The organism is Nonomuraea sp. NPDC052265 (assembly GCF_044547985.1).
GTDB lineage: Bacteria > Actinomycetota > Actinomycetes > Streptosporangiales > Streptosporangiaceae > Nonomuraea.
Window position 1 is genome coordinate 276572 of record NZ_JBIUBJ010000008.1, and the last position, 85794, is coordinate 362365.

General features: G+C 70.1%; 100 protein-coding genes, 2 tRNA genes and 1 riboswitch (1 of these 103 running past the window's edge). Of the genes, 43 read left to right on the top strand and 59 right to left on the bottom strand.

Going from position 1 to position 85794, the window contains the following annotated elements; genetic code table 11:
• On the bottom strand, nt 1-332 hold the start of the coding sequence (locus ACIHAD_RS25150; RefSeq protein ID WP_397357051.1) for an ABC transporter permease. 505 nt of this gene lie to the left of the window's left edge; 332 of the gene's 837 nt are visible here — the first part of the coding sequence; it begins with the start codon at nt 330-332; the stop codon falls past the left edge of the window.
• Nucleotides 329-1354 carry an ATP-binding cassette domain-containing protein gene (locus ACIHAD_RS25155; protein WP_397357052.1) on the bottom strand — a complete coding sequence of 342 codons (1026 nt, stop codon included), beginning with the start codon at nt 1352-1354 and terminating at the stop codon, nt 329-331. Before ACIHAD_RS25155 ends, ACIHAD_RS25150 begins: the two co-directional genes overlap by 4 nt.
• A gap of 74 nt (nt 1355-1428) precedes the next feature.
• Here ACIHAD_RS25155 and ACIHAD_RS25160 point away from each other — a divergent pair, with 74 nt between their 5' ends.
• Nucleotides 1429-2007, top strand: a complete 579-nt coding sequence (locus ACIHAD_RS25160) for a shikimate kinase (protein ID WP_397357053.1) — start codon at nt 1429-1431, stop codon at nt 2005-2007.
• 102 nt (nt 2008-2109) lie between these two features.
• Here the strand turns inward: ACIHAD_RS25160 and ACIHAD_RS25165 are convergent, their stop codons facing one another.
• Nucleotides 2110-2547, bottom strand: a complete 438-nt coding sequence (locus ACIHAD_RS25165) for a GNAT family N-acetyltransferase (RefSeq protein ID WP_397357054.1) — start codon at nt 2545-2547, stop codon at nt 2110-2112.
• Between the two features lie 243 nt (nt 2548-2790).
• On the opposite strand from ACIHAD_RS25165, the gene ACIHAD_RS25170 reads away from it, so the two are divergent.
• Nucleotides 2791-3594 (top strand): PAS domain S-box protein, encoded by an 804-nt coding sequence (locus tag ACIHAD_RS25170; RefSeq protein WP_397357055.1) that lies wholly within the window; start codon nt 2791-2793, stop codon nt 3592-3594.
• Nucleotides 3578-4036, top strand: coding sequence for a hypothetical protein (locus ACIHAD_RS25175; RefSeq protein ID WP_397357056.1), 459 nt, complete (start codon nt 3578-3580; stop codon nt 4034-4036). Before ACIHAD_RS25170 ends, ACIHAD_RS25175 begins: the two co-directional genes overlap by 17 nt.
• Here the strand turns inward: ACIHAD_RS25175 and ACIHAD_RS25180 are convergent.
• The 3 genes from ACIHAD_RS25180 to ACIHAD_RS25190 form a co-directional block, all read right to left on the bottom strand.
• Nucleotides 4033-5028: an LLM class flavin-dependent oxidoreductase gene (locus ACIHAD_RS25180; RefSeq protein ID WP_397357057.1), complete on the bottom strand. Its 996-nt coding sequence runs from the start codon at nt 5026-5028 to the stop codon at nt 4033-4035. The genes ACIHAD_RS25175 and ACIHAD_RS25180 overlap by 4 nt on opposite strands.
• Nucleotides 5029-5141: 113 nt before the next feature.
• The gene (locus tag ACIHAD_RS25185) at nt 5142-6500 is read right to left on the bottom strand and encodes a glycoside hydrolase family 6 protein (protein ID WP_397357059.1); all 1359 of its coding nucleotides are present in this window, start codon (nt 6498-6500) and stop codon (nt 5142-5144) included.
• Nucleotides 6501-6642: 142 nt separating this feature from the next.
• Nucleotides 6643-7203, bottom strand: coding sequence for a TetR family transcriptional regulator (locus ACIHAD_RS25190; protein ID WP_397357060.1), 561 nt, complete (start codon nt 7201-7203; stop codon nt 6643-6645).
• 98 nt (nt 7204-7301) lie between these two features.
• Between ACIHAD_RS25190 and ACIHAD_RS25195 the strand changes: the two genes are divergently transcribed.
• Genes ACIHAD_RS25195 through ACIHAD_RS25220 form a run of 6 tightly spaced genes read left to right on the top strand, consistent with a single transcriptional unit; the run spans nt 7302 to nt 11876 of the window.
• Entirely contained in the window at nt 7302-9101 is a 1800-nt protein-coding gene (locus tag ACIHAD_RS25195; RefSeq protein WP_397357061.1) for an MDR family MFS transporter, read from the top strand.
• Complete coding sequence (locus ACIHAD_RS25200) at nt 9098-9517, top strand: hypothetical protein (protein WP_397357062.1); 420 nt, start codon at nt 9098-9100, stop codon at nt 9515-9517. The genes ACIHAD_RS25195 and ACIHAD_RS25200 overlap by 4 nt, the downstream gene beginning before the upstream one ends.
• The gene (locus tag ACIHAD_RS25205) at nt 9514-9750 is read left to right on the top strand and encodes a hypothetical protein (RefSeq protein WP_397357063.1); all 237 of its coding nucleotides are present in this window, start codon (nt 9514-9516) and stop codon (nt 9748-9750) included. The genes ACIHAD_RS25200 and ACIHAD_RS25205 overlap by 4 nt, the downstream gene beginning before the upstream one ends.
• 13 nt (nt 9751-9763) lie before the next feature.
• Nucleotides 9764-10249, top strand: a complete 486-nt coding sequence (locus ACIHAD_RS25210; protein ID WP_397357064.1) for a universal stress protein — start codon at nt 9764-9766, stop codon at nt 10247-10249.
• 29 nt (nt 10250-10278) lie between these two features.
• Nucleotides 10279-11010, top strand: a complete 732-nt coding sequence (locus ACIHAD_RS25215) for a M15 family metallopeptidase (protein WP_397357065.1) — start codon at nt 10279-10281, stop codon at nt 11008-11010.
• A gap of 11 nt (nt 11011-11021) precedes the next feature.
• Nucleotides 11022-11876 carry an NUDIX hydrolase gene (locus tag ACIHAD_RS25220; protein ID WP_397357066.1) on the top strand — a complete coding sequence of 285 codons (855 nt, stop codon included), beginning with the start codon at nt 11022-11024 and terminating at the stop codon, nt 11874-11876.
• Here ACIHAD_RS25220 and ACIHAD_RS25225 read toward each other — a convergent pair.
• Nucleotides 11873-12193 carry an STAS domain-containing protein gene (locus tag ACIHAD_RS25225; protein WP_397357067.1) on the bottom strand — a complete coding sequence of 107 codons (321 nt, stop codon included), beginning with the start codon at nt 12191-12193 and terminating at the stop codon, nt 11873-11875. The genes ACIHAD_RS25220 and ACIHAD_RS25225 overlap by 4 nt on opposite strands.
• A 51-nt stretch (nt 12194-12244) precedes the next feature.
• On the opposite strand from ACIHAD_RS25225, the gene ACIHAD_RS25230 reads away from it, so the two are divergent.
• Nucleotides 12245-12331, top strand: a tRNA-Ser gene (locus ACIHAD_RS25230).
• Nucleotide 12332: 1 nt separating this feature from the next.
• On the opposite strand, the gene ACIHAD_RS25235 is transcribed toward ACIHAD_RS25230, so the two are convergent.
• A complete protein-coding gene (locus ACIHAD_RS25235; protein WP_397357068.1) occupies nt 12333-14336 on the bottom strand; it encodes an AAA family ATPase in 2004 nt (667 codons plus the stop codon).
• A gap of 114 nt (nt 14337-14450) precedes the next feature.
• Here ACIHAD_RS25235 and ACIHAD_RS25240 point away from each other — a divergent pair, with 114 nt between their 5' ends.
• Both ACIHAD_RS25240 and ACIHAD_RS25245 read left to right on the top strand, forming a co-directional pair.
• A complete protein-coding gene (locus ACIHAD_RS25240) occupies nt 14451-15407 on the top strand; it encodes an NAD(P)H-quinone oxidoreductase (RefSeq protein WP_397357069.1) in 957 nt (318 codons plus the stop codon).
• A gap of 5 nt (nt 15408-15412) precedes the next feature.
• Nucleotides 15413-15928, top strand: coding sequence for a bacterial proteasome activator family protein (locus tag ACIHAD_RS25245; RefSeq protein ID WP_357693078.1), 516 nt, complete (start codon nt 15413-15415; stop codon nt 15926-15928).
• Here the strand turns inward: ACIHAD_RS25245 and ACIHAD_RS25250 are convergent.
• The gene (locus tag ACIHAD_RS25250) at nt 15919-16698 is read right to left on the bottom strand and encodes an HAD family hydrolase (RefSeq protein WP_397357070.1); all 780 of its coding nucleotides are present in this window, start codon (nt 16696-16698) and stop codon (nt 15919-15921) included. The two genes, ACIHAD_RS25245 and ACIHAD_RS25250, sit on opposite strands and share 10 nt — an antisense overlap.
• 250 nt (nt 16699-16948) lie before the next feature.
• Between ACIHAD_RS25250 and ACIHAD_RS25255 the strand changes: the two genes are divergently transcribed.
• The gene (locus ACIHAD_RS25255; protein WP_080043977.1) at nt 16949-17152 is read left to right on the top strand and encodes a cold-shock protein; all 204 of its coding nucleotides are present in this window, start codon (nt 16949-16951) and stop codon (nt 17150-17152) included.
• Between the two features lie 365 nt (nt 17153-17517).
• Here the strand turns inward: ACIHAD_RS25255 and ACIHAD_RS25260 are convergent, their stop codons facing one another.
• Nucleotides 17518-17721 carry a hypothetical protein gene (locus ACIHAD_RS25260; RefSeq protein WP_397357071.1) on the bottom strand — a complete coding sequence of 68 codons (204 nt, stop codon included), beginning with the start codon at nt 17719-17721 and terminating at the stop codon, nt 17518-17520.
• On the opposite strand from ACIHAD_RS25260, the gene ACIHAD_RS25265 reads away from it, so the two are divergent.
• The gene (locus ACIHAD_RS25265) at nt 17711-18022 is read left to right on the top strand and encodes a hypothetical protein (RefSeq protein ID WP_397357073.1); all 312 of its coding nucleotides are present in this window, start codon (nt 17711-17713) and stop codon (nt 18020-18022) included. The genes ACIHAD_RS25260 and ACIHAD_RS25265 overlap by 11 nt on opposite strands.
• Nucleotides 17950-18390 (top strand): hypothetical protein, encoded by a 441-nt coding sequence (locus ACIHAD_RS25270; RefSeq protein ID WP_397357074.1) that lies wholly within the window; start codon nt 17950-17952, stop codon nt 18388-18390. The genes ACIHAD_RS25265 and ACIHAD_RS25270 overlap by 73 nt, the downstream gene beginning before the upstream one ends.
• Here the strand turns inward: ACIHAD_RS25270 and serS are convergent.
• The 4 genes from serS to ACIHAD_RS25290 form a co-directional block, all read right to left on the bottom strand.
• Complete coding sequence (serS, locus tag ACIHAD_RS25275) at nt 18354-19616, bottom strand: serine--tRNA ligase (protein WP_397357075.1); 1263 nt, start codon at nt 19614-19616, stop codon at nt 18354-18356. The genes ACIHAD_RS25270 and serS overlap by 37 nt on opposite strands.
• A gap of 98 nt (nt 19617-19714) precedes the next feature.
• Entirely contained in the window at nt 19715-20635 is a 921-nt protein-coding gene (gene pheA, locus ACIHAD_RS25280) for a prephenate dehydratase (RefSeq protein ID WP_397357076.1), read from the bottom strand.
• A 73-nt stretch (nt 20636-20708) separates the two neighbouring features.
• Nucleotides 20709-21131: a DUF4446 family protein gene (locus tag ACIHAD_RS25285; protein WP_397357077.1), complete on the bottom strand. Its 423-nt coding sequence runs from the start codon at nt 21129-21131 to the stop codon at nt 20709-20711.
• A 22-nt stretch (nt 21132-21153) separates the two neighbouring features.
• Nucleotides 21154-22344: a glycosyltransferase 87 family protein gene (locus tag ACIHAD_RS25290; protein WP_397357078.1), complete on the bottom strand. Its 1191-nt coding sequence runs from the start codon at nt 22342-22344 to the stop codon at nt 21154-21156.
• A 210-nt stretch (nt 22345-22554) separates the two neighbouring features.
• Here ACIHAD_RS25290 and ACIHAD_RS25295 point away from each other — a divergent pair, with 210 nt between their 5' ends.
• Complete coding sequence (locus ACIHAD_RS25295) at nt 22555-24900, top strand: hypothetical protein (RefSeq protein ID WP_397357079.1); 2346 nt, start codon at nt 22555-22557, stop codon at nt 24898-24900.
• On the opposite strand, the gene mptB is transcribed toward ACIHAD_RS25295, so the two are convergent.
• The 3 genes from mptB to ACIHAD_RS25310 form a co-directional block, all read right to left on the bottom strand.
• On the bottom strand, nt 24785-26203 hold the full coding sequence (gene mptB, locus ACIHAD_RS25300) for a polyprenol phosphomannose-dependent alpha 1,6 mannosyltransferase MptB (protein WP_397357161.1): 1419 nt from the start codon (nt 26201-26203) through the stop codon (nt 24785-24787). The two genes, ACIHAD_RS25295 and mptB, sit on opposite strands and share 116 nt — an antisense overlap.
• 213 nt (nt 26204-26416) lie before the next feature.
• Complete coding sequence (locus ACIHAD_RS25305) at nt 26417-27148, bottom strand: glycosyltransferase family 2 protein (protein WP_397357080.1); 732 nt, start codon at nt 27146-27148, stop codon at nt 26417-26419.
• Nucleotides 27145-27492: an STAS domain-containing protein gene (locus ACIHAD_RS25310; protein WP_357693099.1), complete on the bottom strand. Its 348-nt coding sequence runs from the start codon at nt 27490-27492 to the stop codon at nt 27145-27147. The genes ACIHAD_RS25305 and ACIHAD_RS25310 overlap by 4 nt, the downstream gene beginning before the upstream one ends.
• Nucleotides 27493-27679: 187 nt before the next feature.
• Between ACIHAD_RS25310 and ACIHAD_RS25315 the strand changes: the two genes are divergently transcribed.
• Nucleotides 27680-28078, top strand: a complete 399-nt coding sequence (locus tag ACIHAD_RS25315; protein WP_397357081.1) for a hypothetical protein — start codon at nt 27680-27682, stop codon at nt 28076-28078.
• Between the two features lie 82 nt (nt 28079-28160).
• Here ACIHAD_RS25315 and ACIHAD_RS25320 read toward each other — a convergent pair whose 3' ends face one another.
• On the bottom strand, nt 28161-29312 hold the full coding sequence (locus ACIHAD_RS25320) for a sensor histidine kinase (RefSeq protein WP_397357082.1): 1152 nt from the start codon (nt 29310-29312) through the stop codon (nt 28161-28163).
• Nucleotides 29309-30007 (bottom strand): response regulator transcription factor, encoded by a 699-nt coding sequence (locus ACIHAD_RS25325; RefSeq protein ID WP_397357083.1) that lies wholly within the window; start codon nt 30005-30007, stop codon nt 29309-29311. Before ACIHAD_RS25325 ends, ACIHAD_RS25320 begins: the two co-directional genes overlap by 4 nt.
• A 94-nt stretch (nt 30008-30101) precedes the next feature.
• On the opposite strand from ACIHAD_RS25325, the gene ACIHAD_RS25330 reads away from it, so the two are divergent.
• The 3 genes from ACIHAD_RS25330 to ACIHAD_RS25340 all read left to right on the top strand — a co-directional run bounded on the left by ACIHAD_RS25330 (nt 30102) and on the right by ACIHAD_RS25340 (nt 31186).
• Nucleotides 30102-30275, top strand: a complete 174-nt coding sequence (locus ACIHAD_RS25330) for a hypothetical protein (RefSeq protein WP_352363275.1) — start codon at nt 30102-30104, stop codon at nt 30273-30275.
• The gene (locus ACIHAD_RS25335; protein WP_397357084.1) at nt 30272-30472 is read left to right on the top strand and encodes a DUF6412 domain-containing protein; all 201 of its coding nucleotides are present in this window, start codon (nt 30272-30274) and stop codon (nt 30470-30472) included. Before ACIHAD_RS25330 ends, ACIHAD_RS25335 begins: the two co-directional genes overlap by 4 nt.
• A gap of 75 nt (nt 30473-30547) precedes the next feature.
• A complete protein-coding gene (locus tag ACIHAD_RS25340; protein WP_397357085.1) occupies nt 30548-31186 on the top strand; it encodes a YidC/Oxa1 family membrane protein insertase in 639 nt (212 codons plus the stop codon).
• On the opposite strand, the gene ACIHAD_RS25345 is transcribed toward ACIHAD_RS25340, so the two are convergent.
• Nucleotides 31183-31608, bottom strand: coding sequence for an ATP-binding protein (locus tag ACIHAD_RS25345; RefSeq protein ID WP_357693112.1), 426 nt, complete (start codon nt 31606-31608; stop codon nt 31183-31185). The genes ACIHAD_RS25340 and ACIHAD_RS25345 overlap by 4 nt on opposite strands.
• Before the next feature lie 151 nt (nt 31609-31759).
• Nucleotides 31760-33628 carry a PAS domain S-box protein gene (locus tag ACIHAD_RS25350; RefSeq protein ID WP_397357086.1) on the bottom strand — a complete coding sequence of 623 codons (1869 nt, stop codon included), beginning with the start codon at nt 33626-33628 and terminating at the stop codon, nt 31760-31762.
• Nucleotides 33629-33723: 95 nt separating this feature from the next.
• Between ACIHAD_RS25350 and ACIHAD_RS25355 the strand changes: the two genes are divergently transcribed.
• Nucleotides 33724-34296, top strand: coding sequence for a methylated-DNA--[protein]-cysteine S-methyltransferase (locus ACIHAD_RS25355; RefSeq protein ID WP_397357087.1), 573 nt, complete (start codon nt 33724-33726; stop codon nt 34294-34296).
• On the opposite strand, the gene ACIHAD_RS25360 is transcribed toward ACIHAD_RS25355, so the two are convergent.
• The 4 genes from ACIHAD_RS25360 to ACIHAD_RS25375 all read right to left on the bottom strand — a co-directional run bounded on the left by ACIHAD_RS25360 (nt 34282) and on the right by ACIHAD_RS25375 (nt 37652).
• A complete protein-coding gene (locus ACIHAD_RS25360) occupies nt 34282-35625 on the bottom strand; it encodes a purine-cytosine permease family protein (protein WP_397357088.1) in 1344 nt (447 codons plus the stop codon). The two genes, ACIHAD_RS25355 and ACIHAD_RS25360, sit on opposite strands and share 15 nt — an antisense overlap.
• A riboswitch (TPP riboswitch) is annotated at nt 35616-35729 on the bottom strand. It overlaps the preceding gene by 10 nt.
• Nucleotides 35730-35780: 51 nt before the next feature.
• Nucleotides 35781-36104, bottom strand: a complete 324-nt coding sequence (locus tag ACIHAD_RS25365) for a rhodanese-like domain-containing protein (protein WP_397357089.1) — start codon at nt 36102-36104, stop codon at nt 35781-35783.
• Nucleotides 36105-36130: 26 nt separating this feature from the next.
• Nucleotides 36131-37009, bottom strand: a complete 879-nt coding sequence (locus tag ACIHAD_RS25370; RefSeq protein ID WP_397357091.1) for an Fpg/Nei family DNA glycosylase — start codon at nt 37007-37009, stop codon at nt 36131-36133.
• A 37-nt stretch (nt 37010-37046) separates the two neighbouring features.
• Complete coding sequence (locus ACIHAD_RS25375) at nt 37047-37652, bottom strand: TenA family protein (RefSeq protein WP_397357092.1); 606 nt, start codon at nt 37650-37652, stop codon at nt 37047-37049.
• A gap of 22 nt (nt 37653-37674) precedes the next feature.
• Between ACIHAD_RS25375 and ACIHAD_RS25380 the strand changes: the two genes are divergently transcribed.
• On the top strand, nt 37675-38322 hold the full coding sequence (locus tag ACIHAD_RS25380; protein ID WP_397357093.1) for a GPP34 family phosphoprotein: 648 nt from the start codon (nt 37675-37677) through the stop codon (nt 38320-38322).
• A 91-nt stretch (nt 38323-38413) separates the two neighbouring features.
• Here the strand turns inward: ACIHAD_RS25380 and ACIHAD_RS25385 are convergent, their stop codons facing one another.
• Nucleotides 38414-39679, bottom strand: coding sequence for an LCP family protein (locus ACIHAD_RS25385; RefSeq protein WP_397357094.1), 1266 nt, complete (start codon nt 39677-39679; stop codon nt 38414-38416).
• 244 nt (nt 39680-39923) lie between these two features.
• Between ACIHAD_RS25385 and ACIHAD_RS25390 the strand changes: the two genes are divergently transcribed.
• Both ACIHAD_RS25390 and ACIHAD_RS25395 read left to right on the top strand, forming a co-directional pair.
• Complete coding sequence (locus tag ACIHAD_RS25390; protein ID WP_397357095.1) at nt 39924-41270, top strand: hemolysin family protein; 1347 nt, start codon at nt 39924-39926, stop codon at nt 41268-41270.
• Nucleotides 41267-42286, top strand: coding sequence for a hemolysin family protein (locus tag ACIHAD_RS25395; protein WP_397357096.1), 1020 nt, complete (start codon nt 41267-41269; stop codon nt 42284-42286). The genes ACIHAD_RS25390 and ACIHAD_RS25395 overlap by 4 nt, the downstream gene beginning before the upstream one ends.
• On the opposite strand, the gene pdhA is transcribed toward ACIHAD_RS25395, so the two are convergent.
• Both pdhA and ACIHAD_RS25405 read right to left on the bottom strand, forming a co-directional pair.
• Nucleotides 42283-43350, bottom strand: a complete 1068-nt coding sequence (gene pdhA / locus ACIHAD_RS25400) for a pyruvate dehydrogenase (acetyl-transferring) E1 component subunit alpha (protein WP_397357097.1) — start codon at nt 43348-43350, stop codon at nt 42283-42285. The genes ACIHAD_RS25395 and pdhA overlap by 4 nt on opposite strands.
• 385 nt (nt 43351-43735) lie before the next feature.
• Nucleotides 43736-43818: transfer RNA gene (locus tag ACIHAD_RS25405), tRNA-Leu, on the bottom strand.
• Nucleotides 43819-44016: 198 nt separating this feature from the next.
• On the opposite strand from ACIHAD_RS25405, the gene ACIHAD_RS25410 reads away from it, so the two are divergent.
• The 7 genes from ACIHAD_RS25410 to pknB all read left to right on the top strand — a co-directional run bounded on the left by ACIHAD_RS25410 (nt 44017) and on the right by pknB (nt 52739).
• A complete protein-coding gene (locus ACIHAD_RS25410) occupies nt 44017-44757 on the top strand; it encodes a DUF3662 and FHA domain-containing protein (protein ID WP_125640997.1) in 741 nt (246 codons plus the stop codon).
• Between the two features lie 17 nt (nt 44758-44774).
• A complete protein-coding gene (locus ACIHAD_RS25415) occupies nt 44775-45245 on the top strand; it encodes an FHA domain-containing protein (protein WP_397357098.1) in 471 nt (156 codons plus the stop codon).
• The gene (locus ACIHAD_RS25420; protein WP_397357099.1) at nt 45242-46537 is read left to right on the top strand and encodes a Stp1/IreP family PP2C-type Ser/Thr phosphatase; all 1296 of its coding nucleotides are present in this window, start codon (nt 45242-45244) and stop codon (nt 46535-46537) included. Before ACIHAD_RS25415 ends, ACIHAD_RS25420 begins: the two co-directional genes overlap by 4 nt.
• Entirely contained in the window at nt 46538-47959 is a 1422-nt protein-coding gene (locus ACIHAD_RS25425; RefSeq protein WP_397357100.1) for an FtsW/RodA/SpoVE family cell cycle protein, read from the top strand. It abuts the gene before it with no gap.
• Complete coding sequence (locus ACIHAD_RS25430) at nt 47956-49416, top strand: peptidoglycan D,D-transpeptidase FtsI family protein (protein ID WP_397357101.1); 1461 nt, start codon at nt 47956-47958, stop codon at nt 49414-49416. Before ACIHAD_RS25425 ends, ACIHAD_RS25430 begins: the two co-directional genes overlap by 4 nt.
• Before the next feature lie 21 nt (nt 49417-49437).
• Nucleotides 49438-50808, top strand: a complete 1371-nt coding sequence (locus ACIHAD_RS25435) for a protein kinase (protein ID WP_397357102.1) — start codon at nt 49438-49440, stop codon at nt 50806-50808.
• Between the two features lie 83 nt (nt 50809-50891).
• Nucleotides 50892-52739, top strand: a complete 1848-nt coding sequence (gene pknB, locus ACIHAD_RS25440; protein WP_397357103.1) for a Stk1 family PASTA domain-containing Ser/Thr kinase — start codon at nt 50892-50894, stop codon at nt 52737-52739.
• 238 nt (nt 52740-52977) lie between these two features.
• On the opposite strand, the gene ACIHAD_RS25445 is transcribed toward pknB, so the two are convergent.
• Genes ACIHAD_RS25445 through ACIHAD_RS25455 form a run of 3 tightly spaced genes read right to left on the bottom strand, consistent with a single transcriptional unit; the run spans nt 52978 to nt 54330 of the window.
• Nucleotides 52978-53550 carry an anthranilate synthase component II gene (locus ACIHAD_RS25445; RefSeq protein WP_397357104.1) on the bottom strand — a complete coding sequence of 191 codons (573 nt, stop codon included), beginning with the start codon at nt 53548-53550 and terminating at the stop codon, nt 52978-52980.
• A complete protein-coding gene (locus ACIHAD_RS25450) occupies nt 53547-53705 on the bottom strand; it encodes a hypothetical protein (protein WP_397357106.1) in 159 nt (52 codons plus the stop codon). Before ACIHAD_RS25450 ends, ACIHAD_RS25445 begins: the two co-directional genes overlap by 4 nt.
• A gap of 1 nt (nt 53706) precedes the next feature.
• Nucleotides 53707-54330, bottom strand: coding sequence for a class E sortase (locus ACIHAD_RS25455; protein WP_397357107.1), 624 nt, complete (start codon nt 54328-54330; stop codon nt 53707-53709).
• A gap of 144 nt (nt 54331-54474) precedes the next feature.
• On the opposite strand from ACIHAD_RS25455, the gene ACIHAD_RS25460 reads away from it, so the two are divergent.
• Nucleotides 54475-54720: a cell division protein CrgA gene (locus ACIHAD_RS25460; RefSeq protein WP_125640971.1), complete on the top strand. Its 246-nt coding sequence runs from the start codon at nt 54475-54477 to the stop codon at nt 54718-54720.
• Nucleotides 54721-54754: 34 nt separating this feature from the next.
• On the opposite strand, the gene ACIHAD_RS25465 is transcribed toward ACIHAD_RS25460, so the two are convergent.
• Together ACIHAD_RS25465 and ACIHAD_RS25470 are read right to left on the bottom strand one after the other, a co-directional pair.
• Complete coding sequence (locus tag ACIHAD_RS25465) at nt 54755-55618, bottom strand: rhomboid family intramembrane serine protease (protein WP_397357109.1); 864 nt, start codon at nt 55616-55618, stop codon at nt 54755-54757.
• A 109-nt stretch (nt 55619-55727) separates the two neighbouring features.
• On the bottom strand, nt 55728-56264 hold the full coding sequence (locus ACIHAD_RS25470) for a peptidylprolyl isomerase (protein WP_397357110.1): 537 nt from the start codon (nt 56262-56264) through the stop codon (nt 55728-55730).
• Nucleotides 56265-56483: 219 nt separating this feature from the next.
• Here ACIHAD_RS25470 and ACIHAD_RS25475 point away from each other — a divergent pair, with 219 nt between their 5' ends.
• A complete protein-coding gene (locus tag ACIHAD_RS25475; protein WP_397357111.1) occupies nt 56484-56921 on the top strand; it encodes a hypothetical protein in 438 nt (145 codons plus the stop codon).
• Between the two features lie 266 nt (nt 56922-57187).
• Here ACIHAD_RS25475 and ACIHAD_RS25480 read toward each other — a convergent pair whose 3' ends face one another.
• Nucleotides 57188-57352 (bottom strand): hypothetical protein, encoded by a 165-nt coding sequence (locus ACIHAD_RS25480; RefSeq protein ID WP_397357112.1) that lies wholly within the window; start codon nt 57350-57352, stop codon nt 57188-57190.
• Between the two features lie 504 nt (nt 57353-57856).
• A complete protein-coding gene (locus ACIHAD_RS25485; RefSeq protein WP_397357113.1) occupies nt 57857-58327 on the bottom strand; it encodes a hypothetical protein in 471 nt (156 codons plus the stop codon).
• Between the two features lie 124 nt (nt 58328-58451).
• Between ACIHAD_RS25485 and ACIHAD_RS25490 the strand changes: the two genes are divergently transcribed.
• Together ACIHAD_RS25490 and ACIHAD_RS25495 are read left to right on the top strand one after the other, a co-directional pair.
• Nucleotides 58452-59123: a response regulator transcription factor gene (locus tag ACIHAD_RS25490; RefSeq protein ID WP_397357114.1), complete on the top strand. Its 672-nt coding sequence runs from the start codon at nt 58452-58454 to the stop codon at nt 59121-59123.
• A complete protein-coding gene (locus ACIHAD_RS25495) occupies nt 59120-60469 on the top strand; it encodes an ATP-binding protein (RefSeq protein WP_397357116.1) in 1350 nt (449 codons plus the stop codon). Before ACIHAD_RS25490 ends, ACIHAD_RS25495 begins: the two co-directional genes overlap by 4 nt.
• Here the strand turns inward: ACIHAD_RS25495 and ACIHAD_RS25500 are convergent.
• From ACIHAD_RS25500 to ACIHAD_RS25565, 14 genes are all read right to left on the bottom strand, one after another.
• On the bottom strand, nt 60456-61421 hold the full coding sequence (locus tag ACIHAD_RS25500) for a GNAT family N-acetyltransferase (protein ID WP_397357117.1): 966 nt from the start codon (nt 61419-61421) through the stop codon (nt 60456-60458). The genes ACIHAD_RS25495 and ACIHAD_RS25500 overlap by 14 nt on opposite strands.
• A gap of 125 nt (nt 61422-61546) precedes the next feature.
• Nucleotides 61547-61924 carry an SgcJ/EcaC family oxidoreductase gene (locus tag ACIHAD_RS25505; RefSeq protein ID WP_397357119.1) on the bottom strand — a complete coding sequence of 126 codons (378 nt, stop codon included), beginning with the start codon at nt 61922-61924 and terminating at the stop codon, nt 61547-61549.
• A 114-nt stretch (nt 61925-62038) separates the two neighbouring features.
• A complete protein-coding gene (locus tag ACIHAD_RS25510; RefSeq protein ID WP_397357120.1) occupies nt 62039-62611 on the bottom strand; it encodes a PadR family transcriptional regulator in 573 nt (190 codons plus the stop codon).
• 35 nt (nt 62612-62646) lie between these two features.
• Nucleotides 62647-63441 carry an MBL fold metallo-hydrolase gene (locus tag ACIHAD_RS25515; protein WP_397357122.1) on the bottom strand — a complete coding sequence of 265 codons (795 nt, stop codon included), beginning with the start codon at nt 63439-63441 and terminating at the stop codon, nt 62647-62649.
• 34 nt (nt 63442-63475) lie between these two features.
• On the bottom strand, nt 63476-64117 hold the full coding sequence (locus ACIHAD_RS25520) for a response regulator (protein ID WP_397357123.1): 642 nt from the start codon (nt 64115-64117) through the stop codon (nt 63476-63478).
• Entirely contained in the window at nt 64105-65265 is a 1161-nt protein-coding gene (locus ACIHAD_RS25525) for a sensor histidine kinase (protein ID WP_397357125.1), read from the bottom strand. The genes ACIHAD_RS25520 and ACIHAD_RS25525 overlap by 13 nt, the downstream gene beginning before the upstream one ends.
• A gap of 61 nt (nt 65266-65326) precedes the next feature.
• A complete protein-coding gene (locus ACIHAD_RS25530) occupies nt 65327-65743 on the bottom strand; it encodes an acyl-CoA thioesterase (protein WP_397357126.1) in 417 nt (138 codons plus the stop codon).
• On the bottom strand, nt 65740-66357 hold the full coding sequence (locus ACIHAD_RS25535) for a TetR/AcrR family transcriptional regulator (RefSeq protein WP_397357128.1): 618 nt from the start codon (nt 66355-66357) through the stop codon (nt 65740-65742). The genes ACIHAD_RS25530 and ACIHAD_RS25535 overlap by 4 nt, the downstream gene beginning before the upstream one ends.
• Nucleotides 66358-66401: 44 nt before the next feature.
• Entirely contained in the window at nt 66402-66791 is a 390-nt protein-coding gene (locus tag ACIHAD_RS25540; RefSeq protein WP_397357129.1) for a hypothetical protein, read from the bottom strand.
• Nucleotides 66792-66802: 11 nt separating this feature from the next.
• Nucleotides 66803-67522, bottom strand: coding sequence for a DUF6082 family protein (locus ACIHAD_RS25545; protein ID WP_397357130.1), 720 nt, complete (start codon nt 67520-67522; stop codon nt 66803-66805).
• Nucleotides 67523-67526: 4 nt separating this feature from the next.
• Entirely contained in the window at nt 67527-68141 is a 615-nt protein-coding gene (locus ACIHAD_RS25550) for a DUF6879 family protein (RefSeq protein ID WP_397357131.1), read from the bottom strand.
• Nucleotides 68134-68403 (bottom strand): hypothetical protein, encoded by a 270-nt coding sequence (locus ACIHAD_RS25555; protein ID WP_397357132.1) that lies wholly within the window; start codon nt 68401-68403, stop codon nt 68134-68136. Before ACIHAD_RS25555 ends, ACIHAD_RS25550 begins: the two co-directional genes overlap by 8 nt.
• Nucleotides 68404-68530: 127 nt before the next feature.
• Nucleotides 68531-70330, bottom strand: coding sequence for a flavin-containing monooxygenase (locus tag ACIHAD_RS25560; RefSeq protein WP_397357134.1), 1800 nt, complete (start codon nt 70328-70330; stop codon nt 68531-68533).
• Between the two features lie 36 nt (nt 70331-70366).
• Nucleotides 70367-70792: a DUF6010 family protein gene (locus tag ACIHAD_RS25565; RefSeq protein WP_397357135.1), complete on the bottom strand. Its 426-nt coding sequence runs from the start codon at nt 70790-70792 to the stop codon at nt 70367-70369.
• Between ACIHAD_RS25565 and ACIHAD_RS25570 the strand changes: the two genes are divergently transcribed.
• Complete coding sequence (locus ACIHAD_RS25570; RefSeq protein WP_397357136.1) at nt 70779-71003, top strand: helix-turn-helix domain-containing protein; 225 nt, start codon at nt 70779-70781, stop codon at nt 71001-71003. The two genes, ACIHAD_RS25565 and ACIHAD_RS25570, sit on opposite strands and share 14 nt — an antisense overlap.
• Before the next feature lie 46 nt (nt 71004-71049).
• Here ACIHAD_RS25570 and ACIHAD_RS25575 read toward each other — a convergent pair whose 3' ends face one another.
• The gene (locus tag ACIHAD_RS25575; protein WP_397357137.1) at nt 71050-71580 is read right to left on the bottom strand and encodes a flavoprotein; all 531 of its coding nucleotides are present in this window, start codon (nt 71578-71580) and stop codon (nt 71050-71052) included.
• On the bottom strand, nt 71577-72065 hold the full coding sequence (locus ACIHAD_RS25580; RefSeq protein ID WP_397357138.1) for a MarR family winged helix-turn-helix transcriptional regulator: 489 nt from the start codon (nt 72063-72065) through the stop codon (nt 71577-71579). Before ACIHAD_RS25580 ends, ACIHAD_RS25575 begins: the two co-directional genes overlap by 4 nt.
• A gap of 61 nt (nt 72066-72126) precedes the next feature.
• On the opposite strand from ACIHAD_RS25580, the gene ACIHAD_RS25585 reads away from it, so the two are divergent.
• A complete protein-coding gene (locus tag ACIHAD_RS25585; protein ID WP_397357139.1) occupies nt 72127-72948 on the top strand; it encodes an alpha/beta fold hydrolase in 822 nt (273 codons plus the stop codon).
• 34 nt (nt 72949-72982) lie between these two features.
• Here the strand turns inward: ACIHAD_RS25585 and ACIHAD_RS25590 are convergent, their stop codons facing one another.
• Together ACIHAD_RS25590 and ACIHAD_RS25595 are read right to left on the bottom strand one after the other, a co-directional pair.
• Nucleotides 72983-73387, bottom strand: coding sequence for a hypothetical protein (locus ACIHAD_RS25590; protein ID WP_397357140.1), 405 nt, complete (start codon nt 73385-73387; stop codon nt 72983-72985).
• Between the two features lie 43 nt (nt 73388-73430).
• Nucleotides 73431-74084: an HNH endonuclease family protein gene (locus ACIHAD_RS25595; RefSeq protein ID WP_397357141.1), complete on the bottom strand. Its 654-nt coding sequence runs from the start codon at nt 74082-74084 to the stop codon at nt 73431-73433.
• 85 nt (nt 74085-74169) lie between these two features.
• On the opposite strand from ACIHAD_RS25595, the gene ACIHAD_RS25600 reads away from it, so the two are divergent.
• Entirely contained in the window at nt 74170-74766 is a 597-nt protein-coding gene (locus ACIHAD_RS25600; protein ID WP_397357142.1) for a hypothetical protein, read from the top strand.
• A gap of 18 nt (nt 74767-74784) precedes the next feature.
• On the opposite strand, the gene ACIHAD_RS25605 is transcribed toward ACIHAD_RS25600, so the two are convergent.
• From ACIHAD_RS25605 to ACIHAD_RS25615, 3 genes are all read right to left on the bottom strand, one after another.
• A complete protein-coding gene (locus ACIHAD_RS25605) occupies nt 74785-76116 on the bottom strand; it encodes an MATE family efflux transporter (RefSeq protein WP_397357143.1) in 1332 nt (443 codons plus the stop codon).
• Between the two features lie 366 nt (nt 76117-76482).
• The gene (locus ACIHAD_RS25610; protein ID WP_397357144.1) at nt 76483-77370 is read right to left on the bottom strand and encodes a permease-like cell division protein FtsX; all 888 of its coding nucleotides are present in this window, start codon (nt 77368-77370) and stop codon (nt 76483-76485) included.
• Nucleotides 77371-77430: 60 nt separating this feature from the next.
• Nucleotides 77431-77892 carry a hypothetical protein gene (locus ACIHAD_RS25615; RefSeq protein WP_397357145.1) on the bottom strand — a complete coding sequence of 154 codons (462 nt, stop codon included), beginning with the start codon at nt 77890-77892 and terminating at the stop codon, nt 77431-77433.
• Nucleotides 77893-78197: 305 nt separating this feature from the next.
• On the opposite strand from ACIHAD_RS25615, the gene trpS reads away from it, so the two are divergent.
• Nucleotides 78198-79178, top strand: coding sequence for a tryptophan--tRNA ligase (gene trpS, locus ACIHAD_RS25620; protein ID WP_397357146.1), 981 nt, complete (start codon nt 78198-78200; stop codon nt 79176-79178).
• Nucleotides 79179-79587: 409 nt separating this feature from the next.
• Here trpS and ACIHAD_RS25625 read toward each other — a convergent pair whose 3' ends face one another.
• Both ACIHAD_RS25625 and ACIHAD_RS25630 read right to left on the bottom strand, forming a co-directional pair.
• Nucleotides 79588-79905, bottom strand: a complete 318-nt coding sequence (locus ACIHAD_RS25625; RefSeq protein ID WP_397357147.1) for a hypothetical protein — start codon at nt 79903-79905, stop codon at nt 79588-79590.
• Nucleotides 79906-80957: 1052 nt separating this feature from the next.
• The gene (locus ACIHAD_RS25630) at nt 80958-81668 is read right to left on the bottom strand and encodes a hypothetical protein (RefSeq protein ID WP_397357148.1); all 711 of its coding nucleotides are present in this window, start codon (nt 81666-81668) and stop codon (nt 80958-80960) included.
• A gap of 70 nt (nt 81669-81738) precedes the next feature.
• On the opposite strand from ACIHAD_RS25630, the gene ACIHAD_RS25635 reads away from it, so the two are divergent.
• Nucleotides 81739-82533, top strand: coding sequence for a TetR/AcrR family transcriptional regulator (locus ACIHAD_RS25635; RefSeq protein ID WP_397357149.1), 795 nt, complete (start codon nt 81739-81741; stop codon nt 82531-82533).
• Nucleotides 82534-83007: 474 nt separating this feature from the next.
• Here the strand turns inward: ACIHAD_RS25635 and ACIHAD_RS25640 are convergent, their stop codons facing one another.
• Nucleotides 83008-83466: a MarR family winged helix-turn-helix transcriptional regulator gene (locus ACIHAD_RS25640; protein ID WP_397357150.1), complete on the bottom strand. Its 459-nt coding sequence runs from the start codon at nt 83464-83466 to the stop codon at nt 83008-83010.
• 63 nt (nt 83467-83529) lie between these two features.
• Here ACIHAD_RS25640 and ACIHAD_RS25645 point away from each other — a divergent pair, with 63 nt between their 5' ends.
• From ACIHAD_RS25645 to ACIHAD_RS25655, 3 genes are all read left to right on the top strand, one after another.
• Nucleotides 83530-83898: a VOC family protein gene (locus ACIHAD_RS25645; RefSeq protein WP_397357151.1), complete on the top strand. Its 369-nt coding sequence runs from the start codon at nt 83530-83532 to the stop codon at nt 83896-83898.
• A complete protein-coding gene (locus ACIHAD_RS25650) occupies nt 83891-84748 on the top strand; it encodes an NAD(P)H-binding protein (RefSeq protein ID WP_397357153.1) in 858 nt (285 codons plus the stop codon). The genes ACIHAD_RS25645 and ACIHAD_RS25650 overlap by 8 nt, the downstream gene beginning before the upstream one ends.
• A gap of 680 nt (nt 84749-85428) precedes the next feature.
• Nucleotides 85429-85635: a cold-shock protein gene (locus ACIHAD_RS25655; protein ID WP_020545593.1), complete on the top strand. Its 207-nt coding sequence runs from the start codon at nt 85429-85431 to the stop codon at nt 85633-85635.
• Nucleotides 85636-85794 lie beyond the last annotated feature (159 nt).

Sequence of the window (85794 nt, forward strand, 5' to 3'; positions counted from 1 at the left end):
TTCTCCATGTCCTCGCGGAGCTGCGTGCCCGTGGCCATGCATGTCGTCAGCACCGTCTGGGCGAGGATGCCGGGGATCATCAGCGGGAGGTAGCTCTGCACGTCGCCGGCGATGGCGCCGCCGAAGATGAAGGCGAACATCGCGGTGAACAGGATCGGCTGCAGTGCCACGTCGAAGAACTGCTCCGGGTTGCGGCGCATCTTCTTCAGCGCCCGCCAGGCCATCGACAGGGTCTGGCCGATGGTCTCCCCCATGGTCACGCGCCGCCGGGCGGCCTCCACGCGGTCGGCTGCCCGCACCGTCTGGCGAGTGGGGGTGATCATGGTGCTCATCGGTTCTCCTCCGCGGCCGTTCCGGCGTCGCCGTCCGTCTCGTGGCCGGTCAGTACGAGGAACACCTCGTCCAGGCTGGGCTTGGCCACGCTCACCGAGGAGATCGACACCCCGGCGGTACGCAGCGCGATCAGCACCTCGGCGGCCAGGTCCGCCTGGTCGAGTGCGACGTTGAGGCGGCCCTGCTCCGGGCTGAGCACCGGGTCGGAGCCGAGCACGCGCCGCACGACCTCGACGGCGGCGGGCACTTCGTCCGGGTCGGCGAGCAGCAGTTGGAGGGTCGAGTTGCCGACCGCGCTCTTCAGCTCGTCGGGCGTGCCCTCGGCGACCTTGCGTCCGTGGTCGATGACGGCGATGCGGTCGGCGAGCTGGTCGGCCTCGTCCAGGTACTGGGTGGTCAGCAGCACCGTGCAGCCGTCGGCGACCAGGTCGCGGATGGCGTCCCACATCTGGCCGCGGGTACGCGGGTCGAGGCCGGTGGTGGGCTCGTCCAGGAAGATCAGCGGTGGCCTGGTGATCAGGCTGACCGCCAGGTCGAGGCGCCTGCGCATGCCGCCGGAGAACTGCGCGATCGGCTTGTCGGCCGCGTCCTCCAGGCCGAACTGGCCCAGCAGCTCGGTGGCGATGCTCCGGGCGCGCGGCTTGGCGATGCCCTGGAGGCGGCTGAACAGCCAGAGGTTCTCGCGGGCGGTCAGGTTCTCGTCGACCGAGGCGTACTGTCCGGTGACGCCGACGAGCTGGCGGATCACGTGCGGGTTGGCGGCCACGTCCACCCCGAAGATCTCGGCGCGGCCGGCGTCGATCTTCAGGAGGGTGGCCAGCATGCGGAGGGTGGTGGTCTTCCCCGCGCCGTTGGGGCCGAGGACGCCGAAGATCTCGCCTGTGCGTACGTCCAGGTCGATGCCGTCCACGGCGCGGTGTGCGCCGAACGTCTTCACCAGCCCTTCGGCGCGTACGGCGAGCTCGGTGGTCCCGCTGCGGGGTGGGCCGACCCCGGTGTGCCCGAGTTCTGCGATGCTCATGGACCCACTGTCGGTGACGCCGGTTTCACGGTGCCCTCGACGCGGTTTCACCGGTTGCCCAGGAGAATGTACGAATGCGTGAAGCGCCGTGGATGGTCCTCATCGGTCCCGCCGCAGCGGGCAAAAGCACCCTCGGCGAGGCGATGGCCTCGGCGACGGGACGCGGCTTCGTCGACATCGACGCGATCGGCGGCGACTACTACGCCGAGGTGGGATGGGACATGGACCGGCTGCGCTCCCGCATCCGGCAGGTGGGCCGGGTCGCGGCCGAACGGGAATGGGAGCCGGCGCGCGCCCATGCCGTGGAACGCGTGGTGGTCGACCATCCGGACGCGATCGTCGCGCTGGGGGCCGGCCACAGCCACTACACGCGGCCGGAGCTGTTCCGGCGGGTCCGGAGCGCCCTCGCCTCCGTCGCGCACGTGGTGCTGGTGCTGCCCTGTCCTGACCAGGAACGATCCGTCCAGGTCCTGCGGCGGCGCAGCCTCGCCACGAAGCAGACCGACTGGATCAGCGCCGACGGCCACGACTTCCTCGCGGAGTGGGTGCGCGACCCGGGCAACCGCGCCTTGGCGACGATCGTCCTCCACACCGACGGCGAACTCCCCGCCCGAACCCGCACCCGCCTCCTGACCATGTGCGGCCCGGCCTGACAGCGCTCCTCGACGATCGACGGTCCGGTGAACAGTTCGGCCGCGCGGTCGGCGAGGCGGCGGTCGTGGTTGCCGCGCTTCCCCTTCGTCAGGGCGGACGGGCTACCGTTCGGAGCCGAAGCGGTAGACCGTCGAGGTTCTGGCCTGGAAGCCGAGGCGTTCGTACAGGCGGTTGGCGGCCTCGCGATCGGGCCGGGAGGTGAGGTCGACCGTACGGGCCCGGGCCTGTCCGGCCAGGTGCAGGGCGTGCCGGGTGAGCTCGGCGGCGACCCCGCGCCCCCGCGCCGAGGCGTCGACCACCACGTCCTCGATGCGGGCGCGCATGCCGGTCGCCACGGGGAACAGGACCAGCGTCAACGTGCCGACGATCCGCCCGTCCAGGCGGGCGGTCAGCACGGTGATCGCCTCACTGCGCACGACGCGTTCGAGCGCAGCCCGGTCCAGCGGCTCGGCGGACGCGGAGAGCTGCGGCAGCAGCACCCCGAAGGCGTCCACGAGCTCCTGGTCCACCTCACGCACGACGTCCACCTCGACACCCATGCGCCCGACCCTACCGATCACGGAGCTGATGCAGGCGTCGGCCCGCCGCCGACGGCCAGGGGCACGGCTCCCAAAAGGCCCGACGTCGTCCGCCGTGACGGCTGCGCGAATCCGGCTCCACCCATGCACACCTCTCCTCGGGCAGGTCCAGGAAGAAGAATGCGACCGTCGGCGTCGTTTCCCCGGCGTTTCCGCGCGCCATAGTCTCATCGGAAAATAACGAGCTGCATTAATCTGGCGACTGTGAGTGATGGACCCGCTGTCGGTACGCCCCCGCTTCGCCGTACCCTCACCCGTGTCCTCCGTCGCGTCGGGAGGCGGGGCGCCTCCCTGACGTTCGTCGGCCTGCTGAGCCTGGCCATCGCGGCTTCGCTGGCGTTCGTGCCGGGCAACCAGCGCGGCACCCCGGGCTACGCCACGCTGGCCGTCATCGCGCCGCTGCCCGCCTGGGCGGTGGTCTGGTGCGCGCTCGGCATGCTCTGCCTGACGCAGGCGTTCATGCGGTCCGACCGGGTGGCCTTCGCCGCGGCGACCGCGGTGCTCCTCACGTACGGGCTGATCTATCTGATCTCGACCTTCACCGGCGACAACCCGCGCGGCTGGGTCGGCGGGGCGGTCTGGCTGGCCTTCGGCGGCTGGATCGCGCTGATCGCCACCTGGCCCGAGGCGGTCGTGCTCGACCGCCTGCCAGGCCGCCGCGCGGGCTCGTCCACGGCCGTCATCGTGGCCGACGCCGCCGGGACGATCCAGTCGTGGAACCCCCAGGCCGAGGCCCTGTTCGGCTGGGACACCGACGAGGCGGTCGGCAGGTCGCTGACGATCCTGATGCCGCCGCGCTTCCGTGACCCGCACACCGACGGGCTCGCCCGGTTGCTCTCCGACGGCCGCTCAGAGCTGTCCGGCCGGCTCATCCCGCTGGTCGGCCTCCACCGCGACGGCAGCGAGTTCGCGATCGCGCTGACGGTCAACGCCTGGCACAGCGACGACGGCGTCACCTACACAGGGGTGATCCGTCCCTTGGGGGGCCGCCATGTCCGGTCTGAGTGACATCCTGGTCCAGCTCGGCGTCGGCATCGTCCCGCTCGGCGTGGCCTACCTCGCCTTCCGGTCCGCGACGGACGCCAGCAAGAAGTCCCAGCAGAGCGCGTTGCTCCAGGTCGAGCACCAGGCCGAGGCCGAGCGCTCGAAGGTCGACGCCGAGGCTTTCATCCGCGCCAAGACGATCTACGAGGACGCGCTGGCGCAGATGGAGAAGCAGATGACCAGGATGCAGGGCCAGGCCAGCCAGCTCGGCGCGGAGCTGGTCGACGAGCAGAGCAGCTCGGTCGCGATGCGCGACCAGATCCGCCGGTTGCAGGCCCAGATCCGGGCCCTGGAACGCACGGTCCTCGCGTTGCGCTCCCAGCTCGTGGACGCGGGCCTGTCGCCCGCGCCGCCGTCCGACCTGACCGGGCCCCACCTGCTGAGGCCGCAGCGCTCGGCCGACTAGGAGGCGTCGCGGGCGAGGCCGTGGGCGGCGGCCAGCAGCTCTATGGAGCGCAGCCACGCCTTCCTGTCGGGCGCCGAGGAGACGACGATCAGCTCGTCGGCCCGGGCGTGCGCGGCGAAGCGGGTCAGATAGTCCTCCACCTCGACCGGCGTGCCGACGGCGGAGTACTGCATCATCCGCAGGATCTGCTGCCCGGCCGGCGAATCGAGCACCGTGTCGGCCTCCTCCGGCGTGAACGCGCGCCCGCGCCCGAGGAACCGGCTCACCCGGTACCGCTTGGCCGTCAGCAGCTGCTCCTGCGCCTCCTCGCCGGTGTCGGCGGCGATCACGTTCACCCCGGCGATGACGTACGGCTCGGCGAGCTGCTCGGACGGCTTGAACTCGCGCCGGTAGAGCGCCACGGCCTCCTCCAGCGCGTCGGGCGCGAAGTGCGAGGCGAACGCGTACGGCAGCCCGAGCGCGGCGGCGAGCTGGGCGCCGAACAGCGACGAGCCGAGGATGTACAGCGGCACGTTCGTGCCCTTGCCGGGCGTGGCGTCCACACCGGGGATGCGCGACTCGCCGGTCAGGTATCCCTGCAGTTCGAGGACGTCCTGGGGGAAGGTGTCGGCGGCGCCGGGGGTGCGCCGCAGGGCGCGCATGGTCGGCTGGTCGCTGCCGGGGGCGCGGCCGAGGCCGAGGTCGATGCGGCCGGGGTGGAGGGTCTCCAGGGTGCCGAACTGCTCGGCGATGGTCAGCGGGGAGTGGTTGGGCAGCATGATGCCGCCCGCTCCGAGGCGGATCGTCCTGGTGTGGGCGGCCACGTGGGCGATGAGCACGCTGGTGGCCGAGGAGGCGATGCTCGGCATGTTGTGGTGCTCGGCGTACCAGATGCGGTGATATCCCAGTTCTTCGGCCCGCTGGGCCAGGCCCACGCTGGCGGCCAGGCTCTCGCTCGCCGTCTCCCCGTCGCCGATGTGCGCCAGATCAAGGATGGAGAGTGGAACAGTCATGGGGAACGAGCCCTTTCGCCTGGACGGTGGCCATCGGGCAGTGTAACCGTAACGGCTCTCCGCTTATTTCCCGGGCGCCCCTCGCACCGGTGCGCGAGGGGCGCCGGCGGGCGTCAGGACGCGGTGCAGGTGAGCGCGGGCGGGGTGCTGGTCGCTGCGTTGCCGTTGGCGAGGAAGCCGAACGTGGTCGTCGCGCCGCCGGTCAGGGCGCCGTTCCAGCTCAGGTTCGTCACGGTGGCGTTGCCGGACAGGTTGCCGTTCCAGAGCTGGCTGATCGTCTGACCGCCGGGGAACGTCCACTGGACCTTCCAGCCCGCGGTCGGCGACGAGCCGGTGTTCTTCACGGTGACCTCGCCCTGGAAGCCGCCCTGCCACTGGCTGGTCACCCTGTAGGCGGCCGAGCAGCCGGCCGGGCCGGTGGTGGGCGTGACGGTGGGGGTCACCGTCGGGGTGACGGTCGGGGTGACGGTGGGGGTGACGGTGGGGGTGACGGTGGGGGTGACGGTCGGCGAGGGCGCGGCCATGGCCAGGTCGTACGCCCGCTGCGGCACGAACTGCCCGGCCCCCGCGATGCACCCGTCCGCCTCGCCCGGCGGCTTGACCCACAGGTAGGCGTCGATCGCCGCGTCACCGGTGTTCGACGTGCTCCAGATGCCCGTGGCCCGGCCGGCCGGGTCGCACCACTCGCTGCCGGCCGGGCCGTTGCCGTTGCGGCTGGTGTCGATGACCGCCTTCAACCTGGAGACGCCGGTCGCCGCGATGACGCTCTTGGCGTACGACACCAGCCCCGGCGTCGAGCGGTAGTTGGAGGTGTTGAGCGCAATGCCGTCCGCGCTGCCCCCGACGTCGGCGCCGTTGAGCCTGGACGCGGCCTCCGAGGCCGGCAGCCAGGCGTCGTGACCGATGTCGAAGTACACCTTGACCTGCGACGACGTCGCCTTGAACTTCTTGCCCGCGTACGCCATGGACGCCTTCACCTCGGCCTGCTGCGAGGCGTTCATGCAGTTCGTCATGATGGCCAGCGCGTCGGGTTCGAGGACGACGGTCGCGGCCCGGCCGCCCAGACCGGCCGCGATCTGGTCGATCCAGGCCCGGTAGGACGCGTGGTCGGGCGCGCCGCCCGCGCTCGCGCCGCCGCAGTCGCGGTTGGGCATGTCGTACACGACGACGATCGGGATCCTGCCCGCCGCCGCGGCGGCCCCGACGTAGGAGTCGACCTCGCCCCGGACCGTCGAGGGATTGTAGCTGGCGAACCACCGGCCCTGAGGCACGGCGGCGATCCGGTCCCTGATCACCGCCGTACGGCTGTCGCCCGGGTTGGCGGCGACCCATTTGGCGGCGTTCGTCAGGGGATCCACGTAGAAAGCGGAGTCGGCGGCCTGGGCGGTGGACGAGGCGAGGACGACCGCTCCCGCCGCGGCCATGGCGGTGGCGGCGAGCAGCGCCGCGAGCGCGGGCTTTCTGCGAGACATGAGGTTACTCCGTCCGTAGTGTGGGAGTGGGAGCGCTCCCACGGCTGTCTGGATCGTAGGTAGCCGTACGTCCCGCAGAAAGACATCCGACCGCTGTGAACCGGCTTTCCCCAGGCCACAGCGGGTCAGAGCGATGAAAGTTTCACTCCGCCAGGCACGCCTCGAACACCGCGGTCAACCGCTCGACGTCGGCCGCCGTGGGCTGCTCCGGGCCCAGACGCCGGCGCATCGCGCCGATGCCCAGGAAGACGGCCGTCGCCATCCTGGCCCGCGCCTGCACGTCGGGGCCGTCGAGCTGCGCGGCCAGCGGATCGAGGATGGACGTGCGCAGGCGCTCGCGCACGACGTCCTGGATCTCCGGGTGGGCGGCCGAGCGTTCGAGGGTGCGCAGGACCGGGCTCTCGGGGTCGTGGTGCATGCGCTCGGCCGCGTATTCGGCCAGCCGCCGCGGCAGGCTCGCGTGGTCGCCGGCCAGCAGGGCGACGAACGTGGGCTCGCCTTCGAGCACCGCGCCGAAAAGCCCGGCCTTGGAGCCGAAATAGCGGCCGACCAGGGCGATGTTGGCGTCCGCGGCCGCGGCGATCATGCGCACGGTGACCTGCTCGTATCCGTGCTCGCCGAACAGCACGCGGGCCGCGTCGAGAATGCGCTGCCGGGTGGCCTCGCGTCCGCGGGGCCGGGCGTCCGTCGTCGGGGCGTCCATGTCCCGCACTCTACTCAGGAATAAGTCACTTGCCGCGCGGCTAGTAAACATGCGTATACTCAACTTTGAATAAGTGCGTACGAAGGGGATGTGGTGTCTTGGTAGCCCAGGCACAGGCCGCTCCCCCCGCCCGAAGGCAGTACACCCACCGCGAGATCCTCGAAGTCATGTCCGGGCTCATGCTCGCCATGCTGACGTCGATGATCTCCACTTCCGTGGTGGGTACCGCGTTGCCGACGATCGTGGGGGAACTCGGCGGTCAGGACCAGTACTCATGGGTGGCCAGCGCCACCATGCTGACGATGACGGTCTCGACACCGTTGTGGGGCAAGCTGTCCGACCTGTTCGGACGGAAACTGCTCTTCCAGACCGCTCTCGGTCTGTTCGTGGCGGCTTCACTGGTGGCCGGTCTGTCCCAGAACATGGGACAACTCATCGCGGCACGTGCCGTACAGGGCCTGGGTGTGGGTGGTTTGTCGGCCCTTGCGCAGGTGATTTTGGGAGACATCGTCTCGCCGCGTGAGCGCGGCCGGTACTCCGGTTACATGGGAGCCGTCTTCGGCATCTCCACGGTCGCGGGACCGCTGCTCGGCGGGTTCATCGTGGACACCGACTGGCTCGGCTGGCGCTGGTGCTTCTACGTCGTGGTGCCGTTCGCCATCGTCGCGTTCGCGGTGGTGCAGAAGGTCCTGCGGCTGCCCAAGGTCAAGCGGAACACCTCGATCGACATCTGGGGCGCGACGACCATCACGGCCAGCGCGGCCTCGCTGATGCTGCTGCTGACGCTGGGCGGCAACGAGTTCGAGTGGAACTCGTTCTGGACGTACTTCCTGGCCGCGTTCGCCGTGCTCATGCTGGCCCTGGCGGTGCTCGCCGAGCGTACGGCGCGCAACCCGATCCTGCCGCCGCGGCTGTTCAGGAACCGCACGTTCGTGCTCACCAGCGCGGCCTCGCTGTTCGTCGGCATGGCCATGTTCGGCGCGATGATCTACCTGCCGCAGTACCTGCAGATCGTCAAGGGCCTGAGCCCGACGAACTCGGGCCTGATGACGCTGCCCATGGTGGTGGCGCTGTTCCTCGCGGGCGTGATCTCCGGCAAGATCGTCACCAACACCGGCAAGTGGAAGATCTTCCCGGTCGCGGGCCTCGTGATCGTGGCCGTCGGCCTGTTCATGCTCTCCCGGCTGCACGTCGACTCCAGCGAATGGCTCATCGGGCTCGACGTGGGCGTGCTGGGCATCGGCCTCGGCCTGTCCATGCAGATGCTCATCCTGGCCGCCCAGAACGGCTCCGAGCTGCGTGACATGGCCTCGACCACGGCCGGCGTCTCGTTCTTCCGCTCGCTCGGCGGCGCGATGGGCGTCGCGGGCTTCGGCGCGATCCTGACCAACCGGCAGGCGAGCGAGTTCGCCGATCTCGTGGCCCAGGCCCGCCTCCACCTGCCCGGCACCGGGCAGAAGCTGGGCAGCCCCGCCGCGATCCAGCAGCTGCCCGAGCCGCTGAAGGGGATCATCCTGGAGTCCTTCACCCGGGCTCTGGAGACGGTGTTCATGGTCGGCGTGCCGATCGCGCTGCTCGGGTTCATCGCGGCGCTGTTCCTGAAGGAGCTTCCGCTGCGCGGCACGACGATGCCGGCCGGCCCCAAGCCCCTCGGCAAGGACGACCTGGTCCTGGCCGGGCTGCTCCTGGAGCTCATCGCCCAGCGTGTCGAGCGGTCGAACGGCCGGCCGTCCGCGCTGCTCTCCGCGGTCGCCAGGATGGCACCGCCCGACGGCCGCCCCGAGCGCGAACGCGCCTGGACGGTCGCACAGAACGTGCTTCGGCCCACCTCGCGCGCCCTCATCGCGCAGGCCACGCCGGCGCAGCAAGACCTCGTATCCGGAGGAGTCTCTCAATGATTCGCAAGTTCGTGGGCGCCGTAGCGGCGGCCCTGGCGGTCATGGCCGGCCTGTGGCTGATGATCGCCCCCTTCGCCCTCGGCACACAGCCCGAGAACGCCGACTGGACCGACCCCACCACGACCGAGTTCTTCTCGGGCCTCGGCGTGACCGTCTTCGGTCTGGTGGGCGTCATCGGCTTCGTCCTGGCCATCCACGAAGAGCTCGTGGTCCGCGGCCTGGTGACCATCAAGCAGCGCGTGGAGCCGGAGCCCGAGCCCGCGCCCGTCGCGCCGCAGGCGTCCTCCGCCGAGCTGGCCGGCCTGCTCGCCCCGCTCGTGGAGGCGCTGCGCGAGGACATGAACAACCCGAGCCGCGGCGGTGAGCACCGTCAGAACGGCAAGACCACCCTGGTGGGTCTGGAGGAGTCCCGATGAAGGCCAAACTGGGCATTTCCGCCCTCGTCCTGCTGTTCCTGACCGGGCTGTGGCTGGTCGCCGCGCCGTTCGCGGTCGGCTACCAGCCCCGGGGCGCCTCGTACGCGAACGCCACCGTCAACGACCTGTGGGTCGGTGGCGGGCTCGCCGCCGTGTCGTTCGTCGCCCTGGTGATCTACGCCGCCGACTCCCTGCGCGAGCTGGCCCGCCGTGGCAAGCACGCGGACGCCTGACGCGAGTCGTGCCGTGTTCGGCGGTAGCACAGACCCCGGCCGGGAGCCACTGGAGGGCCGGCTCCCCGCGGGGCAGTTCGAGATCGGCAAGGACGGCGCCGGGCTGCTGGTCGTCGGCTTCGACGGGTCCGACCCCAGCCGCAACGCGCTCGCGTACGCGGCGGGGCTGGCCCGGCGGGACGCAGCCGCGCTGCTCGTCGCCTTCGTGGAGCCGATCAACGCCACCACCATGTGGTTCTTCGCCGGCTCCCCGATCATCCCCGACTCCGCGACCGACCTCACCGACGACCTCCGGGACGAGTTGAGGGGCGTCGGCGTGCCCTGGCAGTTCGTCAGCGTCCGCGGGGACACCGCCCGTGAGCTGGAGTCGCTCGCCGGCTCCTACCGGGCCGACGCCATCGTGGTCGGCAGGTCGCGTTCCTCCTGGCACGCCCTGGGCGGCTCGGTGGCCGTCGGCCTGGCGAAACGGGCTCGCCGGACGGTGCTGATAGTCCCCTGACCTGGCATGACGTCGCATATGGTGGCCAGATGAAACGTACAGCCGCCATGGCGTTCGTGGTGCTCACGTCCGTTTCGTGCGCAGGGCAGGCGCCCGTCGCCTCGTCCGGCGCCACGCCCACGCCTTCCGCGCCGGCATCCGGGACGGTCCCGCCCACGACCCCGCCCACGAGCGAGCCGAGCCCGACGGCTCCGCCGCCGTTCACGTCGAAGGTCACGAAGGTGGCGCGCGAACGGCTGCCGTACTCGTGGCGGCCCGGGTGCCCGGTCTCGTACCAGGACCTCCGGCTCGTCACCATGTCGTACTGGGGCTTCGACGACAAACCACATACGGGCGAGCTGGTCGTCCGCAAAACGGTCACCGACGACATCGAGACCGTCTTCCGCAAGCTGTACGACTGGCGCTGGCCCATCAGGCAGATGAAGCTCGTGGACGTCTACAAAGGCGACGACTTCGCCTCCATCGAGGCGGACAACACCTCGGCATTCAACTGCCGTCGCGCGACCGGTTCCAGCAATTGGTCGAACCACGCGTACGGCCAAGCCATTGACATCAATCCCCGCGAGAACCCATATGTCACCGCAAGCGGTGGCACTGCACACCAAAATGCCAAGAGGTACACCGAGCGCCCACTGAAGGGTAAAGGTGTGGTAAACCCTGGAGACAAGGTCGTAAGGGCCTTCGCCGACGTGGGCTGGGAGTGGGGCGGCTACTGGACGGGCGCCAAGGACCTGCAACATTTCAGTAAGGGCGGAGGCTGAGACAATCCCTCATGGCGGTTAAGGACGGCGACGGCTGGGCCGAATGCGGGCTCGGACACAGACATTGGGGCATCCACGGCGCATCGGGCCTGCTCCTCGTCCACCATGACCCGCTCGGCGTGCCCCACGTGCTCATGCAGGAGCGCTCCTTGTGGAGTCACCACGGCGGCACCTGGGGCCTGCCCGGCGGCGCCCGCGACAGCCACGAGGACGCCGTCACCAGCGCCCTGCGCGAGGCCCGCGAGGAGGCCACCCTCGGCGGCGACGGGTTCCGCGTGCAGGGCGTCTTCCTGGACGACCACGGAGGCTGGTCCTTCGAGACGGTGATCGCCGAGTCCGCCGAGCTCGTGCCGGCCAGGCCCGCCAACAGCGAGAGCACCGACCTGCGCTGGCTGCCGCTGCCCGAGCTGACCGGCCGGAAGCTGCATCCCGGCTTCGCCGCGACGTGGGATCGCGTCCGGGCCGCCATCCGCCCCGAGACGATCGTGCTCGACGTCGCCAACATCATCGGCGCGCGTGCCGAGCACGGCTGGTGGAAGGACCGGCTGGGCGCCACCACCCGCCTGCTCACCGAGGTGGCGGAGCTCAGGCTCACCCACCCGGTGTTGTCGCAGTGGTTCCCGCGCGTGGTCGCGGTCGTGGAGGGCGCGGCCAGGAGCACCCCGGAGATCACGGGTCTGCAGGTGGTCGCGGCCACGGGCAGCGGCGACGACGCGATCGTGGACATCGTGGGCCAGGTGAAGCCGTGGGAGCGGGTGCTCGTCGTCACGGCCGACCGCCGGCTCAAGGAACGGGTCGCCGAGCTGGGGGCCGAGACCGAGGGCCCCCGCTGGCTGCTGTCACAGCTCGGCCGAGGCCGCGACTAGGCCGCGAGCACCTCGTCGAAGGCGGCCTTCAAGCCCGTCACGTCGAGCACGCGCCGCAGCACGCCGTGCACGCCCACCAGCCGTAACGAGCCGCCGGAAGCGGTGACCGCGCGCTGGTGCTCCACCAGCACCCACAGGCCGCCGGAATCGCAGAAGTCCAGCTCGTGGGCGTCGATCACGAGGTCGAGGCCCCGCTCGGCGGAGAGCCCGGCCAGCCGCTCCTTCAGCAGGGGCGCCGTGAGCTTGTCGAGATCTCCGTGGAGGCGCACGGTCGCGTCGCCATGACCGCGCTCCACCTCGACCTTCAGATCCGCCACCTCCTGAACGTACACCCCTGCCACCACAGCCGCTATCGTGGTTTCCGCACGGGAGGGTTCGCATAGTGGACGAGTGCAGCCGCCTTGAAAGCGGCCAGGTCAGCGATGGCCTCGTGGGTTCGAATCCCACACCCTCCGCTCACTCGCGGATCCCCGCGAACCCGTCGCCCACGCTGGCGGCGAGCTGCAGGTAGGCCTCCCTGGTCGGCTCCTGGAGCCGGTCGAGGTCGATCTCCGCGCCCTCCTCCAGGTGCGGGTCGTACGGCACCCTGATCACCGCGCGGCACCTGGCGGCGAAATGGGCCTCCAGCTTCCTGATGTCCACCGCCGACTTCGACCGCGGCCGGACGCTGCACAACACCACGGTCGCGTTCTTCACCAGGTCGGCGTAGTGGTGGGCCTCCAGCCAGTCGAGGGTGGCCGAGGCGGCCCTGGCGCCGTCCACGGAAGGGCTGCTGACCAGCACGATCTGGTCGGCGAGCCCGAGCACGCCGCCCATGGCGGAGTGGAGCAGGCCGGTGCCGCAGTCGGTGATGCAGATGGAGTAGAAGTTCTCCAGCACCTGGGAGACGGCCTGGTAGTCGGAGCCGCTGAACGCCTCCGACACCGACGGGTCGCGGTCGCTGGCCAGCACCTCCAGCCGCGAGGGCGCCTGCGAGGTGAACGCCCTGATGTCCACGTACCGCTTGACCTGGTCGCGCTCGTTGAGCAGGTCGCGCACGGTGGCGGAGGTCTCCAGCACCAGCTTGTCGGACAGCGTGCCCCTGTCGGGGTTGGCGTCCACGGCGATGACGCGGTCGCCGCGCATCTGCGCGAGCGTCGCGCCGAGGCCGACCGTGGTCGTGGTCTTGCCCACGCCGCCCTTCAGGCTCAGCACGGCCACCCGATGGTGGCCGGTGGTCACGGGGGTGCGCGCCCTGGTCACCAGCTCGCGGCGGCGGCGCACCTCCGGCGCCTCCCCCGGCTTGATCCAGCCGCCGGACGCCTTGTAGACCAGCCGCCGCCAGCCCTTCGAGGGTGCGTTGCGCCTGCCGCGCAGCAGCGACTCGGGGTCGAGGCTGTCGGCGGTCGGCCTGCCGGTGAGCGGCGGCCGCTGCGGCGCGGTGAACACGGGGATGGGCGCCGGACGTCGCCGCCGCTCGTGCGGCGGCGGGATCTCCCGCTCGGCCGGCCGCCACTCCTGGCGGTCGCTCCACTGCGGGCGCTCGTCCCGCGCGGCCTCCTGGGGAGCGGAGGCGGGCTCGCCGTGCGCGGGCTCGGGCCGCTGCGGGCGGCCCTCGCGGAAGGAGGTGTCGGACCACTGCGGCCGCTCGTCCCAGCGGGGCCGCTCGTCGGCCGGAGCCTCCTCGACCGGCTCCTGCCGTACGGGCTCCTCGAACGCCCTGGCCGGTTCCGTACGAGCGGCCTCCTCGAACGCCTTGGGCGGCTCGACGTCGGCAGGCTCGACGCGGATCTGCTCGTCGAACGCCTTCGGGGGCTCGGTGCGCGCGGGCACGTCGAACGCCTTCGGCGGCTCGGTGCGGGCGGGCACGTCGAACGCCTTGGGCAGCTCGGTGATCATCGGCTGCGTCTCGTTCGACTGCTCGGCGGGCCGCGACCAGTCGGCGGGGGACGGCCAGCCCGGCTCCTCGCTCTCGCGCGCCTGCTCCCCTCCCTGCTCGCCGCCCTTCTCCCCACCCCTCTCGCCGCTCTCCGCCTGCCCGGGCGGCGTGAACGACAACGAGTAGCTGTCGGTGTCGTCAGGCCGGGGCAGCGGCTTGAGCGGCGCCAGGAAGGGGTCCTCGGACCGGCCCAGGCTCACCGGCGGCGCGGCGGGCTCGCTCGCGGCACTCTCCTGCGCCGGGCCGCTCTCCTGCGTGCCGGCCCTGTCCAGCCACTCCCCGGCCTCGCTCTCCTCCTCCGGCAGCTCCTCGGCCGCCGCGTGGCCGTACACGGAGTCGACGGCGGCGCGGAACAGCGGCGGCGTCGGCGTGTCGTGGACCGGCACGAGAAGCCACGGGTCCTTGGGGTACGGCGAAGCCACCGGCTCGTCCACGGACGCGGACGGGGCTCCGACGGAGATCGGCGTCTCCTCGGTCTCCTTGATCGCGTCCAGCCAGGCCAGCTGTTCCTCGAGAGATTCTTCTCGATCGTGTCTTGCCACCGTGTTCCCCCTCGGGTGGGTCTAAAGGGGCAGCAAATACTTTGCAGGTTAACGCCACGCGTTCCCGCGCAGCCCGGCAACCCACAACTTCTTTGCCCGGCTACCGTGGATCGCATGCGAGCCATTGAGATCACCGAACCGGGTGGGCCCGAGGTCCTGGAGTGGCGCGAGGTGCCCGATCCGTCCGTCGGACCGGGGGACGTGCTGATCGACGTGGTCGCCTCGGCGGTCAACCGCGCCGACGTCCACCAGCGGATGGGCTTCTACGACCCGCCTCCCGGCGCGCCCTCGTATCCCGGGCTGGAGGTGTCGGGCGTGGTGGCCGCGGTGGGGGCGGACGTCGAGCAGTTCAAGGCCGGTGACGAGGTGTGCGCGCTGCTCGCCGGCGGCGGTTACGCCGAGCGCGTGGCGGTGCCCTGGCAGCAGGTCATGCCTGCGCCCCAGGGCGTGCCGCTGGAGGAGGCGGCGGGCCTGCCCGAGGTGGCGTGCACGGTGTGGTCGAACGTGTTCATGGTCGGCCGGCTGCGGCGCGGCGAGACCCTGCTGGTGCACGGCGGGGCCAGCGGCATCGGCACGTTCGCGGTGCAGCTCGCCAAGGCGCTCGGCTCGCGGGTGGCGGCCACGGTCGGGTCCGAGGCGAAGGCCGAGCAGGTCAGGAAGCTGGGCGCGGACGAGGTCGTCAACTACCGCGAGGAGGACTTCGCCGACCGGGTGGAGGCCGACGTCATCCTCGACATCATGGGCGCCAAATACCTGGCGGCCAACGTACGGGCGCTGCGCACCGGCGGCCGGCTGGTGATCATCGGCCTCCAGGGCGGTAGGAAGGCCGAGCTCGACCTCGGCGCCCTGCTGACCAAGCGGGCGGCCGTCCACGGCACCACGCTGCGCGCTCGTCCGGTGGACGAGAAGGGCGTCATCGTGCGCAGTGTCGTGGCCAACGTGTGGCCGCTGGTCGAGGCGGGTGCCGTACGTCCCGTCGTGTACGCGAGGGTGCCCATGGCGGAGGCAGCCGATGCACACCGAATGTTGGATTCGGGAGAGCACGTCGGCAAGATCCTGCTAGTACGGTGAGTGTTATGAATGCTGAGGACAACAACACCCCTCACATCGTGGTGGTGGGCCCCGACTTCCAAGGTCAGGGCGACAGCGGTGAAGAGGAACGCTCGGTCACCAATCTGGTCGAGCAGCCCGCCAAGGTGATGCGCATCGGCAGCATGATCAGGCAGCTGCTGGAGGAGGTGCGCGCGGCCCCGCTCGACGAGGCCAGCCGCAAGCGCTTGAAGGAGATCCACGAGTCCTCCATCAAGGAGCTTGAGGACGGTTTGGCGCCGGAGCTGGTCGACGAGCTGGAACGGTTGTCGCTCCCGTTCACCGACGACAATGGCACGCCGCCCAGCGAGGCCGAGCTGCGGATCGCGCATGCCCAGCTCGTGGGCTGGCTGGAAGGTTTGTTCCACGGTATCCAGACCACCCTTTTCGCCCAGCAGATGGCGGCGAGGGCCCAGTTGGAGCAGATGCGCCGGGCGCTGCCCGGTGTGCCGCAGGGTGACGAGGGCCACCGGCCGCCGAGCGGGTCGGGCCCCTACCTGTAGAGCCGCTCCAGCACCTGAGCGACGCCGTCCTCGTCGTTGGACGCGGTCACGTGATCGACCGCGGCCAGCACGTCGGGGTGGGCGTTCGCGACGGCGTACGACGTGCCTGCCCAGCTCAGCATGGGCAGGTCGTTCGGCATGTCGCCGAACGCGATCACCTGGGCCGGCTTGATCTCGTGCCGTCCGGCCAGCGTGGCCAGCGCCGTGGCCTTCGTCACGCCCTGGGCGCTCATCTCGACCAGGCCGCCGTGGCTGGAGTGGGTCGCGGTCACCAGATGTCCCACCAGCTCGTGCACGGTCGCGTGCAGCTCGTCGGCGTTCATGTCGGGATGGAGGGCGAGCAGCTTGGCGCAGGGCCGGGCAGTCAGTGCGTCCCGGTCAATCCGGACGATTCCGACACCCTTGCGATCCAGGCCGCCGAGCCTGAAATCGGACTCATGCGCAAAACCCACTTCATACTCGACCGAAAATGCGAGATCGGACACGTTCGCTCGTAGCTGAGCGACGACTTCCCCGACTACGTCGGCATCGATCAGGTGAGATTCAACTATCCGTTCGGTATGGAGGTCGTAGACCAGTGCGCCGTTGGCGCATATGGCCAGGCCACGATGCCGTACGGCGCCCGCGACCCCGCCCATCCACCTCGGCGGCCGGCCGGTCACGAAGACGAGCGCTGCCCCGGATTCCTCGACTTTCGCGAAGGCCGCAGCCGTCCGGGGAGACACGGTTCCGTCGGCGCGCAGAGCGGTGCCGTCGAGGTCGGTGGCCACTAGGCGCGGCGGTGCAAGGCTTCGCATAACAGGTTCCAGTTTGCCCGGTGATGCCGCGTGACAGAAATCTTCGTAGGGACGGGAACACCAACGCGCCAGAATGGTGTTAGATGTGATGGCGTTGTATTAGCTGATCCCGTAGTGAAAACCAGCATGACTTTGTCTGAGCCACCCCGGGTGCTTGCTGTACGACACACCGGGATCCACGAGGTGTGGGTCCCATAGATTCACATCCTGAGGGAGAGCTTTTATGGCTCAGGGAACCGTCAAGTGGTTCAACGCCGAGAAGGGCTTCGGCTTCATCGCCCCGGACGGCGGTGCGCCGGACGTGTTCGTGCACTTCTCCGAGATCGTCGGCAACGGCTACCGCAGCCTTGAAGACGGCCAGCGGGTCGAGTTCGAGATCACGCAGGGACAGAAGGGGCCGCAGGCCTCCCAGGTCCGTGCACTCTGACCTGTAGTTCGTAGTTCGACAAGTAAGACCGGGGTCCGCATTCCAGCGGACTCCGGTCTTTTTGCTTCTCACCCCACAGTGCCTTCGCGGACAACGGCCCCACACGCCGTCACCCGGGCGCCCTGCGGAGCCGTGACGGCTCTGACAGGCATCGTTCGCTCTCCTGCAATGTCCAGACATGCGCTCGCCCGTCAGGGCCCGTCTGGAGCCCCCACAGCGCCACGGCCATTTATCCACAAGTGCGCACAGCCCTGTGGATAACCCTCGCGCCGCGGAAGCCTCACAAATCAGTCACGGCCTCGGGGACGACCCAACTTCCCTCCATCCCCCGCCATCCACCCGTATATGAGGTACGCGTGGTTATGTCACCCCGTGACCATCACCGGGGTCATCGTGCTCTTGCTCAACGACCACCTCTTCAGCCGCTGTGGCCCGGCCTCCTCACCGGCAAGCTCAGTGACCTGGCCGGACTCGTGGTCGCCCCCGCCCTGACGGCACTGCTCCTCGGACGCCGCGCCGACCGCGCCCGTCCCGCCGCCGGCGGCCCTGTCCGTGGACGTGACCGGCACGGGCAAGATCGTCGTACGGACGACCGGCGCCCAACCCGGCTCCCGCCTCTCCGACGACGGCGGGACGACCTGGACCGACGGGGCGGCCCCCGACCCGGCCCCGGCCCGGACGTCGATCAGCGCCCAGTGCGTGCCCGGCCAGGCGATCCGCTGCTACCGCGTACGCCAGGACCGCCTGGGTGTGGACCAGTCGGACGACGGCGGCCGGACCTGGCAGCCCTCCTGGCCGTGTGCATGCTGCTCGGCGGCGTCGGCGCCGGGATGCGCAGGCATCAGGGCGGGTTCGCGGCGGCGGGGATGATCGGCTCGCTGGCCATGTTCGCCGCGCTGGACAGCGAGACCCACGGAGTGCTGCTCGTGAACGTCGCCGGCCTGTTCGGCTGGGCGGTGGCACTGGCGGCCGGGGTGGTGTGCGTCGTGCTGGCCTGGGACGGAAAGCCACGGCCGGTGAGCGCGGCGGTCGGCATGGTGGCCGCGCCGCTGGTCTATGCGGCCGTCTACCTGCCCTTCCACGGCTGGTCGCACGGCACGCCCGAGACCTACGGCACCGCCACCGCGCTCGCGGCCCTGCTGACCGGCCTGGTCGTGGTCGCGGGCGTCGCCGTCATCGCGATCGACGCCCGCCGCCACACCTACTTGGACGGCTCCAGCACGTCGAGCCCCACGTAGGGACGCAGCGCCTGCGGAACCACCACCGAGCCGTCGGCCTGCTGGTGGTTCTCCAGGATCGCCACGATCCACCGGGTGGTGGCCAGCGTCCCGTTGAGCGTGGCCAGATGCTGGGGCTTGCCGTCCTTGTCGCGATAACGGACGGCGAGCCTGCGCGACTGGAACTGGGTGCAGTTGGAGGTCGAGGTCAGCTCGCGGTAGCGGCCCTGGGTCGGGATCCACGCCTCGCAGTCGAACTTGCGCGCCGCCGACATGCCGAGATCGCCCGCCGCCGTGTCGATGATCCGGTAGGGCACCTCGATCTTGGCCAGCATCTCCTTCTCCCAGGCCAGCAGCCGCTGGTGCTCCTCGTGCGCGTCCTCGGGACGGACGTAGGAGAACATCTCCACCTTGTCGAACTGGTGGACCCTGATGATGCCCCGGGTGTCCTTGCCGTACGAGCCGGCCTCGCGGCGGAAGCACGACGACCAGCCGGCGTAGCGCAGCGGCAGCTCGTCGCCGCTGACGATCTCGTTGGCGTGGTAGCCGGCCAGCGCCACCTCGGAGGTGCCGACCAGGTAGAGGTCGTCCTCGGGCAGGCGGTAGATCTCCTTGTCGTGGGCGACGTGGAAGCCGGTGCCCTGCATGGTCTCCGGCTTGACCAGCACCGGCGTGATCATCGGCGTGAACCCGGCCTCGATCGCCTGCTGCATCGCCATGTTGAGCAGGCCGAGCTGGAGCCGGGCGCCGACGCCCTTGAGGAAGAAGAACCGCGAGCCGGACACCTTGGCGCCGCGCTCCATGTCGATCGCGCCGAGCGCCTCGCCCAGCTCCAGGTGGTCCTTCGGCTCGAAGTCGAACTCGCGCGGCGTCCCGGACGTCTCCAGGACGACGTAGTCGTCCTCGCCGCCCGGAGGGGCGCCCTCCTCGACGATGTTGGGCACCGTCTGCATGAGCTCGTCGAGCTCGGCCGCCAGTTTCTCCGCCTCGGCCTCGGCGGCCTTGACCTGGCTCGCGAGGTCTTTGGCCCGCTGGAGCAGCGCGGCCTTCTCCTCGCCCTGCGCCTTGGAGACCGACTTGCCCATGCTCTTTTGCTCAGCGCGCATCGACTCGAACGAGGTCAGCGCGGATCGGTGGCGCTCGTCGAGGTCGAGCAGCGTTGCGACGACGGAGTCGTCCTCACCGCGGGCACGCTGCGACGCCCGTAGCCGGTCGGGATCCTCACGAAGGGTACGCAGGTCAATCACAAGGAAAGGCTACCGGCGCGCGCCCCCGACCCGCCCCCGGATTCCCCGGCACGTCGCGCGGAAGCCGGACGGCCCGCAGGAACGCACGCCGAGGCGGGTCAGAGCTGCCCGGACCGGACGCGGGCCAGCCAGTCGGCGGCACCGGCGAACTCGGTGTCGGCCGTGCCCCTCTTGATCTGCGGCGCGACCCCGTCGGCGCGGGGGTAGCTGCCGAGGAAGCGCACCTCGCCGCAGATCCGGTGGAGCCCGGAGACGGCCTCGCCCACCCGCGCGTCGGCGATGTGCCCCTCGAAGTCGAAGTGGAAGAAGTAACGCCCGATGCCGTCGCCCGTCGGCCGCGACTCGATGCGGGTCAGGTTGACCCCGCGCACGGAGAACTCGGTCAGCATCTCCAGCAGCGCGCCCGGGTGGTCGTCGGCGAGGAAGACCACCAGCGTGGTGCGGTCGGACCCGGTCGCCTCCGGCAGCGGCCCCGGACGGCTCACCTTGACGAACCTGGTCACCGTGTCGGACCGGTCGCCGATGTCGGCGGCCAGCGGGACCAGCCCGTAGTGCTCGCCGGCGATGCGCGCGGCGATGGCGGCGTCGTACGGCGAGCCGGGCAGCGCGACCTCCTGGGCCGCGGCCGCCGTCGAAGGCGCGGCGACCACCACGGCGTCGGGCAGCTCGCGGGCGATGAAGGCGCGGCACTGCGTGATGGCCGCGGGATGCGTGTAGACCCGCTTGATGTGCACGATCTCGGTGTCGGGCCTGGCCAGCAGCGAGAACTGGACCGGGAGCAGCAGCTCGGCCGTGATCATCAACGGCTCGCCCCAGGCGAACTCGTCGAGCGTCGTGGTGATCGCGCCCTCGATCGAGTTCTCCAGCGGCACGACGGCGCCGTCGGCGTCACCGGAACGGGCGGCGTTGAGCGCCGCGCCGACCGTGGCGCAGGGCAGGCGCTCGGCGGCGGGGTCGAGGAGCCTCAGGGCCTCTTCGGTGAAGGTCCCTTCCGGTCCGAGATAGGCGAGTCTGGGCATGCATCCAGAGTATCCGCAGGTGGCCGCGGCACGCCGCCCTTTCGCCGACCGCGTACGGCAGCCGTACGGACACTCAGTGTGAGCTCTTGAGGACCCGCGGCGGGACCAGCGGCCCCAACCCGAGCCGGGCCGCCCGGACCGCCTGCTCCTCCTCCGGCGACAGCGGCTGCTGCCCCTTGCCGCCCACCACCGGCCGCACGTACGTGCGCGTCTCGCTGGTGCCGTTGATCGAGGTCAGGACGATGCCGTCGCCCAGCCCGTTGATCATGGCCACCGAGAACGAGAGCCTGCCGCTCATCTCGGCGAGCGCGTCGTAGCGGCACACGGCCACGTCCCTGATGGCCTTGAGGTCGCCGGCGCCCTCGCTCGTCTGCCTGGCCACCCTCCGCAGGCAGTCGTCGACGGCGGCCCTTGCCTGCCTGAGCCCCATGTAGCCGATGAACACGCCACTCGCCCCGGCCACGAGACCCACGACTACCCAAGCGGTGATGAGCACGCCACAGAGGGTAATACTTCGGTCAAGCCAGTTGTCGCCGTTCGGGCAACCAGGACGCCAGCAACCAGACCAGCACCAGCGCCCCCAGCCCGAACCCGTCCTGGACGATCTTCCCCAGGACCGGGCTCACCCCCGGGATCTTGGCGGCGATCAGCGACACCCCCCACCACGGGACGGGGACCACGTAGAACAGCCAGACCCCCGCGGCCACCCGCAGCCTGACCGGATCGCGCCCGTCGCCGACGATCGCCCCGAGCACCACGACCACCCATGCCAGATGGTGGATCCAGGCGACGGGCGAGAGCAGCACCGCCATCAGCGACGTGAGCGCGACCGCCGTCAGCTCGTCCTTCGCCTGGTACGCCGCCCGCGCCGCCCGGAACCCGTACCAGGCCACGGCCGCCACGACCACGGCCCAGATCACGAACGTCAGCGACTCCGGCATGTACAGCCGCAGCAGCATGCCCCTGATCGACTGGTTCGTGGTGGCCTTGTTCGCCCCCAGCCGCTCCGGATCGAGCAGCGCCGAGAACCAGAAGGTGGACGCGTCCTGCGGGATCACCACGAACGGCAGCAACGTCAGCACCGCCGCCACGAACGCCGCCATGAAGAACGGCCGCCACTGCTTGGTGACCAGGAAGTAGATCAGGAAGACGCCCGGCGTGAGCTTGACGGCCGTGGCCAGCCCGACCAGGAACCCCCGGGGCAGCCAGGGCCGCCGCGCCACGCAGTCCACCAGGCACAGGGCGACCAGCAGGATGTCCACCTGCCCGAACCGCACCTGGTCGCGGATCGGCATCAGGTACGTGCAGGCCACCATGAGCAGCCCGAACACCCACGGCACGTAGGCCCGCAGAGCCTGCCGGAAGGCGAACCAGACGGTGACGGCCAGCGCCACGAAGATCCCGGCCGTCCACACCCATTGGGCGGTGCCCCAGGACATCTCGGCCAGCGCCACGGCCAGCATCGCCGCGACGGGCGGATAGGTGAACGGCAGCAACTGGGGCGCGGGCGTGAAGAAGTCGTACACCGGACGGCCGTCGAGCAGCATCTGCCCGCCGGTACGGTAGACGTCGAGGTCGACGAGCCGCTGGTCGTCCGGGTTGGTCAGCCACGTGTGCACCAGGGGGGCCGCCGCCGCCGCGACGACGAGCGCCACGACAACCCACGCCCACCACTGCCGCCGGATCACCCGCACCTCGCCTCTTGTCACGATGTGGCACGTTACCGTGGCTGTTGATCGAGGGCGCAGACACTGGGGGTTCCGTACATGCCTTACGCCACGCTCGGGGCCGAGCACCGAGAGCATCGCGTACGCCCCGCGCGCCGCCCTCTCCCGCCTCTCCGTCCGACACCGGCCGCCCCCGCCCCTCGGCAGCGGTTCAGGCCGGCGGGACCTCGGGCGGGCCGCCCTCTGATCACTGTGATCCTCGGGCTCCTGCTCGCGGCCGTCCTGCTCCCCGGCACGGCTACCGCCGCCACTTCAAGCACCGCGACCCCTCGAACCGCCGCAGCCGTCCAGGCCGCCGCGACGGCCTCGGGCGGCGTGTACGGCCGATCCGGTCCGGCGGGCCGGCGGGTCGCGCTGGTCGGCGTCCCGGGCCTGCAGTGGAGCGACTTCAGCGAGTCAGGCACCCCCGCCCTGTGGAAGCTCGTCACCCAGGGCGGCTCGGCGTCACTGTCCACCCGCGCCGTCCCGCCCCCAGACCGCGGCATCACCTGTCCGGTCGCGGGCTGGCTGACCGTCTCCGCAGGCCAGCGCGCCGGCGCCCCCGGCCAAGGCTGCCCCTCCCCGGCGAACCCCGAGCCCTCCGGCGAAGGCGCCACCGTCCCCGGCTGGCGGGACCTGGTGGCCTTCCAGTCCGACACCGGTTACGCGGCCCAGTTGGGTACGCTCGGCCAGTTGGTGACGGACGGCGGGGGCAAGGTGGCGGCGATCGGCCCCGGAGCCGCCCTCGCCGCCGCCGACAAGACCGGAAAAATCACCAAATACGCCCCCACCCTCGACGGCCTGAACGACCTGACCCCCTACAACCTGATCGTCTTCGAGGCCGCCGACCTCGCCACCGCCTGGGCCAAGGGCCCTCTCGACGACGACGGCGTCCCGGCCTCCCTCCCTGCCGCCGAACGCCGAGCCGCCGCGACCCGGGCGGACCAGCGGATCGCCGCCCTGATCGGCAAGCTGCCGCCGGACACCACCCTCCTGCTCGCCGGCATCTCCGACGTCAACCCCAACGCCCACCTCCACGCGGCCGTCGCCACGGGACCGTCCCCGGCCGGGCAGCCGTACCCGCAGGGCTACCTCACGGCCACCTCCACCCGCCAGGACGGCCTGGTCACCATCACCGACCTCACCGCCACCGCCATCCAGCTCCTGGGCCTGACCGCCCCGCGCGACGTGGTCGGCCGCCCCTGGCAGCCCGACGGCAACGCCCCCGCCCCGGCCGCCGCCACGGTGACGCGGCTCGCCGACGGCGACCTGGCCAGTCAGGTGCTCCGTGACGTACGCGGGCCCTTCTTCACCGTCCTGGTCAGCGTCCAGCTGCTCTTCTACGCCCTCGCCGCCCTGGCGCTCCGCCGCCGCCGCTCCACCCGCGTCGGGGAGACACCGGCGTCCACCGACGACCGCAAGGCCCCGGCGAACGCCGCCACGGCGGTCGGCCGTCCCGTCTCGGGGGCGGGCGGCGAGCCGGCCGACGCCTCGAAGCTGCTGGCGGCGATCCAGGTGGTGGCGACCGTCAGCGGCGCCATCGCCGTCTCCACCTTCCTGGCCCAGCTCGTGCCCTGGTGGAGCCTGCCGACGCCGATGGCCTCGGTGATCGTGACGATCGTGGCCATCGCCGCCCTGATCACCGCCCTGGCCTTCGCCGGCCCATGGCGTACGCACGTGCTCGGCCCGCTCACCGTGGTCGCCGCCATCACCTCGCTCGCCCTCCTCATCGACGTGATGACCGGCTCGGCACTCCAGGTGAACGCCGTGACCGGCTACGAACCCGTCACCGGAGGACGTTTCTACGGCTTCAGCAACATCGCCTTCGCCGTCTACGCCACCGGCACGATCCTCGGCCTGGCCGGAGTGGCACATTGGCTGCTCGGCAGGGGTGTCTCCCGGACTGTGGTGGTGGCGCTGTGCGGCCTGTACGGCGCGTTCGCCGTCTTCGCGGACGGCTCGCCCTCGTGGGGCGCGGACTTCGGCGGTGTCCCGGCGTTCGTGATCGGGGTGGCGGTCTTCCTCATCCTGCTGTCCGGCAGGCGTGTGTCGGTGCTGAAGCTCCTCCTCGTCGGAGTGATCGCGGCCGCGCTGATCGCCGCCATCTCGTTCTTCGACTGGATGCGCCCCGCCGACAGGCGGACCCACCTCGGCGCCTTCGTCCAGCAGATCATCGACGGCCAGGCGTGGACCGTCGTCGCACGCAAGTTCGGGGCCATGATCGGCGTGACCGTGGGCAACTGGCCGCTGACGCTCCTGTCGCTGGTCGCGCTGGCGTTCCTGTTCCTGGTGCTGGCCCGCCCGTCGCGGTGGGGCGCCTCGGCGCTCGGTCAGGCGTACACGCTTGCCCCCCCGCTCAGGGCCGGCCTGTTCGGGGCGCTCACCTGCGCCTTCGTGGGCTTCCTCATGAACGACTCGGGCATCGCCATCCCGGCCATGGCGCTCACGGTGGCGGTGCCGCTGACGCTCGCGGCCTGCGTACGGGCCCTCCAGCTCGCCACGCCCACACCATCAGCAGAACGGTCAACGCCAGCAGCGCCCACGCGATCTGAGGCCTGAGGACGCCACTGAGCCATTCGGCACCCGGCGGCTGCCCGTCCACCCGGGCGGGCAGGTAGGCCAGGGACAGGACCAGCAGGTGGACGACCATGAACCCGTCAACAGCCGAGGCGCCCACCAGGGCGAGCATGCCGAACGCCAGCCCGTCGTACCAGGGCAGGATGTACGGCGTGGCGAACAGGTAGGCCACGACGAGCCCCGCCGCCACGACCGGCGCCTCCAGCCCCCCCGAATCCCGACCGGACGGGGATCGCCTGGACGCCAGGCGGAGCAGCAGCCAGGCGATGAGGGCGAGCACCACCAGAGCGCCGACCTGGATCTCCCCCCGGTACGCGCGGCCCGTGCCGACCAGGGCCCAGAGCCACCCCTGCACCAGCTTCCAGAACGACGCGTGCGAGATCGCCTTGCTGGTCGTCGTCACCGGCGTGATCGCCTCGGGCCCCACGATCGCGTAGCCGGCGACCACCACGGCCAGCGCGCCGACCGCCATGACGGCCAGCCGCCCCGGACGGCGGCGCAGCTCCCACGCGGGCCCCAGCGCCACCAGCCCCGCGTTGAGCTTCGTGGCCACCCCGAGCCCGAGCAGCACCCCCGACCGCACCGGATGTGCCCGGGCCAGCAACGCGGCCACCATGCAGACGATGGCGAGGGTGTCGGCGTGCATGCCCGCGACCAGGTGGTAGAGCAGGAGCGGATTGACCGCCCACAACAGGGCGGCACGCAGACGCCGGGCGGGGTCGTCCCGGGTGAACCGGTCGATCAGCAGCGCCGTGACGACGAAGGCGGCCGCGTTGAACACCGCCAGCACGAAGATGGTCAACCGGAGCGAGTCGCCGCCGACCCAGCTCGCCAGCGCCTGGAGCGCGGTGGCGACGGGCCCGTAGACGCTTGGCTCCTCGCGCCACGGCCGCTCGACCGCGTCGGCGACGGGATCACCCGGCAGGTCGTCGGCGCCGTGCGTGTAGGGGTTCAGCCCCAACGTGACCATCCGGCCGTACGCGGCGTAGTTGAGATGGTCGCCGGAACCCGAAGGAGGCAGGAACGCGAGCACCCCCGCCGCGAGACACCCGAGAAGCACCAGCAGCCGGGGGCTCAGCACAGGACGCGGATCGGCCAGCGCCGCGAGCAACCCGGCCCCGCCGATGACCACGGCCGCCGCGGCCAGCACGATCACCACATACGGATCAGGACCGGCATCCAGCCAGTACGGCGGCTGCCACCCCGGCCCGCCCAGCGCGGGAACCATGGGAGAGGGCCCGAGCGACCCGATCGTGATCGTCAGCAGCACCGAGACCGCGATCATCACCAGCCCGGGAACCGCGAGCCGCCCCCGAACCGCGTCGGCCAGCCGGCCCCCGTCGGCGGCAGACCAGGGAGGACGCGGCGACCCCACCCAGAAGGGTCGCGATTGTGCCTGTGTGCGGCGTCTCTCCGAAGTCACCCGCAAATTCCAGCACACTCACGACGAGCCCAGCCCCAGATCATCCACGCCTGTGGATAACCCGGAGCCCGAAAGTCAGCGCTTGGGGAGAAGTTTGCCGAGGTTTTCGACGACCACCGGCTCCCGGCTCGCCAGAGCCAGAGCCACGTCCCTCAGCTGCCGAGCCCGGTGCAACTGGGCCCGCCAGTCGTTGCCGGTGGCCCGGTGGGACATCTCCACCTCGACCTCGACGACCCTGAACCCCTTGCGCAGCAGGTCGATCGTCAGCGCCGTCTCCACGCCGAACCCGTGCGCCAGCGGCCGCGCGGCCTCGAAGGCGGCTCTGGTCAGGCAGCGCTGGCCGTTGAGCGGCTGGGCGGCCTCGAAGCCGGTGGCGCGACGGATGCCGTCCTTGGACACGCGCACGACTAAGCCGTGGCCGCCGAGCTTCACCCGCGTGCCGAACACCGCGATCGTCATGTCGGCCTTGCCCTCGCGCACGGGCTCCACCAGCGGCGCCGCGGCGCGCGCGGTGTCACCCAGGTCGGCGTCGAGGAAGAGCAGGTGGCGAGGGGTACGGCCCTCGTCGAGGAGGCGTACGGCTTCCGCACCCGTCTCCATGGCCGCGGCCTTGCCCCGGTTGCGGCTGTGGCGGACCACCCGCGCGCCCGCCGCCCGGGCCACCTTGCCGGTGCGGTCCGTCGAGCCGTCGTCGACGACCACGACGAGATCGACACCGGGCAGGCCGGCCGCCGCGGCGACGGTGGCCGCGATGCGATCGCCCTCGTTCACCGCGGGAATGACGACAGCCGTGTCAGCCTGCGTCATGATCCCTCGGTGATGAGGAACTCCTGCGGCAGCTCGTCATGCACGGTGAACACCGAGACGAGCCCCGTGACCTGCAGGATCTTACGGACGGCCGGACGCGGCGCGGCCACCTCCAGCACGCCTCCCCGCTCTTTCATGCGCTTGAGCGCCGAGAGCAGCACGTTCATCCCCGTGGAGTCGCAGAAATCCACGGCGGACATGTCGATGACCACCCGGCTGGGCCCGTCCTGCAGCAGCCGAGTGAACTCGGCCTGCAGGTGAGGCGCCGTATAGAGGTCGATTTCTCCGGTGATGGCAACGAGTGCGCACCCGGCATGTGATCGAGTCGAGACCTTGAGCTCCACATGGGCAGGCTAGCGGCGCGGAGGCTTCCGGTCACGTTGTCACGCCGAGAGGGGAACGACAGGTTTTTGTCCTCCGTTTGGGCTTCATCGAAACGGAGAGTACGCGAAGCTTGACAGCGTGACATCGGAACAGGCAACGCTTCATGGAGAAGGAGGGGCTGAGGCCCGCCCTATGGGCCTCGTATCGATGAATGCAGAGAAACCTGAAGATCCACAGCGTCAGGGGCTCCGCGAACGTCTGGAGACCATCCTCATCCGCACAGAAAAGGCCACGTCATGGCATGACGAAGCAGCGCGCCTGCGCGGTCTGCTGAACCACGAGGGCTACGTCCCGATCCGCACCAGGCTGGCGAGCGAAGACCTCGACTTCCTGGCCGGCTCACGCGCCGACCTGCTCAGGTTCGCCGAGCTCGGGCTGCGGCTGCTCGACCTGCACCAGCCGCGCGACGCGGGTGGCATCACGAGCGACACCGCCAACCCGATCCTGCGGTGCCGGAGCTGCATGTGGCGCTGGCCCTGCCCGACGTTCCGGGCGATGTCGGAGTCGTTCGGCCACCGCGACACAGCGCTCTCCGAACCCGCCTGACCCCGACAGCCAGCCCGGGGCAACCTGCGATCGAGGAGCGAAGCCACAAGCGGAAGATCGAGGCAGGACACGTGCGGGAACGTCAACCACCGGACACCAGGGGCAAGCGGATCTCGAACCGGCACCCCGGTCCTTCGTTGACCACCCCGATCATCCCATCATGCGCCTCGACGATCCCCTGGGCGATCGCCAGCCCGAGCCCGGCGCCGCCGTCGGCGGTGGGCGTACGCGCGGCCTCCCCCCGGAACGCCACCTCGAACACCCGAGGCAGATCCTCCTCGGGAATCCCCCCGCAACCGTCGGCCACCGAGAGACAGGCCATCCCCTGCTCGTCCACCCCGGCCCGCAGCACCACGACCCGGTCGGAGGGCGTGTGCCGGACGGCGTTGACGACCAGGTTCCGCAGCGCCCGGCCCAGCGCGGCCGCGTCGGCCTCCACGGGCACGGCCCCCGCCGCCTCCGCCGTGAGCACCACCCCCTTGGCCCTGGCCAGCGGCTCGACCCCGGCCAGCGTGTCGGCCACGAGGTCGGCGAGCCCGATCCTGGCCCGTGAGAGCCGCAACGCGCCCGCGTGGATCCGCGACAGCTCGAACAGGTCGTCCACCATGGCCGAGAGCCGTTCGACCTCCAGCTTGATCTGGTTGTGGTAGCGCGTGACCGTCGCGGGGTCGGCCACCACGCCGTCCTCCAGTGCCTCGGCCATGGCCCGCAGGCCGGCGAGCGGCGTGCGCAGGTCGTGGCTCACCCAGGCGACCAGTTCCCGGCGCGCGCCTTCCAGGGCGCGTTCCCGCTCGTACGCCTCCTCAAGGGTGCTCGCGATCTCCTGAAGCTCGGCCGGCAACCCCCGCGGCGCCCTGAACGGCACGTCCCGGACGGCCGCCACCAGCCGCCTGCTCTCGCCCACCACCCGCCTGGCCAGCACGAACGCCACCCCGAGCCCCACCAGGCCGCCCACCGCGACCACGCTGAGGACGAAGTCCTTGACCGCCCCCTCGATGATCATCTTCATGGTGATCGCGACCACGCCCGCCAGCGTCGCCGCCACCGCGACCACCACGACGACGGCCAGCATCACCCCGATGGACCTGGTCCGCAGCCGTCCCATCGCCCACACGCCGGCGGCCGCGATCAGCAGCCCCAGCACCGCCGAGACGGCCACGACCATGGGCAGCTCGCTCACCGACACCATGACCTCCGGGCACGTCTTCCCCAGGCACGGCTCGGCGGGCGTCACCCCGCGCTCTCCAGTGGCTCGTACCGGTATCCGACACCCCAGACCGTGACGATCCGCTGCGGCTCTGTCGGGTCCGCCTCGATCTTCTCCCGCAACCGCCGCACGTGCACGGTCACGGTCGAGGAGTCGCCGAACGACCAGCCCCACACCTGGTCGAGCAGCGCCGACCGGCTGAACGCCTGCCGCGGGTTGCGCATGAGGTAGGCCAGCAGGTCGAACTCCCTGGCCGTCAGCATCACCTGGCCGCCGCCCAGCCGCACCTCATGGGCACCGACGTCGACGACGAGGTCGCCGTCGCGCAGCACGCCGGTCCCGGCCGTGACGGACGCCCCCCGCGCCCGGCGCAGCACCGACTGGACGCGCAGCGCCAGCTCCCGCGGGCTGAACGGCTTCGTCACGTAGTCGTCCGCCCCGGTCTCCAGGCCCACCACCCGGTCGAGCTCCTCGCCGAGCGCGGTCAGCATGATCACCGGGACCGGCCACCGCTCCCTGAGCTTCCTGCACACCTGGAGCCCGTCGATCCTGGGCAGCATCAGGTCGAGCACCATGAGGTCGGGCGGATCGGCCAGCGCCCTGCGCAGCGCCTCGGCGCCGTCGCCCACGCACTCCACCTCGTGCCCGTCGCGCTCCAGATAACGCGCCACGACCTCGGACACGGTCGGATCGTCGTCGACCACCAGGATGCGGGTGTTCACCGTCTCACCGTACGGCTGAGCCCCACGTGGGCGACATGTACGTCACACATTCGTAAGCCTCGCGGATCATGCTCGGAGGACGTACGGTGGCCTCATGAGTAGAGTCGTGATGCTGGTTTTAGGGACCCTTCTCGGTCTCTTCGTGCTGTTCAACTTCCTTCTGCCCCTGCTGGCAGGTCTGTTCAAGCTCGTCCTGATCGTCGGTGTCGTGGCTCTGATCGTCTTCATCGCGGTCACCGTCGTCGGTAAGTCCCGTTCGTCGCAGTGACCTCGTTCCTGTTCGATCCGTGGCTGGTGGGGATCACCATGATGGCGATCCTCCTGCTGGCCACGTGGGCGGCCACGCTGCTGCCCGCCCTCGGCGGTGAGCGCTCCGGCTTCCCGCTGACCTACGCGCGCCGCACGGCCTTCCAGCGGCTGCGCGATCCCGACGCGGCCGGACGCCCGCGTCCAAGAGCGCCCTAGCCGAGCCCCGCTTCCGGTCAAGCGGGGCTCGCCATCATGTGTGAGCCCTGGTCCGTCGTCATGTCTGAAGGGCTCATGATCGATTCACTTGTCACGTTCGTCATCGACGTGTCCGGCGGCTACGCCGCGCTCGCCATCGTGCTGTTCACCCTCGCCGTACGCCTGGTCCTGCTGCCGCTCAACGTCCGCCAGGCGCGTACCAACCGGGTCAGGCAGCGGCTCGCGCCGGAGTTGCGGGAGTTGCGGGAGCGTCACGGGCGCGATCCCGAGCGGTTGTCCAAGGAGCTGACCGCGCTGTACGCCCGGGAAGGCACGTCCCCGTTCGCGGGGATCTTGCCGATGCTGGCGCAATTGCCGTTCATGTGGCTGATGTTCAGAGTGGCCACGCATCCGACCGCGCTGGCCGGTCACACTCTGCTCGGGGCTCCGCTGGGGCAGCAGTTCGCGGGCGTGGTGGCCAATTTCGGTCTGATCAGTTGGCCGGTTTCGGTCTTCGTCGTGATCGCGGGGCTCGTGCTGCTGGCATGGTTGTCGGCACGCTCGATCAAGGTCTCGGAGGAGCAGCCGGAGCTGCTGCGGAAGGTCATGCCGCTGCTGCCGTACGGCACGGCGCTGGCCGCGCTCGTGCTCCCCCTGGCGGCCGGCCTGTATCTCCTGGTCTCCACGGCATGGGCCGTCACCGAACGGGCCGTGCTCGCGGCCAGGACCGCCTAACCGGCCTCTTTCAGGGCCGCGACCTGCCCGTTCACCGACGCACCGTTGGGAGCGGGCAGGATGGCCCACACGGTCGTCGTGTCACCGTCGTGACGAACCCCCCAGCTCTCAGCCACGTATTCGACGATTCCCAGCCCCCGGCCCCCGAGCGAAGACAGGGTCGGGCGGCCCGCCCGCGGCTCTGTCGCCGCACCCCCGTCGCTCACCGCCACCTCGATGTGATCGTCGCTACGCATCCAGGCAACCCTCACCATGCCTGAAGGCAGCGGATGCGCGTGCCGCAGCGCGTTGCTCAGCAACTCGCTCACCACCAGCACCGCATCGTCGATCGCGGCAGTGTAGACCCCACAATCCTGCAGGTCAGTGCTCAGACGCTGGCGGGCGACGGCGACGCTGGACGGCGCGTACGGCAGCAGCACCACGCTTGACACACCCACCTCCCCGTTCCCTGTGCCCCCCGCGGGAACACTCCCCGGTACGACCGAAATGCCCCGTTAGCCAATCGCAGAAACCGCATCTCGATCACAGCTTGTACACATTGGACGATAGATCAGCTCAACTGTGACCACCTCGTTACCGCATCGGTGTGTCGGATCGGATAGGGGAAGAGCGCCTCAGAATCAACCGCATCCTCGTCCCCCCTCCGGACCTCGGTTGAGCACTCACTTCTCCCCCCTGTGCCCTGGCCAGGCTGCGCACGATGTAGAGCCCGAGCCCCACTCCACCAAAGCGCCTCCGGTCCCCGCTGTCCACCTGGACGAAGCGCTCAAAGATCCGTTCGCGGTCAGGCGGTGAGATTCCGACCCCCTCGTCATCCACCACTACGACCACGCTGTCGTCCTCAGGCCAGGCTTCAACACAGATCAATCCACCCATTGGAGAATATTTAAACGCGTTCTCCAGCAATTGCCCCAAAACGATGTCGGTTGCCAGGGCGTCGCCCAGCACCGGCGGCAATTCGTCCGGGATGCGGACCTCGACGCGGTGGCGGTCGGACAACACGGGAAGGCCGAGCGTGGCCGCGTGGATCCGGGCCGCGAGGTCGAACGCCTCGATCCGCACCGCCAGCTCGTCCGCGCCCGCCCTGGCCCCCAGCAGCAGGTGGTCCATGAGCTGCCCCAGCGAGCCGGCCCGCTCGGCGATCGTGTGCACGGCCGAGCGCCGTTCGGAGTCGCTCATCTTGTCCCAGCGCGCGTCGAGCGTGCCGGCGAACCCCCGCACGATCGTGATCGGCGTACGCAGCTCGTGGCTGGTCGTGGCCAGGAAGAGGTCTTTGGCCTCCTCCAGCTCCTTGGCCCTGGTGACGTCGCGGAAGTCGATGACGATCTCGCCGGTCTCCTCGATCTTCGCGCTCACCACGTCCAGCCACCGGCCGTTGTCCATCTGGAACGTCAGCTTCTCCCCGGGGCCGGGCAGCGGGAACGGCGGCGGCCCGCCGATCACGGCCTCGGCCGGGAAGGCGGTCAGCTCGGCCGCGGCGGGGTTCCAGCGCACGACCCGGCCGGCGTCGTCCAGCACGGCGATGCCGTCGGCGCTGGCGTCGAACACGGCCCGCTCGTGCGCTCGCTGCCGGACCGCCTCCTGGTAGGCCACCGCGTTGCCGACCGCGATGCCGGCGTGCCCGGCCAGCAGTTCGAGCAGCTCCAGCTCCAGGTGGCCCGGGGCAGGTCCGGCGAACAGCGCGTAGAGGGCGCCGTAGGGGCGGCCGCCGACCGCGGCCAGGCCGAGCGCTATCGTGTGCAGCCCGTTGAGCCTGGCCCACACCAGGTCGTCGAGCCCGTGGGACTCCAGCATCACGGTCTTGCCCGTGCGTAAGAGCTTGTCCACCAGGCTCGTCCGCAGGCCGGTGGTGGTGCCCCTGAGCGTCTCCGGCAGCCGGTACGTGCTCACCAGCCGCAGCCGCTCCCCCTCGATCAGCACGAACCCGCCCGCGTCCGCGCCCGTCAGCTCGGTGAGGCTGGCCGAGATCCGGTCGAGCACGGCCGGCAGCTCCAGCTCGGAGTTGATGTCGGCGACCACGTCGGTGAGCCGGCGCACCAGCCTGGCCCGGCGTTCCATGCGCAGCCCGGCCGCCTCGTCGGCGCGGGCGAGGTGGTGGACGCAGACGTAGCCGACCACGGAGTTGCCCATGCGCAGGGCGTTGATGTCCACCCGCAGGTCGAGCGCGCTGCCGTCCTTGTGGACGCGCTTGGTGCGGACCGACACCTGCCCTCCGGTCCGTACGCGCTCCAGCACCGCGTTGTGCTCGGCGGTCAGCTCGTCGGGGACGATCGGGGCCCGGCGCCCCAGCATCTCGGCGGCGGTCCAGCCGAACAGCTGCTCGGCCGCCGCGTTCCAGACCAGCACGCTCTGGTCGCGGTCGAGCGCCACCACGGCGTTGGGGGAACCGGCGAGCACGGCACGAGCGATCTCCTCGTCACTACCGACCCATGCGTACCCCACACCTCCATAGTGCACGTGGCGTGGTGGGTCTGACGGGCGATCCGTCCGATACGCTGCGCTCACGAAGATTCCGGTGGCTGAAACGGGTGAGAGGCATGTCGAGCAGCGACCTCGATGCCCTGCTGAGAGTGACCTCCAGCACCTACAGGGGCGAGGGGCCGCCTGACATCGCGTTCGGCACCTACGACGGCGCCGTGGGCAGGCTGGTCCTGGCGGTGACCGGCAAAGGCATCGCGGCCTGCAGTTTCGAGGCCGAGAACACCGTGTACGAGCGGGTGGCCAAGGAGGTCGGCACGTTCATCGGGCCCGACGCCCGCCGCCTCGACCCGGTGCGCCGGGAGCTCGACGCGTACTTCTCCGGGCGCCTGCGCACGTTCGCCACGCCGGTCGACCTCGCGCTGGCCACATCGTTCGCCCGTACCGTGCTGCAGAAGACCATGGCCGTCCCTTACGGCACGACCACGACGTACGAGGAGATCGGCGCGAGCATCGGACGGCCGCGCGCGCTGCGCGCGGTCGGCAACGCGGTCGGCGCCAACCCGGTGTGCGTGATCGTGCCCTGTCATCGGGTGGTCCGCGAGGGCGGCGAGCTCGGCGACTACGCCGGAGGCGTGGCCGCCAAGCAGCACCTGCTCAACGTCGAGCGCCGCGTCTCAGCGGGCCTCTGACCGGCGCAGGCCCCGGGTGAGCCCGCCGATGAGCAGCGTCACCAGGGCGGCGACCAGCGCGCCGCCGAGCGCGCCGTTCATCCACGTCTCCCGCGTGAAGCCGACCGCGTCACGGGCGCCCGCCCAGAAATCGTCCCAACCGGCGACCGTGGGCGTCGAGGTGGTGAACCAGTAGGCGGCGAAGCCGAGCGCCCACGGCAGCAGCATCAGCCAGCGCGAGGGCGCGTCCTCGGCGGTGTTCCACCGGGCGGCGCCGCCGAGCACGAAGTAGTCGACGGCCAGCACCGCGAACATCGGCACGAACACCGCGCCGATCACCCCGAGGAAGGCGCCGTAGGAGGTGACGTCCACGACCAGGGCGATCGCGGTGGTGAGCACGCCGATCGCGGTCGAGACGACCCGCCGGTCCACGTTCGGCATCAGGTTCTGGAGCGAGACGGTGGTGGAGTAGACGTTGGCGAAGGACTGGTCGGTCTCGCGCAGCACCAGGATGCCGAAGAACAGCGCGCCCAGCGGCGCCGCGACGAACGGCTGGAACACGACCATGCCGTCGGCCGCGACCGCCTGCGCGCCCGCGACGGCCACCGCGTACACGCCGAGGGCCAGGCAGGCCACCTGGGCGACGGTGTAGCCGCCGACGACGCCGGTGAAGGCGGCCCGGCTGGAGCGCGAGTGCCTGGCGAAGTCGGCGGCCATCGGCACCCACGACACCGACAGGGCGATCACGTAGTCGACGGCCGGGGCGAAGGCCGTCCACGACCCGCCCGTGTACGTCGGCGCCTCGCCCAGGAACGACACGGTGAACCAGATCAGCGACACGATCACGCCCGCGGTCACGTACCGGCGCAGCAGCCTGATCGACCCGAGCGGCCAGACGGCGAGCGCGGTGGTCAGCACCCCCGCCACCACCACCCACACCTGGTACGGGACGCTCCCGAAGATCGCGCTCGCGGCCTTGGCGATCACCCAGAGCTCGAAGGCCCCCCAGCCGAGCATCTGCACGATGTTCAGCACGGACGGGACGTACGACATCTTCGCCCCGAACAGCCCGCGCAGCAGCACCATCGCCGGCCGTCCGGTCTGCGTGCCGGGAATGGCCGACAGGCCGACCATGGCCGTGCCGATGAGGCTGCCGACCACGGCGGCCGTGAGCGCGGCCACGAGACTGAGCGGCGCGCCGCCCAGCGGGTCGATCAGGATGAGCGCCCCGGAGAAGCCGAGGAGACTGACGCCGAGGTTGGCCCAGAGCGCGCCCTGGTCGAGGACGCCGAGGGTCTTGGGGGGCGCGCCGTCAAGGGTCAGCGGAACTTCGTCGACGACATGCGTCATCGCACACTCCCTACGCCGGCATTACCCGGACAGGTTCAGGCGGTCGGCAGCGGCTGTGTTGCTGCCCTCTCAGCCCGGCACCCCGAGCTCCCGCGACTATGCAGTTGGCGCCCTCATCATGCCTCAATGGCGGCAGAACCGCCACAGCGGGGCATTCAGGCCACGAACGGCTGCTGCCCGGTCTCGCTGACCATCGGACGGCGCGCGAACTCCCACGACTGCATGCCGCCGCCCACGTTGACGGCGTCGCGCCCGAGCTGGTTGAGCCACGCCGCGACCTGCAACGACCGGCCGCCCACCCGGCACACCACGTAGACCGTGCGGTCGGCGGGCACCTCCTCGACCCTGCCCTGGATCTGCGACATGGGGATGTGCACGGCCTCGGGGGCATGGCCGGCGAGCCATTCGTCCTGCTCGCGGACGTCGAGCAGGAAGGCGTCGTCGGGGACGGCGGTGGCCTCGATCTCTGGAACGGTCATGCGTCCATCATCCCGCGCCCCGGACCCTACTTGAGCAGGCGCGACATCCGCCGGTCGGCCAGCGGCCTACCGCCCGTCTGGCAGGTCGGGCAGTACTGGAGCGAGGAGTCGGCGAACGACACCTCGCGGATCGTGTCGCCGCACACGTCGCACGGCTGGCCCGCCCGGTTGTGCACGCGCAGCCCGGACTTCTTCTCGGCCTTGAGGTCCTTGGCCGCCAGCCCGTGCGCCCGCTCGACGGCGTCGCGCAACGTCGTCACGATGGCCTCGTGCAGGTCGGCGATCTGCGCGTCGGTCAGTGTCGCCGCGATCTTGAACGGTGACATCCTGGCGGCGTGCAGCACCTCGTCGGAGTAGGCGTTGCCGATGCCGGCGATCACCTTCTGGTCGCGCAGCAGGCCCTTGATCTGGGTACGGTTGCCGCCCACGATGCGCTTGAGCGCCTCGACGGTGAAGGAGTCGTCGAGCGGGTCGGGGCCCAGGACGGCGACGCCCGGGACGTCCTCCGGCTTGTCGGTGACGTAGACGGCCAGCCGTTTCTGCGTGCCGGCCTCGGTGAGCTCGAACCCGGGGGCCAGGCCGTCGTCGTCGGGCGCCAGCCGTACGCGTACGGCCAGCGGCCCCTTGCCCGGACGCACCGGCCGCGCGCCGGACAGGTCGTCACGCCAGCGCAGCCAGCCGGCGCGGGCCAGGTGGATGATCAGGTGCAGTCCGTCGCAGTCGAGGTCGAGGAACTTGCCGTGCCTCGACACGCCCGTGACGGTGAGCCCGCCGAGCGCGGTGACCGGCGGGTCGAACGTCTTGAGCGCCTGGAAGGCGACGACGTCCACGCCCGCGATCGAACGGCCGACCGCCCGCTCGCGCAGGAAGTGGGTGAGCGACTCCACTTCGGGAAGTTCCGGCATGCCACCAGGGTATGGCGCGCGCCGGACCGGCACGCGACTACGGCACGTCCCAGAAGGCGAGTTCGTGGGCCATGCCCTCGGCGAACAGCGCCTCCGCCCGTACGGGGTCGGCGTCGGCCTCGTCGATCATCTGCGCGATCCGTACGGTCAGCGCCGCGAACCCGGGATCGGCGTACGTGTCCACCCAGGCCCGGTACCGCGGCTCGGCGGGCGGGTTCTCCGCAAGAATCTTCCCAAGGCTCGAATATCCCCACATGCACGGATAAAGCGCGGCCAGCCCCTCCCCGTAGGACCCCGCCGACTCCAACAGGAACGCGGTGTATGCCATACACGCCGGCCCCTTCACCGCGTTGTCCAGGTCTGCCCCGAACTCCGCCGACAACGACCGATGCAGGCGCAACTCGTCGTGGTACGTCGCGTGCGCCAGGTCGACCAGATCCCCCACATGCCCGTCCGGCGCCTGCCAGGCCAGCTTGGAGAACACCCGCACGTAGTCGAGCAGGTACAGGTAGTCCTGCTCCAGCCAGGACCGGAAGACCGGCTCCGGCAGGTCGCCACGCCCGATCCCGGCCACCGTGGGATGGTCGAGCTGCGCCTGGAGCAACGGACGGCCGATCGCGTGAAGTCTTTCCGAAATGCTCATGCTGGGAGGTTAGTGTCGAGGCATGACCGTGACGATCGCCGAAGAACTCCTCCTCCTGGCCTACAGCGAGGAAGAAGGCAAGCAGCTCATCGGGGGCATCCAGCTCGACCCCGCGCTCGGCGGCGCGATCCTCGCCGAGCTGGCCGCCGCGGGCCGCGTGGAACTGGCCGACGACAAGGTGACCGTCAAGGACCCGGCCCCGCTGGGCGACGAGGAGCTCGACGCGGCCCTCGCCCGCATGGCCGAGGACGGCAAGGCCAGGAAGCCCGCGTGGTGGGTGCAGCGGTTGCAGTCGGGCAAGCTGCGTAGGCGGCTGCTCACCAGGCTCGCCGGGTCGGGCGTGCTGGCCGAGGAGCGCGGGAAGGTCCTGGGCGTCTTCCCGACCACCCGCTGGCCGGAGTCCGACCCGCAGGTGGAGGCCGACGTACGCGAACGCGTGACGGCCGCCCTCGCGGGCGCCGAGCCCGACGAGCGCACGGCCACGCTGATCGCGATCATGTACGCGGCGAAGCTCGACCGCAAGGCGTTCCCCGGCGCCGACCGCGAGCGCGTCAAGGAGATCGCCGAGGGCGAGTGGGCCGGCCAGGCGGTCGCCAAGACGATCACCGCCATCACCGCGGCCATCGCCGTCACCGCCTCCACCGCCGCGACCGTCGCCGCCACGAGCTGACCCGTCGCCCCTGCCCCTGCCGTCGCGTCAGGAGCGGACCCGCCGACCACAAGGGTGAGGCGCGCCGGTGGGCGCGCCTCACGCGATCGGGTCAACCGGCGTCCACGATCTCCTTCGGCACCGGCTTGTCGGCCTTCAGGGCGTCGAAGAGGGCCAGCGCCTTGAGCCGGTCCCACTTGATCGCCGCGCCGCCCCCGGCGACGATCTCGTTCCCGCCGAACGGCACCACGGTCGTGACCGGGCTGTCGCCCATGGCCAGCCCCAGCGACAACATGTCGAACGCGCCCGTGCTCGAGTCCACCTCGACGGCGTCCGTGGCGCTCATGGCCAGCGGGATCGACGTGAACGGGTTGATCAGCACACCGGGGCTGGCGGCCTTCTTCACCACCGCGCCGAGGAACTGCCGCTGCCGCTTGGTGCGCTCGAAGTCCGGCAGCGCGCCGCCCTTGCGGGTGCGTACATAGCCGAGAGCCTGGGCGCCGTTGAGCACCTGCTTGCCCTTCTTCAGCTTGAGCCCGGCCTTGGGGTCGTCGACGTCGGCCCGGACGTTGATCTCGACGCCGCCGATGGCGTCCACGATGTCCACGAAGCCGGCGAAGCCGATCTCCATGTAGTTGTCGACGTGCACGCCGGTGACGGTCTCGACCGTACGGACCAGCAGCTTCGGCCCGCCGGACGCGTACGCCGCGTTGAGCTTGTCGCGCCCCCGCCCCGGGATGGTCACCGCCGAGTCGCGCGGCAGGCTGACCAGGGTGGGCTTGTCGCCGTTGTCGGAGATGTGCAGCAGCATCATCGAGTCGGTGCGCTGCCCGACCGCGCGCCCGGTGGCCAGCTTCTTGCGCTCGGCCGCGGTCAGGCCCTTACGGCTGTCGGAGCCGACCAGCAGCCAATTGGTGCCGGGCGTGTCGGCGGGCCGGCCCCCGTAGTCGTCGAGCACGCCGTCGATGCCCGCCAGCCTGGAGTCGATCCAGAAGAACAGGCCCACGGCCGCCACCAGGAGCAGCGCGACCAGACCGGCGACGATCTTCAGCACGGTCCTGCCGCGCACCCGCGGCCTTCTGGGCCCGCGCGGCTCCTCCGGCGCGGGCTCGCCGGACGACCTGAGCGGCTTGACCGGGCTGTTCCCGGCGCGCTCCCGTCCGTAGACCTTCCCCGATCTGGGCGGCGGCGGAGGCGGCGACTGCTGCTGCGGCTCGTCGGAGTAGGCGGGCAGCTTGTGGGTGGGCGCGTTCGGCGTCCCAGGCGGGACGCGGTGGGCGGGTGCGCCACCGGAGCGCTGCCCGTCGCCGGGCCTCGGTGGCAGCGGGCGGCCGTCGCCCGGCGAGCGCATGGCCCGCGTACGGTCGTCCTCAGACACTTCGCCTTCTTCCCTTCGGTTTGCCATAGACGCTACGTCCAACCCCCTGGCAGTGAAGACATCTCACCAAGTTTCTCCCACGGACAAGTACACAGAACTGGCGGAGAGTCACTGCGGAAACATAGACGCGGACTGCGTCGTTAGCGTTATGGACGACCTCTATCGAAGGGATGATCGTGTCCGCTCCGGACTCGTGGAGTCTTGGCCCGTGCCTCGGCACGGGTTCCTCTGAGGGCTCACTCTGGTGAGCGCCTATCTCGGCCTGCTGGCCCTATTCCTCCTCACCGCCGCCACCGGGTACTTCGTCGCCCAGGAGTTCGCCTTCGTCGCCGCCGACCGGGGCCTCCTGCGCGAGCAGGCCGCCGCCGGTGACGCCGCGGCCGAGAAGGCCCTGAAGGTGACCTCCCGGCTCTCGTTCATGCTCTCGGGCGCGCAGCTCGGCATCACCGTCACGGCCCTGCTCGTCGGCTTCCTGGCCGAGCCCGCCATCGCCGTCCTGGTACGGCCCTGGCTCGACACCACGGGCCTGCCCGACGCCGCGATCACGGGACTGTCCGTGGCCGCCGGCGTGTTCGTGGCGACCGTGGTGCAGATGGTGCTCGGCGAGCTGGCACCGAAGAACCTCGGCATCGCCAGGCCAGAGACGGTGGCCAAGTTCCTGGCCGGGTCCACGCTGGTCTACCTGGCGGTCGTGGGGCCGGTGGTCAAGCTGTTCGACTCGGCAGCCACCGGGCTGCTGCGCCGCGTCGGCATCGAGCCGGTCGAGGAGATCGAGCACGGCGCGACCCCGGAGGAGCTGTCCCGGATCATCGAGGAGTCGACCCAGGCGGGCGAGCTGCCCCCGAGGCTGTCGGAGCTGCTGGAGCGCGCCCTGGAGTTCGGCGACCACAGCGCCGAGGAGATCATGGTGCCGCGCCCCCGCGTGGTGGCGCTGCGCGACTCCCAGCCCATCTCGGACCTGCTGGAGGTCATGCGCGAACGCGGCCACTCCCGCTACCCCGTGGTCGGGGACGACGGCGACGTCGTGGGCGTGACCGGCGTGCGCGAGCTGCTTGAGTCCGGCCTGGACGAGGGCCTGATCGGCAGCATCACCCGTCCCGCGCTGCTGGTGCCCGACTCGCTGCCGCTGCCGGCCGTGCTCGACCGGATGCGCGCGGCCAACGACGACATCGTCTGCGTCATCGACGAGTACGGCGGCCTGGCCGGCGTCCTGACCGTCGAGGACCTGGCCGAGGAGCTGGTCGGCGAGCTCGTCGACGAGAACGACCCCGAGCCGGCGGGCGCCGTCGAGCGGCCCGGCGGCGTCTGGGAGGTGCCCGGCTGGCTCAGGCTCGACGAGGTCGAGCGCGCGACCGGCGTCGCGCTGCCGGAGAGCGACGACTACGACACCCTCGCCGGCCTGATGCTGGCCCGGCTGGGCCGGATGCCCGACCCCGGTGACGTGGTGACCGTCCCGATCGAGGGGGACACCGACCCGTTCGCCGACGAGGCGGCCGAGCACCTGGCGGAGCTGACCGTCATGTCGCTCAACCGCCGGGTCCCCGAATGGGTGCGGCTCGCGCCCGTGCAGCACGCGGAGGCGTCCCGATGACGATGATCCTCATCAGCCTCGCGCTGCTGTTCTTCAACGCGCTGTTCGTGGCCGCCGAGTTCGCGTTCGTCTCCGCCAGGCGGCACCGCCTTGAGGAGATGGCCTCGGGCGGCAACCGCCTGGTCAGGGTCGCGGCCAAGTCGGCCGTGGGCGGCGGGCGTCAGCTCTCGCTCATGCTGGCCGGCGCGCAGCTCGGCATCACGCTGTGCACGCTGGGCCTGGGCCAGGTCACCGAGCCCGCCATCGAGCACTTCCTGGAGCCGGCCTTCGCGGCCGTCGGCGTGCCGGAGTCGCTGCGCTTGCCGATCGCGCTGACGATCGCGCTGGCGCTGGTGACGTTCCTGCACATGGTGGTGGGCGAGATGGCGCCCAAGTCGTGGGCGCTGACGCACCCCGAGCGGGCGGCGCTGGTGCTGACGCTGCCGTTCCGCGGGTTCACGCAGCTCATGCGCCCGCTGCTGTCGTCGCTGAACGCGCTGACCAACCTCATACTGCGCCTGTTCGGCGTGCAGCCGCGCGATGAGCTGGCCACCACCAGGACGCCCAGGCAGCTCGCCATGCTGGTGGGCGAGTCGGGCCGGATGGGCCTGCTCGACCGGGAGGAGCACGACCTGCTCACCCGTGCGCTGCGGCTGCAGGCCGAGGGCATCGAGCGTCTGATGGTGCCGATCGACCGGGCCGTGAAGGTGCCCCCGGCCGCCGGCGCGGCCCAGATCAGGGCCAGGGCGGCGGGCAGCGGCCACCTGCGGCTGCTGGTGGGCGGCCCCGGCGGGATCGAGGGCGTCCTTCACGCCCGCGACGCCCTCCTGCAGCCCGCGCGGACGGCCGGCGAGCTGGCCAGGCCGCTGCCGAGGCTCGCGTGCGTCACGCAGGTCCCCGAGGCCGTGACGGCCCTTCAGGAGGCCCGCGCGCACCTGGCGCTGGTCACCGGCCAGGGCGGCGCGGTCATCGGCATGGTGAGCCTCACGGACCTGCTGGGCGAGCTCCTCGACACCAAGGCCGCCTCGCGGGCCTAATCCCCGGCGGCGAACCCGTCGAGGTAGGCGGCGTGCTGGGCCCGCTCGGCCTCGATCAGCGCGTGCGGCTCGGCGTAGACGTGTTCGAACATCGCAGAAGGGACGGGGTCGGGCAGTTCGAGGCAGCGCCTCCGCAGCTCGGCCCCGATCTTGGCGGCGTCGGCCTCGGCCTCGGCGAAGAACTCCTCCCCGGTGCCGGCCGCGATCAGGTACGCCCTGACCCGCTCGATGGGGTCGCGCCGCCGCCACGCCTCCACGTCGTCCTTGGCCCTGTAGCGGGTGGGGTCGTCGGAGGTGGTGTGCGCGCCCATCCGGTACGTGAACGCCTCGACGAGCGTGGGCCCCTGCCCCGACCGCGCGTCGGCCAGCGCCTTGCGGGTCACCGCGAGGCAGGCCAGCACGTCGTTCCCGTCGACCCGGACGCCGGGGAAGCCGTAGCCCTCGGCCCTGCGGTACAGCGGGATCCGCGACTGGCGTTCCTGCGGCTCGGAGATGGCCCACTGGTTGTTCTGGCAGAAGAACACGATCGGCGCGTTGCAGGCCCCGGCGAAGACGAACGCCTCGTTCACGTCGCCCTGGGAGGTGGCGCCGTCGCCGAAGTAGACGATGGTCGCCCCGGCCTTGTCGGTGCCGATGACGCCGTCGCGCTGCATGCCCATCGCGTATCCGGTGGCGTGCAGCGCCTGCGTCCCGATCACGATCGTGTACAGGAAGAAGTTGTGCCGGGCCGGGTCCCAGCCGCCGTGGTTGACGCCCCGCCACATGGCGACCACGTCGAGCGGGTCCATCCCGCGGCAGTAGGCGACCCCGTGCTCCCGGTACGAGGGGAAGACGGCGTCCAGATCCCCGACGGCACGCCCGGAACCGACCTGGGCGGCCTCCTGACCGAGCAGGGACGTCCACAGCCCCAGCTCCCCCTGCCGCGCGAGCGCGACGGCCTCGGAATCGATCTGCCGGACGATGACGAGGTCCCGATAAAGACCCCGAATCTCATCATCCGAGATGAGCAACGGATATTCCGGATGCTCCACGCGCTCACCGGAGGGCGTGAGCAACTGAACCATCGAGTCATCCATGAGTGGCAACCCCCCTGAACGGAACCCAGCGGCCACAGTTTGCCGTAGCCCTCAGGATCACTCGAACCCGCCCACCAAACCAATGTGACCTAAATCACGCAAGCCACCCGAAAGCCCCCTGCAAGGACCCTGACCTAAAGTCCAAGAGCCACGTCACAAGAAAGAAATCACAGGACCCTTGCGAAGCAGCACGCGGTACGCAACTGTGAGCCAGACCCAAGAGGCGAGCAACCATCATGGATGGGGGTCCGGGGGAGAATCCCCCGAAGCTTGTCCCCCTGGGGGTCCGGGGTTATCCCCCGGGCAAAATGACGAGGGGACCCGAGGAAGCCGACCTGTAAGGCCGGCGACCAAGGATCCCCTAGTCACCGAGTGGGCGAGGAGGGATTTGAACCCTCACGTCCTTTCGGACACACGGACCTGAACCGTGCGCGTCTGCCGTTCCGCCACCCGCCCGTTTGTGGGTGCGGAGAAACAGTAGCACGGAACAGCCACTGGTACTGAACCCGGATACGATCGCATAAGACACGGGAGCGGAGGAGCTGGGCGCGACTGGCAACGAGCGTCACGACGCCGCCACGTGGGACGAGCGGAAACCGGGCGCCGGAAGCGTCTGGGGCCGCGATCATATGCAGGGAAGAAGGGAGGTACCCGGTGGGAGTCCTTCAGCGCTTCGAGCGAAGGCTCGAAGGCTTGGTTGAGGGGGCCTTTGCGCGGGCGTTCAAATCTGACCTTCAGCCGGTCGAGGTCGCCAGCGCGGTTCAACGGGAGATGGACGAGCGGGCGGCGATCGTCGCGCAGGGCAGGACGCTCGTGCCCAACGACTTCGTGGTGGAGCTGTCCACGACCGACAGCGAGAGGCTTGAGGTCTACGCCGACAGCATCAGCCACGAACTGGCCAACCTCGCCAGGGAGTACGCCAAGGAACAGGGCTACTCCTTCGTGGGACCGGTCCGGGTGCGCTTCGAGACCGCCGGAGACCTGGCTGTGGGCCTGTTCCGCATCCGGTCAGGCGTCATCCGCGGCGCGACGGTCGAGCAGGACGAGATCCGCCAGCCGGCGAGCGACCTGCCCCCGTCCAGGCCCGGGGCCTTCAACGGGCGGCCCAGGCTGCTCGTCTCCACCCAGGACGACCCGCAGGGCGACCGCTCCTACGAGCTCACCACGCCGGTGACCTTGCTCGGCAGGGGCACCGACTGCGATCTTCGTCTTGTCGATCCAGGAGTGTCGCGGCACCATGCGGAGCTGCGCGTCGAGGGGCAGCTCGTGGCCCTCGTCGATCTCGGATCGACGAACGGCACCTTCGTCAACGGCCAGCCGGTACGCAGAATCGAGCTCCAGAACGGCACGCGAGTGACGCTGGGACGCACGACTCTGGTGTTCCGGCGCGATTAGGGGTAGACAGACGGTCCATGTCCGAGCTCACGCTGCTGCTGATCCGGCTCGCCTTCCTGGCGGTGCTGTGGTTTTTCGTCATTGCCGCAGTCGGCGTGATCCGGACTGACTTGTTCGGTTCACGCACGGCTCCCGCGGGCCCACGCAAAGCCGTGAAGCCCGCCAAACCGGTGGCCAAGCCCAAGAACAAGAAGGGCGAGCCACGCCAGCTCATCGTTACCGGTGGCCCATTGCAGGGCACCACCATTAACCTCACGGAGACGCCCATCACCATTGGCCGGGCGAACGACGCCACGCTGGTAGTCAGCGACGACTACGCATCCAGCCGGCATGCCCGGCTCTTCCCTCAGGACGGTCAGTGGATCGTGGAAGATCTCGGTTCGACCAACGGCACGTATCTCGACCGCTCGAAAGTCACCCGTCCGACCCCGGTGCCGCTCGGTGTTCCGATCCGCGTCGGCAAGACAGTCATTGAATTGCGCAAATGACCATCGCACTCCGCTACGCCGCCCGCTCGGACGTCGGCCTCCTCCGCGAAGGGAACGAGGACTCGGCGTACGCTAGCGGCCGCCTGCTGGCCGTCGCCGACGGCATGGGCGGGCACGCACACGGCGAGGTGGCGAGCTCTGTCGCCATCGCCGCCATGGCCTCTCTGGAAGAGGCCCAACAGGGGGGTGACCTGCTCAACGCCATCGAGGCCGCGGTCCGCGACGCCAATCGCCGACTGCACGAGATGGTCGGGCGGGATCCCAGCCTCAAAGGCATGGGCACGACGCTCACCGCCATGCTCTGGAACGGCACCCAGGTCGCCCTGGTGCACGTGGGCGACTCGCGCGCCTACCTCCTGAGACGCGGCGAGCTCTACCAGATCACCCATGACCACACCCTGGTGCAGCAGCTCGTCGACGACGGGCGCATCACGCCCGAAGAGGCGGCCACGCACCCCCAACGATCGATCCTGCTGCGCGCCCTCGACGGCAGCGGCGAGGTCGATCCCGACCTCACGCTGCGCGAGGCGCAGGTGGGCGACCGCTACCTGCTCTGTTCCGACGGCCTGTCGGGCGTGGTCAGCGCGGAGACGCTGCACGCCACGCTCACCAACATCGACGACCCCGAAGAGGTGGTCCGCCAGCTCATCGATCTGGCGAACCGGGGCGGCGGGCCCGACAACATCACATGCGTGCTCGCCGACGTGGTGGAGATCACCGACGGCCAGGAGGTTCCCGTGGAGGCCGCTGTGGTCGGCGCCGCGGGGATGACCAGGCTACGAGGAAGCGCCCCGGAGACCCAGCCGGGGCGAGTGAGCGCGGTGACCGCACCCCAGCCGGCGATCACCGACGGCGACGACCTCGATGAGCCGGTCGCGCAGGCGACCCGGCGTTCGGGGCGGCGTCGTCGCGTGTGGCCCGTGCTGGTCACCGTGCTCGGGGTGGGCGCCGTCGCCTTGGGCGCCGGCGGTTACCTCGGTTGGCAGTGGACCCAGGACCAGTTCTTCGTCGGTGCCAGGGGCGACGAAGTGGTCATCTTCCAGGGGATCAAGCAGGAGGTGGGCCCGATCGAGTTCTTCCACGTGGAGAAGCGCACGGGCCGTCCGGTCTCCAAGTTGTCCCCGGCGGACCAGGCCCTGATCAAGAGCGGCATCCCCGTAACCGACGTCAACGAAGGCGTGACGAAGATAAACGGATTGAAGTTCTCCCAGGACGACACGGGTGACTCGGGCGACACGAGCACCACGGCCACGTCGCCCACGCCCACCGCCACCAAGACGAAATCGCAGTAAATGGCAGAAATGCTCGCGACCCCCGTCCCGATGCCGGCCAAACGGCGGGTGGCCCAGCTGGTCCTGCTCGCCCTGGCGGTGCTGGTCATCATGGGCGCCTACGCCAACGTCGGCCTGGCCGTCGACGGCAAGGTGCCCGCCGGCATGCTGGCCTACGGGCTGGGCCTGGGCGGCCTGATGCTGGCGGCCTACCTGGTGCTGGCCAAGTTCGCGCCCTGGGCCGACCCGCTGATCCTGCCGCTGGTGACCCTGATCAACGGCCTCGGGCTGGTGATGATCTACCGGCTAGAGGCCGCGAAGATGGATCTGGCCTCCACGAACAACCAGATCATGTGGACAGCCGTGGGCGTGGTCATGTTCACGATCACTCTGATCGTGCTGCGTGACCACCGCATGCTGCAGCGCCTCACCTACACCGCCGGCGCCGTCGGGCTGGTCCTGCTCGCGCTCCCCGCGGTGCTGCCCGGTTCCATCAGCGAGGTGCAGGGCGCCAAGATCTGGATCCGCTTCGGCAGCTTCGCCTCCATCCAGCCGGGCGAGTTCGCCAAGCTGGCGCTGGTGGTCTTCTTCGCCGGCTACCTGGTGGCCAAGCGTGACGTGCTGGCGCTGGCCGGACGGCGGCTGTTCTTCATCGACCTGCCGCGGGCCAGAGACCTCGGCCCGGTTCTGGTCACCTGGGGGCTCAGCCTGCTGGTGCTGGTCTTCGAGAAGGACCTGGGCACCTCGCTGCTGCTGTTCGGCACGTTCATCGCGATGCTCTACGTCGCCACCCAGCGCACCTCGTGGGTGCTCATCGGCATCCTGCTGTTCGTCGGCGGCGCCTTCCTCGCCGGGCAGGTCTTCGACCACGTGGGCGCGCGCTTCGACGCCTGGCTCGACCCGAGCAACCCGGTCTACTACGGCACCGCCCCCGTGTGCCTGGAGGACCCGCCGGGCGACCCGATGTGCAGCAAGAGCTACCAGATCATGCAGGGGCTGTTCGGGTTCGGCGCGGGCGGCATCCTCGGCACCGGGCTCGGTCAGGGCCACCCCGACCTGATCCCGCTGAGCTTCTCCGACTTCATCTTCGCCGCGACCGGCGAGGAACTCGGGCTGACCGGCCTGATGGCGCTGCTCATGCTCTACGCCCTGCTGGTCGAGCGCGGCCTGCGCACCTCGCTCGTGGCCCGCGACCCGTTCTCGAAGCTGCTGGCGGGCGGCCTGTCGTTCATCCTGGCCTGGCAGGTGTTCATCATCGTCGGCGGCGTGACGAACCTCATCCCGCTGACCGGCCTGGTCACCCCGTTCATGTCGCAGGGCGGCTCGGCGCTGCTGGCTAACTGGATCCTTATCGCGCTCCTGGTACGCATGTCAGACGCGGCGCGACGGCCCCCGCCCCAGGCGATCCAGAACGAAGGACTCACCCAGGTGTTCCAGCGATGAACAGCACTCTGAAGCGCACGGCCGTGGCCTGTCTGGTGATGTTCGCGCTCCTGATGATCAACGTGAACATCCTCCAGGCGGTCCGGGCCGACGACTACCGCTCCAACCAGAACAACCGCCGCAACTACTACGAGCGGTACGCCGTCGAACGCGGCCGGATCACCGCCGGCGGCAAGGTGATCGCCCAGTCGGTGGAGACCGACAACAAGAACTTCAAGTTCATCAGGAAGTACTCCGACGGGAAGCTCTACGCGCACGTCACGGGCTACTTCTCGCCCGAGAGCGCGAGCGCGATCGAGGGCACCCAGAACAAGCTGCTCGACGGCTCCAGCGCCGACCTGCTGCTGCGGCGGAGCATCGACCTGTTCACGGGCGAGCCGACCAGGGGCGCGAACGTCGATCTCACGATCAACCCCAAGGCGCAGAAGGCCGCCTACGACGCGTTGCGCGCGAGCGGCAAGCGCGGCGCGCTGGTGGCGCTCAATCCCAAGACCGGCGGGATCCTGGCGATGGTGTCGCTGCCCACGTTCGACCCGGCCGAGCTGTCGGGCACCGACAAGGGCAAGGTGTTCACCCGCTACAACGAGCTGGACAAGGACAAGAACCAGCCGCTGCTCAACCGGGCCATCGCCCAGACGTACCCGCCGGGGTCGACGTTCAAGGTGGTGACGGCGGCGGCGTACCTGGAGGACGACTCCTCGCGCGGCGGCGACACCACGGTCGAGGCGCCGCAGCGGCTGCCGCTGCCCAACACCAACATCAGCCTGCCCAACTACGGCGGCGCGGCCTGCGGCGCCGGCCAGGTGCAGCTCGTGTACGCGCTGGAGAAGTCCTGCAACACGCCGTTCGCCAAGATCGGCATGGAGCTGGGCTACGACAAGCTCAACGAGCAGACCGAGAAGTTCGGCATGGGCAAGCAGATCGGCGTGCCCATGTCGGTGGCCCAGAGCGACTTCGGCAGCAAGTACGACGACGCGGCGCTCGCGATGGCCTCGATCGGGCAGCGCGACAACCGGATGACTCCGCTGCAGATGGCCATGATCGCCGCCGGCATCGCCAACGACGGCAAGGTCATGAAGCCGTACCTGGTGAACAAGATCACCGACTCCAAGAACGACACGATGGAGGAGGCCAAGCCCGAGGAGCTGACCGAGGCGGTCAGCTCCGAGACGGCGCGCAAGCTGCGCGACATGATGGTCAGCGTGGTCAACAACGGCACGGCCAACCTCGCGCAGGTGCCGGGCGTCCAAGTGGGCGGGAAGACCGGCACCGCGGAGACCGCCGACGGCGCGCCGCCGCACGCCTGGTTCATCTCCTTCGCGCCTGCCGACGACCCGCAGGTGGCGCTGGCGGTCATCGTGGAGTCCGGCGCGGCCAACGTCGGCGCGGAGGCCACGGGCGGCCACACCGCCGCCCCGATCGCAAAGGCTGTGCTGGAGGCGGTGCTGAACAAGTGAGTGACGGTAACGTGCTGGGTCATGCGGCTCCGTAACCGCTATTTCCTGCTCTCCCGCATCGCCACGGGCGGTATGGGAGAGGTGTGGCGCGCCCGTGACGAGCTTCTGGGCCGCGAGGTCGCGGTCAAGATCCTGCGCAGCCACATGCACGCCGACCCCACGTTCCGCGAGCGCTTCCGCAACGAGGCGCGACTCACCGCCGCCCTGGCCGACCCCGGGGTGGCCCAGATCTTCGACTACGGCGAGCAGAGCGACCTGGCCTACCTCGTGATGGAGCTGGTGCACGGCGAGCCGCTGTCGGCCATCCTGGCGCGCAACGGCGCGCTCGGGCCCGAGGTGGCGCTCGACGTGGTGCACCAGACCGCCAAGGCGCTGCACGCGGCCCACTCCTCCGGGATCATCCACAGGGACGTCAAGCCCGGCAACCTGCTGGTCACCCGCGAGGGCACGATCAAGGTGACCGACTTCGGCATCGCCCGCGCCCTGGAGGCCGCGCCGGTGACGCAGACCGGCACGGTCCTCGGCACGGCCCAGTACGTCAGCCCCGAGCAGGCCCAGGGTTTCCCGCTCACGCCCGCGACCGACCTCTACTCGCTGGGTGTGGTGGCCTACGAGTGCCTGGCGGGCCACACGCCGTTCCGGGCCGACAGCCAGGTGGCGATCGCGCTGCTGCACCTCAACGAGCAGCCGCCGCCGCTCGGCGCGGACGTGCCCGTCCCGGTGCGCGACCTGGTCATGACGCTGCTGGCCAAGGAGCCGGGGATGCGTCCCGCCTCGGCGCTGGAGGCGGCCGACCGGGCGTACGTGCTGCGCCAGTCGCTGGTCGAGGGCGTCGAGCAGGGCGCCGACCTGAGCATGTTCACCGATCCCGCGGGTTTCCGGGTGCGCGAGCCGGCCACGGAGGACCAGCGGGCGACCGAGAGCCTGGCTCCGGCGACGACGGTCCAGAGCCCGCCCGAGCCGCCGGCCCGCAGCCGCCGCGGCGCGAGGACGCTGGCGCTGGTCGCCACGGCCGGTTGCGTGGCCGCGGTGGGCCTGAGCGCGATCACGTTCGCCAACCGCGATACGACGCCGCCGCCCCTTCCGGAGATCGCCGAGCCCAGCCACTCCCCGATGCAGTCGCCTGAGCTGCTCAGGCCCACGCGGACGAAGAAACACACGCGCCGCCCCCCCGCGCTTCCGGTGAAGTCGACGCGGCCGGTACCCTCGCGGTCGGCTACGGTAAGCAAGTCGGCTACTCCCACGAAGAAGCCGACGCCGAAGCCAACCCCGACCACCCGTACCCCGACTCCCACCCCCACCACCCCAACGCCCACCAGAACACCGACAACTCCGACACCAACCGCTTCGCCGGACCCGGGTGGCACAAACCCGCCGAAGGAGGAGACGTGATGCGCTACGGGGTCGATGATGGACACCGGCGGCCCCCCGAGCAGGCCGGTACCCAAGATGAACGGTAAGGGACAGTGCAGGAAATGACTCAGCCTCGGCTACTCGGAGGTCGTTACGAGCTCGACGGTGTCGTCGGGCGCGGCGGCATGGCCGAGGTGTATCGCGCCCGAGACATCCGGCTGGACCGCATAGTCGCGATCAAGACCCTCCGCTCCGACCTGGCGCGCGATCACACCTTCCAGGCCCGCTTCCGCCGCGAGGCGCAGTCGGCGGCCTCACTGAACCACCCTGCCGTCGTCGCGGTCTACGACACCGGCGAAGACGTCACCGACGGCACCCCGGTGCCCTACATCGTGATGGAGTACGTCGACGGCAGGACGCTGCGCGACCTGCTGCGCCAGGACCGCCGGTTGCTGCCCGAGCGGGCGTCCGAGCTGGTCGACGGCATCCTGCGCGCCCTCGACTACAGCCACCGCGGCGGCATCGTCCACCGTGACATCAAGCCGGCCAACGTGATGATCACGCGTGCCGGCGACGTCAAGGTGATGGACTTCGGCATCGCGCGCGCGATGGCCGACTCGGCCGCCACCATGACCCAGACCGCGCAGGTGATAGGGACCGCCCAGTACCTGTCGCCCGAGCAGGCCCGCGGCGAGCGCGTCGACGCCCGCAGCGACATCTACTCCACCGGCTGCGTGCTGTACGAGCTGCTCACCGGCCAGCCGCCGTTCACCGGCGACTCCCCGGTGGCGATCGCCTACCAGCACGTCCGCGAAGACCCGATCCCGCCCTCGCAGATCGACCGCGAGATCCCGGCGTGGGCCGACGCGATCGTGCTCAAGGCCATGGCCAAGGACCCGGCCCACCGCTACCAGAACGCCGGCGAGATGCGGGCCGACATCCAGCGGGCCATGTCCGGCATGCCGGTCGACGCCCAGACGATGGCGATGACCGGGAACTTCAACCAGGGCACCCGCATGATGACCGCCACCCAGGCGGCCCAGGGCCCGGCCACCCAGCGCACCGGCGCGGTCCCGCCGTACGAGTACGGCGACGGCGACGGCGGCACCCGCGTGGGGCGGCGCAGGGCGTCCGGCGGCGGTGGCGGCAACGCGGTCAAGACAGCGCTGTGGATCATCATCCCGCTGCTGATCATCGGCGCCTTCGTCACGGTCGGCTACCTGGTGTTCGGCACCAAGACCGCACCCACCGACGCCTCGATCCCCATCCCGGCCCTGGCCACGCAGAAGCTGGACCCCGCGCAGCGCGCGCTCATCACCCTGGGCCTGAAGCCCGAGGTGGTGCAGGAGGCCAGCGACGAGTTCGGCAAGGGCACGGTGATCAGGACCGAGCCCGCGGAGGGCGAGAAGGTCGAGAAGGGCACCACGGTCAAGCTGTTCGTCTCCAAGGGCAAGGAGAAGGTCGCCGTTCCCGACGGGCTCATCGGCATGAGCACCGCGGACGCGATCAAGGCCCTCGACGACGTCGGACTGAAGGGCGTGGTCAAGACCAAGCAGTCCGCCAAGCCTCAGGGCAAGGTCTTCGAGACCAAGCCGGCGGCCGGCACCGAGATCGAGAAGGACACCAGCGTCACCCTCTACGTGCCCTTCGAGCTGACCGAGCTGCCTGACGTGACCGGCTACACCCAACAGGACGCCACCGCCACGCTCAGGGGCGCCGGCTTCAAGGTGAAGGCCTCGCCGCAGGCCAACGACCAGGCCGAGGGCACGGTCATCCAGCAGAACCCGCCCGCGGGCCAGAAGCTGCAGCCGGGCACGACGATCACGATCGTGGTGTCCACCGGTCCCGAGACGGCCCCGCCGCCCACCAACGAGCAGCCGACCGACGAGCCGACCGACGAGCAGACGGACATCCCGTCCGACGAACCGACCGAGGACAACCCGATCGGCGACGACGGGCTCAACGGCTGACGACGCACGACGGGCCGCTCTCCCCTGCGGGGGAGGGCGGCCTTCGGCGTTCTGTGGGAAGGGACTCCTGGCACGAAGCAGCGGGCGTCCGGGCGCGAGGCCGGAGGACCGGGGACCGGGGCTGGGCGCGGAGCCGGGTTCGGGGGTGAGCCCGGGGGACGGGTGTGGAGAGCGCCCCCGCCGCTCGGGGGCAACGGCGGGGGCGCTCACTTGGTAGTCGCTCTGCGCGAGCCGGGCGTTACACGATCCCGCGCAGCCAATTCCCGAGCAGCCGGTGGCCGTGCTCGGACAGCACCGACTCGGGGTGGAACTGGATGCCCTCGATCGGCGCGTGGCGGTGGCGCAGGCCCATGATGACCCCGTCGTCGGTGCGGGCGGTCACGTCGAGGACGTCGGGGACGGTCTCCGGCAGCACGGCGAGCGAGTGGTAGCGGGTCATGGGCACCGGCGACGGCAGGCTCTCGAAGACGCCCTTGCCGTCGTGGAGGACGGGGCTGGTGCGCCCGTGGACCAACTCGGGCGCGCGGGCCACGGTGGCGCCGAAGGCGACCGCGACGGCCTGGTGGCCGAGGCAGACGCCGAGCAGGGGCGTGCCGCGCTCGGCGGCGCGCAGCACCAGGGGCACGCTCACGCCGGCCGCCTCCGGCGTGCCGGGCCCGGGGCTGACGAGGACGCCGTCGAAGCCGTCGCCGTCGCGCACGCCCACGACGTCGCGGGGGCGTACGTCGCAGTCGGCGCCCAGGACGCGCAGGTACTGGACGATCGTGTGGACGAAGCTGTCGTGGTTGTCCACGACCAGCACGCGGGTCATCTTCTTACGGTCACCTCGTCGAGCGTCACCGCGGGCTCCAGGAGCGGGAACACGGCATACCAGAGTACGACGCCCACGACCACGGCCAGCACGGCGGCCGTCAGCAGCTTGGCGCGGGTGTCGCCGGGCAGTTTGCGCCAGATCCAGCCGTACATGTCAGTCCTTTCTGAGCTCGGTCTTCTTGAGCACGCCGTACACGATGAGGCGTTGGGCGGCGGAGTACTCGGGGTGGCAGGTGGAGAGCGTGATGTAGGCGCGGATGGGGCGGATGTCGGGCTTGCCGGGCACGGGGGCGAGCACGTCCACCTCGGTGGGCTCCACGATGTCCTGGGAGGTGACGCGGTAGGTGTAGCGGGCCTCGCGGGCGTCCACGATGATCTCGTCGCCGCGTTCGAGCTCGTCGAGCTCGTTGAACGGGGCCGCGTACGTGGTCCGGTGGCCCGAGACCACGAAGTTGCCGATCTGGCCGGGCATGGCGCTGTCGGGGTAGTGTCCCGGGCCGCTCTTCAGGTGCTCGGCGTCCACGCCCTCCACGATGGCGTACCGGTAGTCGCGGCCGAGTCTCGGGATGCTCAGCATGGCGACGGCCTTGCCGAGCTCGATCTTGTCGAGGCGGCCGCGGTCGCGCTCAGCCTTGTCGGCGGCCAGCTCGCGCTGGAGCAGCAGCTGCTGGCTCTTGGTGTAGGCGCCGGTGCCCCAGAGCAGGTAGGCGCAGAACAGCATGAGGACCAGGCCCGCGGTGATGCTCAGCTCCCCCACGGCCCGGAAGATGGACCGCATGTCGTCAGCGTATTCGTGACATCTCCCGACGTGGGGGATCGCCATGTCGTGCGCGTGGCGACTATCCTGGGGCACGCTTCAACTACGCTTAACGAAGAGCCTGTGGACGATCCGGAAGCCCAGGCCCTCAGCAGGAGTTACCCAGTGCCCAAGTCCAAGGCTCGCAAGAAGGCGGTTTACACGCCGCCGCAGAAGTCCCAGCAGGTCAAGGTCAGCCCGCGCTGGCTGGCGCCCACCATGGTGGTGTCGTGGATCATCGGCATCCTGTGGATCGCGATCTACTACGTCGCCCCGCAGGCGCCCTTCTTCAGCGACCTCCAGAACTGGAACCTGCTGATCGGGTTTGTTTTCATCATCTTCGGTGTGGTTCTTTCCACCCGCTGGCGTTAGTTTTTTCCACAGTCTTTTCCACAGCCTGGGGAAGTCAGATCGAGCTCAGGATCGCCGAGGTCCGGGCCATCACGAGCACGGCTAGCACGGCCAGCGCTCCCGCGATCGCCAGCACCTGCCACAGGGTCCGGTTGTTCTTGGGGGCGTAGGCCATCGCTCCCGCCAGCACCGAGCCGGTGATCAGGCCGCCGACGTGCCCGGTCCAGCTGATGCCGGGGAACACGAACGTGATCACCAGGTTGATCACGATGAGCATGGCGATGCCGCGTACGTCCATGTTGAGCTTGCGGCCCACCACGAAGACGGCGCCGAACAGGCCGAAAATGGCTCCGGACGCGCCCACCGTCGGCTGGCCGAGCGGGTCGAGCCAGAGGCTGAGCGTGCTGCCGCCGACGGCGCTGACGAGGTAGAGGGCCGTGTAGCGCACGTGGCCGAAGGCGCGCTCCAGGTAGGGGCCGATGACGTAGAGGGCCCAGCAGTTGAACAGGATGTGGAAGACGCCCGCGTGCACGAACGCGGAGCTGATCAGCCGGTAGTAGTCGCCGAAGACCGCCACTCCGGCCGGCCACATCTGCAGCGCGCCGGTGACGGCGGGCATGACGTACTGGGCGCCGAAGACGAGGACGTTGAGGGCCAGGATGGCCCACGTGACGTACGGCGTGCTGACGACCTGGCCGCCGAAGGTGGAGCGGGCCTGGCGGAAGCCCTGGTTGCCCTGTGCGACGCATTCGGGGCACTGGAAGCCCACGGCGGCGTCGCGCATGCAGTCGGGGCAGATGGGACGGTCGCAGCGCTGGCAGCGGACCCAGGTCTCCCTGCCGGGATGCCGGAAGCACGTGGGGACCGCCTCGGCGGGCTGCTCGGGCTGCGAGGGCGGGCTGGGCGGCTGGCTGGTCATGACCAGAGCCTATGACGTACCAGACCCAGCTGTGTGCCGTCGATCAGGGGTTCGGGAGCTTCCCCAGAGGGCGGGACCCGAGGGTGGCCCGCCCCCCGTCAGGGATGCCTCAGCCTTGCACGCGCTCGATGGTGACCGACTCCAGGACGACGTCCTGGACGGGCCGGTCGCGCCGGTCGGTGTCGGTCTTGGCGATGGCGTCGATGACCTCCTTGCCCTCGACGACCTCACCGAAGATCGTGTGCTTGCCGTTGAGGTGCGGCGTGGGCACGACCGTGATGAAGAACTGCGAGCCGTTGGTGCCCTTGCCGAAGCGGACGCCCGCGTTGGCCATGGCCAGCAGGTAGGGCCGGTTGAAGTAGAGATCCGGGTGGATCTCGTCGTCGAACTCGTAGCCGGGGCCGCCGATGCCCTGGCCGAGCGGGTCACCGCCCTGGATCATGAAGCCGGAGATGACCCGGTGGAAAATGGTTCCGTCGTAGTAGCGTGCGGTGCTCTTCTCACCCGATTCGGGATGCGTCCACTCACGGGTGCCCTCGGCGAGCTCCACGAAGTTCCGGACCGTCTTCGGCGCCTGGTTCGGGAAAAGCTCCACCTTGACATCGCCGCGATTGGTCTTCAGGTTAGCGATCAGCTTCTCAGCCACGAGACAGCTGCCCCCCTCTATGTACAGGGTTGTTTGTGATGTTCTGAGGAATATGGCCGTTCGGCCTCCTCGGCCATCCTCCCATGGACCGCCATGATTGAGCCGCCTTGTCCAGGGAAGGTCAAGCGCGGGGCCCCAACGACAGGGGAGGTTGTCGTGTCCCTGACACTGAAGAGACGCCGCGTGGTAATAGAGGTACCCGCCACGTGGATGGGCCGAATGAAGGCCCAGGCCGTCAAGACCGGCCATCGCATGGCGCCAATGGCGGACCAGGCCAAGGTGGCCACCGCACAGCGCATCGAAGACGCCCGTTACTGGGCGGCGCCTCGGCTTGACGCCGCGGCGCACGGGTTCGAGGATCAGGTCGCTCCCAAGGTCAGCAGGATGCTGACGGCGGCGGCCAAGCGAATCGACCCGAAACCGTCCCGGTCACGGCGGTGGCCGACGATGGTGTTGCTGACCGGTCTTGCGGTCGGCGCGATCGGCTACATGGCCTACCGTCGCAACGCCCAGCAGTGGACCGAGCACATGAAGGACTCTGCCTCCGATGCGTCACGCTGGGTCAGCGAGAAGGCGGACAGGTCCGCGCAGTCGGCGGACCGGATGGCGTCCAACGTGCAGAACAAGACGGACCAGGCATCTCGCAACATGCCCTGATCCGGCTCGTAAGCGCGCCCCCGCTCTCCTGAGAGCGGGGGCGCGCTTCGCGTTCCGGCCGTTGTCGACTCACCAAGCGCTTGCTACAAACCCGAGCATGGCGCTGTCACCGCTCGATGATCACCCCGTGCACCAGACCGCCCAGGTCATGCGGCACGTCGCCACCTCCGACCGCAACTTCTACGACCGCTACTACTTCAACTGCCACGCCGGCACCGACGAGCTCATGCTGATCGTCGGCCTCGGCCAGTACCCCAACCTCGGCGTCAACCGACGCCTTCGCCTGCGTACGGCACGGCGACCTGCACCGCGTCGTACGGGCCTCGCGCGAGCTGGGCCCCGACCGGCTGAACACCCGGATCGGCCCCTTCCGCGTCGAGGTCCTCGAAGGGCTCAAGCGGCTCCGCGTGAACCTGGAGCCGAACGAGCATGGCCTGTCCTTCGAGCTCGACTGGGAAGGGACGATCCCGGCGACCCTCGAACCCCGCCACTTCCTGAGGTGGCAGGAGCGGGTCATGTTCGACTCGGTCCGGCTCGCCCAGACCGGCCGCTGGTCGGGCAGCATCACCGAGGAGGAGTACCTCGGCCGGCCGGACTACCGCCCGGTCTACGCCCCGGGCACCCGGGACGTCGTGGAGGCGGTGATCGCCTTCGCGCCGCCGGGCGGCAAGCCGTTCGAGGTGCGCTGCACGCCGGTGCTGCCGGTCCACCTCATGGTCGGCACCGGTTACGGGCCGGAGCCGGACTGGAGGCACGGCATGTACCAGGGGCCGGGGCCGGTCGTGCAGGGAGTGACGTACCGGCTGCCCGACGACGCCGCCAGGATGTGGGGCCTGGTCGACGCCGTCGGCCGCTTCGAGTACGACGGGCTCGTCGGCCACGGCCTGTACGAGTACTGGGCCTTGGGTCCGCACCCGTCGTTCCCCGGGATAGACCTACTCGGCGGGCTTCGCCGGCGCGCAGACGATGTGGACGACCTTGCCGAGGTCGTCCGCGTTCACGGCGCCCGGAGGAAGCTCGGTCGCGGGCAGCGCGGGGACGGCCCGTACCATCTCGCCCTCGGGGAGGGTGGCGCTCGGCGCGGCTTCGGGAGCGGCCGGGGCGGTGGGCGCGGCCTCGGTCCCGGCCAACGGGGAGATCTCGATCATGAGGCCCTGCTCGGCGCCGGGCGCCGGCGCACCCTCCTTCGGCTCCCCGTTCTCGTCGCGGGCGACGAACACTCGGGCCGCCACGCTGTCGACGGCCTTGATCTCCTTGCCGTCCGGCGTCCGGCAGGACATCGCGGCCGTGGTGACGGCGACGGTTACGTCGGGAGCGGGGGTTCCGTCGGCCAGGGCGGAGCCGCCCAGGACCGCGAGCGCGAGCACCCCCACCGTGCCGAGGACCGCGAGACGTCGCTTGAACATGCATTCTCCTCAGTGGAATCCATCCGAACGCCCCGATCGTGCTCGCCCGCACCTGAAGCGACCCTGAACGCGCCCTAAATGATCTTCAGGTTGGCTTTAGGTTCGCTCAGGCACTCTGGACGTCGTGCGAGTGCTGCTGGTGGAGGACGAGGAACGGCTGGCCGGCCTGATCAAGGGCGGGCTGGCGGGCGAGGGCTTCGCCGTCGACGTGGCCCACGACGGGCGCGACGGCCTGTGGATGGCGACCGAGAACGCCTACGACGTGATCGTCCTGGACGTGATGCTGCCCAGGATGAACGGCTACACGGTCTGCTCCCGGCTGCGCGAGGCCGGCGACTGGACCCCGATCATGATGCTCACCGCCAAGGACGGCGTCTACGACGAGGCCGAGTCGCTCGACAACGGCGCCGACGACTACCTGGCCAAGCCGTTCTCGTACGTGGTGCTGCTGGCCCGGCTGCGCGCCCTGGTGCGGCGCGGCGGCACCGAGCGGCCGGTGACGATCACGGTCGGCGACCTGGTGGTCGATCCGGCCGGCCTGCGTTGCCGCAGGGACGGGGTGGAGATCGCCCTGACGCCGAAGGAGTTCGCGGTGCTGCACGCGCTCGCCCGCCGGCCCGGGGAGGTGGTCTCCAAGGGCGAGCTGCTGGCCCAGGCGTGGGACTTCTCCTACGACGGCGACCCGAACATCGTCGAGGTCTACATCAGCGCCCTGCGCAGGAAGATCGACCTGCCGTTCGGCCGGACGACGCTGGTGACCGTCCGGGGGGCCGGCTACCGGTTGGAGGCGGTGTGAGGGCTCTGCTCGATGGGCGGCTGAGCTGGGGCCGGGTGTCGGCCGGGCTGTCGTCGGTGCGGCTGCGGGCCACCGTAGCGGCGACGCTGGTGGTGGCCCTGGCGCTCGGCGTCGCCGCCCTGGTGCTGGTCATGGCGTTGCGCGGCACGCTGGAGGGCAACGCGGGCGAGGAGGCGGCCAGGCGGGCCGCGGCGGCGGTGCCGTACGCGGAGACGGTGCCGATCACGCCCGAGGGGGTGACGCCGGCGGCGAGGACGACCACCGTCCAGGCGAGCGAGATCCTGGTGGACGACGCGTCCGTGGTCCGGCTCGCCGATCCCGACCTCGTCCTGGCCGGCCGGGCCACCGGCTCGCCCGCCCTGTGGGCGCAGCCGGCGAACTACGCCGTCGCTGGCCTACAGGTGAGCACGCCGACCGGCCCGGCCACGCTCTGGTCGCGGGTCTCCCTGGACGGCGTGCAGAAGGCCGTCGAGGCCCTCTACGGCGCGCTGCTGCCCGGCGTGCCCGCGCTGCTGCTGGTGGTGGCCGGCATGACCTGGTTCTCCGTGGGCCGCGCGCTGGCCCCCGTGGCCGGGATCAGAGCCAAGGTGGCCGACATCACGGCCCGCGACCTGCACCAGCGGGTGCCGGTGCCGGGTTCCAAGGACGAGATCGCGGCCCTGGCCACCACCGTGAACGGCACCCTCGACCGCCTGGAGACGGCCGTGGGCCGGCACAAGCGGTTCGTCGCCGACGCCGCGCACGAGCTGCGCAGCCCCATCGCCACCCTGCGGGCCCGGCTCGAACTGGCCGAGCAGAGCGAGCTCACCCGCGAGGCGCTGGCCGACGTCGAACGCCTGCAGGCGCTGGCCGCCGACCTGCTCATGCTGGCCAAGCTGGACGCCGGCGAGCCGCTGCGCACCGGTGAGCTGGACCTGGGTCAGGTGGCGGCCGAGGAGTCGCTGCGCGCCAGGCGGCGGCCCGAGGTCCGGGTGGAGCTGGACATCGAGCCCGACGTGGTGCTGAACGGCTCCCGCGCCCACCTCGACCGGCTGGTCACCAACCTGGCCGACAACGCCGTACGGCACGCCGCCTCGGCCGTACGCGTACGGGTGCGCGCCGAGGAGGACCAGGCCGTGCTCGAAGTGCAGGACGACGGCCCCGGGATCCCGCCGGACCAGCGCGAGGCCGTCTTCGGCCGCTTCACCCGCCTGGACGAGGCCCGTGCGAGGGACGCCGGCGGCGCGGGGCTCGGCCTGCCCATCGCCAGGGACATCGCCCATCTGCACGGCGGCACGCTGACGTACACGGACACCGGGTTCGTGGCCCGGTTCCCCCTCGCGGAGGGGGCGCTCAGTCCGTCTTGACGGTCAGGGCGTAGTTCGTGCTGCGCTCGAAGATCTCGAAGCCGGAGCGGGAGTAGACGCTGACGGCTCCCGTGGGGTTGTCGGCGTCGACGCCCAGCCCGGCCGTGTCGAACCCCTGCGCGCGGAAGGCGGCCAGGGCGTGCGCGATCAGCGCGCTGGCCACGCCCTTGCCGCGCCACTCCCGGAGCGTGCCGATGATCTGGATCCAGGCCCGGCGCCGGCCGGCCTGCTCGTTGTAGCCCTCGAAGGTGTGGGTGATGAGCGCGCCCACCGGCCGCCCGCCGTGCAGGGCCACGAACGACGACTCCGGCAGGAAGTTCCGGGAGCCGACGATGTAGTCCTGCCAGCTCTCGGGGGTGTGCGGGACGCTGCCCCAGTGGTCGAGGAACGCCTCGTTGCGTACGTGGCGGGCGCCCTCGTCCAGCTCGGGCGACCAAGGGGCGACGGACACCCCGGCGGGCGGCGTGAAGTCCGGCAGGTCGCCCGCCAACGACCGTCCCATGTGGGCGAACCACCGGTTGGCGGCGAAACCGGCCCCCTCCGCCAGCGCCTTCAACCCGAGGTTGGTGTCGGGCACGTACAGATGGATCTCCGGCGGGACGCCCGGGAAGGCCCTCTCGCTCAGCCCCGGCGCCACGGCCAGGCTCCAGTCGACGATCCGCCGGCCCAGCCCGCGCCCGCGATGGCCCGGGTGCACGCCGCCCGACAGCCGCATGACGTGGGTGTCGGTGGCGGACTGCCGGACCGGTAGGTAACCGTAGGCGACGATCCTGCCGCCCTCCCTGGCCGCGAGCGTGCCCGCGGCCAGGTCGATCAGGCGGTGGCCGAGCTGCTCCCTGACGTCGTCGAGGTCGTGGACCTCGCCGGTGCGGTCCTCGGCCTCGATCGCGGCCAGGAGGTCGGCGAGCGCCTCGGTGTCGTCAGGGGTCAGCGGTTCCCACGCCAGGCTCATGGCCAGCAGCCTAGGCCAGCCCGGTGAAGCCCCCCAATCGTTTTCCCATCCCCGCGATCCGCTCGGTCACGTCGTGGACGCGGTGCTCCACGCGGGCGATCATCCCGGCCACCTCGGCCGTTTCCTCATGGCCTGCTCACCCGGCTGTTCTGGAAGGAGGCGAACCGCCAGCCCTCCGGCGTGCGCAGCGCGGTCAGCGTGATGACGGACTGCCTGCTCGGGTCGGGCACGCCGTCGACCGACGAGTTGCCGCCCGCGATCACCAGCGCGACGTCGCCGGTCAGCGGCCTGACGATCGGCGCGGGGCCGCCCTCGGCGAGCTTGACGGAGGTCCTGAACAGCGCGCGGTGGGTCTCCTCGATCGCCTTCCTGCCCTTGAGGTGCAGGCCGAAGAACGTGATGTAGTCGGCGTCCTCGGTGAACAGGCCGGCGTAGCCGGCGGAGTCGCCGGCGTTCCAGGTCTCCGTCATCCGCTCCACCAGGCGGGTGATGTCTTCGGACATGGCACAGCTCCTTTCGTCGCGGCGCCTATCCTGGGAGTCGCGCGTCCGGGCAGGGCAGGCGCCGTGTTCGGATGTCGGCCGCCGGGGTGTTGGCGCACCCCGGCGGCCCTTCTCTCACCCCTCGGCCGTGCTCGTCCAGGCGAGCTCGCCCCGGTCGAGCCGGTCGAGAAGCCTCCTGATCCAGGCGAGCTCGGCGGCGTGCAGCGCCTGCTCGCACTCGACCTCCAGCATGAGGATCTCCGGCAGGCCACTGTCGTTCATGGCCTTGATGTGCCCTTCCATCCCGGCGAGCGTGCCTTCGAGCGTGGCGGCGCGGGCGCGCAGCGCCCGCTGGGCCTCGGACAGCGGCAGGCAGCCGATCAGCGAGATGGCCGCCACGAAGGCGCGCCGGTCGGGGTCGGGCTGCTCCAGCAGCCGCCGGAGCCGGGTGACCAGCTCCTGGCGGCCCTCGTCGGTGATCTCGTAGACCGTGCGTTCGGGCCGGCGGCCCTCGCGGTCGGTCTTGGCGGGGACGATCAGCTCGTCCCTGGCCAGCCGCTCGACCGCGTGGTAGAGGCTGCGCGGCAGGCCGGTGATGTAGTCCTTGTGCGTGTCGATGATGAAGCGGTGGAGCTCGTAGGGGTGGCTCGGGTGCACCGTGAGCAGGGCGAGCACGGTCAGGTCGACCAGGCCCTTGCGTTGTGCCATGTTGCCTCCCCCTATATTGCAATGTGCAATATAGCCTACCCGTCGAGCTGGAGGAAGGCCCGCTCGATCGCCTGCCGCGCCACCTCCTCCGGGTACGGGAACCGCGTGATCGAGTCGCGCAGCCCCTCCACGTGGGCCTTCGCGGCCAGCTCCGCCACCAGCGCCAGCTCGGCCTGCTGCTCCTGGACGAACGCCCGGCCGACCACCGCGCCGTGCCCCGGCACGAACACCTGCTCGGGCAGCGCGTCGAGCATCGCGGCCGTCGTGACCGGCCAGTCGAGCGGGTAGGAGTCGCCGAACGCCGGCGGCGCGCCCTCCTCGACCAGGTCACCGGCGAACACCACGCCGGCGTCCGGCACGTGCAGGACGATGTCGTTGCTGCTGTGCCCGAGCCCGAAATGCTGCAGGTGCACCATGCGCCCGCCGATGTCGAGGCTGGCCGAGGCGGTGAAGGTGTGGTCGGGCGGCACGATGGCGATCTCCTCCATCTCCGCGCGGCGGTCGGGCCGCCGTTCCACGACGTTCGCGCGGTGCTGCTCGCCGTAGACGTCGATCTCCTCGGCGCACCGGACGTGGCTCCAGATCTCGGCGGGACGGAAGAGGGCGTTGCCGAAGTAGTGGTCGAAATGCGAGTGACTGTTCACCACCGTCCACGGATGGCCGGTGATCGTCCTGATCGCGTCGATCAGGTCGGCCGCCTCCCGGTGGGAGCTGCGGGTGTCGAGCACCAGACAGTGCCCGTCGCCCACGATCAGGCCCGTGTTCATGTCGAAGGACTCATGGCGGCGCACGTAGACCCGGTCGCCGACCTCCTGCCACCGCTCGTTCATGCCAACGAACCTTACTTTTCGGACTTCCTGCCGGTCATCCCTGAAGGTAGGCGAGCACGGCCAGGACCCGGCGGTGCCCGTCGGACTCCGGCGGCAGGTCGAGCTTGGTGAAGATGCCGGCGATGTGCTTGGCCACGGCGGCCTCGGTGACGACCAGCTCCCTGGCGATCGAGGCGTTCGCGCGGCCCTCGGCGATCAGGCCGAGCACCTGCTGCTCGCGCGGGGTGAGCCGGGCCAGCGGGTCGCGCCGCCGCCGCAGGAGCTGGCGCACCACCTCCGGGTCCACGACCGTGCCGCTCGCGGCCACCCGGTCGAGCGCGTCCACGAACTCGCGCACGTCGCCGATGCGGTCCTTCAGCAGGTAGCCGACGCCCGCGCTGTCGCCGGACTCCAACAGCTCGGCCGCGTACGTCTGCTCGACGTACTGGCTGAGCACGAGCACGGCCGGCGCGGGGTGGCTGCGGCGCAGGGCGAGCGCGGCGCGCAGGCCCTCGTCGGTGAAGTTCGGGGGCATCCGCACGTCGGTCACCACGGCGTCGGGGCGGTGCTCGGCGACCGCCGCGACCAGGGCGTCCGCGTCGCCGACCGAGGCCGCCACGGTGTGGCCGAAGCGTTCGAGCAACCCGGCCAGCCCCTCGCGGAGCAGCACGGCATCTTCCGCGATCACGACGCGCACGGGATCTCCACTCTCACCAGGGTCGGGCCGCCCGGCGGGCTGGACACCGACAATCTTCCCTCCACCACGGCTAGCCTGTCGGCCAGGCCGGTCAGCCCGGTCCCCCTGGCCGGGTCGGCGCCGCCCACGCCGTCGTCGCGCACCTCGACGGCCAGCGTGCGGGCCGCCGTCCGGGCGGTGACCGCGGCTCTGGTGGCTCGGCTGTGCCTGGCCACGTTCGCCAGCGCCTCGGTGACCACGTAGTACGCGGTGACCTCGACCGGCGCGGGCAGCCGGCCCAGCCCGTCGACGTCCACGTCCACGGGCACGGGCGAGCGTCCGGCGACGTCACGGACCGCCGCGCCCAGCCCCCGGTCGGTCAGCACCTGCGAATGCACGCCCCTGATCAGCTCGCGCAGCTCGGCCAGCGCCTGCCTGGCCTCGTCGTGCGCCAGGTCGAGCGTCCGGGCCATGGGCGAGTCGTCGGGCACGTCCAGCCTGGCGACGCCGAGCGTCATCGACAGCGCGACCAGCCGCTGCTGCGCGCCGTCGTGCAGGTCCCGCTCGATCCTGCGGCGCTCGGTCTCGAACGCGTCCACCAGGCGCGCCCGCGACCGCATGACCTCGCCCAGCTCCGACCCGGCGGGCGCGAGCACCGCCCGGACCATCGCGCCGCGCGCCCCGCCCCACGCCGTGATCGTGTACGCCGCCACCGGCAGCAGCAGCACCCCCGCCACGCTCGCCACGGCCCCGACGGCCGGGACGGCCTCCGGCTGCACCACGGGCGACAGGATCAGCAGCACCGGCCCCCCGACGGTGAACCCCAGCATGACCAGGTCGATCCACCACATCGCGAACACCGTCATGACCGCGACCCCGGCCTCCCGCCGGCGCCGGTCGGGCACCGGCGGCAGCGGCACGGTGTCCACCAGGCGCAGCCGCACGCGTTCGAACCGGGCGATCAGCGGCACGGCCGGCGCCAGCAGCACCGGCACCAGCAGCAGGCTCACCGGCGGCCCGGCGAGCCCGACCACCGTGACGCCGAGGCCGACGGCCGCGCCCGGGACCACGCTGCCCAGCAGGTACGCCACGCACCGCCACGGCCAGGCCGACCGGAGGAAGGCGGGCGGGCGCTGCGTGAGCGCTTCGAGCGCGGTCCTGTTTGCCACCCGATGACCGTATCCGGCGACGGGAACGGCACGCAGTAGTGCAGGGTCTACCCTCGGCGGCTCAGCCCACCATCAGCGGCTCGGCGGCCGTACGCAGCTCCGCGCTGAACGGCGTGGGCCGGAAGGTCTGCGGGTCGATGTTGACGTTCACGCGGTAACCCTCGGCGTGCACGACGGAGCGGTCCTCGGACAGGACGCGGAAGCCGTACACGCCGCTGGTCCGGCCCATGCGGTCGATCCAGAAGTCGACCAGCACCTGGCCCGCGCCCATGACCGGCACGTTGTAGGTGATCTTGAACTCGCGTACGGCCAGGTAGAGGTCCTTGAACTTGGAGATCGCCGGGTCGAAGCTCCAGCCCTGCTCGGCCCAGTAGGCGGAGATGGCGCGCTCGACCAGCAGGGCGTAGCGCGAGTTGTGCAGCAGGCCCATCGCGTCGAGGTCGTCGAAGTGCACCTGGGCGGGTCGGGTCTGGGTCACAAGAGCTCCTTCAGTCGGTCGTGGACGGCACGGCGGGCCCGCCCGTAGGCGGCGTCGCCCCTGCCGAGCAGGCGGGTGTGGGTGACCACGGCCTCCCCTAGGGCGTCGATCTCGTACGCGAGCTGCGCCGGGTCGGTCTCCGGCGGCAGCTGGCCCAGCTCGACCGCCTCGCGCACCAGCCGCTCGATGAACGTGAGCCAGTCGGCCGCCGCCTCGGCCACCCGGTCCCTGACCGGGCCGGGACGGTCGTCGAACTCGGCCTGCGCGGTGTAGAAGAAGCACCCGCCGGGGAGCACGCCGTTCTCGTAGAAACTCAGGCGGGCCTCGTGCAGGGCCAGGACGCGGGCCACGCCGGGCGGGGCCTTGAGCGCGGGCTTGATGATCTCGTCCGTCCACTGGCGGACGGCCCATTCGACGGTGTCGAGCTGGAGCTGTTCCTTGTCGCGCCAGTGGGCGAAAAATCCGGATTTGCTGACCCCGACGGCTTCGGCCAGCCGGCCCAGGGTCAGCCCTTCCAGGCCGTGCACCGAGGCCAGCGACACGGCCCGTTCGAGGATCGCCTCGCGGCTGCGCTGCCCGCGCGCCCGGCGACCGTCTTCCTTCACGTCGGCCATGTCGCCCAGCATACATTAACGACCGATCGTTCAGATTGAGAGGGTCAGCTCCTCCCGTAGCGCACCGCGACCGAGTCGAACATATGGACCACCTCGGCCGCGTCCGCCTCCGCCAGCGACCGGCCGAGCTGGGGATCGCTGCCGTCGAGCCCCGACTCCCGCTCGACGATCCGCGCCACCTGGTACATCAGGTCCACGACCCGGCTCGCGGCGTCACCGTGCCACCAGTAGGGCACGCTGATCCCCCAGCCACCCTCCCAGTGGTTCACGGAGATGCCGGTGCCCTCGTGTTCGAGGTCCCAGTTGGGCGGGTCCTCGAAGATCTTCACGTCGCCGAGGAGCGCGCGGGCCTGGGTGACGACGTTGTTCCAGGCCACCAGGTCCGGCGGGCGCGGCTCGTCGTCCTCCGAGCCGAAGTACAGGTCGTAGCTCATGGTGCACGAAACTAGTGCCGATCCCCGACGAACCTCCGCAAAATACGCCGAACGACCACAACCAGCGCGAGCACCACCCCGACCCGCACCGCCACGGAACCTCCCCGGCGGGGCGCCGCCACCACGGGCGCCGCCGCTCCGCCTTCGGTCACCTCCGAGTAGACGTCGTCGATGATCAGGTTGAACCGGCGCTCCCTGCGCGACCCGGCGCTCGTCATCCGCAACGCCCTCACCTGCCTCCAGAACCCGCCCCCGATCGGCCCGGCGAGCACGGTCGCGGCGACCTCCCGCAGGTGCGCCTCGGTGATCGAGCGCAGCTCCCACATCAGCAGCCAGTGGTTGAGGATCATGTTCACGTACAGGTGGGCCCGCTGGCCCTCCTCGTCGCCGGAGGCGAAGAACGCCCCCCAGCACGCCCGGTAGACGGGGTCGTCCATCGCCATCTTCATCAGGTCGCCGTGCAGTGTGCGCAGCGCCTGCTCCCTGGCGGACTTGGCCTCCCTGGCCTGGAGCACGAGCGAGAACGCCACGCCGATGAGCGCGAGGACGGCCAGGATGGCGGAGGCAGCGCCGTACGTCTGGCCGATGTCGCCGAGCACCGACCAGTCGCCGCGGCTGCGCCCCAGCGCGGCCAGGAAGAAGGGGGAGGCGACGACCAGGCCGGCTGCGGCGACGACCGACAGCAGGAGCAGGATGGTCACCCAATAGCGCCCGAACGACCGCCTGTTCACCGGGCTAGAACGTGGCCGAGTGACGCAGGGGCGGAGGAAGGACGTCGCGTTCGGCGGTCATGTACGGAATGAGCTCCGCCCCCTGGCCGAAGAGCTTCTCCATGTCGTCTCCGCAGCTCTCGATCAACGACCGGTCGAGGATCTTGCGCGCTCCGGTCAGTGTGCCGTCCTGGTTGTAGAGCACCTCGTACATGACCGTCGAGTCGAGGATGACCACTTCGGGCAGCGCCTGGGGGAAGCCGAGCGCCGGCAGGCCGTCGGCCTCCAGTACGCGGATGTGCTCGCCGGCCAGGGCCCGCAGGCGGATGTAGTAGAGCTCCCACTGCAGGTAACGGCTGAAGGGCCGCTCGACGAGCCGGACGCGCCGCATCGCGAACTCCCCCGCCTCGCGCAGCGGTCGCTGGATCTCCTGCCGTCGTTCGTCGATGAGCCGGATCGCCTCGCCCCAGTCGCCGGCGTCGAGGGCCAGCCAGCTCGGCTCGTCGGGCTCGCGATAGTTCTGGCGCGTCTCCAGCTTCCAGAACACCCGTTCGAGCCCGCGAAAGTACGGCCAGAAATCCGAGAAATACTCGTCAGGCGTGAGGAGCTGGGACTTCGCCGCAGCGACGTTTCTAAGCATCAGGGATATCCGGCTTGGCGGCTACGAGCATCTTGCGGGGAATGACGACCAGGCGTTCGTCACGGGCAATACTAACCCCCGCGGGCAGCCGGCTCCGGTAACTCTCCGTAAGGTCGCGTCCGATTACCGCGATATCGCCGTTGGACAGCTCCCAGATATCAGGACATGAGGGACTTGCCGTGGTATCGCCCAGCTCAAGGGCCGACCTCCCCAGACGTCGTCGCAGCTCGGCCGATACGTCAGCTTCCCATGGACGCGCCACGGCAAAACCCCTTTTCCCTGGTGGCGTTACGCATGAGTGTGACATCGAATACGATGACCGACAATGTCCCGTCACGGAAGAGTGAATTCACCGGGAAGGCAGTAATGCTTCCAGGGGGACGATCGGGTCATTCTCCCTCCGCGCGCTTGCGGAACTCCAGCCCCTCGAACGTTCCCGACGTGCGCCATCCGTCGATATACGCGAAGTACGCCATTGCGCCCTGCGGGTGGCCGATGTTCAGGCGGCCTTTCCTGCCGGGGTCGCGGCCCTCGTTGTTGTAGTAGCCGGGTGTGCAGTCGGCGGAGGCGCCGAGGATGCTCCCGGGGCCGGACAGCAGCAGCTCGATCCAGGCGTCCTCGGCCTCCTCGGTCACCTCGATCTCGTCGAAGCCGTGGTCGAGCGCGTGGCGGACGGTCATGGCGATCGTGCGGGCGGCCTCGGTGAGGTTGTGCGGGATGTTGGAGATGAGGTTCGCGCCCTGCGTGGGCTGGACGACGAAGGCGTTCGGGAAGCCGTGCACGTGGATGCCGTGCAGGGTGCGCATGCCGTCCGCCCAGTGGTCGGTGAGCCGGACGCCGTCGCGGCCGGTCAGCTCGTAGCCCGCGCGCCGGGTGTAGTCGGTGGTCACCTCGAAGCCGGAGGCGTAGATGACGCAGTCGACCTCGTACTCGACGCCCGCGACCACCACGCCGCGCTCGGTGACGCGCTCCACGCCCTTGCCGTCGGTGTCCACGAGGTAGGTTCCGGGCACGTTGAAGGACTGCAGGTACTCGTCGTGGAAGCAGGGACGCTTGCAGAGCTGGCCGTACCAGGCCTTGAGCTTCGCGGCGGTCTCCCGGTCGCCGACGATCGCGTCGACGCGGGCCCGGATCTCCTCCATCTTCTCGAAGTCGGAGTCCTCGTACGCCTGCGCCATCTTCTCCGGGGTCAGGTCCTCGGGCGGGAGGGCCGCGATGCGGGCGCGGACCCGGCGGGCGATGTCGGTCCAGCCGTCCATCACCAGGTCCTCGCCGGTCAGGCCGCCGGTCTGGTTGCCGGTGAAGTTCTCCAGCCAGCGCTGCTGCCAGCCCGGGGTGGCGATCCCGGCGAACCAGGCGGGGTCGGTGGGCCGGTTGTCGCGTACGTCCACCGAGGAGGGGGTGCGCTGGAACACGTACAGCTCGGCGCAGGCGCGGGCCAGGTGCGGCACGCACTGGACGGCCGTCGCGCCCGTGCCGATGACCGCGACGCGTTTGTCCGCCAGCCGGTCCATGGGCGCGCCCGTGGGGTCGCCGCCGGTGTAGTCGTAGTCCCATCGGCTGGTGTGGAACGAATGCCCGCGAAAGTCGTCGATGCCCGGGATGCCGGGGAGTTTGGGCACGTGCAGCGGGCCGATCCCCATGACCACGAACCGGGCGGTGAAGGCGTCGCCGCGGTTCGTGCGGACGGTCCAGCGCGACCGGGACGCGTCCCACTCCAGGTCCTGGACCTCGGTGTGGAAGAGGGCGTCGTCGTACAGGCCGTAGTGCTTGCCGATGCGGCGGCAGTGTTCGAGGATCTCGGGGGCGTGCGCGTACTTCTCCGTCGGCATGTGGCCGGTCTCCTCCAGGAGCGGCATGTACACGAACGACGCGGTGTCGCACTGGGCTCCCGGGTAGCGGTTCCAGTACCAGGTGCCGCCGAAGTCGCCGCCCTTCTCGACGATCCGCACGTCGTCGATCCCGGCCTCCTTGAGCCGGGCGCCGGTGACGAGCCCGGCGAACCCTCCGCCGACGAAGGCCACCGTCACGTGGTCGCTCTTCGGGTCGCGCTCGGCCCTCGGCGTGTACGGGTCGTCGAGGTAGTGGGCGAAGCGGCCGGTGAGGCGGACGTACTGGTCGTTGCCGTCCGGGCGCAGCCGCTTGTCGCGCTCTTCGAGGTATTTGCGACGGAGGGCTTCTTTGTCCATGCGTCCTCCGGGGACGGGATTCCGAATTCCAGAATGTCATTCGCGAATCTCGTTCGACAAGGGCCGCGGGCGGGAGAAGCGGGCGCGCAGCCGGCCGAGGACCGGCGGGCCGCCCGCGAAGCACCACAGCGCGATCACCGGGTCGCAGACGGCGCAGCCGAAGGAGGAGTCCGCGGCGAAGGTCAGCAGCGGGCTGCCCTGGAGGTGGTGCAGCACGTCCCAGGCGGTGTGCAGCAGCCAGCCGATCCCGATGAACGTCCAGCTCTCCAGCCCGCGGTAGGCGACGTAGGTCATCACGACCGGCAACAGGAACTCCCAGTAGCCGAGGCCGCCGCCGCTCAGGTAGGCGGCGCCCGCGCCGGCCACCAGCACGGCGTTGGCGCGACGGCCGTGCGGCTCGGGGATCAGGGAGACGAGGGAGACGGCGACCAGGCCGATGAGGATCGGCATGAGGATGGACATGGGGTACTTCCTGCCGGTTGCGGGGAACGCCGCCAGGCTAGGCGGGCCGCACGGCCTGGAGGCCACCGACCACGGCGTGGAGCGGATCGCCGCGCAGGCCGGGTTCGGCTCGGCCACCGCCTTCCGTGAGCGGTTCAAGCGGGTCGTCGGCGTGCCGCCGCAGTCCTACCGCGCCTCCTTCCGCCCCCTCGCAACGGACGCGGCGCCGTGAGCGCGCCGTCCCGCTACGGACGCAGCGCCGTGAGCGGACCCTCCCGCTACGGACGCAGCGCCGTGAGCGCGCTCTCCCAGACGTAGGTGTCGTTGCCGTCGGCCGCGCTCGGGGCGTGCGGCTCGAACTGCCCCGGGCCGATCAGGACGCGCACCCCCTCCGACCGCAGCTCCTCGACGCTGCGCAGGAAGGGCGCGCGGGCGGCGAGCGCGCTGTTGACGAACGGCAGGACGACCACGGGGATGCCCAGCCCCGGAGCCTCGGCCAGCAGCCCCAGCGCGTAGGTGTCGGCGACGCCCATGGCGAACTTGTTGATCGTGTTGTACGTGGCCGGGGCGACGACGATCGCGTCGGCCCTGGGCGGCCTGGGCTCGTGCGGCTTGCGGTAGCGGCTGCGGACCGGGCGTCCGGTCAGGCGCTCCAGCTCCGGCACGTCGATGAAGTCGAGCGCCGACGGCGTGGCGACGACCTGGACGACCCAGCCCTCGTCCTGGGCCGGGCCGACGAGCCTGGCGACGTCGCCGGCCGGGCCGGCCGCGCACACGATGACGTAGAGGGTCCTGCCGGAGGCGGTCACGGTTGAGATCGTACGGCGGTAGCCGCCGCGTCGACGGCGCGTACGCGGGCGGCGACCTCCGGCGTGAGGTGGCGGGCCAGCACCGCCAGGGCCGCGGTGACCTCGCCGACCGCCTCGGGGCCCGGGTCGGGGAGTGCGGCGGCGAGGGCGTCGTCGATCGTGGCGGCCCTGACCTCGGCGACCCGGGCGGAGGGCGCCTCGGCGGGACGGATGAGCCGCCGCCGCCGGTCGGCCGCGTCGGGCACGCCCTCGACGGACCCGGTGGACTCCAGCCGCGCGACGGCCGTGGACACCTGGCTCTGCGGCAGACCGGTCCGCGCCGCGATCTCGCTGACCGTCGTGCCGGGATGGGCGACCACGTCCCCGAGGACCACGAGCACCGTACGGACCGAGCCCCGTGGGCCGTCGCCCTTCGGCTGGGGCATCGCCTGCTCGCCGATCTTCATGAGGGTGCGGCCGAGGAGGAACAGTTCGACTGCGTTCATGGGGACATGATACATCTATATCGATGCATCGATTTAGATGCTTTTTGTAGAGGAGACCCCCATGAACGCGCTTCCCGTGCCCGGCGCCACCCTCCACTTCCAGGTCGAGGGCAGCGGTCCCGTCCTGCTGCTGTCGCAGAGCGGCGAGGGCGACGCCGACCGCACCGCCGACCTCGTGCCGCTCCTGGCCGACGCCTTCACGGTCGTCACCTACGACCGGCGCGGCCTGTCGCGCAGCACCCTCGACCCCGCCGCGCCGCCCGTCACCATGGCCGACCACGCCGAGGACGTCGCGCGGCTGCTCGCCGAGGTCGCCGACGGGCCCGCCCTGATGGCCGGGTTCAGCATGGGAGGCGCGATCGGCCTCCAGGTCGCGGCGCGGCACCCCGGCGTGCTCGGCACCCTGGTCGCGCACGAGCCCGTGACGCCGAACCTGCTGCCCGCGGCCGACCGGGCCGAGCACGTGGGCGAGCTGACGGCCATCCAGCGGGCGTACGCGTCCGGCGGACTGGCGGCGGCCCTCCCCGCGATCACCCGGCACCTCGGCATCGACCCGGCCCACGACGAGACCGAGGAAGGGCTCACCTCGCAGCCGCTCACGGCCAGGCGGCAGGCCAACTTCGGGTTCTTCATCGGGACGGAGTTCACCGCGGTCATGGAGGACGACCTCGCCCCGGCGGAGCTGGCGCACACCGGCACGCGGGTGATCCCGGCGATCGGACGTACCACCCGGCCTTCGGTGCACACCTACCGGTGCGCGCTCGCGCTGGCGGAGCTGCTCGGCACCGAGCCGGTCACGCTGCCGGGCGGGCACAACGGCAACACCGCCTTTCCGCGAGCGACGGCGGAGACGATCAAGGCGGTGCTCGCCGGGCAGGCGTGAACGCGGCCGCCCGGACCTTCTGACGGCGCCCGGCTTAGTGCCACTCCCCGTCGCCGCTCTCGCGCCAGAGGCAGGCGGTCACCAGCGGCAGGCCGTCCTCGTCGCGGAACGCGGGCTCCCGCACGCAGTCGAGGAAGACGTCCGGGACCGAGTCGAGCACCCCGGGCCACGGCCCGTCGTTCACGTACGGGCTCATCTCGGACTCGTGGTCGAAGGCGCGGACGTAGGCGCCCTCCGGCGAGAAGACGATCGCGTAGTCGTCGCCGGACCCGTTCCGCCAGGAGGCCATCTCCGCGCCCGGGCTCCAGTGGGCGTCGAAGGAGCGGCGGCGGTACTCCCATTCCGGGCTCAGGACGGCCTCCAGCACCGCCGTCGATCGGCAGAGGTCACGCAGCACCGGGATGTCGGGCAGCCTCCTGGCCACCTCGTGAGCAGTCATGCACCCCATCCAACCGCCGGTCGGGAGCACCCCTGCCGCACGGTCAGCAGGTGCGGAGCATGTTGGACAGCGCCACGCGCTCGCTGCGCGTCACGAACAGCCGGTAATGGTGTTTCACGGTGATCCATGAGGTCGCGTAGCGGCACCAGTAGGCGCGGCGGCGCGGACGCCAGCTCTGCGGCCCCTGCCCGCCCTTGGCGATGTTGGCGGAATGGCTGACGGTGACCAGCTCAGGACGGGTGAGGTCGTTGGCGAAGGCCCGCCGCCGCGCCTGGCTCCACCTCTTGGCGCCGGAGCGCCAGGCGTAGGCCAGCGGCACGACGTGGTCGACGTCCACCAGGCGCTCGCTCTTCAACCGCCTGCCGTCGTACGGGCTGTACCAGACGCCCTTCACCGGGTGGCAGGCGGCGTTCCTGCGCACCCGCCGCCCGTCGCGGGACAGGACGGTCTCCCGCACGTCGCACCTTCCTTTGTGACGTCCCCACCGAGGCTGGAACCGGCGATGGGTGTAGCCGCGCAGCGATAAGGGCCTGGCGACGCGGAGCTGGGCCAGCATGCGGCGGGCCCGCGCCGCACCGGCCTGCGCGTCGGCACGGGACTGCGCCGCGGCCGGCCGCGGGGCGGCGGCGACCTCGGCGATCGGGATGACCAGGAAGGCGAGGACGGCCATCAGGACGGCCCGTCTCAGGAAGATCATGCTTTACCCCATACCCACACACGGCGGACGTCCTCCAAGTGGATGGCCAGCCCTCCGCAAGTGGAGGTGCGTACCTTCCCGAACCATGAGAAGAAGTCTTCTGCTCCTCGCCGTCCTGGCCGCGGCCGCCGTGCCGCCCGCGACCGCGTCCGCCGCTTCGGCCTCCTCCACCTCTCTCGCCGGGCAGGTCAGGACGCTCTTCTTCCGCGGCATGACCCTGCGGATCCCCGCCGACTGGCAGGTGCACCGGTCGCGCGACCACGTCGTGGTGGTGACCGGGTTGTTGTGCAAGAAGCCGGAGCCGTTCGCCCCCGACTGCGAGAGCTTCTGGATCTTCGGGCCCAAGGAGTACACGAACGTGCCGGTCGGCGGCGGTTCCTTCACGTACACGGGCAAGGAGCAGTTCCATCCGTTCAGCGGGGTGATCCCGTGCCCGTTCAACTCCAACCTGAGCTGGTACCCCGGCGAGAGGGCCTCCTACCGGGGGCTGCGGCCGATGGGCGCCGGGCACAAGGCGAAGTACACGACCTGGCCGAACCGCTGCGTGACGAACGACACCGGCCGCACGACCTCGAAGTGGACCGAGCGGGAGTGGTTCCTGCCGCAGTCCAGGATCCTGGTGGTGGACGCCTGGAACACCTACGGGCTGGCCGGGGTGCTCAAGCGCGCCACGTGGAGCTGATCCGGCGGGTCCGGGGGCTCATCGTACGGCGCCGACCACCGCCCAGCGGCCCGACCGCAGCCTGGCCAGCAGGGTGATCATCCGTACCAGCAGGAACACCGACAACCCTGTCCAGATCCCCGCCAGCCCCCACCCGAACCGCAGCGAGGCCCACACCACCGGCAGGAACCCGAGCACCGCCCCGGCCGCCGTCGCCGTCCGCAGGTACGCCACGTCGCCGGCGCCGAGCAGCACGCCGTCCAGAGCGAACACGACGCCGCCGATCGGCTGCAAGGCGACGAAGAACCACCAGATGCCGTCCATCTCGGCCAGCACCGTGGCGTCCGAGGTGAACACGCGGGGCAGGACGCCGGCCAGCCCCGCGAACCCCAGGCCGAGCAACGTACCGAAGACCAGGCCGCAGCCGGTCACCTGCCGGGCCAGCCGCCGCGCCCGCCCGGCCTCGCCCGCGCCGAGGGCGGTGCCGACCAGCGCCTGGGCGGCGATCGCGAGCGCGTCCAGCACGAACGCCAGGAACATCCACAGCTGGAACACCACCTGGTGCGCGCCGGACGCGGCCGGCGAGGTGTGCGCCGCCACCGCCGTCGCCGACACCCAGCACGCCTGGAACGCCAGCCCGAGCAGCACCACGTCACGCGCGACCCCGAGCTGGGCACGCATCGCGGCCGGGACGGGTGCCAACGCCGCCCTCTCCGCCCGCAGGGCCCGGACGAACAGAGCTGCGGAGACCAGTTGCCCGGCCACGTTGGCGACCGCCGAGCCGTCGAGCCCCCAGCCGAGCCCGTGCACCAGCATCGGGCACAGCGCCGCGGAGATCCCGTTGCCGACCAGGACGTAGCGGAGCGGACGCCGCAGGTCCTGCACGCCGCGCAGCCAGCCGTTGCCCGCCATCGTGATCAGGATCATCGGGGCGCCGAGCAGGGCGATCCGCAGCCAGCCCACCGCCGCGGCGGCGACCTGCTCGTCGTCGGCGAGCAGGCGGGCGACGGGTGCGGCGGCCACTTGCCCGATCCCGGCCAGGATCAGCCCTGCGACCGCGCCGAGCCATGTCGCCTGCACACCCTCCGCCACGGCGTCGGCCCTGCGGCCCGCGCCGTGCAGCCGGGCGGCGCGGGCGGTCGTGCTGAAGGACAGGAACGTCATCTGGGTGGCGATCTGCGCCAGCACGATCGCGCCCACCGAGAGCCCGGCCAGCGGGATCGCCCCCAGATGACCGACCACGGCGGTGTTGACCAGCAGGTAGAGCGGCTCGGCGGCCAGGACGCCCAGGGCGGGGAGGGCGAGGGTGAGTATCTGGCGGAGGGGGGACGTCGCCTGGCCCGCTTCTCCGGGTGGGGTGCCCTTGAACATATGTGCGAGTCTTTCGCTGTTGCGAGTTATTCGCAATAGCTGCGGGATATCCGTCCGCCCTGTTTCCGACACGATGGACCATCGCAACGGCAGGGAGGTGACAGGTGACGAGCCGCTTCTTCATCGGTGAGTGGCGACGTAGACGCAGATTGAGCCGGTCTACGTCGCTGCCGCTGCTCCGCGTGTCAGGGCGAGGACCGGGTCGTACAGGCGGGTGAACCTCAGGCGTCCGAGGGCGGGGGTGAAGGTCTGTTGAGACATGACCGCAGTCTCGGCCGCGCGCCACCCGCCGGTCTTGAACGAAACGCTCGAACAGCCACAATCACTCTGTGCGCCGACCGCCCTGATCGCCTCGGCGGCTACCCGCTACCCGCATGTCCTGGTTCGGGACGCGAGGTCCTCAAGCCCGTATTCCGACAAGAGCCTCACCCCTTGGAGAAGGCACTCGCGGTCGAACACCTGGCTCACCCCGGGCATACCCGCCAGCCGGTGACGCCATGGTCTCCGATTCACCTCCGGCCGAACCGAAACCCGATACGACTCAGGCATGTCCGACACTCTGGTGGCCGCGACGAGCGTCTCGTTGTCCGCGTACTCCTCGACGAAATTCTGATACGCCGCCTTCTGATCCTCGTACTCATATGACACGAGCCCGGGAAAACGCTCGATGACGGCCACGACGGCCTTCTTCTCCTTGGCCGTGGCCGCCGCTTTGTTCGCCCTGCCCCGACCGTGCCGGCACTCTTTGATGAACGAATCCTTCATGCAGAGAAACACGGAGACCTCCGCGTTCCGCGACGACATGGCCACGGCATCACCCTCCACCTGGTCGATGACCAGCCCCACACCCCGCCGCGAATTCGCCACGGCGACAATGCGCGCCCGATCGGCCACCCCGGAGACCCGTACCCGGAACGAATCCGGCATGTCCTCGGCCCGTACCTCGGCGAGCAACTTCTTCTGATCGGCGTACTCCCGCCGGAACCTCGCGTACGCCGCCGCCCGGCTCACGAACCGCACCTCGGTCACCTCGGGTGTGCTCTTCAGAAACGCCTCGACATCCCGCCGCTGCCTCGCCGTCGCATACCGCTTGTCGCACCTCGACGAGGACGGCGTGCACAAGAAGACCGCGATCTCCGAATCCTCACCGACACCACCCTCATGACCGGGCCCCGCCTCGGCCGCCGCCTGCCCCGCCATTCCTGAGAACACCACGACGAACGCGACCAGCACCCGCCACAACCAGCGCTTCACCGAACTTCTCGCTCTACGAATCAGCCCGGGAACCGAAATTCGGGACGAGACAGAATTCGTTCACCTGCGCCTGCGCGCACGCCGCTGACGTACCGGCGCGGTTCGGGAATCATAACCGGCCCATCGCAGCAGGACGATGGCCAGGCCGACGACCGTCGTCATCGCCCCTGAGATGGTCGCCAGAAAAGCCAAGGCGCTCTCGCCGTCCGGATCACCTATCCCGGCCGGCCGTCCGCCGGCCCATTCGCCCATGGCCCACGCCTGAGTGGCGACGAGGATTCCGAAGGCGACCGTGACGGCCCCCAGCAGATGGCCGGGAGTACGCGCCCACACCCCTCTCGCCGCGAGCACGAACCCCACCACCAGCGCGACCGGTACGGTGACGAACTGCCCCATCTCCAGCGCCATCAGCGCTGCGAGCCGCGCGTGCTGAAAGCCGTCGCCACGCAGCGGCAGCCAAAGGAACGGCCACGCCACGACACCGGCAAGAAAGCCGATCGCCGACAACCGGAGCATCGCCATAGGCGCCATAATTCCGGACCAATCCACCAAAATGCCACCAAACACGCAGCCGAACCGCCAGGACTTTCCCATCACCCCCAAAAGCCGCCAACCCGTGTACGCATCCCCTCCAAACCGAGTGGTACGGTATGCGTCATGCGGATGACCCATTCATTTCTCGGCTGGTGGCGCCCCTAACAGGGCGGCACTGCTCATCCGCGCAGACCCAACCAAGCGGCCGCCCAGTCCCGGGCGGCCCGTTGGTGTCCTCGTACCTCGGCCGGCCCAGGACGAGAGGCGGCTCCCGACCTGAGGGAGCTCCACCGATGCCACGACGTCTCACAGGATTCACGCCGTCCGGCGACCTGCACCTCGGCAACTACTTCGGCGCCATCGCCCCGATCATCGCCGAACAGACCACCACGGACACCGTCGTCTTCATCTCCGACCTGCACGCGCTCACCCTGGACCACGACCCCACCCAGGTACACCGGCGAACCCTGGAATTCGCCACCCTGCTGCTCGCCGCCGGCACGGACCCGGAGTCCTGTCTGTTCCTCGTCCAGTCACACGTCCCGGAGCACACCGAACTGCACTACCTGCTGGAATGCACCACGGGCTACGGCGAGGCCCAGCGGATGATCCAGTTCAAGGAGAAGTCCAGCCGCCAGCAGCAGGTCCGCATGTCCCTGTTGACCTACCCGATCCTCATGGCCGCCGACATCCTGCTGTACGACACCGACGAAGTTCCCGTCGGCGAGGACCAGCGCCAGCACGTCGAACTGGCCAGGACCGTCGCCCAGCGGTTCAACACCCGATACGCCCCCGTCTTCACCATCCCCACGACGGTCAATCCGCCGGTGGCCGCCCGGCTCATGGACCTGGCCTCCCCCACCGACAAGATGAGCAAGTCAGCCGCCACGCCGGGCGGCGTCCTGCGCCTGCTCGACGACCCCGACGTGCTCCGGCGCAAGGTGATGCGCGCCGTCACCGACGCGGACAGCACGATCGCCTACGACCCCGACCGCAAACCCGGCGTCTCGAACCTCCTGTCCATCCTGGCCGCCTGCACCGACCGCGCCCCCGAGGACCTGGCGTCCCGGTTCGACCGCTACGGCGAACTCAAGGAAGCAGTGGCCGACGCGGTGGTGGCCACCCTCGCCCCCATCCGCGACCGCTACCTGTACCTGTCTGAGGACCCCGGCCACGTCCAGAAGGCCCTGCGGTCCGGCGCCGAACGAGCCCGTGACCTGGCCGGCGCCAAGATCCGCCAGACCAAGGCAGCCATCGGCCTGCTCCCCGCCTGACTGCGACGCCACCACCTGCACACCAGGCCCGCCTCCGGCCCACTCCGGAGGCGGCCGAACACCGGCCTCCGCTCCAAGGCAAGAGCTCATCCGCCGATCAGGACGTCGGACCCGTGAAAGCCTTCCCGCATCCGGCCGATCGCCAGTCATCGGGACGTCCAGTGTGATCGTGGACTCGCCCGTTGCCGTGCTACCTCGCCGAGCCAGTAGCTGCACTTCGCGATCGCACAGGCATGCCCGTCGGGAGGAGGTGAACCCTTCACCTGGGACGGAGCCAAGACCTGCTGCCTCCTGCCTGCAAGGCGCACGCCGATCTTGCGCCACCAGCGAAGGCGCACCCCTGGGCACGCCGGCCAGAGTGTCCGTCGGGCCGGAGCTGAGAAACGACTCGCCTTCATTCGGGGAGTCGTCAGACCAGCGTCAGACAGAGCGCGAACGGGAGGGGGATCAGTGTTGCCGTACCGAGCCATGCCGCAAGCCCCCGTCTGCGCCGCAGCGGGAGAACCACGTCGACCACAACCACCAGTGTCAAGGTGACGACGCCGGTCACCGCCAGGAGGAGCATGACAACGCCTGAGTGGTCGAGCGTCGTGTAGTTGCAGTTGACGAGTCCAGGCTTGGCAAGGTCGTCCGTGCTCCTGCAGTCCATGGGCAGGTACTCGGTCAGCAGCCACCACCCCAGACAGAGCGGGATGCTCGCGGGCACGCCGAGAGCGAGGTTGACCAAGGCGGGACCGAGGAGGCCGCGTCCCTTGCGTCGAGAAGGTGCATCAGCCATCAAACCGCCCCTGCTCTTGGTGGCCTGGAAGGGTCATATGATGCACGCCCGGAGCGCCCTGCAGATCACGAGGCTCGCCTTGACCGCACGGTGGGGTCTCTCGTCGCTTCGAGCTGTCGCAGACCCGACGCCACCTCGATGTGCCGAACGACGTGCCGGAGATCCCATGAGTGCAACCGTTGCTCAAGCTCGCCCACTCGGACGCCGAGGAACTCGCGTTGTGCTTCCGTGAGGACGCCACCGGCGTCCAGGCACTCGCTGACGCATTCACTGATCTCCAGGAGAACTGGATCTTCGGAGGGCAGCAGTTCAGGGAAGCGTTGACGGCGCCAGAACCCCAATGCGTGCAACGCGGCTTTCCTGGGATCGCCGTACCAGTACCAGCGAACCTGAGAGTTGGGATACGGAACGCTGACACCCGCCATCGGTGAGGCAGTGCAGGATCACGCACTCTACGGGCGAAGTTTCCGAAGCTCACCAGTGAAGGCTAGCCAGCTCCTGTATGCCCCTTGATTCCGTCCGCTCCACGAAAGAGATCCGAACTCCTGACTGCCTGCTCGCGAACACGTACGACGATCCTGAAGTGAAGGGTCCGATGAGCGACGGCAGTTGACCTCCTCAATCACCGGACCGTCCGAGGGCGGAGAGCCCTCCGGCAGCACATCCCACTCCAACGAGATCGATCGCCGTCGGGACGCCTCGAATGAGCTGGGCGAGGATCACCGCCGGCCCTACGCCCTTCGCTCCCACCGATCAGCCGGGGACTGCGCTCGATACGCGCGAATGAGTCCCTGGCACCGTAAGCCCCCACCATTCCGCCGCCCGTTCTTCTCTGCATCCGCCGCGCCCAGGGCGAAGAAGCCATGCCTCGGGCAGCCCTGGGAAGACCTCGATCCAGGCCCGCTCCCGAGGCGACAGAACGAGGCAGGCGCCTCGGTGGCGACTGCAGCGGGAATCCGACCCGCCGAACTCACCACCCGTACGCATCTGGACGTTGGCGCTCAAACGAGTGCCGGCGCCGGCGAAGTCCTCTTCCTCAGCGTTGCGACGCCGACGCCCGCCAGCCACATGGCGGCGATGCCGTTGAACATCGCGACCGCCCCCCATCCGTTGGAGGCGTAGAACTCCGACGAGTTGAAGCCGAAGAACATCGACGGCACTCCGGCCAGGTGCAGTGCGGCGATGCCGAACGACGACCAGCCGACCCACCGAGGAAGAGCGCGGGAGCGCAGCACCGCGTACCCGAAGGCGACACCGAAGACAACCAGCGTCAGGTGGGTGATGGAACCGTAGAGCAGGTAAGTGGGCACGGTCCGGGTCGGGTCGATCAACTCGGTGGCCTTGATGGCGCTGCTGCCCTCGATTCCCTTGGCGACCATGTCGATGATCGTCCATGCCACGCCGGCGATACCGGCGACCGCGCCGAACCATTCGTACCGGGCGTCGGCCCGCGCGATCAGGAAGCGGACGCCGCTCATGAACACCATGAACAGCGTGAGCGCGGAGAAGTTGAAGAGCGTACGGGTGAGGATCAGCCAGTCCGGCATGAGACTGCCGGTCTCGACACCGCATGCCGGAGGGTCGCAGGTAGGGACCACGAAATAGAGCGGAAGTTCGGCCATCGCGAAAACGGCGCCGAAGATCGCGGCCAGACCGATCCAGCGACGGGCGACAGGAGGGAGATGTATCTGTGCATGCCATGAAGTGTTCATGCCATGCACAGTAATAGCAACTGTATAAGGCGTCTACTATTTCTCTCGGATCGTCGAGAGGATGCCGGCCATGACCCCACGCAAGAGCCCCGGACGCGAGATCGCACCGGATCGCGCGCACACCGACGACGCCGACTTCGAGGCTCTGCCGCCAGGCCTGGCCGCGGCCTGGGGCGTCGTCGACACCGGGGGGCGGCGCGGTCCCAAGCCGGCGCACAGCGTCGAGAAGATCATCGCGGTCGCGACCGAACTGGCCGACAAGGAAGGCATCGCCGCCGCCTCGCTGCCGAAGGTGGCCGCCCGGATCGGCGTGACCACCAACGCGCTGTATCGCTACGTCAGCTCCAAGGACGAGCTCATCGTTCTCCTGGCCGACCGCGCCTGGGGCGACCCGCCCACGCTGCCGGACGGCGATTGGCGAGAGGCGGCCGCGCTGTGGTCACGCCAGCTCTTCGAACGCTTCCTCTCCCGTCCATGGCTGCTGGACGTGCCCACCACCGTCTCCCTGACCCCGCACAACGCGGCCTGGCTGGACGCCTTGATCACCGTGCTCAAGTCGACCGGCATGGAGGCGCAACAGATGCTGAACTGCGCATACCTCCTCGACAGCCACGCCCGGTACGGCGCCAACCTACGGCGCAACACCCCGACACCGGCCGCGTTGCGCCGCGCGAACCCCGATCAGCAACGAGCGGTACGTGCGGTCCAAGTGTTCCTGGACAGCCAACTCCGCTCCCGCAACCTGAACGCCGTCGCGGACGCGATGGAGGACCCGATGTTCCTCGCCGACGAACCCCCGCTCGACGGCTTCGAATTCGGCCTTGCAAGAATTCTCGACGGCATCGAGGCATACGTGCAGCGGTAAGAACGTCACAACAGTTGCCCTGTCGGATGGGAAGCCGCCGAAGCCGGAACGCCATCACCTCGCGCCGAACCAGTCACCCCAGCCGGCCTCGACATTCGGGCGTCGCCCCGCACGCCGGGTCATCAACGGAGCATCAGGTGCGCATAGACGACCGGCCATGATGCCGGTCTTCTCTGATCACCGTTCAAGACATGGACGACAACGCAGCGTCAGGGTCGCGGCAACCTGCGCAGCTCGTTGAAGCCTCGGTGTGGACGAGCGGCGGGATCGGCGGCTGTCACCGACCCCCTCGCTGCCGAACGGCCCCTCATCGGCAACATGCCCGTCAACCGAGCAGCCCCCTGCCCAACGACGGTGCCTCCCGCCTCGGCAATCGCTTCCACCCGGCTGTCGGATATCGAGGTCGCCTGCACGGATTTCCACGCTCGGCTGCACCCCTGTCCGGGCGCGACGAGACGTGCGCCGAGGAACGAGCTATGCACCGTCGTTGCCATCACGCAGGGAACGAATCATGCTCTGCAGAATCCGGAACGCGTCTGACTGCTCGCCCTCAGTCATACCGGCCAGCATTCTGACCTCGACGGACCGGACCGCTGCGCTGGCCTTCTCCAGGCTCCGCCGGCCGCGAGCCGTGAGCCGCGCGGGAAGAACCTTCCCGACGGGCGCCTCCGCGGGCCTGGTCACGTAGCCGTCCCGTTCCAGGGTCTGGAGCAGTACGTTCATCGACTGCCGTGTCACGAACGCGCCACGCGCGAGCTCGGAGTTCGACAAGCCCGGCCGTTGAGCCAACAGCTCGAGGCAGGAGTAGTGCGTCACGCTCATCCCGAGCGGCCGCAGCACCTCCTCCATGGCTGCGCGCAGGGCGCTCGACGCCTCTTTCAGCAGGTAGCCCAGTGATTTGTCCAGGTCGACGCCGGCACCGTTTTGACTCATGTCAGTATTCTGACATACATTGGCTCATGTCAGTATCCTGACACGTAGCGAAGGAGCATCACCATGCCCGCCACCGGCCCCGACTTCATCTCCCTGCAAGCGCGCGACCTCGACGCTTCGCAGGCGTTCTACGAGCAGTACCTCGGCCTCGTCCGCTCGCAGGCCGGACCTCCGCACGCCGTCGTCTTCGAGACGAAGCCGATCGCCTTCGCCCTCCGCGACATCGTTCCCGGCACCGATCTCGCATCCGTTGCCCAACCCGGCATCGGTGCCGCGATCTGGCTCCACGCCACCGACGTCCAGGCCATCCACGACGCTCTCGTCGCCGACGGTCACACCATCGTCTCCGCACCGATCGACGGCCCCTTCGGCCGGACCTTCACCTTCGCCGACCCCGACGGCTACCAGATCACTCTCCACGACCGTGCCTGAGGCGAGCACCCTGGTATTTGGGGCCACCGGAGCACTCGGTCGCCACGTCCTGGACGCGCTGGTAGCCCGGGGAATCATTCCCGAGACGATCACCGCGGTCGGACGGAATCAATTGCGCCTCGGGGAACTCGCTTCCGCCGGGTTCAGCACCGCTGCCGTCGACCTGTCGGATTCAGTAGGCGTCGCAGAACTGGTTGCCAGGCACTCTGACATTGTGTTGATCTCGGGCAGAGACCCGGATCGCTTTGCTCAGCACGAGTCGGTCATCGCAGCTGCGAAGAAGGCGAATGTCCGACACGTCTACTACATCAGCGGAGTTCGAGCCGACGATGACCGGTTCGACATCAACGCGGACCACAGGGCGACAGAGAAAGCTCTTATCGCTTCCGGTGTGACGTACACGATCCTGCGGAACACCTGGTACATCGAGAACTACATCCAGGCGCTGGCAGGCCCCCGCTTCACCGGCGTTCTCGCCGCGGCGACCGGTGACGCCGTCGTTGCGGCAGCCAGCCGGAAGGACCTGGCTGAGGCATTGGCCATCGTTGTCACCACAGGTGGGCACGGCAATGTCGCCTACACCCTCTCAGGCGACACGAACTTCACCTACGCCGACATCGCCGAAGCGATGTCGGTCGTGCTGAAGCGAGAGGTCACTTACCAGGCCGTCACTCCCGAAGAGTTGCAGGTAGCGCTCATCAATTCGGGGATGGACGGCGAGCTGGCCGGCTTCTTGGTAAGTCTCGATGAAACCATCGCCGCCGGGGTCTTCGCTCGGGCCGGTGACGATCTTTCTCGCCTCCTCGGCAGGCCAACGACCGGCCTTGTCGAGGGACTGACGGCAGAGTGAACAGCGGGGCCGGGGCGGGTGAGTCGGCATCCTCAGCTCGCGTTCGCGCGCTCGTCCTCCCCGTCCTCGTCTGTGCGCCACAGTGCGGGCTGGTCGTGCTCCTGGTGGACGGTCTGTGGTCGGTGGCCGACCCGGTCGCTCGCACCTTGCACGACCGCCTCGCTGATACTCGGGTCGTCCGCGACTTGCTGTAGCTGCCGCCATCGCGTGCGGTGTCTCGCGGCGCTCGACGAGGGGCGCCGGTAAGAACGCGTGGTCGCTTTCTCCCCTGCCATCCGGAGGCTGTGCTTGAGGACTCCCTGAAACCGACGGCCTGGTCCCCCGCCACAGCCGGCACCTCAAGACGTCGGCTGCCGTGCGGCGCGGGTCCGTGGCCGCCAACGGCGCTGGCCGCCCAAGTCCTGACCGGATCCATGAACCCCCTCGATTCGTTGGCGGGCTCCCCTGCCCTGGATGTTCAGGCGCAACGGCGGCGGGGCATGCGCAGCACGACTGAAGGTGTGCTAGGTTGGATCCAGTTGCAGTTGTGGTACCCATAAGAACTTGTGTGCACCTGACGGTATGTAGCCTCAGGTGCATTTTTTGTTTTCCGGTCATCTCCGGGTGTGTGGTCCTATCGCGGCGACGCGGAATCCGTCCAATGCGGATTTCGGCTTTGCACCCATCAAAAGGAGATCAACATGGCTTCTGGCACCGTGAAGTGGTTCAACGCGGAAAAGGGCTTCGGCTTCATCGAGCAGGACGGCGGCGGCGCCGACGTCTTCGCGCACTACTCCAACATCGTCGCCAACGGCGGCTACCGTGAGCTGCGCGAGGGCCAGAAGGTGGCCTTCGACGTCACCCAGGGCCAGAAGGGCCCGCAGGCCGAGAACATCGTTCCCGCCTGACACCGCGCACCACGCAGCCGGGGCCCGCGCCGCAGGGCGCGGTCCCCGGCGCGTCGCTTTTGTGGCATCCATCGTGCCGTGACGACCTCACAACCCGCGCAGGACAGCATGTCTGTTCTCCCGCCGCACACCGGATGCACCACCGATGGCTCCGGTTCG

Excerpts from the sequence above, each read along its gene's own strand:
- ACIHAD_RS25200 (WP_397357062.1), top strand. The coding sequence starts at position 9,098 with ATGATTCGCAAGTTCGTGGGCGCCGTAGCGGCGGCCCTGGCGGTCATG.
- ACIHAD_RS25380 (WP_397357093.1), top strand. The coding sequence starts at position 37,675 with ATGACCGTGACGATCGCCGAAGAACTCCTCCTCCTGGCCTACAGCGAG.
- ACIHAD_RS25655 (WP_020545593.1), top strand. The coding sequence starts at position 85,429 with ATGGCTTCTGGCACCGTGAAGTGGTTCAACGCGGAAAAGGGCTTCGGC.
- ACIHAD_RS25185 (WP_397357059.1), bottom strand. The coding sequence starts at position 6,500 with ATGTCTCGCAGAAAGCCCGCGCTCGCGGCGCTGCTCGCCGCCACCGCC.
- ACIHAD_RS25500 (WP_397357117.1), bottom strand. The coding sequence starts at position 61,421 with ATGAGCCTGGCGTGGGAACCGCTGACCCCTGACGACACCGAGGCGCTC.
- ACIHAD_RS25535 (WP_397357128.1), bottom strand. The coding sequence starts at position 66,357 with ATGGCCGACGTGAAGGAAGACGGTCGCCGGGCGCGCGGGCAGCGCAGC.
- ACIHAD_RS25595 (WP_397357141.1), bottom strand. The coding sequence starts at position 74,084 with ATGATCTTCCTGAGACGGGCCGTCCTGATGGCCGTCCTCGCCTTCCTG.
- ACIHAD_RS25560 (WP_397357134.1), bottom strand. The coding sequence starts at position 70,330 with ATGGACAAAGAAGCCCTCCGTCGCAAATACCTCGAAGAGCGCGACAAG.
- ACIHAD_RS25240 (WP_397357069.1), top strand. The coding sequence starts at position 14,451 with ATGCGAGCCATTGAGATCACCGAACCGGGTGGGCCCGAGGTCCTGGAG.
- ACIHAD_RS25480 (WP_397357112.1), bottom strand. The coding sequence starts at position 57,352 with ATGCTCGTTCGGCTCCAGGTTCACGCGGAGCCGCTTGAGCCCTTCGAG.
- ACIHAD_RS25570 (WP_397357136.1), top strand. The coding sequence starts at position 70,779 with ATGAGGATGGACATGGGGTACTTCCTGCCGGTTGCGGGGAACGCCGCC.
- ACIHAD_RS25590 (WP_397357140.1), bottom strand. The coding sequence starts at position 73,387 with ATGACTGCTCACGAGGTGGCCAGGAGGCTGCCCGACATCCCGGTGCTG.
- ACIHAD_RS25615 (WP_397357145.1), bottom strand. The coding sequence starts at position 77,892 with ATGGCGATGCTCCGGTTGTCGGCGATCGGCTTTCTTGCCGGTGTCGTG.
- ACIHAD_RS25155 (WP_397357052.1), bottom strand. The coding sequence starts at position 1,354 with ATGAGCATCGCAGAACTCGGGCACACCGGGGTCGGCCCACCCCGCAGC.
- ACIHAD_RS25205 (WP_397357063.1), top strand. The coding sequence starts at position 9,514 with ATGAAGGCCAAACTGGGCATTTCCGCCCTCGTCCTGCTGTTCCTGACC.
- ACIHAD_RS25550 (WP_397357131.1), bottom strand. The coding sequence starts at position 68,141 with ATGCTTAGAAACGTCGCTGCGGCGAAGTCCCAGCTCCTCACGCCTGAC.
- ACIHAD_RS25175 (WP_397357056.1), top strand. The coding sequence starts at position 3,578 with ATGTCCGGTCTGAGTGACATCCTGGTCCAGCTCGGCGTCGGCATCGTC.
- ACIHAD_RS25455 (WP_397357107.1), bottom strand. The coding sequence starts at position 54,330 with ATGCGGTCCATCTTCCGGGCCGTGGGGGAGCTGAGCATCACCGCGGGC.
- ACIHAD_RS25635 (WP_397357149.1), top strand. The coding sequence starts at position 81,739 with ATGACCCCACGCAAGAGCCCCGGACGCGAGATCGCACCGGATCGCGCG.
- ACIHAD_RS25340 (WP_397357085.1), top strand. The coding sequence starts at position 30,548 with ATGATCGATTCACTTGTCACGTTCGTCATCGACGTGTCCGGCGGCTAC.
- ACIHAD_RS25375 (WP_397357092.1), bottom strand. The coding sequence starts at position 37,652 with ATGAGCATTTCGGAAAGACTTCACGCGATCGGCCGTCCGTTGCTCCAG.
- ACIHAD_RS25515 (WP_397357122.1), bottom strand. The coding sequence starts at position 63,441 with ATGAACGAGCGGTGGCAGGAGGTCGGCGACCGGGTCTACGTGCGCCGC.
- ACIHAD_RS25365 (WP_397357089.1), bottom strand. The coding sequence starts at position 36,104 with ATGACCGTTCCAGAGATCGAGGCCACCGCCGTCCCCGACGACGCCTTC.
- ACIHAD_RS25355 (WP_397357087.1), top strand. The coding sequence starts at position 33,724 with ATGTCGAGCAGCGACCTCGATGCCCTGCTGAGAGTGACCTCCAGCACC.
- ACIHAD_RS25370 (WP_397357091.1), bottom strand. The coding sequence starts at position 37,009 with ATGCCGGAACTTCCCGAAGTGGAGTCGCTCACCCACTTCCTGCGCGAG.
- ACIHAD_RS25605 (WP_397357143.1), bottom strand. The coding sequence starts at position 76,116 with ATGTTCAAGGGCACCCCACCCGGAGAAGCGGGCCAGGCGACGTCCCCC.
- ACIHAD_RS25450 (WP_397357106.1), bottom strand. The coding sequence starts at position 53,705 with ATGTACGGCTGGATCTGGCGCAAACTGCCCGGCGACACCCGCGCCAAG.
- ACIHAD_RS25565 (WP_397357135.1), bottom strand. The coding sequence starts at position 70,792 with ATGTCCATCCTCATGCCGATCCTCATCGGCCTGGTCGCCGTCTCCCTC.
- ACIHAD_RS25465 (WP_397357109.1), bottom strand. The coding sequence starts at position 55,618 with ATGACCAGCCAGCCGCCCAGCCCGCCCTCGCAGCCCGAGCAGCCCGCC.
- ACIHAD_RS25510 (WP_397357120.1), bottom strand. The coding sequence starts at position 62,611 with ATGGCACAACGCAAGGGCCTGGTCGACCTGACCGTGCTCGCCCTGCTC.
- ACIHAD_RS25445 (WP_397357104.1), bottom strand. The coding sequence starts at position 53,550 with ATGACCCGCGTGCTGGTCGTGGACAACCACGACAGCTTCGTCCACACG.
- ACIHAD_RS25485 (WP_397357113.1), bottom strand. The coding sequence starts at position 58,327 with ATGTTCAAGCGACGTCTCGCGGTCCTCGGCACGGTGGGGGTGCTCGCG.
- ACIHAD_RS25540 (WP_397357129.1), bottom strand. The coding sequence starts at position 66,791 with ATGAGCTACGACCTGTACTTCGGCTCGGAGGACGACGAGCCGCGCCCG.
- pheA (WP_397357076.1), bottom strand. The coding sequence starts at position 20,635 with ATGCCCAGACTCGCCTATCTCGGACCGGAAGGGACCTTCACCGAAGAG.
- ACIHAD_RS25255 (WP_080043977.1), top strand. The coding sequence starts at position 16,949 with ATGGCTCAGGGAACCGTCAAGTGGTTCAACGCCGAGAAGGGCTTCGGC.
- ACIHAD_RS25425 (WP_397357100.1), top strand. The coding sequence starts at position 46,538 with ATGGCAGAAATGCTCGCGACCCCCGTCCCGATGCCGGCCAAACGGCGG.
- ACIHAD_RS25580 (WP_397357138.1), bottom strand. The coding sequence starts at position 72,065 with ATGAACGCAGTCGAACTGTTCCTCCTCGGCCGCACCCTCATGAAGATC.
- ACIHAD_RS25180 (WP_397357057.1), bottom strand. The coding sequence starts at position 5,028 with ATGACTGTTCCACTCTCCATCCTTGATCTGGCGCACATCGGCGACGGG.
- ACIHAD_RS25645 (WP_397357151.1), top strand. The coding sequence starts at position 83,530 with ATGCCCGCCACCGGCCCCGACTTCATCTCCCTGCAAGCGCGCGACCTC.
- ACIHAD_RS25215 (WP_397357065.1), top strand. The coding sequence starts at position 10,279 with ATGAAACGTACAGCCGCCATGGCGTTCGTGGTGCTCACGTCCGTTTCG.
- ACIHAD_RS25220 (WP_397357066.1), top strand. The coding sequence starts at position 11,022 with ATGGCGGTTAAGGACGGCGACGGCTGGGCCGAATGCGGGCTCGGACAC.
- ACIHAD_RS25420 (WP_397357099.1), top strand. The coding sequence starts at position 45,242 with ATGACCATCGCACTCCGCTACGCCGCCCGCTCGGACGTCGGCCTCCTC.
- ACIHAD_RS25395 (WP_397357096.1), top strand. The coding sequence starts at position 41,267 with ATGACGATGATCCTCATCAGCCTCGCGCTGCTGTTCTTCAACGCGCTG.
- ACIHAD_RS25315 (WP_397357081.1), top strand. The coding sequence starts at position 27,680 with ATGAATGCAGAGAAACCTGAAGATCCACAGCGTCAGGGGCTCCGCGAA.
- ACIHAD_RS25360 (WP_397357088.1), bottom strand. The coding sequence starts at position 35,625 with ATGACGCATGTCGTCGACGAAGTTCCGCTGACCCTTGACGGCGCGCCC.
- ACIHAD_RS25630 (WP_397357148.1), bottom strand. The coding sequence starts at position 81,668 with ATGAACACTTCATGGCATGCACAGATACATCTCCCTCCTGTCGCCCGT.
- ACIHAD_RS25330 (WP_352363275.1), top strand. The coding sequence starts at position 30,102 with ATGAGTAGAGTCGTGATGCTGGTTTTAGGGACCCTTCTCGGTCTCTTC.
- ACIHAD_RS25190 (WP_397357060.1), bottom strand. The coding sequence starts at position 7,203 with ATGGACGCCCCGACGACGGACGCCCGGCCCCGCGGACGCGAGGCCACC.
- pknB (WP_397357103.1), top strand. The coding sequence starts at position 50,892 with ATGACTCAGCCTCGGCTACTCGGAGGTCGTTACGAGCTCGACGGTGTC.
- ACIHAD_RS25600 (WP_397357142.1), top strand. The coding sequence starts at position 74,170 with ATGAGAAGAAGTCTTCTGCTCCTCGCCGTCCTGGCCGCGGCCGCCGTG.
- ACIHAD_RS25640 (WP_397357150.1), bottom strand. The coding sequence starts at position 83,466 with ATGAGTCAAAACGGTGCCGGCGTCGACCTGGACAAATCACTGGGCTAC.
- trpS (WP_397357146.1), top strand. The coding sequence starts at position 78,198 with ATGCCACGACGTCTCACAGGATTCACGCCGTCCGGCGACCTGCACCTC.
- ACIHAD_RS25305 (WP_397357080.1), bottom strand. The coding sequence starts at position 27,148 with ATGACGCAGGCTGACACGGCTGTCGTCATTCCCGCGGTGAACGAGGGC.
- ACIHAD_RS25415 (WP_397357098.1), top strand. The coding sequence starts at position 44,775 with ATGTCCGAGCTCACGCTGCTGCTGATCCGGCTCGCCTTCCTGGCGGTG.
- ACIHAD_RS25475 (WP_397357111.1), top strand. The coding sequence starts at position 56,484 with ATGAAGGCCCAGGCCGTCAAGACCGGCCATCGCATGGCGCCAATGGCG.
- ACIHAD_RS25165 (WP_397357054.1), bottom strand. The coding sequence starts at position 2,547 with ATGGGTGTCGAGGTGGACGTCGTGCGTGAGGTGGACCAGGAGCTCGTG.
- ACIHAD_RS25245 (WP_357693078.1), top strand. The coding sequence starts at position 15,413 with ATGAATGCTGAGGACAACAACACCCCTCACATCGTGGTGGTGGGCCCC.
- ACIHAD_RS25430 (WP_397357101.1), top strand. The coding sequence starts at position 47,956 with ATGAACAGCACTCTGAAGCGCACGGCCGTGGCCTGTCTGGTGATGTTC.
- ACIHAD_RS25585 (WP_397357139.1), top strand. The coding sequence starts at position 72,127 with ATGAACGCGCTTCCCGTGCCCGGCGCCACCCTCCACTTCCAGGTCGAG.
- ACIHAD_RS25505 (WP_397357119.1), bottom strand. The coding sequence starts at position 61,924 with ATGTCCGAAGACATCACCCGCCTGGTGGAGCGGATGACGGAGACCTGG.
- ACIHAD_RS25160 (WP_397357053.1), top strand. The coding sequence starts at position 1,429 with ATGCGTGAAGCGCCGTGGATGGTCCTCATCGGTCCCGCCGCAGCGGGC.
- ACIHAD_RS25435 (WP_397357102.1), top strand. The coding sequence starts at position 49,438 with ATGCGGCTCCGTAACCGCTATTTCCTGCTCTCCCGCATCGCCACGGGC.
- pdhA (WP_397357097.1), bottom strand. The coding sequence starts at position 43,350 with ATGGTTCAGTTGCTCACGCCCTCCGGTGAGCGCGTGGAGCATCCGGAA.
- mptB (WP_397357161.1), bottom strand. The coding sequence starts at position 26,203 with ATGATCGCGGTCTCGGTGCTGCTGACGATCACGATCGGGTCGCTCGGG.